The 114,645-nt window shown below is 58.9% G+C and carries 107 protein-coding genes (2 of these 107 only partly in view); 53 read left to right on the plus strand and 54 right to left on the minus strand.

Translation table 11 applies throughout. From position 1 onward, the window contains the following. From ABH909_RS27640 to ABH909_RS27655, 4 genes are all read right to left on the minus strand, one after another. On the minus strand, positions 1–636 hold the 5' end (the start) of the coding sequence (locus ABH909_RS27640) for a dermonecrotic toxin domain-containing protein (protein WP_429439259.1). 1,893 nt of this gene lie to the left of the window's left edge; 636 of the gene's 2,529 nt are visible here — the first part of the coding sequence; the start codon lies at positions 634–636; the stop codon falls past the left edge of the window. A gap of 64 nt (positions 637–700) precedes the next feature. After that, positions 701–3,259 (minus strand): LuxR C-terminal-related transcriptional regulator, encoded by a 2,559-nt coding sequence (locus ABH909_RS27645; protein ID WP_429439262.1) that lies wholly within the window; start codon positions 3,257–3,259, stop codon positions 701–703. A gap of 140 nt (positions 3,260–3,399) precedes the next feature. Continuing rightward, on the minus strand, positions 3,400–4,767 hold the full coding sequence (locus tag ABH909_RS27650; protein WP_429439265.1) for a DUF1329 domain-containing protein: 1,368 nt from the start codon (positions 4,765–4,767) through the stop codon (positions 3,400–3,402). A gap of 23 nt (positions 4,768–4,790) precedes the next feature. Continuing rightward, positions 4,791–6,584: a DUF1302 domain-containing protein gene (locus ABH909_RS27655; RefSeq protein ID WP_429439267.1), complete on the minus strand. Its 1,794-nt coding sequence runs from the start codon at positions 6,582–6,584 to the stop codon at positions 4,791–4,793. A 736-nt stretch (positions 6,585–7,320) separates the two neighbouring features. Here ABH909_RS27655 and ABH909_RS27660 point away from each other — a divergent pair. Both ABH909_RS27660 and ABH909_RS27665 read left to right on the plus strand, forming a co-directional pair. Continuing rightward, complete coding sequence (locus ABH909_RS27660; RefSeq protein ID WP_429439270.1) at positions 7,321–9,351, plus strand: S-type pyocin domain-containing protein; 2,031 nt, start codon at positions 7,321–7,323, stop codon at positions 9,349–9,351. After that, the gene (locus tag ABH909_RS27665; RefSeq protein ID WP_183683674.1) at positions 9,348–9,605 is read left to right on the plus strand and encodes an immunity protein; all 258 of its coding nucleotides are present in this window, start codon (positions 9,348–9,350) and stop codon (positions 9,603–9,605) included. The genes ABH909_RS27660 and ABH909_RS27665 overlap by 4 nt, the downstream gene beginning before the upstream one ends. A gap of 44 nt (positions 9,606–9,649) precedes the next feature. On the opposite strand, the gene ABH909_RS27670 is transcribed toward ABH909_RS27665, so the two are convergent. From ABH909_RS27670 to ABH909_RS27685, 4 genes are all read right to left on the minus strand, one after another. Continuing rightward, on the minus strand, positions 9,650–10,561 hold the full coding sequence (locus tag ABH909_RS27670) for an SDR family oxidoreductase (protein ID WP_429439273.1): 912 nt from the start codon (positions 10,559–10,561) through the stop codon (positions 9,650–9,652). Between the two features lie 111 nt (positions 10,562–10,672). Continuing rightward, a complete protein-coding gene (locus ABH909_RS27675; protein WP_429439276.1) occupies positions 10,673–11,575 on the minus strand; it encodes an alpha/beta fold hydrolase in 903 nt (300 codons plus the stop codon). Continuing rightward, entirely contained in the window at positions 11,576–12,358 is a 783-nt protein-coding gene (locus tag ABH909_RS27680; RefSeq protein WP_429439279.1) for a class II aldolase/adducin family protein, read from the minus strand. A 166-nt stretch (positions 12,359–12,524) separates the two neighbouring features. Beyond that, on the minus strand, positions 12,525–12,980 hold the full coding sequence (locus ABH909_RS27685; RefSeq protein WP_429439281.1) for a flavodoxin: 456 nt from the start codon (positions 12,978–12,980) through the stop codon (positions 12,525–12,527). 103 nt (positions 12,981–13,083) lie between these two features. Between ABH909_RS27685 and ABH909_RS27690 the strand changes: the two genes are divergently transcribed. Beyond that, on the plus strand, positions 13,084–13,560 hold the full coding sequence (locus ABH909_RS27690; RefSeq protein WP_429439284.1) for a PAS domain-containing protein: 477 nt from the start codon (positions 13,084–13,086) through the stop codon (positions 13,558–13,560). Between the two features lie 55 nt (positions 13,561–13,615). After that, entirely contained in the window at positions 13,616–14,221 is a 606-nt protein-coding gene (locus ABH909_RS27695) for a hypothetical protein (protein ID WP_429439286.1), read from the plus strand. 19 nt (positions 14,222–14,240) lie between these two features. Here ABH909_RS27695 and ABH909_RS27700 read toward each other — a convergent pair whose 3' ends face one another. Further along, positions 14,241–15,200, minus strand: coding sequence for a MerR family transcriptional regulator (locus ABH909_RS27700; protein WP_429439289.1), 960 nt, complete (start codon positions 15,198–15,200; stop codon positions 14,241–14,243). 196 nt (positions 15,201–15,396) lie between these two features. On the opposite strand from ABH909_RS27700, the gene ABH909_RS27705 reads away from it, so the two are divergent. The 7 genes from ABH909_RS27705 (at position 15,397) to ABH909_RS27735 (ending at position 20,070) form a co-directional block, all read left to right on the plus strand. After that, positions 15,397–15,966, plus strand: a complete 570-nt coding sequence (locus ABH909_RS27705; protein ID WP_429439292.1) for an antibiotic biosynthesis monooxygenase — start codon at positions 15,397–15,399, stop codon at positions 15,964–15,966. Between the two features lie 155 nt (positions 15,967–16,121). Next, a complete protein-coding gene (gene folM / locus ABH909_RS27710; RefSeq protein ID WP_429439294.1) occupies positions 16,122–16,832 on the plus strand; it encodes a dihydromonapterin reductase in 711 nt (236 codons plus the stop codon). Between the two features lie 22 nt (positions 16,833–16,854). Continuing rightward, positions 16,855–17,430: a GTP cyclohydrolase I FolE gene (gene folE, locus ABH909_RS27715; RefSeq protein ID WP_008070545.1), complete on the plus strand. Its 576-nt coding sequence runs from the start codon at positions 16,855–16,857 to the stop codon at positions 17,428–17,430. Positions 17,431–17,432: 2 nt separating this feature from the next. After that, positions 17,433–17,804, plus strand: a complete 372-nt coding sequence (gene folX, locus ABH909_RS27720) for a dihydroneopterin triphosphate 2'-epimerase (RefSeq protein ID WP_007901645.1) — start codon at positions 17,433–17,435, stop codon at positions 17,802–17,804. A gap of 131 nt (positions 17,805–17,935) precedes the next feature. After that, complete coding sequence (locus tag ABH909_RS27725) at positions 17,936–18,232, plus strand: DUF1244 domain-containing protein (RefSeq protein WP_018927179.1); 297 nt, start codon at positions 17,936–17,938, stop codon at positions 18,230–18,232. Then, positions 18,225–18,563 carry a HopJ type III effector protein gene (locus tag ABH909_RS27730; RefSeq protein WP_429439297.1) on the plus strand — a complete coding sequence of 113 codons (339 nt, stop codon included), beginning with the start codon at positions 18,225–18,227 and terminating at the stop codon, positions 18,561–18,563. The genes ABH909_RS27725 and ABH909_RS27730 overlap by 8 nt, the downstream gene beginning before the upstream one ends. 256 nt (positions 18,564–18,819) lie before the next feature. Further along, positions 18,820–20,070, plus strand: a complete 1,251-nt coding sequence (locus ABH909_RS27735; protein ID WP_429439300.1) for a 2-aminoadipate transaminase — start codon at positions 18,820–18,822, stop codon at positions 20,068–20,070. A 192-nt stretch (positions 20,071–20,262) separates the two neighbouring features. Here ABH909_RS27735 and trxB read toward each other — a convergent pair whose 3' ends face one another. Beyond that, positions 20,263–21,219, minus strand: a complete 957-nt coding sequence (gene trxB / locus ABH909_RS27740) for a thioredoxin-disulfide reductase (protein WP_008008648.1) — start codon at positions 21,217–21,219, stop codon at positions 20,263–20,265. 315 nt (positions 21,220–21,534) lie between these two features. On the opposite strand from trxB, the gene cysZ reads away from it, so the two are divergent. Together cysZ and ABH909_RS27750 are read left to right on the plus strand one after the other, a co-directional pair. Then, positions 21,535–22,290: a sulfate transporter CysZ gene (gene cysZ / locus ABH909_RS27745; protein ID WP_429439303.1), complete on the plus strand. Its 756-nt coding sequence runs from the start codon at positions 21,535–21,537 to the stop codon at positions 22,288–22,290. 40 nt (positions 22,291–22,330) lie between these two features. Then, positions 22,331–23,530: a glycosyltransferase family 4 protein gene (locus ABH909_RS27750; protein WP_429439306.1), complete on the plus strand. Its 1,200-nt coding sequence runs from the start codon at positions 22,331–22,333 to the stop codon at positions 23,528–23,530. 126 nt (positions 23,531–23,656) lie between these two features. On the opposite strand, the gene ABH909_RS27755 is transcribed toward ABH909_RS27750, so the two are convergent. The 3 genes from ABH909_RS27755 to ABH909_RS27765 form a co-directional block, all read right to left on the minus strand. Further along, the gene (locus tag ABH909_RS27755; protein ID WP_429439309.1) at positions 23,657–24,760 is read right to left on the minus strand and encodes an NADH:flavin oxidoreductase; all 1,104 of its coding nucleotides are present in this window, start codon (positions 24,758–24,760) and stop codon (positions 23,657–23,659) included. Positions 24,761–24,924: 164 nt separating this feature from the next. Continuing rightward, complete coding sequence (locus tag ABH909_RS27760; protein ID WP_429439311.1) at positions 24,925–25,407, minus strand: glutathione peroxidase; 483 nt, start codon at positions 25,405–25,407, stop codon at positions 24,925–24,927. Positions 25,408–25,530: 123 nt separating this feature from the next. Then, positions 25,531–26,016: an FKBP-type peptidyl-prolyl cis-trans isomerase gene (locus tag ABH909_RS27765; RefSeq protein ID WP_429439314.1), complete on the minus strand. Its 486-nt coding sequence runs from the start codon at positions 26,014–26,016 to the stop codon at positions 25,531–25,533. Between ABH909_RS27765 and ABH909_RS27770 the strand changes: the two genes are divergently transcribed. The 3 genes from ABH909_RS27770 to ABH909_RS27780 are packed head-to-tail and all read left to right on the plus strand — an operon-like array spanning position 25,985 to position 29,389. Next, positions 25,985–26,323, plus strand: a complete 339-nt coding sequence (locus tag ABH909_RS27770; RefSeq protein ID WP_429439316.1) for a DUF3565 domain-containing protein — start codon at positions 25,985–25,987, stop codon at positions 26,321–26,323. The two genes, ABH909_RS27765 and ABH909_RS27770, sit on opposite strands and share 32 nt — an antisense overlap. A 60-nt stretch (positions 26,324–26,383) precedes the next feature. After that, positions 26,384–28,483 carry a phosphate acetyltransferase gene (gene pta / locus ABH909_RS27775; protein ID WP_429439319.1) on the plus strand — a complete coding sequence of 700 codons (2,100 nt, stop codon included), beginning with the start codon at positions 26,384–26,386 and terminating at the stop codon, positions 28,481–28,483. Further along, on the plus strand, positions 28,484–29,389 hold the full coding sequence (locus tag ABH909_RS27780) for an acyltransferase (protein WP_429439321.1): 906 nt from the start codon (positions 28,484–28,486) through the stop codon (positions 29,387–29,389). Between the two features lie 185 nt (positions 29,390–29,574). Here ABH909_RS27780 and cysN read toward each other — a convergent pair whose 3' ends face one another. The 4 genes from cysN to ABH909_RS27800 form a co-directional block, all read right to left on the minus strand. Next, positions 29,575–31,473, minus strand: coding sequence for a sulfate adenylyltransferase subunit CysN (gene cysN, locus ABH909_RS27785; protein WP_123499019.1), 1,899 nt, complete (start codon positions 31,471–31,473; stop codon positions 29,575–29,577). A gap of 53 nt (positions 31,474–31,526) precedes the next feature. Beyond that, positions 31,527–31,868, minus strand: coding sequence for a four helix bundle protein (locus tag ABH909_RS27790; RefSeq protein ID WP_007901593.1), 342 nt, complete (start codon positions 31,866–31,868; stop codon positions 31,527–31,529). A gap of 104 nt (positions 31,869–31,972) precedes the next feature. Next, the gene (cysD, locus tag ABH909_RS27795; RefSeq protein WP_429439324.1) at positions 31,973–32,890 is read right to left on the minus strand and encodes a sulfate adenylyltransferase subunit CysD; all 918 of its coding nucleotides are present in this window, start codon (positions 32,888–32,890) and stop codon (positions 31,973–31,975) included. Between the two features lie 263 nt (positions 32,891–33,153). Continuing rightward, a complete protein-coding gene (locus tag ABH909_RS27800) occupies positions 33,154–33,912 on the minus strand; it encodes a Nif3-like dinuclear metal center hexameric protein (RefSeq protein ID WP_429439327.1) in 759 nt (252 codons plus the stop codon). Positions 33,913–34,015: 103 nt separating this feature from the next. On the opposite strand from ABH909_RS27800, the gene algW reads away from it, so the two are divergent. The 3 genes from algW (at position 34,016) to ABH909_RS27815 (ending at position 38,146) form a co-directional block, all read left to right on the plus strand. Then, on the plus strand, positions 34,016–35,173 hold the full coding sequence (algW, locus tag ABH909_RS27805; RefSeq protein WP_429439330.1) for a Do family serine endopeptidase AlgW: 1,158 nt from the start codon (positions 34,016–34,018) through the stop codon (positions 35,171–35,173). Positions 35,174–35,295: 122 nt separating this feature from the next. Then, on the plus strand, positions 35,296–37,401 hold the full coding sequence (locus tag ABH909_RS27810; RefSeq protein ID WP_429439333.1) for a TonB-dependent siderophore receptor: 2,106 nt from the start codon (positions 35,296–35,298) through the stop codon (positions 37,399–37,401). Between the two features lie 13 nt (positions 37,402–37,414). Beyond that, positions 37,415–38,146, plus strand: a complete 732-nt coding sequence (locus ABH909_RS27815) for a DUF4198 domain-containing protein (RefSeq protein ID WP_429439335.1) — start codon at positions 37,415–37,417, stop codon at positions 38,144–38,146. Between the two features lie 159 nt (positions 38,147–38,305). Here ABH909_RS27815 and hisC read toward each other — a convergent pair whose 3' ends face one another. The 10 genes from hisC to ABH909_RS27865 all read right to left on the minus strand — a co-directional run bounded on the left by hisC (position 38,306) and on the right by ABH909_RS27865 (position 46,256). Further along, positions 38,306–39,358: a histidinol-phosphate transaminase gene (gene hisC, locus ABH909_RS27820; RefSeq protein ID WP_429439338.1), complete on the minus strand. Its 1,053-nt coding sequence runs from the start codon at positions 39,356–39,358 to the stop codon at positions 38,306–38,308. 2 nt (positions 39,359–39,360) lie between these two features. Further along, positions 39,361–40,686 (minus strand): histidinol dehydrogenase, encoded by a 1,326-nt coding sequence (gene hisD, locus ABH909_RS27825; RefSeq protein ID WP_429439341.1) that lies wholly within the window; start codon positions 40,684–40,686, stop codon positions 39,361–39,363. 124 nt (positions 40,687–40,810) lie between these two features. Continuing rightward, on the minus strand, positions 40,811–41,446 hold the full coding sequence (gene hisG, locus ABH909_RS27830; protein WP_007901570.1) for an ATP phosphoribosyltransferase: 636 nt from the start codon (positions 41,444–41,446) through the stop codon (positions 40,811–40,813). A 126-nt stretch (positions 41,447–41,572) separates the two neighbouring features. Further along, entirely contained in the window at positions 41,573–42,838 is a 1,266-nt protein-coding gene (murA, locus tag ABH909_RS27835) for a UDP-N-acetylglucosamine 1-carboxyvinyltransferase (RefSeq protein WP_305423503.1), read from the minus strand. A gap of 22 nt (positions 42,839–42,860) precedes the next feature. Further along, positions 42,861–43,100 carry a BolA family protein gene (locus ABH909_RS27840; protein WP_007912386.1) on the minus strand — a complete coding sequence of 80 codons (240 nt, stop codon included), beginning with the start codon at positions 43,098–43,100 and terminating at the stop codon, positions 42,861–42,863. A 115-nt stretch (positions 43,101–43,215) separates the two neighbouring features. Next, positions 43,216–43,521: an STAS domain-containing protein gene (locus ABH909_RS27845; RefSeq protein WP_429439344.1), complete on the minus strand. Its 306-nt coding sequence runs from the start codon at positions 43,519–43,521 to the stop codon at positions 43,216–43,218. Then, the gene (locus ABH909_RS27850) at positions 43,518–44,171 is read right to left on the minus strand and encodes an MlaC/ttg2D family ABC transporter substrate-binding protein (protein WP_429439347.1); all 654 of its coding nucleotides are present in this window, start codon (positions 44,169–44,171) and stop codon (positions 43,518–43,520) included. The genes ABH909_RS27845 and ABH909_RS27850 overlap by 4 nt, the downstream gene beginning before the upstream one ends. Positions 44,172–44,182: 11 nt before the next feature. Continuing rightward, on the minus strand, positions 44,183–44,650 hold the full coding sequence (gene mlaD, locus ABH909_RS27855) for an outer membrane lipid asymmetry maintenance protein MlaD (protein ID WP_095634832.1): 468 nt from the start codon (positions 44,648–44,650) through the stop codon (positions 44,183–44,185). After that, positions 44,650–45,447, minus strand: coding sequence for a lipid asymmetry maintenance ABC transporter permease subunit MlaE (mlaE, locus tag ABH909_RS27860; RefSeq protein WP_123499001.1), 798 nt, complete (start codon positions 45,445–45,447; stop codon positions 44,650–44,652). The genes mlaD and mlaE overlap by 1 nt, the downstream gene beginning before the upstream one ends. Further along, a complete protein-coding gene (locus ABH909_RS27865; RefSeq protein ID WP_429439350.1) occupies positions 45,447–46,256 on the minus strand; it encodes an ATP-binding cassette domain-containing protein in 810 nt (269 codons plus the stop codon). Before ABH909_RS27865 ends, mlaE begins: the two co-directional genes overlap by 1 nt. A 277-nt stretch (positions 46,257–46,533) precedes the next feature. Here ABH909_RS27865 and ABH909_RS27870 point away from each other — a divergent pair, with 277 nt between their 5' ends. From ABH909_RS27870 to ABH909_RS27915, 10 genes are all read left to right on the plus strand, one after another. Next, positions 46,534–47,508, plus strand: coding sequence for a KpsF/GutQ family sugar-phosphate isomerase (locus ABH909_RS27870; RefSeq protein ID WP_429439353.1), 975 nt, complete (start codon positions 46,534–46,536; stop codon positions 47,506–47,508). Beyond that, positions 47,508–48,032, plus strand: a complete 525-nt coding sequence (locus tag ABH909_RS27875; RefSeq protein WP_095634836.1) for a KdsC family phosphatase — start codon at positions 47,508–47,510, stop codon at positions 48,030–48,032. Before ABH909_RS27870 ends, ABH909_RS27875 begins: the two co-directional genes overlap by 1 nt. Before the next feature lie 7 nt (positions 48,033–48,039). Further along, positions 48,040–48,612: an LPS export ABC transporter periplasmic protein LptC gene (gene lptC, locus ABH909_RS27880; RefSeq protein ID WP_429439357.1), complete on the plus strand. Its 573-nt coding sequence runs from the start codon at positions 48,040–48,042 to the stop codon at positions 48,610–48,612. Next, on the plus strand, positions 48,599–49,147 hold the full coding sequence (gene lptA, locus ABH909_RS27885; RefSeq protein WP_030128010.1) for a lipopolysaccharide transport periplasmic protein LptA: 549 nt from the start codon (positions 48,599–48,601) through the stop codon (positions 49,145–49,147). The genes lptC and lptA overlap by 14 nt, the downstream gene beginning before the upstream one ends. Then, a complete protein-coding gene (gene lptB / locus ABH909_RS27890) occupies positions 49,147–49,872 on the plus strand; it encodes an LPS export ABC transporter ATP-binding protein (RefSeq protein ID WP_095634839.1) in 726 nt (241 codons plus the stop codon). The genes lptA and lptB overlap by 1 nt, the downstream gene beginning before the upstream one ends. A gap of 185 nt (positions 49,873–50,057) precedes the next feature. Continuing rightward, positions 50,058–51,551: an RNA polymerase factor sigma-54 gene (locus tag ABH909_RS27895; protein ID WP_032830276.1), complete on the plus strand. Its 1,494-nt coding sequence runs from the start codon at positions 50,058–50,060 to the stop codon at positions 51,549–51,551. A gap of 79 nt (positions 51,552–51,630) precedes the next feature. Next, the gene (hpf, locus tag ABH909_RS27900) at positions 51,631–51,939 is read left to right on the plus strand and encodes a ribosome hibernation-promoting factor, HPF/YfiA family (protein WP_003178005.1); all 309 of its coding nucleotides are present in this window, start codon (positions 51,631–51,633) and stop codon (positions 51,937–51,939) included. Between the two features lie 12 nt (positions 51,940–51,951). Next, positions 51,952–52,416 (plus strand): PTS IIA-like nitrogen regulatory protein PtsN, encoded by a 465-nt coding sequence (gene ptsN, locus ABH909_RS27905; protein ID WP_007901530.1) that lies wholly within the window; start codon positions 51,952–51,954, stop codon positions 52,414–52,416. 2 nt (positions 52,417–52,418) lie between these two features. Further along, positions 52,419–53,276, plus strand: coding sequence for an RNase adapter RapZ (gene rapZ, locus ABH909_RS27910; RefSeq protein WP_123498993.1), 858 nt, complete (start codon positions 52,419–52,421; stop codon positions 53,274–53,276). A gap of 15 nt (positions 53,277–53,291) precedes the next feature. Further along, the gene (locus ABH909_RS27915; RefSeq protein ID WP_429439361.1) at positions 53,292–53,567 is read left to right on the plus strand and encodes an HPr family phosphocarrier protein; all 276 of its coding nucleotides are present in this window, start codon (positions 53,292–53,294) and stop codon (positions 53,565–53,567) included. Between the two features lie 105 nt (positions 53,568–53,672). Here the strand turns inward: ABH909_RS27915 and ABH909_RS27920 are convergent, their stop codons facing one another. The 6 genes from ABH909_RS27920 to pmbA all read right to left on the minus strand — a co-directional run bounded on the left by ABH909_RS27920 (position 53,673) and on the right by pmbA (position 59,029). Beyond that, positions 53,673–54,566, minus strand: a complete 894-nt coding sequence (locus ABH909_RS27920; protein WP_429439364.1) for a ZIP family metal transporter — start codon at positions 54,564–54,566, stop codon at positions 53,673–53,675. 30 nt (positions 54,567–54,596) lie between these two features. Beyond that, positions 54,597–55,202: a superoxide dismutase gene (locus tag ABH909_RS27925; RefSeq protein ID WP_429439367.1), complete on the minus strand. Its 606-nt coding sequence runs from the start codon at positions 55,200–55,202 to the stop codon at positions 54,597–54,599. 1 nt (position 55,203) lies between these two features. Then, entirely contained in the window at positions 55,204–55,644 is a 441-nt protein-coding gene (locus ABH909_RS27930) for a hypothetical protein (protein ID WP_429439370.1), read from the minus strand. 27 nt (positions 55,645–55,671) lie between these two features. After that, entirely contained in the window at positions 55,672–57,048 is a 1,377-nt protein-coding gene (locus ABH909_RS27935; RefSeq protein WP_429439373.1) for a class II fumarate hydratase, read from the minus strand. After that, positions 57,041–57,436, minus strand: a complete 396-nt coding sequence (locus tag ABH909_RS27940; RefSeq protein ID WP_429439376.1) for a FagA protein — start codon at positions 57,434–57,436, stop codon at positions 57,041–57,043. Before ABH909_RS27940 ends, ABH909_RS27935 begins: the two co-directional genes overlap by 8 nt. A gap of 246 nt (positions 57,437–57,682) precedes the next feature. Next, complete coding sequence (gene pmbA / locus ABH909_RS27945; protein ID WP_429439379.1) at positions 57,683–59,029, minus strand: metalloprotease PmbA; 1,347 nt, start codon at positions 59,027–59,029, stop codon at positions 57,683–57,685. Between the two features lie 108 nt (positions 59,030–59,137). Here pmbA and yjgA point away from each other — a divergent pair, with 108 nt between their 5' ends. Continuing rightward, complete coding sequence (gene yjgA, locus ABH909_RS27950) at positions 59,138–59,662, plus strand: ribosome biogenesis factor YjgA (protein WP_008026892.1); 525 nt, start codon at positions 59,138–59,140, stop codon at positions 59,660–59,662. 115 nt (positions 59,663–59,777) lie between these two features. Here yjgA and tldD read toward each other — a convergent pair whose 3' ends face one another. The 8 genes from tldD to mreB form a co-directional block, all read right to left on the minus strand. Then, on the minus strand, positions 59,778–61,220 hold the full coding sequence (gene tldD / locus ABH909_RS27955; RefSeq protein ID WP_310660491.1) for a metalloprotease TldD: 1,443 nt from the start codon (positions 61,218–61,220) through the stop codon (positions 59,778–59,780). Positions 61,221–61,232: 12 nt separating this feature from the next. After that, the gene (locus ABH909_RS27960; protein WP_429439383.1) at positions 61,233–62,087 is read right to left on the minus strand and encodes a carbon-nitrogen hydrolase family protein; all 855 of its coding nucleotides are present in this window, start codon (positions 62,085–62,087) and stop codon (positions 61,233–61,235) included. Between the two features lie 185 nt (positions 62,088–62,272). Then, positions 62,273–66,076 carry a YhdP family protein gene (locus tag ABH909_RS27965; protein WP_429439386.1) on the minus strand — a complete coding sequence of 1,268 codons (3,804 nt, stop codon included), beginning with the start codon at positions 66,074–66,076 and terminating at the stop codon, positions 62,273–62,275. 75 nt (positions 66,077–66,151) lie between these two features. After that, on the minus strand, positions 66,152–67,609 hold the full coding sequence (gene rng, locus ABH909_RS27970; protein WP_429439389.1) for a ribonuclease G: 1,458 nt from the start codon (positions 67,607–67,609) through the stop codon (positions 66,152–66,154). A gap of 57 nt (positions 67,610–67,666) precedes the next feature. Further along, positions 67,667–68,263, minus strand: a complete 597-nt coding sequence (locus tag ABH909_RS27975; protein ID WP_429439392.1) for a Maf family protein — start codon at positions 68,261–68,263, stop codon at positions 67,667–67,669. Positions 68,264–68,307: 44 nt separating this feature from the next. Beyond that, entirely contained in the window at positions 68,308–68,799 is a 492-nt protein-coding gene (mreD, locus tag ABH909_RS27980) for a rod shape-determining protein MreD (RefSeq protein WP_007901481.1), read from the minus strand. Further along, positions 68,799–69,929: a rod shape-determining protein MreC gene (mreC, locus tag ABH909_RS27985; RefSeq protein WP_429440128.1), complete on the minus strand. Its 1,131-nt coding sequence runs from the start codon at positions 69,927–69,929 to the stop codon at positions 68,799–68,801. Before mreC ends, mreD begins: the two co-directional genes overlap by 1 nt. A gap of 142 nt (positions 69,930–70,071) precedes the next feature. Next, on the minus strand, positions 70,072–71,109 hold the full coding sequence (mreB, locus tag ABH909_RS27990; protein WP_002555108.1) for a rod shape-determining protein MreB: 1,038 nt from the start codon (positions 71,107–71,109) through the stop codon (positions 70,072–70,074). 210 nt (positions 71,110–71,319) lie between these two features. Here mreB and gatC point away from each other — a divergent pair, with 210 nt between their 5' ends. From gatC to ABH909_RS28020, 6 genes are all read left to right on the plus strand, one after another. Then, complete coding sequence (gene gatC, locus ABH909_RS27995) at positions 71,320–71,607, plus strand: Asp-tRNA(Asn)/Glu-tRNA(Gln) amidotransferase subunit GatC (protein WP_007901429.1); 288 nt, start codon at positions 71,320–71,322, stop codon at positions 71,605–71,607. Positions 71,608–71,623: 16 nt separating this feature from the next. After that, the gene (gene gatA, locus ABH909_RS28000; protein ID WP_429439396.1) at positions 71,624–73,075 is read left to right on the plus strand and encodes an Asp-tRNA(Asn)/Glu-tRNA(Gln) amidotransferase subunit GatA; all 1,452 of its coding nucleotides are present in this window, start codon (positions 71,624–71,626) and stop codon (positions 73,073–73,075) included. A gap of 10 nt (positions 73,076–73,085) precedes the next feature. Continuing rightward, positions 73,086–74,531, plus strand: a complete 1,446-nt coding sequence (gene gatB / locus ABH909_RS28005) for an Asp-tRNA(Asn)/Glu-tRNA(Gln) amidotransferase subunit GatB (protein WP_429439399.1) — start codon at positions 73,086–73,088, stop codon at positions 74,529–74,531. 191 nt (positions 74,532–74,722) lie between these two features. Then, positions 74,723–75,097: a septal ring lytic transglycosylase RlpA family protein gene (locus ABH909_RS28010; RefSeq protein ID WP_429439402.1), complete on the plus strand. Its 375-nt coding sequence runs from the start codon at positions 74,723–74,725 to the stop codon at positions 75,095–75,097. Positions 75,098–75,147: 50 nt separating this feature from the next. Then, positions 75,148–76,209: a calcium/sodium antiporter gene (locus ABH909_RS28015; RefSeq protein WP_429439405.1), complete on the plus strand. Its 1,062-nt coding sequence runs from the start codon at positions 75,148–75,150 to the stop codon at positions 76,207–76,209. After that, on the plus strand, positions 76,206–76,586 hold the full coding sequence (locus tag ABH909_RS28020) for a carboxymuconolactone decarboxylase family protein (protein ID WP_253553289.1): 381 nt from the start codon (positions 76,206–76,208) through the stop codon (positions 76,584–76,586). The genes ABH909_RS28015 and ABH909_RS28020 overlap by 4 nt, the downstream gene beginning before the upstream one ends. A 122-nt stretch (positions 76,587–76,708) precedes the next feature. Here ABH909_RS28020 and ABH909_RS28025 read toward each other — a convergent pair whose 3' ends face one another. The 5 genes from ABH909_RS28025 to kdgD form a co-directional block, all read right to left on the minus strand. Further along, positions 76,709–77,650 (minus strand): AEC family transporter, encoded by a 942-nt coding sequence (locus ABH909_RS28025; protein ID WP_429439408.1) that lies wholly within the window; start codon positions 77,648–77,650, stop codon positions 76,709–76,711. A 187-nt stretch (positions 77,651–77,837) separates the two neighbouring features. Further along, on the minus strand, positions 77,838–79,391 hold the full coding sequence (gene garD / locus ABH909_RS28030) for a galactarate dehydratase (RefSeq protein ID WP_429439411.1): 1,554 nt from the start codon (positions 79,389–79,391) through the stop codon (positions 77,838–77,840). Between the two features lie 11 nt (positions 79,392–79,402). After that, positions 79,403–80,776: an MFS transporter gene (locus tag ABH909_RS28035; RefSeq protein ID WP_429439414.1), complete on the minus strand. Its 1,374-nt coding sequence runs from the start codon at positions 80,774–80,776 to the stop codon at positions 79,403–79,405. Positions 80,777–80,991: 215 nt separating this feature from the next. Next, positions 80,992–82,437 (minus strand): aldehyde dehydrogenase family protein, encoded by a 1,446-nt coding sequence (locus ABH909_RS28040; RefSeq protein WP_429439417.1) that lies wholly within the window; start codon positions 82,435–82,437, stop codon positions 80,992–80,994. 60 nt (positions 82,438–82,497) lie between these two features. Next, positions 82,498–83,409 (minus strand): 5-dehydro-4-deoxyglucarate dehydratase, encoded by a 912-nt coding sequence (kdgD, locus tag ABH909_RS28045; protein WP_192346260.1) that lies wholly within the window; start codon positions 83,407–83,409, stop codon positions 82,498–82,500. Between the two features lie 235 nt (positions 83,410–83,644). Between kdgD and ABH909_RS28050 the strand changes: the two genes are divergently transcribed. Both ABH909_RS28050 and ABH909_RS28055 read left to right on the plus strand, forming a co-directional pair. Then, the gene (locus ABH909_RS28050) at positions 83,645–84,976 is read left to right on the plus strand and encodes a phospholipase (RefSeq protein WP_429439419.1); all 1,332 of its coding nucleotides are present in this window, start codon (positions 83,645–83,647) and stop codon (positions 84,974–84,976) included. 14 nt (positions 84,977–84,990) lie between these two features. Continuing rightward, a complete protein-coding gene (locus tag ABH909_RS28055) occupies positions 84,991–85,182 on the plus strand; it encodes a hypothetical protein (RefSeq protein WP_429439422.1) in 192 nt (63 codons plus the stop codon). A 158-nt stretch (positions 85,183–85,340) separates the two neighbouring features. Here the strand turns inward: ABH909_RS28055 and ABH909_RS28060 are convergent, their stop codons facing one another. From ABH909_RS28060 to ABH909_RS28075, 4 genes are all read right to left on the minus strand, one after another. Further along, on the minus strand, positions 85,341–86,090 hold the full coding sequence (locus ABH909_RS28060) for a FadR/GntR family transcriptional regulator (RefSeq protein WP_008067294.1): 750 nt from the start codon (positions 86,088–86,090) through the stop codon (positions 85,341–85,343). Between the two features lie 180 nt (positions 86,091–86,270). Next, entirely contained in the window at positions 86,271–87,998 is a 1,728-nt protein-coding gene (locus tag ABH909_RS28065) for an ABC transporter ATP-binding protein/permease (protein WP_429439425.1), read from the minus strand. Positions 87,999–88,094: 96 nt separating this feature from the next. Further along, a complete protein-coding gene (locus ABH909_RS28070) occupies positions 88,095–88,655 on the minus strand; it encodes a response regulator transcription factor (protein WP_007901386.1) in 561 nt (186 codons plus the stop codon). After that, complete coding sequence (locus ABH909_RS28075; protein WP_095631260.1) at positions 88,648–89,910, minus strand: ATP-binding protein; 1,263 nt, start codon at positions 89,908–89,910, stop codon at positions 88,648–88,650. The genes ABH909_RS28070 and ABH909_RS28075 overlap by 8 nt, the downstream gene beginning before the upstream one ends. 322 nt (positions 89,911–90,232) lie before the next feature. Here ABH909_RS28075 and ABH909_RS28080 point away from each other — a divergent pair, with 322 nt between their 5' ends. Next, positions 90,233–90,949 carry an SIMPL domain-containing protein gene (locus tag ABH909_RS28080; RefSeq protein ID WP_429439429.1) on the plus strand — a complete coding sequence of 239 codons (717 nt, stop codon included), beginning with the start codon at positions 90,233–90,235 and terminating at the stop codon, positions 90,947–90,949. A 172-nt stretch (positions 90,950–91,121) separates the two neighbouring features. Here ABH909_RS28080 and ABH909_RS28085 read toward each other — a convergent pair whose 3' ends face one another. Beyond that, positions 91,122–91,493, minus strand: coding sequence for a DUF6124 family protein (locus ABH909_RS28085; RefSeq protein ID WP_429439432.1), 372 nt, complete (start codon positions 91,491–91,493; stop codon positions 91,122–91,124). 973 nt (positions 91,494–92,466) lie between these two features. Between ABH909_RS28085 and ABH909_RS28090 the strand changes: the two genes are divergently transcribed. The 8 genes from ABH909_RS28090 to ABH909_RS28125 all read left to right on the plus strand — a co-directional run bounded on the left by ABH909_RS28090 (position 92,467) and on the right by ABH909_RS28125 (position 103,229). After that, a complete protein-coding gene (locus ABH909_RS28090) occupies positions 92,467–94,092 on the plus strand; it encodes an ABC transporter substrate-binding protein (RefSeq protein ID WP_429439435.1) in 1,626 nt (541 codons plus the stop codon). A 301-nt stretch (positions 94,093–94,393) separates the two neighbouring features. Then, positions 94,394–95,995, plus strand: coding sequence for an ABC transporter substrate-binding protein (locus ABH909_RS28095; protein ID WP_429439438.1), 1,602 nt, complete (start codon positions 94,394–94,396; stop codon positions 95,993–95,995). Positions 95,996–96,160: 165 nt separating this feature from the next. After that, positions 96,161–97,594 (plus strand): OprD family porin, encoded by a 1,434-nt coding sequence (locus ABH909_RS28100; protein ID WP_429439441.1) that lies wholly within the window; start codon positions 96,161–96,163, stop codon positions 97,592–97,594. 74 nt (positions 97,595–97,668) lie between these two features. Then, the gene (locus ABH909_RS28105; protein ID WP_429439444.1) at positions 97,669–99,264 is read left to right on the plus strand and encodes an ABC transporter substrate-binding protein; all 1,596 of its coding nucleotides are present in this window, start codon (positions 97,669–97,671) and stop codon (positions 99,262–99,264) included. 73 nt (positions 99,265–99,337) lie between these two features. Next, positions 99,338–100,348, plus strand: coding sequence for an ABC transporter permease subunit (locus tag ABH909_RS28110; protein WP_007900379.1), 1,011 nt, complete (start codon positions 99,338–99,340; stop codon positions 100,346–100,348). 10 nt (positions 100,349–100,358) lie between these two features. Next, complete coding sequence (locus tag ABH909_RS28115; RefSeq protein WP_095631254.1) at positions 100,359–101,270, plus strand: ABC transporter permease subunit; 912 nt, start codon at positions 100,359–100,361, stop codon at positions 101,268–101,270. A 10-nt stretch (positions 101,271–101,280) separates the two neighbouring features. Continuing rightward, positions 101,281–102,249, plus strand: coding sequence for an ABC transporter ATP-binding protein (locus ABH909_RS28120; protein ID WP_008067269.1), 969 nt, complete (start codon positions 101,281–101,283; stop codon positions 102,247–102,249). Beyond that, on the plus strand, positions 102,249–103,229 hold the full coding sequence (locus tag ABH909_RS28125) for a peptide ABC transporter ATP-binding protein (protein WP_429439447.1): 981 nt from the start codon (positions 102,249–102,251) through the stop codon (positions 103,227–103,229). Before ABH909_RS28120 ends, ABH909_RS28125 begins: the two co-directional genes overlap by 1 nt. Before the next feature lie 180 nt (positions 103,230–103,409). Here ABH909_RS28125 and ABH909_RS28130 read toward each other — a convergent pair whose 3' ends face one another. Together ABH909_RS28130 and ABH909_RS28135 are read right to left on the minus strand one after the other, a co-directional pair. Next, positions 103,410–103,625 (minus strand): hypothetical protein, encoded by a 216-nt coding sequence (locus ABH909_RS28130; RefSeq protein ID WP_429439450.1) that lies wholly within the window; start codon positions 103,623–103,625, stop codon positions 103,410–103,412. Between the two features lie 373 nt (positions 103,626–103,998). Continuing rightward, positions 103,999–105,582, minus strand: a complete 1,584-nt coding sequence (locus ABH909_RS28135; protein WP_008067261.1) for a peptide chain release factor 3 — start codon at positions 105,580–105,582, stop codon at positions 103,999–104,001. Between the two features lie 407 nt (positions 105,583–105,989). Here ABH909_RS28135 and ABH909_RS28140 point away from each other — a divergent pair, with 407 nt between their 5' ends. From ABH909_RS28140 to ABH909_RS28165, 6 genes are all read left to right on the plus strand, one after another. Then, positions 105,990–106,739, plus strand: coding sequence for an ABC transporter permease (locus ABH909_RS28140; RefSeq protein WP_429439453.1), 750 nt, complete (start codon positions 105,990–105,992; stop codon positions 106,737–106,739). 20 nt (positions 106,740–106,759) lie between these two features. Next, on the plus strand, positions 106,760–107,653 hold the full coding sequence (locus ABH909_RS28145) for a glycine betaine ABC transporter substrate-binding protein (RefSeq protein ID WP_429439456.1): 894 nt from the start codon (positions 106,760–106,762) through the stop codon (positions 107,651–107,653). Between the two features lie 12 nt (positions 107,654–107,665). Further along, entirely contained in the window at positions 107,666–108,319 is a 654-nt protein-coding gene (locus ABH909_RS28150; protein ID WP_007900392.1) for an ABC transporter permease, read from the plus strand. Next, a complete protein-coding gene (locus ABH909_RS28155) occupies positions 108,316–109,473 on the plus strand; it encodes a betaine/proline/choline family ABC transporter ATP-binding protein (RefSeq protein ID WP_218398661.1) in 1,158 nt (385 codons plus the stop codon). The genes ABH909_RS28150 and ABH909_RS28155 overlap by 4 nt, the downstream gene beginning before the upstream one ends. Before the next feature lie 510 nt (positions 109,474–109,983). Next, positions 109,984–111,147, plus strand: a complete 1,164-nt coding sequence (locus ABH909_RS28160) for a type III PLP-dependent enzyme (RefSeq protein ID WP_008067252.1) — start codon at positions 109,984–109,986, stop codon at positions 111,145–111,147. A 301-nt stretch (positions 111,148–111,448) separates the two neighbouring features. Next, entirely contained in the window at positions 111,449–113,977 is a 2,529-nt protein-coding gene (locus tag ABH909_RS28165) for a PepSY domain-containing protein (RefSeq protein WP_429439461.1), read from the plus strand. Positions 113,978–114,123: 146 nt separating this feature from the next. Here the strand turns inward: ABH909_RS28165 and ABH909_RS28170 are convergent, their stop codons facing one another. Continuing rightward, positions 114,124–114,645, minus strand: the 3' end of a protein-coding gene (locus ABH909_RS28170; RefSeq protein ID WP_429439464.1) for a PTS fructose-like transporter subunit IIB. Its footprint extends 1,218 nt past the window's final position; only the last 522 of its 1,740 coding nucleotides appear in the window; the start codon falls outside the window, past its right edge; it ends in the stop codon at positions 114,124–114,126.

The raw sequence follows: 114,645 nt of genomic DNA on the forward strand, positions 1-114,645 counted from the left end.
CTGATCCCGGGTGACGTCGTTCATCGCTGCGAGTACACCGCTGCGTTGGTACACACTCCGGAATTCGGCGCCGTAAGCCGCTCGAACATCGTGATTCAAGGATTCTTCCAGCCATTGCTGGTTCAGCCCCGACGGAAGTCCTTCGCCGCGCAAAGTGATATTTGCACGCTGACCTTCTTCATGCAGGCCGTGCAAGAGCAAGTCCGTTAGGGTGCGCTTGTCCTCCTGAATGAATGTCCGGCCAGCCTGTTGGAAAACATAGCGACTGGACGTCGTGATGCTGTCAGGATCCAGCGCGCTGCCAAACTCCAGTTCCAGCGCCTGATTGGCCAGATAACGGGCATAAACCCGCACGCTAGCGAAGATCCCCAATTGTTTATCCAGTTCAATCTGACTGACGATAGACTGCTGTTCCAGTTCGCCATAATGAAGTTGATCAGCAACACTGGCACGTGTCAGCCATTGTGGACGGCTGTCGTCACTAATAGAAAAATCAGTATTCATGATGTTAATTTTATGTCTCCTTACACGAATCGCTACAACAGGCTGGATGCCCAGTGAGTTGCACGAATCTAATGCAGAGAAAAAAAACATCAAAACGCTGAAGCAATACCAAATATTCTCAACTTCAACCACGTTTAACCATCAGCCACTCGCTTTAAACAAACACAAACTGCCATCACATATAAAGCCCTCCAGTTCAGCCCCACACCCCGAGTAACTTGGCCTTGGCCACTGCTTGCGTACGGCGTTCAACACCCAACTTTCCGTGTATTCTTCGGGCATGGGTTTTAACAGTATGCAATGAAATGAACAGTGCATCGGCGATCTGCTGATTGGAATTGCCGAGGGCAATCAACTCTAGTACCTGCAGTTCACGGTGGCTGAGCGGATTCGTCTCGCAAGCGGTGGCAAAAAGTCCATCGCCTGGCAACTGCGAAGTCAACGCTTCGAACAATGGCGCCTGACGCAAGCGCAATTCGCATACCGCTTGTTGCCCCTGATAGCGTGCAACCATGTGTAATCCTTTCTGCAACACCTCAATTGCTTCCGTTGTATTGCCGCCAAGCCATAGCACTTCGGCCATGGTCAATTGCAGTTCGGTTTGCAGCGCGTACATCCCGTTCTGCTGCGCCAGTTCCAGCAGTTGCTGAAGTTGCACCAGGGCATCGGCCTTTCCCCACCCCAGACGTGCTTCGGCGAGTATCAGCAAGTACTCGATCCGTGGAATCAGCTCCAGGGTCGCCGGCGGTGCCTGCCGGGCATTCGGCCCGCGATAGTGGCGCAACACCCGGGTCAGTGTTTCGTGTGCCAGTTCCGGGCGTCCTTGTTGCAACCAAAGCTGACTGCTGACTTGCAGCAGAACGCCGCGGTAGACGGTATCTGGAATATGCCGTTGTTGCATCAGCCGCTCGGCGTCGCGCAACCGGACGAACGCCTGGGCGTAATCGCCTTTGTTCGCTGCCAGTTGGGCCTGCCCCAGAAATCCATACAACACGCGCTTGTCGTGGTTGCGCAAGCAATCGTCCAGGCCTGCTTGAAAGAATTCGGCAGCGCACTCATCTGCCCCCAGGCACAAGGCCAATCGCCCACGCCGCAATGCAATCCGCCCCAACAAGGGTGCAGGTCGGTCCGAACGCTGGCAGAGCAATTGATCGATCTCGCAAAGCAGACTTTCAGCCCGCACCGCCGCCCCCCGTTGCTCCAGCAATTGCGCATGATCGAGTTCCATCAGGCCCTCGAATATCAACGAACCTTGCGCCCGCGCCAGGCACAGCGCCTGACGGTTGTGGGCTTGCGCCACATCGAGTGCGCCCCTAAGCAGTGCTTGTTGCGTCAGACCGGACAAACACATCAGGCGCGCCGTCCAACAGTCGGGATCGAGGGCGTTCAATGCATCAAGAAAGTGCGCACGCGAAGGCTCCATTCGTCCCTGCAAATGCAGTAACCAACCCTGCAGGGCTTGCCAACGTGCAATCAATCGACGCTGAAGCACCGCCGAGGGTTGAGGCGTGAAATACGCCAAATGAGCGATACAGGCAGTCGCCTGTTCGAAACGTCCGGCGAATAACAGCGCAGCGGTAATCAATCCGACCAATTGTGGGCTGCCCAGCGTCAGTTCCTCGCCTTGCTGCTCATGCAAACGCAACAACAGCACCACCGTTTGCTCCTCGAACAAGTGCTCGAAACTGAAGTGCTGCAACAGGCTGATCGCCACTTCGTATTCCTCGGCGAGCAAGGCCTGTTCGAAGGCCGATTTCCAGTCCTGTTCAGCACAGAACCACTGGCAGGCCCGCCGATGCCAGGAGCGTCCCGCCGGCCATTGCTCATCGCGCAACAACTGGGTGAACGGAGTGAAAATCTGCAGCCAGTCGCTGGAGTCTTGCCAAGGCTCGATAAAACAACCCAGCGCTTGCAAGGTCCGCAAGTATTGAGCGCCCTCCCCGGCCCCGAACAGGTGATCGCACAATCGGGCATTGAAGCGGGGCAAGTGGGCCAGCACGCGCCAGGCCTCGCTCAATTCAGGCGTCAGCGAGGTGAACAACTCATGTTCCAGGTAATCGAGCAAGGTGGCCGCCCGCCCCAGGGAGTTGTCCTGACGTGACCAGTCGCACTTATGCAGCAATGCAATCCGTACACCGGCACACCAGCCGCCGGTGCGCTGGATGATCCGACTCGCCACCTTGCCGGCTTGCTCGGGTACCCAGGGCTGCAGTATCTGCTCGACTTCACCCTGGGAGAACGCCAGCGAAGTGCTCTCGCACTCGTACAACTCAGCGTCGAGCAGCAACCGTGGCCAGTTGCATTGCGGTCGGCGTCGGGCACCCACCCACCAGGTCAGCATCGGACTGCTGATCGCCAGCATGCGATCGAGTAACTGGTCCAGCTCCGGGTTCGGCAGACGGCAATAGTCATCGAGAAACAGCCAGGCAGGCGTCGGCAATCGTGCCAGAGCGTCCAGCAACCCGGTTTCATCCGATGAGGCCAGCCCCAGTGTCTCTGCCAGACGATGACGAAAATCCGCCGCGCTCCACGCCACGCCGGACAATGGCAACCAATGCACTCGGCATTGGGTTGGCGCCTGCAACAGGCATTCGGTGAGTAACGCGCTCTTGCCACTGCCGGCGGGCGCACAGAGCAATTTCACCCGGGCCGTCGAAGCCAACAACGGCTCGCTCAAACGAGCCCGCGACAGGTGATGAGAGGACAGGCGGGGCAGGAATCCAGAACGGTCCAGACACGGAGTCATGGCGGTCATTGCGGCGTGCCTTTTTATAATTGTCCGGCCACCCTAGCCCTCTATAACCCGCTTGTTGAGAAGTATTCAGGACGCTGATTGGCGCCCATAAAAGAGGCGACCCGCAGGTCGCCTCTGGTGATGCCAATGTATCAAAACCCTTACCGAACGCCCTCGGCGCGCAGGGCCGACGGGGTGTAGTCGGCAGACTTGGCGTTGAAGCCGAATTCGAAGCTGTGCTTCTCTTCGTTCTTCATGCCCAGGGCAATGTATCGGCCGGCAATGATGTCGTAGAGCGCCTCCAGGGTGTAAGCCGGGGTCTGATGATCGTAGTAATACTGGGCGTGACCTTCGGCCACTCGCCACAGTTGACCACGACCGTCGTAGTGATCCGCCAGCGCCACTTGCCAACTGTCTTCGTCGACGTACATGTGGCGTTTGGCGTAGATGTGCCGCTCACTCGACTTGACCGTGCCGACCACTTCCCAGACCCGGTGCAATTCGTAACGGGTCAAATCCTGATTGATGTGCCCGGCCTTCACCACGTCATCGTATTTGAGGCTCGGCGAATCGAGTTTGTAGCTGTTGTAGGGAATGTACATTTCCTTCTTGCCGATCAGTTTCCAGTCGTAGCGATCCGGCGCGCCGGAGAACATGTCAAAGTTATCCGACGTGCGCAGGCCGTCAGCGGCGGTGCCCGGCCCGTCGTAGGCCACTTGCGGCGCGCGTCGTACCCGACGCTGACCAGCGTTGTAGATCCACGCCAGGCGCGGCTCTTTCACCTGATCGAGGGTTTCATGCACCAGCAGCACATTACCCGCCAACCGCGCCGGCGCGGTCACCGACTGCTTGAAGAAGGTCAGCACGTTGGCGCCTTTTTCCGGGTCCAGGTCCTTCATCAATTGCGGTACGGCAATCTCTTCCTCGAAGCGGATCGGCGTGTAGCTGCCATTGGTCTGCGGGGTCACCTGGGTGATGATGCGGCGCAGGTTGCCGCCGTGATAACGGGTGATGTGGTTCCACAGTACCTCGACGCCGTTCTTCGGAATCGGGAACGCGTAGTAGCGGTTGCCGGTGAAATTGGCCAGGCCGTTACCGTCGTTGATGCTGTTCACATTCAGTGCGCTGCGCTTGGCCGACTCGTAGATTTCCGCCGGCAGGCCCACGGTGCGGTGGGTCGGGTAGACCGGAATCTTGTAGGTTTCCGGGTAGCGTTTGAACATCGCCACCTGGCCATCCGAGAGCTTGTCCTTGTACTTATCGACAGTCGCGGCGGTGATGGTGAACAACGGTTTTTCACTGGCGAACGGATCAGCCAGGAAGCCTTTGCTGTCGACCGCGCCGGCGTTTTTGGGAATGCCACCGGTCCACGCCGGAATCGAGCCGTCGGCGTTGCCGGCCTTCTCGGCGCCCAGCGGCGTGAGCGTAGTCCCGAGTTTGTTAGCTTCTTCCGGCGAGACCGCCGCCATCACGTTGGCGGCCAGCAGGGTCAGGGCCAGGGCGCCGCATTGCAGAATCATCTTGCGCATTAACATCATCCTTCTCAGCCAGATCAGAAGTTCACACCGAAGCTCAGCGCCAGGAAATCACGGTCTTCCAGGACGTTGTAGTCACCGCCAAAGAAGTCGGTGTAACTGAGGCTCGCGGTATAGGTGTTGCGGTAATCGGCATCGACACCGATGCTGACCGCCTTGGCGCCTTCGTTGAACAGCCCGTTGGGACCGTAGCCGGCGACGTCATGGGACCAGGACAGGTTGGGTTTGAGGTTGATCCCGCCAATCACGTTGGCGTAATCGAGAATCGCCCGGGCGCGGTAGCCCCAGGAAGTTGAGGTGACAAAGCCGTCGGTATCGCCGCCGAAACCGTACTGGCCGTAAACCGAATCCCGGCCATAACGCAGCTTGCTCCGCGACTCCAGACCACCAACCCGTACCACCGCGGCTTCACCCACCAGAGTCAGCCGTTGGGCGCCCAATACCTGGTCGAAAAAGTGCGTCAGGGTGCTTTGGACCTGGGTCACTTCCTTGCGGCGATAACCGGTGTTGTCGGCACCTGGCCGGGTCGCGACAGGCGATGCGGCGCCGCCGGCGATCGGGTTAAGCAACGCCAGGGTCAGGTCGTTGGTATTGACCTGCACCGGAGCGTTGGGCCGGTAGCTGATTTCGCCGGTCCAGGCAGTACCGGTGGGCAAAGTGGTGGAGAAGCTTGCGCCGTACAGACGAATGTCTTCCGGGTATTCGAGGTAATACTGGCCGCGCCCGAGCATCACGCTTTGCGCCAGGCCGGAACCGCTGCCCGGGGCCAGACGGTTGGCAGTGCTGACCATGCCCGGCAGGCTGGCCAGTGTCGACAGCCCCGCAGTAGTGGTGCCGACAGTCGGGGTGCGACTGTGATAGTTCATGAAGTAGAGGCCGTACTCGGTGTCGTCACCGAGCCAGCGCAAGGCGGTGCCCCACTGCCCTGAATCCCGGGCATCGCGGTCGCCGCCACGGGGCACGATGACGCCCTCACGGGTGACCTGAATAGGTTGGCCAAAGGCTGACGCCAGCGGCGCCAACGGTGCAATCGCCGGACTGCCGACGGTGTAACCGTTGTTGCAGCCATCCGCCGCCACGTCGACGCCGAAGAAAGTGCCGCAGTTGTCGAGAACGGTCTGATCCCACTCCAGTTGGTAGAAACCTTCCACCGTGAGCTGATCGGTCAGGCCTTGGGAGGCGAACAGCATGTTCACCGGAATCAGGCCTTCCTTAATCTCTGCCCCCGGTCGACGGAATGCGGAAACGTCGACCGGGTTGATGCTGTTGATCGAGTTGCCGACGAAGGTACTTTCCCCCCAACTGACCACCTGCTTGCCGGCGCGCACAGTGCCCGGCAGATCGGCGATGGAATAGTTGTGATAGACGAATGCATCGAGGATCTGCGCACCCGAAGACTTGGCGCCTTCTTTGCGACCGCTGTCGCTGATCTGTTTGAACTCGCGGTCTTCGTCCTTCAGCTCGAAGTCGTACCAGTACTTGCCACGGACGAACACGCCTGTATCGCCGTACTTTAATTCGAGGTCGTGGATACCTTTGAAGATCTTGGAGAAGGTCTCGCCTTTCTTGAAATTCAGGCGCCCGTCATCACCGGTCGAAGACTGGCCGGTGCCGCCGTTGACGCTGCCCACCAGAGACTTGTCGGCATCGCGCATGCCCCAGCTCGCACCGACCGACAACGAGGAATCGAACTGCCCCTCGATTTCGCCGATGTTGAATGAAACAGCCTGCACCTGGGCACAACAGCCCAAGGCCACCGCAGCGGCCAGCGCTTGCGGTTTGAAGATGGCGCGCATTGTTGTTTTTGTCATGCGTCTTCCCCGGTGAGTGACAGAAGGCCCCACCCTACTGCCGCACGTCGGGAGCGATAAGCGCACCAAAGAGGTATTCGCGCTGTACCTCCAAAGGATGAATGCCCGCATGGGACGGGGGTTTGCGCGGGGTATGGATGGACTGGATGGGGGGTTATCAGCGGGGCGCATGGGAGGGCGTGCTACAAAAAGTCGGCCGGAGACTGTTGCCCAGCCTGCAACAGTGCATGTCTGGAATCGCTATTTTTCCTTTGCGCTCAAGCCCTTATTCTTGCTGGGCTTTCACGGCAAACAGCTGAAAGCATGAAGCGTTGGGGATGATGGTCCCACCTCATTCGCAACAGAATCCAGATGATTTGAAGCGTTACTTTCGACTCATCGCCCCGTGTTCACTGACGTTGATTTATTGCTCCTTGATCCAACGTCTTGCTTTGGCCGCTGCGTTTGCAGCGGCCTTTTTTATGGGGGATGGTTTTGTGGCGATAGCGTCTCCCATTGCTTCTGAAGACACCCTTGAAAGATCTTTCCTGCAACAGCATGGGAAACGTCTTTTTATTCGAAGGAACATCCTTCCTTCATTTCTATCCCATCGAAACTTCCCCTTCTTCTATATGTAACTTCTTACAACACTCTCAGACTCATGCCTGCGGCTTCTGCTGTAACGTTAAATGGCGCAAAACAATCGCTTACTAAAAATACTTTCTTGAATACAGCGCACATTCAAAAGGATATGAATATGCAAAAACCTCCACCATTGGTGTTAACTCAAGCTGTGCATACCACAGCAATAGCGCCTCCGGGCGTAAACCCCGTACCCGCCACTTCACCAAACTACCCTAACAGCGGACATTTCGGCTTCCAGCCGGCAGTCGGGACAATCTTGAACAAATTGCGGAGCACCACCAAGACTTCAGAACAGGAGTTTCAAGTCCGATCCAGTCAACTACCGCAAACTATCGAGCAAGAACTGGCAGCCACAAGACTCGAGGGATCGACTCACCCGCTTCCCCCTGCCGAGGCAATCATTCGCGAACTGGGCGTGCGCAACACGCTTCTGGCGCGCAAGACCGCCGACTTTCACCACAAAACGGCGATCGCCAATAGTTTTTATGGCGTAGACCCCATCGGCAAGCCTTTGCAGGCGTTCTATCCAAAAGCCTTGACCCTGGAGAAGCCAGTTCCCGCGAATGGTATCGCGATCCAAGCCTGGATGACCTCGTACAAGGCAGCATACGAGGCAAGGCTGCTGTCGCAAACCATCCAGATGCTGAATCAGCAACACATCAACGTACTCAACTGGCTGGCGGCCGTGCAAGCCAATGATCAGGCGCGAGTGGCGGCTGAACAGGAAGCCCGTCGGGTCGCGGCCGAATTGGCCCAAATCAACGAGCAAGCCGCCATCCGTGCCCGGGAGCAGGCACGACTTGCGGTGCTGGCCGAGGCCCAACGACTGGCTGTCGAACAAGCACGGGTTGCCGCCGAAGCCGCCGCGCGACAAGTCGCTGCTGAACAGGCACAGCTTGCAACACTGGCCGAGGCTCAACGTCAGGCAGAACAGCTTCGTGTTGAAGCTGAACGGCAAGAGCACGAGAAACAGCAGGCGGCTTCAGCAGCCCTGCGTGTATATCCCGCTAGCGGAGCGACAGCCTCTTCCAGCCCGGTATTTTCCTTCGCCTCGACCGCCGTCATCCTCGCTCCCGAAACATCGGCCGCGATACTCACCGCGCTACGTTCGGCATTGCAGGTGGCAACTGCGGCAGGCGCCGCGACACTGGGCTCTGTACTGATCGGTTTCGCCGCTCTGCTGACACCTTCGCGCCTGGGAAACGGCGAACGCTTTACGATGAGCATACCGCTCGCGGAACTGACGTCAGAAAATGCACAGTCACTGCGAGCGATTGCAGACCGGCAAGGAACACTGGATCTGCCGGTCGGAATTGGCTACAGACCCATCGGCTCAGGCGCAGAGGTCTTTGTTATCACCGCCGACGGGTTCGATATTCACCCCAGCGTTCCGGTGAGGCACGCCACATTCGATGCACAGAACAACGTTTATCGGCTCAGCCTGCCTGACTCGCCAACCAATACCCTGACCTGGACGCCCGCCGTCACGCCGGGTAACAGCTCGACCGAACGGCCGATTGTTCAGGCTGATACGCCGACGTATCCCGGAATCCCAATCGTGCCGCTCGAAGGGCGTCTGGATTTGCATCCCATACTGGTGGAGGGTTGGGACTGGTCCATCATCGTCTTTCCAGATGATTCGGGTATTGCGCCGCTGTATGTCGTTATCAGCAGTCCCTATCAAGGGGCTTACGTCAAAGGTAAATACAGCGGGCGTCTTTTCAATCCGGAGCTGGCGGGTGGACCGATACTCGATCTGGACTGGCGCACGGCTGTCATTACCCAAACCGGAATTGATGCAGTGAAATTACACATCGCACGGCTCGATCAATCGGACGCCAACGACATAATGGTTCGACGCCTAGAAAAAATTCTGAGCCAACACGGAAAAGTAACTGACACAGATTTACGCTACTACACTCATGAGATACGAGAACTAGAGCGTTACAGGGCGTTCGGCTATAGCGACACCGCATCTCCTTCCGACGAGTCTCAAATATGGAACAATGCACATACGGCTACTCTTGAGGACTACAAGCTAGGAAGCGAATTGACACTTTTGTATAGCGAAGAAGCAATCAGCGCAATGAATGCACAAGACCAAAGAGAGTACGAAAAAGACATGAGGAGCTTCGAACAATGAGCCCTATCGAACAAATCATCAAAAACGAATCGGTAGAAGATGTCGTTTCGTATTTCGCGCTTTTCAGGTCTGCCCAAGCGGTCGACAGAATGTATGGGCGACACCGCCAGGAGATAATTTTAAATGGTGAACTGGTAAACACTTACAACTCGCTCTTCAGCGATGGCGTACTGGCTAGCGATGAACATGGAAAAACTGTAAAGGGACCGAACTGGAAAGCCCCTCAGTTTATTACCGAAAATAAATATTCTTAACAAGCAACTCGGCCACCAAGCCTCAGCTTGGTGGCCTGCTCCACTTAAACCGTATATCTCTGCAAATTCCCCATCATTTCCTTCAACGCCTCAATATTGTCCTTCGGATGCGCTGCGCCCTCAAAATCGCAAATCTGCTGCCAATGCGCCGCCACATCTTCCGGCGAAAACCCCACCCGCGGATCAAACCCGGCCCCAAGGCTACGCTCCCAGCGCACCTTGCCCATCCAGCCGCCACCCACCTCGAACAGCCCGGACGTTTCCTGACAATGCTCGCTGGCCAGGTACACCACCAGCGGGCTGACCAGTTCCGGTTTGAGTTGTTCGAACACTTGCGGCGGGATCAGGCCTTCGGTCATGCGGGTGCCGCCGGTCGGGGCGATGGCGTTGACCAAGATGTTGTTCTTGCGGCCTTCGATGGCCAGTGTGCGGGTCAGGCCATAGAGACCGAGTTTGGCCATGCCGTAATTGGACTGGCCGAAGTTGCCGTAAATGCCCGAGGTCGACGCGGTGAAGATCACGCGGCCATAGTTTTGCTCGCGCATGTGTGGCCAGGCGGCGCGGGTGACCTTGTAGGCGCCTTCGACGTGGACGCGGTAAACCAGGTCCCAGTCGCTGTCGTCCATTTTGTGAAAGGTCTTGTCTCGCAGGATGCCGGCGTTGTTCACCACGACATCGACGCGGCCGAATGTGTCGAGTGCATGCTGGACGATTTTGTCACCGTCGGTGACGGAATCGTGGTTGGCCTCGGCGATGCCGCCGGCTTCACGAATTTGCGCGACCACACGATCGGCCGCCGACGCATTGGCGCCTTCGCCTTGAGTCGAACCACCGAGATCATTGACCAACACTTTGGCGCCCTGCTTTGCGAACAGCAGCGCGTGCGCCTGCCCCAAACCACCGCCCGCACCGGTGACGATCACCACTTTATCTTCGAAGCGCACAGACTCATTCATGGGGAAACTCCAGCAGGCCAGGGGACAATGAGTGCGAGTGTCAGCCACGAGGCTGCCGGTCACAATGAACACGGGGGCGGCTGAATGGTGCGCAATAAGACAGCGGGATAGTCAGGAACAGGCCACCTTGCGTGGCGGTGAAACCAGCCGGTCGCGAAACTCCAGATAATGCTTGAGCACCTGCGCTGGCGCTTCGATCTGCGGGTAATGGCCGATCCCGGCTAGCAGAATGGTGTCTGGGTCGGGAATCAGTTGCCGATAGCGCGCCACCATGTGCGCGCCGGAAACCGGATCGACCTCGCCATTGATGAACCGCAACGGCACCTCGCAGCGCTGCATGGCGCTGACCCAACGCTCACGCTGGACACGGCGCTGCGGGATATAACTGATCAATTTGTGCATGATCCGCTGCCCGCGATTGTTATCGACCAGGCTCCAGAAATCATCCAGTTCACTTTCCGTCGGCCGGGTCTGCGGGCCGAAGACCTGCTGGAAACTCTTCACCAACGCGTCTCGGGTAAAGGCTCGCCCGATCATCCAGCCCAAAGGGCTGAGCAGGAGTTTTTGCATCAACACCGGGCGATGGGTTTCGGGAAACAGCCCACCATTGAGGAACACGCAGCTGGCGATATCAGCGCGCGTTTCATAGTGCCGGGCCAACAATTCCTGGGCCACGCTGTCGCCATAATCGTGTGCCAACACGTGAACGGGTTGTTCAACGTTCAGATGCGCCAGTAAGGCCTGTTGCAAATCGGCCTGTTCCAGCAGGCTGTAGTTGTGGTTCATCGGTTTGGCCGAATCGCCGAAGCCGAGCATGTCGCAGGCAATCACCCGATAGCGCTGCGCCAGCGGCTGCCACAAGTAATGCCAGTCCCAACTGGCCGTCGGGAAGCCATGGATCAGCAACAGCGGCTCGCCTTGCCCCGCGGCCCAATAGCGCAGGGTCTGACCGCGGAATACGAAGGTCTGGCCGCGCTTGCGCCAGACACACAGCGGAATCTCGGCAAGGGCCATTTAGAGTTTATAACCCGGATCTTGTTTATCGAGTTTGCGCAGCAGCGCCGGCCAGGCCAGCGCGCCGCCCATCCCTTGAGCACTTTTAGTGACACCGGCGATCATCGCCTTGGCGCCCGCCAGAATCTGCGGTTCGATGGCGATCAGCTCCGCACCACCGTTCTGCGCCAGCACTTGAATCTCGCAGGCGCGCTGAAAGGTGAACATCATCAGGAACGTGTCGGCGATGGTGCCGCCACAGGTCAGCAGACCATGGTTGTGCAGCATCAGGAAATTGTTTTCGCCAAGATCGGCTTGCAGTCGCGCCTTCTCTTCATGGTTCAGCGCAACGCCTTCGTAGGCGTGATAAGCCAGGCTGGAAAGAACGAACAAGGACTGCTGACTGATCGGCAAGATGCCCTGCTTCTGTGCCGATACTGCCACCCCCGCCGCAGTGTGGGTGTGCAGTACACACACGACGTCATGACGGACTTCATGCACGGCGCTGTGGATGGTGTAACCCGCCGGGTTGATCTCGTAAGGGCTGTCCATCAACTTGTTGCCGGCCTGATCGACCTTGACCAGGCTCGACGCCGTTATCTCATGGAACATCAGCCCGAACGGGTTGATCAGGAAGTCTTCAGTGCCAGGCACCTTGGCGGAAATATGCGTGAAGATCAGGTCATCCCAGCCATGCAGGGCGACCAGACGATAGCAGGCCGCCAGATCGACGCGCGCCTGCCATTCGGCGGCACTGACTTTGTCTTTGATGCTGTATGGCGATTGGACAGGGGCTACGCTCACGGCAAGAATTCCCTTTTTTATTTTTCTGGGTTTTTATTGTTTTCACTGCGTTACAGCAGTCTAGTCAGCCTCCGGATTTCGGGTAGTTGCATTGGCAGCCAGCTTGATGGCCGAGCGAGTCAGTGCACGGGTGAGTCTGGATCCATTGTCAGAGCACCCGCACAAGTCAGCCTCGCAGTGCGCTGACCAGTTCCGCCAGCCAAGGCTCGGCATCGGTTTCCGGCGTCACGGTTTCGCTGGCGTCCAGGCGTAGCATCTCCAGCACTTCGCGCACGCCCAGTTCGCCGAACAATTCGCGCATTTGCTCACCGCCACCGCAGAAGGTATCGCCATAACTCGAATCGCCCAAACCGATTACCGCGCCTGGCAAGCCACGCCAGGCCGCCGGCAACTGATCGCGGATGGCGAAATACAACGGCTGCAGATTGTCCGGCAACTCGCCCATGCCGGTGGTCGAGGTCACCGCCAGCAATGCTTCGGGGCCAAACGCTTGAACATCGGCGAGGGTCGCACGCGGGTTGTGCAATGTTTCAAAACCGGCGGCGTTCAAAATGCTTGCAGCGTGACGGGCGACTTCTTCAGCCGTGCCGTACACCGAGCCGGAAAGGATGGCGACTTTCATCAATCTGATCCTGAATCTAAATAAAAGTAGGAGATATTAACAGCACCGCCCTCGTTGATCTTTTAGAATGCAGCGTATCAATCAATGCGCAAAGGACTTTGCGATGATCAATGCCTCGCTGCTGCAAATGGTGATCGATGCTTCCAACGACGGCATCGTGATTGCTGAAAAGGAAGGCGAGCAGGACAACATCCTGATTTACGTAAACCCGGCATTCGAGCGCCTGACGGGTTATACCAGCGAAGAAGTCCTCTATCAGGATTGCCGTTTTTTGCAGGCAGGAGACCGGGATCAGGCCGCCCTCGCCTTGATTCGGCAGGCGTTGGGCAGTGGCGGTTCCTGCCGGGAAATCCTCAGGAATTACCGCAAGGACGGCACACCGTTCTGGAACGAACTGTCGCTTTCCACGGTAAAAAACCCGCATGACGGGCAGACCTATTTTGTCGGGGTGCAGAAAGACGTCACGGTTCAGGTCAAGGCGCAGCAGCGAGTCGCGCAGCTGGAAGCGCAATTGGCCGAGGCACAGGCCGAAATTGCCGCACTCAAAACGACGAACGGCTCAAACCAATCGGCGAATTAGTGGTCATTTACTACAATCACCGATGACTTTGTAATTATTCCTTTCGAGCAAACCCATGCAGCGCGACGCACTCTTGACCCAGGATGAGCTGGATTTTATCCAGAACATGCAGCACAACCCGCAACTCAATGTGCGGGATGCGACGTCGAGTCTGCTCGTCAATGGTGGTTCGCAGATTCGTGACTTACTCACACGCCTGGCGGCGCATGAACAAGTCACTATCCAGGCCAATTTCGAAAATCAGCAGATAACCTTCCCGCTGCACTTGGTGGAAGATGAGTTCCACGCCATGCATCTACGCCTCGGCGTCCCCAGCATCTATGAAGACGGGCCGATGGTTCGGCCATGGCGCCTGGCGCTCGAAGAGCCTGTGGCACTGGAAAATGCCAAGGGCCAACCCGGCACGATGTGGGTGCATGAAATATCGTTCAAAGGAGTTTTGCTGGAGGTTCGCAACAAGACCAAGGCACCAAAGCATTTCGCGTTGTGGTTCAGCCCGTCAGGTTATGAGCGGATTGCGTTGCGCGGCACCTTCGAGCGTGAAACCGAGCAAGGTTTCTACGCCTACGAATTGAGCCAGAGTGACAAGGACGAAACCGAACGTCTGCGTCAGTACATTCTTCAGCAACATCGCCTGACCCATCCTGCATTGCATATCTGATCTTTCAGTCTGTCTACGCTCAGGTATCGAGGTTTCCCGCCAGGAACTGCTTCAGACGCTGGCGCATTAACACTCCCTCATTTCCCAGACAACCGATCGACGATCCAGCCAGGCTCTCCTGCACCAGGTCCGATGCATCTCCGGCCAGCAACACCTGGCAATCCAGGCTCATCGCCAGACGATTCAAACGTCCAGGCAGGTCGTTTGCCGGCGCGTGGTTGGAAACCAGTATCAGTGCCTTGGGCCTGATCTTCTCGCAGACCAAAACCAATTCTTCGAAGGGCTGGCCGATCGCCAACAACTGAATTGCCGAATCGACGCTGCTCAGGTACAGCGCCGTGACCAACACGTCGAGTTCACGGCATTGATCGGCCAAGGCGCAGACAATCACTCGTCGCGGTTGCATGACTCGCACCAGTAACAGGCGCTGCAACACTCTAGCTCGTAGAAACCCATCCAGAAAAAGCCACTCGCTGATCTGACCGAACGCTTCATGGCGTTGTAGCAATAGCTTCCAGACCGGAATCAGAATGTCCTGAAACACCACCGTCATTGGGTAACTGGAAAAAATCTGACCGTAAGCGTGCTCCAGTTGAACTTCGTCGAAGGCACTTACCGCAGCCCTGACCTGCTGCTGCCATCGGTCGTAGTCGGCTTGAACGAGTTCGCTGGGAATGACCTGCGCCAGTACCTTGAGCGGTTCGGTCTTGGCCAGTATCTTGCCGACCTTGCTGACTGCGACGCCCCGTTCCATCCAGCCAAGGATGCTACGAATACGCTCGATATGGGTCATCGAATACAAACGGTGCCCGCTTTCGGTGCGCATGGGTTGGATCAAACCGTACCGCCGCTCCCATGCGCGTAGCGTGACAGGGTTGACTCCTGTCAGACGCGCCACTTCGCGAATCGGAAACAGTTCTTCTCGAATCAGCGAGGTGCTGAGGGGTAAGCCAGGTGCAAGGTCGGTCAGCACAGGCAACGTCCCATGTATAAAGTTGGATCCATTCTAACTCCACTGCCCCATTAGTTATCAACACGCCATTGAACTAATTGGGACAGACGTCCCAGAAAAAATCAGGAATAATCCTTGCTTGTCAGACGCAGCCCACCACCCCGGCGCTGTGTCTGGCGAAGCTCTTATCCGGAGCGACGCGTTTGCCCTACGGAGATACAAAATGTCTACCTCACCCGTCACCCTGATGGTTGCGCGCCGCGTCGCCGATGGGCGTTATCAGGACCTGATGGCCTGGTTGCGCGAAGGCGAACAACTGGCCACCGATTTCCCCGGTTACCTCGGCTCTGGTGTGCTCGCCCCACCGCCCGACGATGACGAGTTCCAGATTATCTTCCGTTTCGCCGACGAGCAGACCATGCACGCCTGGGAGCATTCCGCATCGCGTACTGCCTGGCTGGGGCGCGGCACTGATCTGTTTGCTAACCCTTCAGAACATCGGGTCAGTGGCCTCGATGGCTGGTTCGGTGCGATCGGCCAACGTCCGCCGCGCTGGAAACAGGCCGTGGCCATCTGGTTGGCGTTCTTTCCGGTATCCCTATTGTTCAATTTTGTACTGGGGCCGCTGCTGGCTGAAACGGGTTTGCTGACCCGCGTGTTTGTCAGCACCCTGTGCCTGACGCCATTGATGGTGTATTTCTTCATTCCGCTGTCGACGCGTCTGCTGGCCGGGTGGCTGCATACCCCATCTGCCCGTCCGTTGCCCGCCGAACCCTCAACCCAGCATCGCTGATCCCCTTGTGGGAGCGGGCTTGCTCGCGAAAACGGTGTAACAGTCGACATTTTGCCGACTGTCAGTCCGCCTTCGCGAGCAAGCCCGCTCCCACAATAGGTGTACGCCTCCCGTCGCTGGTATAGTTTTGCTCTTACCGCGATGCGAGCCGTTTCATGACCTCTACCGCAGCCCCAATCCTCATCACCGGTGCCGGCCAGCGTGTCGGCCTGCACTGTGCGCAGCGTTTGCTCGAAGACGGTCATGCGGTCATTTTCAGCTATCGCAGCGAACGCCCTGGTGTGCAAAGCCTGCGTGATCTGGGGGCAACCGCAGTGTTTGCGGACTTTTCCAGCGAGGCCGGCATCCTTGCGTTCATCGGCGAACTGAAAAACCGCACCGACAGTTTGCGGGCGGTTGTCCATAACGCTTCCGAATGGTTGGCCGAAACCCCGGGTACCGAAGCCGCGGCTTTCACCCGCATGTTCAGCGTGCATATGCTGGCGCCCTACCTGATCAACCTGCACTGTGCCGACCTGCTACGTCGTTCAAGTCCCGCCGACATTGTGCACATCAGCGATGATGTGACCCGCAAGGGCAGCAGCAAGCATATCGGCTACTGCGCCAGCAAAGCCGGGCTCGACAGCCTGACCCTGTCCTTTGCCGCGAAGTACGCACCCAGCATCAAGGTCAACGGTATCGCGCCAGCCCTGCTACTGTTCAATCCCGACGACGACGCGGCGTACCGCGCCAGGGTTCTGGCCAAATCGGCACTGGGTATCGAGCCCGGCAGCGAAGTGATCTACCAGAGCCTGCGTTATTTGCTCGACAACCCTTATGTCACCGGCACGACCCTGACCGTCAACGGCGGACGGCACGTCAAATAAGCCGCTCCCGCGAGGATGTCCCATGACGTTATTCCCGCCACACAATTCCTTGTCCCAGAGCTATCGCGAGATCCTGATCGGCCTCGGTGAAAATCCTGACCGCGAAGGGCTGCAAGACACCCCGGTGCGCGCCGCCAAGGCGATGCAGTACCTGTGTCATGGTTACGAGCAAAGTGTCGAAGAAATCGTCAACGGCGCGCTGTTTGCCTCTGACAACGATGAAATGATCATTGTCGACAACATCGAGCTGTACTCGCTCTGCGAACATCACATGCTGCCCTTCATCGGCAAGGCTCATGTGGCTTATATTCCAACGGGCAAGGTGCTGGGCCTGTCGAAGATTGCGCGGCTTGTGGATATGTTCGCCCGCCGCCTGCAAATCCAGGAAAACCTCACCCGGCAAATCGCCGATGCCGTGCAGCAAGTGACCGACGCCGCCGGTGTCGCGGTGGTCATTGAAGCCCAGCACATGTGCATGATGATGCGCGGCGTGGAAAAACAGAATTCGACCATGAACACCTCGGTGATGCTCGGCGCCTTCCGCGAGTCGAGTAATACCCGCCAGGAGTTCCTGCAATTGATTGGACGGAGCAAGTAGCAATGCCACAACTTCAACCAGGAATGGCACGCATCCGGGTCAAGGACCTGTGTTTGCGAACTTTCATCGGGATCAACGAAGACGAAATCCTCAACAAGCAGGATGTGCTGATTAACCTGACCATCCTGTACGCCGCTCAGGATGCAGTGCGTGACAACGATATCGATCACGCGTTGAATTACCGCACCATCACCAAGGCGATCATCGCCCATGTGGAGGGCAATCGCTTTGCCCTGCTCGAACGCCTGACCCAGGAATTGCTGGACCTGATCATGGTCAACGAGTCGGTGCTGTACGCCGAAGTCGAAGTCGACAAGCCTCATGCCTTGCGCTTTGCCGAATCAGTGTCGATCACGCTCGCGGCAAGTCGCTAAGCTTCAAGCTTCAAGCTTCAAGCTTCAAGCTTCAAGCTTCAAGCTTCAAGCTTCAAGCGGTAAGCTAAGGGCACCGCAACCCATCTTGCAGCTTGAAGCTTGCTGCTCAAAGCTATCTCGCAGAGACCCCCATGAACGATCAACAACGCCTGGAACTTGAAGCCGCCGCCTTTCGCCGGCTGGTCGCGCACCTGGACAGCCGCAAGGACGTGCAGAACATCGACTTGATGAACCTCTCGGGTTTCTGCCGCAACTGCCTGTCCAAGTGGTACAAGGCCGCCGCCGACGAACGCCAGATCGACGTCAGCCTCGACGAAGCCCGCGAAGTGGTTTACGGCATGCCGTACGCCGAGTGGAAAGCCCAATACCAGAAAGAAGCCAGCGCCGACCAGCAAGCGGCGTTCGCCAAAGGAAAACCCAATGAATGATCTGAACACCCTGCGCGCCAGCCTCAAGAGTGGCGAACACGCTTTCGCCGATACCTTGGCGTTCATCGCCGCCGGTTACGACTATCAGCCCCAGGCGTTCAATAACGGCGGTGTGGAAAACGCCGCCGGGCAAAACGAAGGTTCGTGCAAGACCCTGGGTCTGGCGTTGCTGGAAGGCTTGAGTGATGAAGAGGCGCTGTTGGCGTTTGGCGAACATTACCGCTCGGTAGTGGCCACGCCGCAAGGCAGCGACCACGGCAATATCCGCGCGCTGATCGCCCATGGTTTGGACGGTGTGAAGTTCTCGCAGCAGCCGCTGACCCGCCGCTGATTCGCGAAAGATCAAAATCAAAAGATCGCAGCCTGCGGCAGCTCCTACAGAATTTGTGTCCGTCCGATATTTCATGGGTGTACGCGATTCCCACGTAGGAGCTGCCGCAGGCTGCGATCTTTTGATCTTTTGCCATTCATCTCTTGCCGCACATCCCGACTTTTAATATTGACCCAGCGACTTTATTTCGTTTGCCGGTCCCCCCTGCTCGCAGCTTAGATAAAAAGAAGCCTCCCTTCTTCTGAGCCCGGTATCCATGAGCAGCGAAAACATCAGTCGGTCAATCAACATCGTTCATCCCGTCACGCTCAGCCACGGCAAAAACGCTGAGGTCTGGGACACCGATGGCAAACGCTACATCGATTTTGTCGGTGGTATCGGCGTACTGAACCTCGGCCATTGCCATCCGCGCATCGTCGAGGCCATTCGTGAACAAGCCACCCGGTTGACTCACTATGCGTTCAACGCCGCGCCGCATGTGCCTTATCTGGAACTGATGGATCGCCTGACGGCGTTTATCCCGGTGGACTACCCGGTCAGCGGCATGCTTACCAACAGCGGTGCGGAAGCGGCGGAAAATGCCCTGAAGATCGTCCGTGGCGCCACCGGTCGCACGGCGGTTATCGCTTTCGATGGCGCCTTCCACGGTCGCACACTCGCCACCCTCAACCTCAACGGTAAAGTCGCACCGTACAAGCAGAAAGTCGGTGTTCTGCCGGGGTCGGTGTTTCACCTGCCCTTCCCCAGCAAAGACAACGGCGTGACCTGCGCCGAGGCCCTGAAGGCGATGGATCGGCTGTTCAGCGTCGAAATCGACGTTGATGACGTGGCCTGTTTTATCGTCGAACCGGTACAGGGCGAAGCGGGTTTCCTGGCGATGGACGTGGAGTTCGCCCAGGCGCTGCGGCATTTCTGTGATGACAAAGGCATCCTGCTGATCGCCGATGAAATCCAGTCTGGCTTCGGTCGTACCGGCCAGCGGTTTGCGTTTTCGCGATTGGGCATTGAGCCGGACCTGATCCTGCTGGGCAAAAGCATTGCCGGCGGCGTGCCGCTGGGGGCGGTTGTCGGGCGTAAGTCGCTACTCGATAACTTGCCCAAGGGCGGATTGGGCGGCACCTATTCGGGTAACCCCATCGCCTGTGCCGCCGCATTGGCGACGCTGGATGAAATGACCGACGCGCATTTGCACGCCTGGGGTGCGCAACAGGAAGAAGCGATTGTCAGCCGCTACCAATCCTGGCGAGCCCGCGAACTGTCACCGTATCTGGGTCGTTTGACCGGCGTCGGTGCCATGCGCGGCATCGAGCTGATCAATGCCGACGGCACACCGGCCTCGGCGCAGCTGGCACAGCTGCTGATCCTCGCGCGCGACTCGGGCTTGCTGTTGATGCCCAGCGGCAAGTCGCGCCACATCGTACGGCTGCTGGCGCCGTTGACCACTGAAGCTGTCGTGCTGGAGGAAGGGCTGGATATTCTTGAGGTGTGCCTGGCGAAATTGTCCTGATCCCAAAGTTCACACAGTCCATGTGGGAGCGGGCTTGCTCGCGAATGCGGCATATCAGTCGATATTCATATTGCCTGACACATCGCATTCGCGAGCAAGCCCGCTCCCACACTGGAAATGTGATCAAGCAATAAATCGCGAGCACAAAAAAAACCGGCCGAGGCCGGTTTTTTGTTTTCTACAGAATCAGTATCAAGCGTTCTGCAGATCGTCGAGGTAGCGCTCGGCATCCAGTGCCGCCATGCAACCGGCGCCGGCCGAGGTGATGGCCTGACGGTAAACGTGGTCAGCCACGTCACCGGCGGCGAAGATGCCTTCGAGGTTGGTCGCAGTCGCGTTGCCGTCACGACCGCCCTGCACAACCAGGTAGCCGTCTTTCAACGTCAACTGACCTTCGAACAACGAAGTGTTCGGGGTGTGGCCGATGGCGATGAACACGCCGTCGACTTTCAGCTCGTCGAAGCTGCCGTCGTTGTTCTTCAGGCGAGCACCGGTCACGCCCATGTTGTCGCCCAGCACTTCGTCCAGGGTCGAGTTCAGCTTCAGGATGATCTTGCCTTCGGCAACCCGGGCATTGAGCTTGTCGATCAGGATTTTCTCGGCGCGGAACGTTTCGCGACGGTGGATCAGGGTAACGGTGCTGGCGATGTTGGCCAGGTACAAGGCTTCTTCCACAGCCGTATTACCACCACCGACCACAGCCACGGGCTTGTTGCGATAGAAGAAACCGTCGCAGGTGGCGCAGGCCGAAACGCCTTTGCCCATGAACGTTTCTTCCGACGGCAAGCCCAGGTAGCGGGCGCTGGCGCCGGTGGCGATGATGAGTGCGTCGCAGGTGTAAGTCGCGCTGTCGCCAATCAGGGTGTACGGCTTGGCGGCGAAGTCCACGGCATTGATGTGGTCGAACACGATCTCGGTTTCAAAGCGCTCGGCGTGCTCTTTCATCCGCTCCATCAGCGCCGGGCCGGTCAGGCCATGGACATCGCCCGGCCAGTTGTCGACTTCGGTGGTGGTGGTCAATTGACCGCCGGCTTGCATGCCAGTGATCAGCAGTGGCTTGAGGTTGGCACGGGCGGCATAGACCGCGGCGCTGTAACCGGCAGGGCCGGAACCGAGAATAATCACTCGCGAATGACGAACTTCAGACATGACCTGCTCCTGTTGACCGGGCCCGAAACACTGGGCGCGGAACGCCGGATTGCCGGCGGGAATAAAAAAGGATCGTTGAAAGCACTTGGGGAAGGCTTGGGCTCGACAGTCCTGTAAAAGAATGGGTGCAGCGTATCGAGGGGGCGAAGATTAAGGAAATACGGTTTAACAATCCAGCTCATAGGCGGTCTCTATCCCGTCGCAGTGAATTTATAGACGCCTTTGTTACAGTTAATGTCGATGCCGCTACCGCGCTTTCACCTGTCAGGCAAAGCCGGTAAGGTCGGCGCGTTTACCCTTTGCTCGGAGCACGTTATGCCCGCCCCCGTTCTGTCTGGCCCGCAATACCTGCGCGAGGGCCTCAAGCTGGTCCTGAGCCCTGGCCTGCGCTTGTTTGTGTTGTTGCCGCTGGCGATCAACCTGGTACTGTTCGTCGGATTGATCTATCTGGCCGGCCATCAGTTCAGTATGTGGGTCGATACGCTGATGCCGTCCCTGCCCGATTGGCTGAGCTTTCTGAGCTACATCCTGTGGCCGATTTTCGTCGTGTTGGTGGTGTTGATGGTGTTTTTCACCTTCACCATGCTCGCCAACATCATTGCTGCGCCGTTCAATGGCTTCCTGGCGGAGAAGGTCGAAGTAGTGGTGCGCGGCACCGACGACTTCCCGGCCTTCAGCTGGGGCGAACTGATCGCCATGATCCCGCGTACCCTGTCCCGGGAAATGCGCAAACTCGGCTACTTCCTGCCCAGGGCCATCGGGCTGTTCATCCTGTCGTTGATCCCGGTGGTCAACATCATCGCCGCGCCGCTGTGGCTGCTGTTCGGGGTGTGGATGATGGCGATCCAGTACATCGATTACCCGGCGGATAACCACAAACTGGGCTGGAACGAAATGCTCGCCTGGCTGCGGCAGAAACGCTGGCAGAGCCTCGGTTTCGGCGGGAGCGTGTATCTGGTGTTGCTGATTCCGGTGGTCAACATTCTGATGATGCCGGCGGCAGTGGCCGGTGCAACGCTGTTCTGGGTACGTGAGCGTGGGGCGGAAAATCTGGTGGCAGAGCGCCGCTGATCGCGTCACAAATCCATCACTCAACCGTCACAATGACGACATGGCCTCAGTCGACACTGAGGTCATGACGACAACTCTGCATATCACCCTGATCACCGAAACCTTCCCACCGGAAATCAACGGCGTGGCCAATACCCTTGGCCGCTTGTTCGACGGTTTGCGCGCACGCGGGCATCAGGTCGAGTTGGTGCGCCCACGCCAGAGTGGCGATCCGCTAATGGGCAGCAACGATGGGTTGCTGTTATGTCGAGGCTGGCCGCTGCCGGGTTATCCCGGCCTGCAATGGGGTCAGTCGTCGATGCACAAGTTGCTGCGTCGCTGGAAACGCCATCGCCCGGATGTGTTGTACATCGCCACTGAAGGACCGCTGGGGTTGTCGGCATTGCGCGCGGCACGGCGTTTGGGGATTTCTGTGGTCAGCGGCTTTCATACCAATTTTCAGCAGTACTCCAGCCAATACGGCTTCGGGCTGCTGACCCGCTTGCTGACTCACTACCTGCGCTGGTTTCACAATCGCTCGACCCTGACCCTGGTGCCCAGCGCCAGCCAGCGACTGGAGCTGGAACGCCGTCGTTTCGAGCGCCTGGCGCTGCTCTCTCGAGGCGTCGACAGCCAGTTGTTCCATCCGGCCAAACGGCTGAAACCGCTGCGTGAGCAATGGGGATTGGCCGAGGAAGACATTGCCTTGATCCACGTAGGACGCCTGGCGCCAGAGAAAAATCTTGGCTTGCTCAAGCGGTGTTTCGACACGCTGAAAATGACTTATCCACAGCGAAACATGAAATTGATTGTGGTCGGTGATGGGCCGCAAAGATCGGCGCTGGAGAAGGAACTGCCCGAGGCGATTTTCTGCGGTTCACAACGTGGCGAAGCCTTGGCCAGTCACTATGCGTCGGGGGATGTGTTTCTATTTCCAAGCCTGACCGAAACCTTCGGCAATGTGGTGCTTGAGGCATTGGCCTCGGGGCTGGGAGTGGTGGCGTATGATCAGGCTGCGGCAGCCCAGCATATTCGCCATGGCTACAACGGCGTACTGGCCATGCCCGGGGATGAAGAGGCGTTCTGCGATGCGGCACGCTGGCTGCTGGAGGAGCGCGAAACCTTGCGCTGCGTGCGCCTTAATGCGCGCCAGCATGCGAGTCGTCAGGGTTGGGGGGCGATTATCGAGCAGTTCGAGGGACAGTTGCGGGGGGCTTGTGTTGGGGAGCAGGTGGTTCCTGATGCGCAGACATTACCCTGAATCCTTGATGACATTGAATCAGCCTTCGCGAGCAAGCCTGCTCCCACCTTTGATCGCATTCCCCTGAGAGAACTCGGTCGAATGTGGGAGCGGGCTTGCTCGCGAAGGCGTCTGTTCTGTCGCCGCTTAAACCAGCGTCATCAAAGCCTCACGGCTGAACGGCAGGATGTCTTGCTCACGTCCGTCGCGCACTTTCTGCGCCCAGTCCGGGTCCACCAGCAAGGCACGCCCCACGGCCACCAGATCGAATTCATCATTATTCAAACGCTCCAGCAGTTTTTCCAGGCTGGCCGGTTGCGCGATCTTGTCGGTGTTGACCATGAATTGGAGGAACTCGCCATCCAGGCCGACGCTGCCGACGGTAATGGTTGGCTTGCCGGTGAGCTTGCGGGTCCAGCCGGCCAGGTTCAGCTCGGAACCGTCAAACTCCGGTTCCCAGAAACGCCGCGTGGAGCAGTGGAAAATGTCCACGCCAGCGTCGGACAATGGCTGGAGGAATTCGCCCAGGGCTTGTGGGGTTTGCACCAAGCGTGCGGTGTAGTCCTGCTGCTTCCACTGGGAGAAACGGAAGATGATCGGGAAACCTTCACCAACCGCTGCACGCACCGCCTGAATCAGTTCGATGGCGAAGCGCGAACGATTGGCCAGGCTGCCACCGTATTCGTCAGTGCGCTGATTGCTGCCTTCCCAGAAAAACTGGTCCACCAGATAACCGTGGGCACCGTGGATTTCCACGCCGTCCATGCCGATGCTCTGAGCATCCTTGGCGGCTTGGGCGAACGCGGCAATCACGTCCTGGATATCGTCCTTGGTCATGCCGTGAACCACGACCTGCCCGTCCTTCATTTTTTCCGACGGACCGTAACCCGGCACGCTGGCGTCCGGTTCGGTGCCGATGCGGCGCACGCTGCCCACATGCCACAGCTGCGGAACGATCTTGCCGCCTTCGGCGTGCACCGCGTCGACAACTTTCTTCCAGCCGGCCAGCGCCGCTTCGCCGTAGAAATGCGGCACGTTCGGGTAACCGTTGGAAGCTTTGTGGCCGACGGTGGTGCCTTCGGTGATGATCAGGCCCACCCCGGCAGCGGCGCGACGACGGTAGTATTCGATCACTTTGGAATTGGGCACGCCGCCCGGCGAAAACGAGCGGGTCATCGGCGCCATGACGACGCGGGTCGGCAACTCGAGAGCGCCGAGGTGAAAAGGCTTGAACAGGGCTTTGACAGGCATGGGACGCTCCATGGGACATAGACTTTATGACGGCGATAATATGGAGACTGCCAAGCCTTGAACAGCACTATTGATTTAAGTGATTAAGGATTAGAAACGAAAAGATCGCAGCGCCCACAGGCGCGTAGGAGCTGCCGAAGGCTGCGATCTTTTGATTTTGATTTTCAGCCCAGCGCTTTTTCGATCGCCTGGATGACAGCATGATCATCCGGCGCCGTACGCGGCGAGAACCGCGCCAGCACGCGACCGTCCTTGCCCAGCAGGAATTTCTCGAAGTTCCAGGTGATGTCGCCCGGGAATTCCGCGCCTTCGCCCGCCAACAGTTTGTATAACTGATGACGTTCATGGCCGTTGACTTCCAGCTTGCTGGACAACGGAAAACTCACGCCGTAGTTAAGGCTGCAGAACGCCTGGATCTCCTGCTCGGTACCCGGTTCCTGCCCGGCAAACTGGTTGCACGGCAAGCCCAGCACACTGAAACCCCTGTCCTTGTATTGCTGATAGAGGTTTTCCAGCGCCGCGTACTGTGGGGTCAAACCACATTTGGAGGCAACGTTGACCACCAGCACGACACGCCCCTTGAAGGGCGCCAAAGGTAGCTCCTGACCATCCAGGGCTGTCAGTTTAAGGTCGTGAAAAGCACTCATGACGAACTCCAAATTCCAGTGTTCTTCTCAAAACAGCCACTTGGCGGTGTCATCAAGGACAGCCGCGGACTAAAAAGGCGCCCTCGGGCGCCTTTCCAGCTTTTGAAAGCTTAGCGCAGAAAATCAGTGGTGATGGCCACCTTCGCCATGGACGTGACCGTGCGCGATTTCTTCCTGGCTGGCGTCACGGATGTCGACGATCTTGACCTGGAAAGTCAAGCGCTGACCGGCCAAGGGGTGGTTGCCATCGACGGTGACATCGTCGCCGTCCAGATCGCGGATGGTGACGATCTGCATCTGGCCGTCCGGAGCGGAAGCGTGGAACTGCATGCCCACTTCCAGCTCGTCGACGCCTTCGAAATTCTTGCGGTCCAGGGTATTGACCAGTTCCGCGGAATATTCGCCGTAGGCATCTTCAGGTTCTACGGTGACATTCACCTCATCACCGACTGCTTTGCCTTCCAGAGCCTTTTCCAGGCCCGGGATGATGTTACCTGCGCCTTGCAGGTAGACCAGCGGCGCGCCGCCGGCGGAGCTGTCGATGACCTCACCAGCGTCGTTGGTAAGGGTATAGTCGATGGAGACAGCCTTATTGGCGGCGATCAGCATGGGGCGAGACCTTTTGCATAAGAATATTGAAAGACCAAGTTTAGCGAAGCAATCGCCCGAAAGCGAACACAACCCGGACAGACGGGGTGCGACAAAAGGATCGACGGTCACAGGCTTCCATCAGGATGAAGACGGACACTGGGTAGCCGAGCTTTCCTGTGGCCATACTCAGCATCTGCGCCATCAGCCGCCGTGGCAATCCCGGGCCTGGGTGCTGGACCCTGCGTTACGTCAGGAAAAAATAGGCCAGCCCTTTGATTGCGGATGGTGCGCACAAGGCTCGGTTAGCGATAACCTTGACGACTGAATTTCGGTAGAACGCCAGCCATAGGCGCTCACCATTGCCATGCACCCTTAGAGAATCCGCATGCAAACTTTTTTTATCGCGCCCACCGATTTTGGTGTGGGTCTGACCTCCATCAGCCTCGGGCTGGTGCGCACACTTGAGCGAGCCGGTCTCAAAGTCGGCTTTTTCAAGCCGATTGCCCAGCCGCACCCAGGCGACACGGGCCCTGAACGCTCCACCGAACTGGTGGCCCGCACCCACGGTTTGAAACCGCCTCAGCCACTGGGCCTGGCCCACGTTGAGCGGATGCTCGGCGACGGTCAGCTGGACGAACTGCTCGAAGAAATCATCACCCTCTATCAGCAAGCCGCTGTCGGCAAGGACGTGCTGATCGTCGAGGGCATGGTCCCGACCCGCAGCGCCAGTTATGCGGCGCGGGTCAACCTGCATTTGGCCAAGAGCCTGGACGCCGATGTGATTCTGGTCTCGGCACCGGAAAACGAAGTGCTGACTGAATTGTCCGGCCGGGTGGAATTACAGGCGCAATTATTCGGCGGGCCGAAGGACCCGAAAGTCCTGGGCGTGATCCTCAACAAGGTAAAAACCGACGAAAGCATGGAGGCCTTCGCCTCGCGCCTGAAGGAACATTCGCCGTTGCTGCGCAGTGGCGACTTCCGTCTGCTTGGCTGCATCCCGTATCAACCGGAACTGAACGCCCCGCGCACCCGCGACGTGGCCGACCTGATGGGCGCTCAGGTGCTCAATGCGGGCGACTACGAAACCCGGCGCATGACCAAAATCATCATCTGCGCGCGTACCATGCGCAACACCGTGGAGCTGCTCAAACCTGGTGTGCTGGTGGTAACCCCCGGCGATCGCGACGACATCATCCTCGCCGTCAGCCTCGCAGCGATGAACGGCGTGCCTCTGGCCGGCCTGTTGCTGACCAGCGACACCCTGCCCGACCCGCGCATCATGGATTTGTGCCGTGGCGCCTTGCAGGCTGGCCTGCCGGTGTTGTCGGTCAGCACCGGTTCCTACGAAACCGCCAACCAGTTAAACAGTTTGAACAAGGAAATCCCGATCGACGACCGCGAACGTGCGGAGATCATCACCGATTTCGTCGCCAGCCACCTCGACGCCAACTGGCTGCACCAACGCTGCGGCACGCCACGGGAAATGCGCCTGTCGCCAGCGGTGTTCCGCTACCAGCTGATCCAGCGCGCCCAGGCCGCCAACAAGCGCATCGTGTTGCCCGAAGGCAGCGAGCCGTTGACCGTACAGGCTGCAGCGATCTGTCAGTCCCGCGGCATTGCCCGTTGCGTGTTGCTGGCCAAACCGGCGGACGTCGAAGCGGTCGCACGCGCCCAAGGCATCGAGTTGCCGCCGGGGCTGGAAATCCTCGATCCGGACCTGATTCGCGAACGCTACGTCGAGCCGATGGTTGCCCTGCGCAAAACCAAAAGCCTCAACGCGCCGATGGCCGAGCAACAACTGGAAGACACCGTGGTGATTGGCACCATGATGCTGGCGCTGGATGAAGTCGACGGGCTGGTGTCCGGGGTCATTCACTCCACCGCCAACACCATCCGCCCGGCTCTGCAACTGATCAAGACCGCGCCGGGCTGCACGCTGGTGTCTTCGGTGTTCTTCATGCTGTTTCCGGAAGAAGTGCTGGTCTACGGCGACTGCGTGATGAACCCGCACCCGAGCGCCAGCGAACTGGCCGAGATTGCCCTGCAAAGCGCCGACTCGGCAGCCGCCTTCGGCATCACACCGCGCGTGGCGATGATCAGCTACTCCAGCGGTGAATCGGCCAGCGGCGAAGAAGTCGAGAAGGTTCGCGAAGCGACGTTGCTCGCCCATGAACAACAGAACTCGCTGCTGATCGACGGCCCATTGCAATACGACGCCGCCGCCAACGAAACCGTTGCCCGGCAACTGGCGCCGAACAGTCAGGTCGCCGGTCGCGCCACAGTGTTCGTGTTCCCCGACCTGAACACCGGCAACACCACCCACAAAGCCGTGCAGCGCAGCGCCGACTGCGTCAGCCTCGGGCCAATGCTGCAAGGCCTGCGCAAACCAGTGAATGACCTGCCGCGCGGCGCGCAGGTCGACGACATCGTCTACACCATCGCGTTGACCGCGATTCAAGCTGCCAACCGACCTTTGGATGTTTAAATGCTGGATTTTCTACCTGCACCCGTGCGCGGCGTGATTGCCTCGCTGCTGTTGGCGCTGAACACAATTGTCTGCTGCACGCCGCTGTTCGTCGTGGCGATTTTCAAACTGCTATTGCCCTTCCCCGCCGCCCAACGTTTTACCGATTGGCTGATGGGCCATATCCACGAAACCTGGATCAGCAACAACAAGGCCTGGATGGACCTGCTCGGGCACACGCGCTGGCAGCTCAGCGGGCTGGAAGGTCTGGACTATCAGCACTCGTACCTGATCACCAGCAACCACCAGAGCTGGGTCGACATCATGGTGTTGCAATACGTGCTGAACCGGAAGATTCGCCCGCTGAAGTTCTTCCTCAAACAGCAACTGATCTGGGTACCGGTGATTGGTCTGGCGTGGTGGGCACTCGGCTTTCCGTTCATGAAGCGCTACTCCAAGGCCTACCTGGAGAAGCATCCGGAGAAGAAAGGCAAAGACCTGGAAACCACCCGCAAGACCTGCGACAAGTTCCGCAATAACCCGGTGGGGATTTTCAACTTCGTCGAAGGCACACGTTTCACCGAAGGCAAGCACGTACAGCAGAGCTCACCGTTCCGCTACCTGCTCAAACCGAAAGCGGGTGGCATTGCCTTCGTATTGGATGCCATGGGCGATCAGCTGGAAGCCATCGTCAACGTGACCATTCACTATCCGGCCGGCCGTCCCGGTTACTGGGATTTGCTCTGTGGGAACGTGAAGGATGTGGTGGTGCATTTTCAGGAGCTGAAGATTCCACCGCAGTTCGTTGGCAAGAACTATGACCAGGATGGGGTGTATCGGCTTGAGTTTCAGGGTTGGATCAATCAGTTGTGGAATGACAAGGATGCGCTGCTGGGGCAGATGCACCGGGAGTATCCAGCGCAGTAGTTCGGCGTCTGTTTTGGCCTCTTCGCGAGCAAGCCCGCTCCCACATTGGATCTTCATGAGACACAAATTTTGTATATGACAAAAATCCACTGTGGGAGCGGGCTTGCTCGCGGAGGCGTCCTCCCAGACACAAAAAAACCCGCAGACGATCACTCATCTGCGGGTTTTTTATTAGCAGCTAACGCTTAGATCGCGCCACGCTTGCGCAGCAGATCCAGCACTTGCTTGACGCTTTCTTCCAGCGACAGCGACTGGGTGTCGATCACCAGATCGGCATTCAGCGGCACGTCGTACGGGAAGGATTCGCCCGGGATGTTATCGCCACCCGCCGCGTACAGACCTTGCGGATCACGCTCGGCACAGACCGTCGGAGAGGCCTGGACGTAGACCGTCAGCAGACGCTCCTTGCCGATCAGTTCCCTGGCCTGCTCACGACCTTCAGCACTCGGCGCAACGAAGGCTGCCAAGGTCAACAGACCCGCTTCGTTGAACTGACGCGCAACGTGCGCTGCACGACGCCAGTTTTCGGTACGCCCGGCACGATCATGTGGCAGGCCTTTATTCAGGTCATGACGCAGGTTCTGGCCATCGAGCACAAACACTGCGCGGCCCATGTCGAACAGCTTGCGTTCAACCGCGTAGGCCAGGGTGCTTTTGCCAGCGCCCGACAAGCCGCTGAACAACACGGTGGCCGGTTGCTGACCAAAGCGCTGGGCACGTTCTTCGGTAGCCACATGCGCCAGTTTGCCGTGATGGGTGCTGCTGCCATGGCTCAACGGCTGGGCGATGATCATGCCGGCCGCGACCGTACCGTTGGTCAGTCGATCGATGACGATAAACGAACCGGTGGTGCGGTTGCTGTCGTAACCGTCCAGCGCGATGGCCGCGTCGAGGCTGATCTTGACCCGACCGATCTCGTTCAGCTGCAGCGAGCTGGCGGGACCTTCGGCCAAGGTGTTTACGTCCACGCGATTGACGATGCTGGTGATCGAACCCGGCACGTAAGTCGTGGCGCGCTTGATGTCGTATTTCTTGCCCGGCAGCATCGGCTCTTCAGCCATCCACACCAGCATGGCGTCGAAGGCGTCAGTCACTTGCGGCTGGTTGTCGGCATGCACCAGCAAGTCGCCGCGGGAGATGTCGATTTCGTCTTCCATGGTCAGCGTCACCGCTTGACCAGGACCAGCGTGCTCCAGTTCACCTTCGAAGGTGACAATGGATTTCACGCGGCTGCTCTTGCCCGACGGCAACACAACGACTTCGTCGCCCTTGTGCACGATGCCGCTGGCCAGGGTGCCGGCGAAACCACGGAAGTTCAGGTTCGGGCGGTTGACGTACTGCACCGGGAAACGCAGGTCGGTGTAGTTGCGGTCGCTGGCGATTTCGACGGTTTCCAGGATTTCCATCAGCGACTGGCCGGTGTACCACGGCGAGCGCTCGGACTTGTTCACCACGTTGTCGCCTTTGAGCGCGGACATCGGCACGAACGCCATGGTGGTCGGCTTGAACGCGATGCCTTCGGCGAACTTCAGGTAATCGGCCTTGATCGACTCGAACACGCTTTCGTCGAAGCCGTTGAGGTCCATCTTGTTGATGGCGACAACGATGTGCTTGATGCCCAGCAACGAGGCGATAAAGCTGTGGCGACGGGTCTGGGTCTGCACGCCGTAACGGGCGTCGACCAGAATGATCGCCAGGTCACAGGTGGAGGCACCGGTGGCCATGTTGCGGGTGTACTGCTCATGGCCGGGGGTATCGGCGATGATGAATTTGCGCTTGGCGGTGGAGAAATAGCGGTAGGCAACATCAATGGTGATGCCCTGCTCACGCTCAGCCTGCAAGCCGTCGACCAGCAGCGCCAGATCGATGTCTTCGCCGGTGGTGCCGACTTTTTTCGAGTCGCGGGTAATGGCTTCCAGATGATCTTCGTAGATCATCTTGGAGTCGTGCAGCAGGCGCCCGATCAGGGTGCTCTTGCCGTCGTCGACGTTGCCACAAGTCAGAAAGCGCAGCATTTCCTTGCGTTCGTGCTGGCCCAGGTAGGCGAGGATGTCCTCGCTGATCAAATCAGATGCGTGACTCATTGCATTCGAGCTCCAAGCTGTAAGCTTCAAGCGGCAAGCTTGTCGGCGTACAGCTACTCAGAAATTTTGTTGATCAAGCCGCATAGCATTCTTGAAAGCTCGCGGGTTTCTGTAATCCAATCGTCAGCCAGAGGATCAGCGATGTAGGCAATTTCACGGCCGATGAGGATCTGAGTGCGTAACTCACCGCATGAAGCTTTCGCCACCCAAAGAAAATGTACTTTTTCCTTGGGACCACAACGCTCCATTCCTTCAGCAATATTGGAAGGCACCGAAAGTGCAGAGCGGGTAATTTGATCCTTGAAGCCAAAGTCCCCACATCTCGACAACTCTCTATAGATCCTTACCGCCAAACACTTGCTTCTCTGCCAGACAATCAGCTTCTCGAAATCCATTGCGAGTCATCCGATAACGGCTCGCAACCCCCAGCTGCAAGCACCAAACTGCGAAATTACGCGTACCGCCCTTAACTTGCAGCTTGCCGCTTGTAACTCGAAGCTTAAAAGTATCCCTGACGTTTCTTTTCTTCCATCGAACCTGCGCCATCGTGATCGATGACCCGGCCCTGGCGTTCGGAAGTTCGCGTCAGGAGCATTTCCTGAATGATGTCGGTCAGGCTGGTGGCCTCGGACTCGACCGCACCGGTCAACGGGTAGTCGCCCAGGGTACGGAAACGGACCTTTTTCTTGACGATGCGCGCCTTGTCTTCGTCGCTCAGGTGATTGAGCAGACGCTCGTCGTCGATCATGATCCAGGTGCCATTCATCTCGATGACGTCGCGCTCGGCTGCAAAATACAGCGGCACGATCGGGATACCTTCGAGGTAGATGTACTGCCAGATGTCCAGCTCGGTCCAGTTCGACAACGGGAATACGCGGATCGATTCGCCCTTGTTGACCTTGCCGTTGTAGACGTTCCACAACTCCGGGCGCTGGTTTTTAGGGTCCCAGCGGTGCTTGGTGTCACGGAAGGAATACACGCGCTCCTTGGCCCGGGATTTCTCTTCGTCGCGACGGGCGCCGCCGAATGCTGCGTCGAAGCCATGCTTGTCGAGGGCCTGCTTGAGGCCTTCGGTCTTCATGATATCGGTGTGCTTGGCACTGCCGTGGGTGAGCGGGTTGATACCCTGCGCAACACCCTCCGGGTTCACGTGCACCAGCAGGTCCAGGCCGAGCTCTTCGACCATGCGGTCGCGGAACGCGTACATTTCCTTGAACTTCCACTGGGTGTCGACGTGCATCACCGGAAACGGAAGTTTGCCCGGGAAGAAGGCCTTGCGTGCCAGGTGCAGCATCACGGCGGAGTCTTTACCGACGGAGTACAGCATCACCGGGTTATCGAACTCGGCGGCGACCTCGCGGATGATGTGGATGCTTTCGGCCTCCAGCTGTTTCAGATGCGTCAGTTTGTCGACCATGGCTACTCACGAAAACGATCTTATGGACGGCCTGCGGGCCGTGTTCGAGCGGGGAATCCTAGCACAGCGCCCTCTTCTAATCAGGACGCTGGCTAGATCGAAAGGGTATATGAATATACCCCCTCGTTTGGGCTCTCCAGATTGGAAACCCACCCCTTGTGTAGGAGCTGCTGAAGGCTGCGATCTTTTGATCTTGATCTTTAAAATCAAAAGATCGCAGCCTTCGGCAGCTCCTACAGAGGTGACAGCATTGCAATCCGAAATCAGATAGGGTTCGGGCAATCGATGAAGATATGCTCGAGGGCGAAACGTCGCGCCAGGTAATCGCCCAAAGCCTGCACACCGTAACGCTCGGTGGCGTGGTGGCCGGCGGCGATGAAGCTGATGTCGTTTTCCCGGGCGCTGTGGAACGTCTGCTCCGAGGCCTCGCCGCTGAGGTACAGATCGACGCCCGCCAACACCGCCTGATCAATGTACCCCTGGCCGCCACCGGTGCACCAGCCGACCCGACGAATCATCGCGCCGCCTTCGATCAGCAATGGCTCGCGCCCCATGACTTCCTGCACGCGACGGGCAAAATCACGAGGGGTCATCGGTTCGCTCAACGAACCGACCAGGCCAACGATTTTCAGATTATCCGGATCCAGCGGGCCTTCGACGGTGATGTCCAGTTGCCGGGCAAGCTGCACGTTGTTGCCGACTTCCGGGTGCAGATCCAGCGGCAAGTGATAGGCCAGCAGGCTGATATCGTGCTTGAGCAAGGTTTTCAACCGGCGCTGCTTCATGCCGGTGATGCACGGGTTTTCGCCTTTCCAGAAATAGCCGTGATGCACCAGCACCAGATCGGCCTGGGCCTCCACCGCGGCGTCCAGCAGCGCCTGGCTGGCGGTAACACCGCTGACGATGCGCATCACTTGCGGCCGGCCTTCGACCTGCAAACCATTGGGGCAGTAATCGGCGATCTTCGCACTTGCCAGGTAGCGGTCGGCTTCTTCGACCAGGGTGCTCAGGGCAACGGCCATAAAAGACTCCTAAATATCCCGTTCAGAGGCGCGCGCGGCCTCGTATAATGCGCGACATTATGGGCGGTCTCACACCGCCTGCAACCTCTGTAGGACTTGCTTAATGCTCAAGGCGCTGCGTTTTTCCGGCTGGCCGCTGTTGGCCGGCGTGCTTATCGCTCTATTGATTATGCAGCGTTACCCGGAGTGGGTCGGGTTACCAAGCCTGGACGTCAATCTGCAGCAAGCCCCGCAAACCCTCGGTCTGCAGCAGGGCCCGGTGTCCTATGCCGACGCAGTGACCACAGCCGCCCCGTCGGTGGTCAATCTGTACACCACCAAAGTGGTCAACAAGCCCAGTCATCCGCTGTTCGAAGATCCGCAGTTCCGCCGCTTCTTCGGCGACAACTCGCCCAAGCAGAAGCGCATGGAGTCGAGCCTCGGTTCGGGCGTAATCATGAGCCCGGAAGGTTATCTGCTGACCAACAACCACGTGACCAGCGGTGCCGACCAGATCGTGGTGGCGCTCAAGGATGGTCGTGAAACCCTGGCGCGGGTCATCGGCAGCGACCCTGAAACCGACCTCGCAGTATTGAAAATTGACCTGAAAAACCTGCCGTCAATCACCGTCGGCCGTTCCGACAACATTCGCATCGGCGACGTGGCCCTGGCCATCGGCAACCCCTTCGGCGTCGGCCAGACCGTGACCATGGGCATCATCAGCGCCACCGGGCGCAATCAGCTGGGGCTGAACAACTACGAAGACTTCATCCAGACCGATGCCGCGATCAACCCCGGCAACTCCGGCGGTGCACTGGTGGACGCCAATGGCAACCTGACCGGCATCAACACGGCGATCTTCTCAAAGTCTGGCGGTTCTCAAGGCATCGGCTTCGCGATCCCGGTCAAACTGGCGATGGAAGTGATGAAGTCGATCATCGAACACGGCCAGGTGATTCGCGGCTGGCTTGGTATCGAAGTGCAACCGCTGAGTCAGGAGCTGGCGGAATCGTTTGGTCTGTCGGGACGTCCGGGGATTGTGGTCGCAGGGATTTTCCGTGACGGCCCGGCTCAGAAGGCCGGCCTGCAACTGGGCGATGTGATCCTCAGCATTGACGGTGAACCGGCCGGCGACGGTCGCCGCTCGATGAACCAGGTGGCACGAATCAAACCGACCGACAAGGTCACCATTCAGGTGATGCGCAACGGCAAAGAGCTCAAGCTCACGGCAGAAATCGGTCTGCGTCCGCCACCCGCGCCGATCAAGGAAAAAGAAGAGTAGAAGCTGCCGAAGGCTGCGATCTTTACGAGGTCTTTGAAAGCACAGAGACATCGAGCGTTAAACGAATACATTCTCATTAGGCATGTTATATTGTTTCAATATCACTATTGGAACAACATAACATGTCGTCTCGAACAATGGCTTCCCTCGCAGGCCTGGCCCTCGGTTTGCTGGGGGATCCAGTCTTCGCTGAAGAATCTCAAACCGTTGAACTGGACGCCATCAGCGTCACCTCCGACTACGAATCCCCCACCGGCCCGGTCAAGGGCTACCGCGCCACGCGCTCTTCCAGCGCAACCAAAACCGACACGGCTATTCGCGATATCCCGCAATCGATCAGTGTGGTTCCCGTCAGTGTGCTCAAGGACCTGGGTAGCACCAGCGTCGAACGCGCGCTGGAATTTGCCGGCGGCGTGTCGAAACAGAACAACTTCGGTGGCCTGACGCTCTACGAATACAGCGTTCGCGGCTTCACCACGTCGGAGTTCTACAAGGACGGTTTCAGCGCCAACCGCGGCTATCCAAGCACGCCGGACGTGGCCAACATCGAACGCATTGAAGTGCTCAAAGGCCCGGCCGCCAGCCTCTACGGTCGTGGCGATCCGGGTGGCACGGTAAACATCGTCACCAAAAAACCCCAGCCTGAAGCCTTCACCACACTGCAAACCAGTGCCGGCAGCTGGGATCGCTATCGCACCGCCGTGGACGTCAACACACCGCTGGATGATGACGGCAACGTTCTGTCCCGGGTGAACCTGGCTGTCGAGGACAACCACAGCTTTCGCGATCACGTCGACAGTCAGCGTGTGTTCGTTGCGCCTTCGTTCAGTTGGCAACTGAACCCGGACACCAGCCTGTTGGTGGAGAGCGAATTCGTGCGCCACAGCTCGACCTTCGATCGCGGTGTCGTCGCGCCGAACAATAAATGGAGTGGCGTTTCCCGTTCGACCTTCCTTGGCGAACCCAACGATGGCGACATCGACAACCACAACAATCTGCTGCAAGCCGCCCTCGAACATCAGCTCAACGACCGCTGGAAACTGCGCCTCGCCAGCCATTACAAGGAAGGCAAACTCTGGGGCTTCGCCTCCGAAAACCGTCCCTTGAACGCCGACGGCCATACCATCAACCGTCGCTATCGCGAGCGCGATACCAACTGGCACGACAGCATCACCCAACTCGAACTGCGTGGTTTGTTCGACATCGGCAGTTGGCAACACGAACTGCTGATCGGCAGCGAATACGAGAATTTCCGCAAGAACGAACGGATCACGACCATTGCCGGCGGCCCTTACGCTATCGATATCTATCGACCGATCTACGGCCAGTCGAAACCTGATGGCGCGCGCTCCGGGACTGACTTCTTCGAGCATGTCGAAAGCCAGGCGTTGAACCTTCAGGACCAGATCGTCTTCACCGACAAACTGCGCGGCATGCTTGGTGCGCGCTTCGAACATTTCGAACAAAGCATCGACGATCACAGCCGCAATGCCACTAGCCACCAACGCCATGACGCCCTGACCCAGCGCGCCGGCCTGCTCTACCAACTGACGCCCGAAGTGGGATTATTCGCCAACGTCTCCACCTCGTTCAAACCGAACAATGGGCTGGACGCCACCGGCAAATCCTTCGACCCGGAAGAAGGCGTCGGTTATGAAATCGGAATCAAGAGCGAACTGTTCGACGACCGCCTGAGCACCACCCTCGCCGCCTTCCATATCGAAAAGGAAAACGTCCTGGCCCTCGACCCGAGCACTGACTCCAGCCGCGCCATGGGCAAGGCCCGCAGCCAGGGGGTGGACCTGCAAGTCACCGGACAAGTGACCGACGCCGTGCGAGTAATCGGTGCTTTCGCGTACATCGACGCCAAAGTCACCCAAGGCGACAAGGTGATTCCCACCGGCAGCCGAATTCTTGGCGTGGCCAAACGCAGCGGCAGTCTGTTGGGCGTTTATGAATTTCAGGACGGCCATTTGCGCGGTTCGGACCTTGGCGCAGCGTTCACCTATGTCGGTGATCGTTCGGGTGAAGCCGGCAGCGATTTCCAATTGCCGGCGTATCATACCGTCGACCTTCTGGCCCATTACAAGGCCAGCGAAAACCTCACCGTGGGCCTGAACCTGAACAACCTTTTCGATGAGAAATACTTCGAGCGCTCCTATAGCAACTACTGGGTCAACCCCGGGGAGCCGCGCAATTTCACCCTCAGCCTGACACTCAACCTGTAAAAGGACGTCCACCATGCAACATCTGAAATCCCTGGCACTGCCTGGTCTGCTGCTCGGCCTGTTAAGCGCCAGTCAAGTCTCGGCCCACGGTCTCTGGACCGAACAACGTCGTAGCAACATCGAAGTCATCTACGGTCACGGCGCCGAAGACAACGCCTTCAAGGCGCAGAAAATCAGTGGCGCCTGGGCCTATGACGTTGCCGGAAAAATGATCCCGGTTGAGGTGCAACGCCTGGCCGACCATGCCCGCCTGCAACCGTTGAAACCACCGGCGGTGATGGCGGTCGCGCTGAACAATGGCATGTGGTCGCAAACGGCGGATAAGAAATGGATCAACGAAGGACGCAGCAAAGTGCCAGGGGCCATCGAGTCGACCGAGACGTTCAAATACAGCCTGGCGATTTATCAGCCGGGAGCGAAGCTGCCGAAGCTCGATCAGATGAAACTGCTGATTCTGCCGGAAGTTGATCCGCTAACCGTGGGGCCGGGCAAGTCGTTGCCGGTTCGAGTGCTGCTGGACGGTAAGCCGGCGGCGGGCGTGAAGTTGGTGGGCGACTATCGCAGCGCGCCGGATACATTAAGCACCGAGACCGATGCAGAAGGTCGGGCGCAAGTATTGGTGCGTAATGAAGGGTTGAATGTGATTGCGGCGCAGGTGGAAATTCCGCTCAAGGACAATCCTGATGTCGCGACGCGCGGGTTGTTCACGTCGCTGACCTTCCTGGGCGAAGCGCATCACGATTAACCCAAAAAACCTTGTGGGAGCGTGGCTTGCCCGCGATGGAAACGCCGCGCTCCAACAGGCAGACCGCGTTATCGTTCTTCGCGAGCAAGCCCGCTCCCACACTGGATCTCTGTTGCACAGAAGATCAAGTGTGGGAGCGGGCTTGCTCGCGAAAGCGATCTAAAGGTCGCCGAGGCCGTCGATCAGTGCCTGATTCTGCTCTGGCGTACCGATGGTGATCCGCAGGAACTGGGCAATCCGCTCTTGCTTGAAGTGCCGCACGATCACGCCTTGTTCGCGCAACTTCGCCGCCAGCCCTGCCGCATCGTGCTTCGGGTGACGAGCGAAAATGAAGTTTGCCGCCGACGGCAACACCTCAAACCCCTTCGCCTCCAACTGCGCGACCACCTTCTCGCGACTGTCGATGACCAACCGGCAAGTCTTGTCGAAATACTCGCGATCCTCGAACGCCGCCGCAGCTCCCACAATCGCCAGACGATCCAGCGGGTAAGAGTTGAAGCTGTTCTTGATTCGCTCCAGGGCCTCGATCAGGTCCGGATGCCCCACCGCCAGGCCAACCCGCAGGCCCGCCAGCGAACGGGACTTGGACAGGGTCTGAGTCACCAACAGGTTCGGATAACGGTCCACCAGCGTAATCGCCGTTTCACCACCGAAATCGATATAGGCCTCATCCACGACGACCACCGAATCCGGGCTGGCCTTGAGGATTTGTTCAACCGCGTCCAGCGCCAACAGGCAACCGGTCGGCGCGTTCGGGTTGGGGAAAATGATTCCGCCGTTCGGCTTGGCGTAGTCCGCCGGGTTGATCCGGAATTGCTCATCCAGCGGTACCGCGTCGAATGCGATGCCGTACAGCCCGCAGTAAACCGGGTAGAAGCTGTAGCTGATATCCGGGAATAGCAGCGGCTGATCGTGTTGCAGCAAACCGTGAAAAATGTGCGCCAGGACTTCATCGGAACCGTTGCCGAGAAACACCTGATTGCCCTGCACGCCGTAGTACCTGGCGACAGCCTGCTTGAGCAGATCGCTGTTCGGGTCTGGGTACAGACGCAGGTTGTCGTTCAGCTCGGTCTGCATTGCAGCCAACGCTTTGGGCGATGGACCGTACGGGTTCTCGTTGGTGTTGAGCTTCACCAGTTTCGCCAGCTTCGGCTGCTCGCCCGGCACGTAAGGCACCAGATTCTTGACGAAGGGACTCCAGAATTTACTCATGCTCAGCTGCCCTTCTTATCGTCAACGATGCGGTATTCGGCGCTGCGGGCGTGAGCGGTCAGCGACTCGCCACGGGCCAGTACGGAAGCGGTTTTGCCCAGTTCGGAGGCACCCTGCTCTGAGCAGAAGATGATCGACGAACGTTTCTGGAAGTCATAAACACCCAGCGGCGAAGAGAAGCGCGCGGTGCCGGACGTTGGCAGCACGTGGTTCGGGCCAGCGCAGTAGTCGCCCAGCGCTTCTGAGGTATGGCGGCCCATGAAGATCGCGCCGGCGTGGCGGATCTGCGGCAACCAGGCCTGCGGGTCGGCAACCGACAACTCCAGGTGTTCCGGCGCAATGCGGTTGGCCACGTCAATGGCTTGTTCCATGTCGCGAACCTTTATCAGCGCACCGCGACCGTTGATCGAGGTCTCGATGATCTCGGCGCGCTCCATGGTTGGCAGCAGCTTGGCGATGCTGGCAGCGACCTTGTCGAGGAACTCGGCGTCCGGGCTGACCAGAATCGCCTGGGCGTCTTCGTCGTGCTCGGCCTGGGAGAACAGGTCCATGGCAATCCAGTCCGGATCGGTCTGACCGTCACACACCACGAGAATCTCGGAGGGGCCGGCGATCATGTCGATGCCGACCTGACCGAACACGTGGCGCTTGGCGGTGGCGACATAGATGTTGCCAGGGCCGACAACCTTGTCGACCTTCGGCACGCTTTCGGTGCCGTAAGCCAGCGCCGCAACAGCCTGGGCACCGCCGATGGTGAACACCCGGTCAACCCCGGCAATGCAGGCCGCGGCCAGCACCAGCTCGTTGATCTCGCCGCGCGGTGTCGGCACGACCATGACCACTTCGCTCACGCCGGCAACCTTGGCCGGAATGGCGTTCATCAGCACTGAGGACGGGTACGACGCCTTGCCGCCCGGTACATACAGACCGGCGCGATCCAGCGGCGTGACCTTCTGGCCCAGCACCGTGCCGTCGGCTTCGGTGTAGCTCCAGGAATCCTGCTTTTGTTTTTCGTGGTAGCTGCGCACGCGAGTCGCGGCCTTTTCCAGGGCTTCACGCTGAGGCGCAGTGATGCGGGTCAGGGCCAGTTCCAGGCGTTCACGCGGCAGAATCAGGTCTGCCATGGAGGCGACTTGCAGGCCGTCGAACTTCTGGGTGAATTCCACCAGCGCCGCATCGCCCCGTTCGCGCACAGCCTTGATGATGTCCAGCACCCGCTGATTGACCGAGTCGTCAGACACACTTTCCCAGCTCAGCAGATGATCCAGATGATGTGCGAAATCCGGGTCAGCAGCGTTGAGTCGGCGAATTGCAGTCGGTGCGGTCATAGCGAGAGCCTCATAGGATTGGCAAAAACTCAGGCGCCCGAAGCTAACATTCGATCCGCTTGGGCACCTGAGAATTCTGGCTATGAGGCGGATAGACGGCGCGCCTTGCGGTCGCGCAGGTAAATCAGCCGCGGTGTCGAGACTCCACTGCCTTGCGCAGGGTGTCGATCAACGCCTGGATACGGGCGTGTTGCATTTTCATCGAAGCTTTGTTGACGATCAGCCGGGAGCTGATGTCGGCAATGAAATCCTGGGGTTCCAGGCCATTGGCACGCAGGGTATTACCGGTATCGACCACGTCGATGATTTTGTCCGCCAGACCGATCAGCGGCGCCAGCTCCATCGAACCGTAGAGCTTGATGATGTCGACCTGACGGCCCTGCTCGGCGTAGTAGCGCTTGGCGACGTTGACGAATTTGGTCGCCACGCGCAGACGGCCCTTGGGCTCGACATCGCCGACACGGCCGGCGGTCATCAGCTTGCAGAGGGCAATTCGCAGGTCCAGAGGTTCGTACAGCCCCTGGCCGCCGTATTCCATCAGCACATCTTTACCGGCGACGCCGAGGTCCGCGGCACCATGCTCGACGTAGGTCGGCACATCGGTGGCGCGCACGATCAGCAGGCGCACATCGGCCTGGGTCGTAGGGATGATCAGCTTGCGGCTCTTGTCCGGATTCTCGGTCGGCACGATGCCCGCTTCAGCCAGAAGCGGCAGGGTGTCGTCAAGGATGCGGCCCTTGGACAGTGCGATAGTCAACATGGGAAACGTCAGTCCTTATCAAGGTACTCATGCCCGGTCGCAAATGGCGCCGGACACACATCGAGCCGGAAACCGGCTCGACTTCAACAAATCAACGAGCGCATCCTTGCGCCCATGCGGCAGAAACTAGCCCGGTACGCGGCGGATTTTCGCGCCGAGCATCTGCAGTTTCTCTTCGATGCACTCGTAACCACGGTCGATGTGGTAGATGCGGTCGATCAGGGTATCGCCTTCGGCGATCAGCGCCGAGATCACCAGGCTGGCCGAAGCACGCAGGTCGGTGGCCATTACTGGCGCGCCCTTGAGCTTTTCGATACCGGTGACGATGGCGGTGTTGCCTTCGACCTGGATGTGAGCGCCCATGCGGTGCAGTTCGTAAACGTGCATGAAGCGGTTTTCGAAGATCGTCTCGATCACCGCACCAGTGCCTTCGGCAATGGCGTTGAGGGAGATGAACTGCGCCTGCATGTCGGTCGGGAACGCCGGGTATGGAGCGGTCCGCACGTTAACGGCTTTTGGCCGCTTGCCGTGCATGTTCAGCTCGATCCAGTCTTCGCCGCAGGTGATTTCAGCACCCGATTCGCGAAGCTTTTCCAGAACGGCTTCGAGAATGGTCGGATCAGTGTCCTTGACCTTCACGCGACCGCCGGTTACCGCTGCCGCCACCAGGTAGGTGCCGGTTTCGATACGATCTGGCATTACTTTGTAGGTGGTCGGATGCAGACGCTCGACGCCATCGATGGTGATTGTGTCGGTGCCGGCACCGGATACCTTCGCGCCCATGGCATTCAGGAAGTTCGCCAGGTCGACGACTTCAGGCTCGCGAGCGGCGTTTGCCAGCACGCTGCGGCCCTTGGCCAGAGCGGCTGCCATCATGATGTTCTCGGTACCGGTCACGCTGACGGTATCGAAGAAGAAGTGCGCACCACGCAGGCCGCCTTCAGGAGCCTTGGCCTTGATGTAGCCACCTTCGACGTCAATCACCGCACCCATGGCTTCGAGGCCACGAATGTGCAGGTCGACCGGACGCGAACCGATGGCGCAACCGCCAGGCAGTGCGACTTCGGCTTCACCGAAACGGGCAACCATCGGACCCAGCACCAGGATCGAGGCCCGCATGGTTTTCACCAGCTCGTACGGCGCGATCAGGGTCTTGATGGTGCGCGGGTCGATTTCGACACTGAGCTTCTCGTCGATCACCGGCTCGATGCCCATGCGACCGAACAGCTCGATCATGGTGGTGATGTCGTGCAGGTGCGGCAGGTTGGCAACGGTCACCGGGCCATCGCACAGCAGGGTTGCAGCCAGGATCGGCAGGGCAGAGTTCTTTGCCCCGGAGATGCGGATTTCGCCGTCAAGACGAGCACCGCCAGTAATAATCAATTTATCCATAAGAATCTCGACGCCCTTGGGCTCAGGTGCGCTCGGCCCAGGCCGCGCTGCTGAAAAATTTCATAGTGACCGCATGGATGCTGCCATCGGTGATCCATGGGTTCAAATGGGCATAGATCTGCTGCTGACGCTTCACCGGGCTCAACGCCGCCAGTTCATCGCTAATCACGTTCAGCTGAAAGTTGCAGCCTTCGCCCTCGACTTCTACTAGGGTTCCTGGCAGCTTTCCTTCAAGGAAGCTCTTCACTTCTACGGCCTGCATGCTCAACCTCAATCGGCGCCCTGTGCGCGCGGGTCGGACATCATACAAAAAAGCCCCGCGCCTGCGAACCCCGCATTCACAGGACTCTGACGGGGGGCTTCTTTATAGATGCGGTTCAGGGGTGCGCCAACAGCTCGGTCAATTCGCTGACCTGAGCGATTTCGCGCATATCGTCGGGCATCGCGCGAATGCTCAGGGCCTTGCCGGCTGCCTGGGCATCGCGCATGAAACACAGCAACAGCGACAAGCCGACACTGCTGGACTTCTCTACCGCTGAGCAATCAACCACCAGCGCAGCCGCGTTGCTGGACTTGATCAGCGCCTGCCCCTGCTTGCGCAAGTTCGGGCCTGTTCGGTAATCCAGCACGCCACTGAGCAGCAGCTCGCCCGCTTCGCTCATGCGAATGACCGACTCACTCATTGGGCTTGCGTCTCGGTAGCTTGTTCGGTGACTTCCTTGGCCTTGGCGACTTCACCGGCCCAACCATCGATGGTTTTGTCCAGATCGTTGCCATTGCGCTGCATCGCATCAGCGAACTGATCGCGGAACAGCTTGCCAATGTTGATACCGTTGATGATCACGTTGCGCAGCTTCCACTCGCCATTGATCTTTTCAAGCGTGTAAGACACAGGATAGATCGCGCCGCTGCTGCTCTTGACCGTCATGCCAACGCTGGTACGGTCGCCTGACTCATCCTTTGCGGGATCGACGACGATGCCCTGGTTGTCGTACTCAAGCAACGCATTGCCATAGAACTGGAACAGGCCCCTTTTGAAGTTTTCGACGAACCTTTGCATCTGCTCGGGCGTAGCCTTGCGCGAATACTTGACCGTCATGATGCTTTTGGAAATACCTTCGGCATCCACCACAGGGCCGACGATGGTATTCAGCGCCGTGTAAAAGTCTTGCGGGTCCTGCTTGTACTTTTCCTTGTTGGCGGCAAGATCCGCCAACAACCGGTTGGTGGTGTCCTGCACCAGTTCGTGCGCCGACTGTGCCGCCACGGCGTTAGCCATCAACGGCAAGGCCGCGAGTATCACCAACAGGCCACGTCGCAAGATAGAGATCATTCAAAAGCTCCTCATTTAGCGTCTTTGCTAACGGTATTGAGCAGGAATTTACCGATCAGGTCTTCAAGCACCAGCGACGACTGCGTGTCGTGGATGGTTCCCCCTTCCTTGAGCAGGGCTTCTTCCCCGCCCACGCTGATACCGATGTATTTCTCACCCAACAGGCCAGCGGTCAGGATAGATGCAGTGGAGTCGGTCGGCAGATTATCTACGCGTTTTTCCAGTTGCATGGTCACCCGACCGGTGAAGCTGTCGCGATCCAGATCGATTGCAGTGACTTTGCCGATGGTGACACCGGCCATGGTCACCTTGGCTCTGACCGTCAAACCGGCGATATTGTCAAAATATGCATAAAGTTTATAAGTATCGGTGCTCGCCGTCGGAGCCAGACCACTGACCCGCAGCGCAAGCAACAGCAAAGCCAGGATGCCAGCCAGCAAGAAAAGGCCGACACCGATTTCCAGGGTGCGGTTTTGCATCAGAAATCTCCAAACATCAAGGCGGTCAAAATAAAGTCCAGGCCGAGCACAGCCAAAGAGGCATACACCACGGTCTTGGTAGTGGCACGACTGATCCCCTCGGAAGTGGGCTCGCAGTCATAGCCTTGGAATACGGCGATCCAGGTCACGACGAAGGCAAAAACCATGCTTTTGATAATGCCGTTAAGCACATCGTCGACAAACGTCACGCTGTTTTGCATGTTCGACCAGTAGGAGCCTTCATAGACCCCCAACCAGTCGACGGCCACCCACGAACCGCCCCAGATACCCACCACGCTGAAAATCGTCGTCAGCACCGGCAAGGAAATGAAGCCGGCCCACAGGCGCGGGGCAATGATGTACTTGAGCGGGTCGACCCCGATCATTTCCAGGCTGGACAATTGCTCGGTGGATTTCATGTTGCCGATTTCGGCGGTCAGCGCCGAACCTGCGCGCCCGGCGAACAGCAAGGCCGTGACCACCGGCCCCAGCTCACGCAGCAGCGTCAATGCAACCATCTGCCCGACGGCCTGTTCCGAACCGTAGCTGGACAGGATATTGAACCCCTGCAGGGCCAGCACCATGCCGATGAACACCCCGGAGACCACGATGATCACCAGGGACATTACGCCCACCGAATGTAGCTGCTTGACCAGCAAGCCAAAGCCGCCGCCGATGCCGCCACGACCGAGCAAGGCATGGAACAGGAACAACGCCGAACGCCCGAACACCGCCATCACATCGATGCCGGCATGACCGAAACGGCGCACCCTTTCTATTAGTGTGATCTTGCGCATCAACGCTTCCCCAGAAGATCTGCGCGGTAATCCGGCGCTGGAAAGTGGTATGCGACCGGGCCGTCGGGTTCGCCAGTCAGGAATTGACGAATACGTGGCTCATCCGATTTCATCAGATCCTTGGGCGAGCCTTGCCCCAACACTTGCCCGTCGCCCACCACAATGAGGTGGTCGGCGATGCTTGCCGTCTCGGCCAGGTCGTGGGAGACCACGATACTGGTGATGTTCAGCGCATCGTTGAGCAGGCGGATCAGGCGCACCAGCACGCCCATGGCGATCGGGTCCTGGCCGACGAAGGGCTCGTCGTACATAAGAATTCGCGGGTCGAGTGCAATTGCCCGGGCCAGTGCCACACGACGTTTCATGCCGCCGGACAATTCGTCAGGCATCAGGTCGATGGCGCCACGCAAGCCAACAGCCTGCAATTTGAGCAGGACAATGTCGCGGATCATTTCTTCGGGCAACGCTGTATGAACACGCAGCGGAAAGGCGACGTTCTCGAACACATCAAGGTCGGTAAACAATGCACCGCTCTGAAACAGCACACCCATGTGCTTGCGCGCATCGAACAGATCGTTGCGCGACAGTGTTGGCAGATTCTGGCCATTGACCCAGACTTCGCCGCTGGTGGGGCGCAATTGCGCGCCTATCAGCCGCAATAGCGTGGTCTTGCCACACCCGGAAGGGCCCATGATACCGGTGACCTTGCCGCGCGGGATGCGGATATCGACGTTATTGAAAATGCTGCGCGTACCGCGCTTGAAGGTCAGTCCCTTCAGCTCGACCGCGTAGGCGTTATCGGCACTCATCTAAACTCCTTGCGATGCAGCCTCTCACTCGGACGCCTGGCTTTCTGGCGAAAGCACATACCTCCCCGGGCAGGCCGAACTGGCGGCGAACTATATCACTGCAAAGCTCAAGCGCCCAAGGCCCAAGCCGGACCTGTTCAGCAACATGACCGCCTGAAGTCATCTATTTAAAGGGGATTCGGTAACAAGGAATGACAAACCGCGACGAACTAGCGTGAGGGTTTTGATCATTACCGTTATAATCGCCGCCTTTTCATCAGGCTATTTGATTTCCGACATGAACCAATCCAGCGACCTGATTCAATCCGCACAACGTACCATCCGTTTGGAACTGGAAGCCGTACAAGGCTTGCTACCCCATATCGATGCAAATTTCGTACGTGCGTGCGAGATGATTCTGGCCAGCAAAGGCCGCGTGGTCGTGGTCGGCATGGGCAAATCGGGGCACATCGGCAACAAGATTGCCGCCACCCTGGCCAGCACCGGCACCACGGCCTTCTTCGTGCATCCGGCCGAAGCCAGCCATGGCGACATGGGCATGATCACCCGTGATGACATCATTCTGGCGCTGTCGAACTCCGGCTCCACCAATGAGATCGTCACCTTGCTGCCGCTGATCAAACGCCAGGGCATTCAGATGATCAGCCTGACCGGTAACCCCGAGTCGCCACTGGCCAAGGCAGCGGAAGTCAACCTCAATGCAAGCGTCGAACACGAAGCCTGCCCGCTGAATCTGGCCCCCACCTCGTCAACCACTGCAGCACTGGTCATGGGCGATGCTCTCGCCGTTGCCTTGCTTGAAGCTCGCGGCTTTACCGCTGAAGATTTCGCGTTCTCTCATCCCGGTGGCGCCCTTGGTCGCCGCTTGCTACTGAAAGTGGAAAACGTCATGCATGCCGGCACCGAATTGCCGCAAGTGCTGTGCGGTACGCTGCTCAAGGATGCCTTGATGGAAATGACCCGCAAGGGATTGGGCATGACCGTCATACTAAATACCGATGGAAAACTCGCCGGGATCTTCACCGACGGCGACCTGCGCCGCACGCTGGACCGCACCATCGATATCCACAGCACCACCATTGATGAAGTGATGACCGCCCACGGCAAGACCGCCCGCGCCGAGATGCTCGCCGCCGAGGCCCTGAAAATCATGGAAGACCACAAGATCAACGCACTGGTAGTGGTCGACAGCGAAGACCGTCCGGTCGGCGCCTTGAACATGCACGATTTGCTGCGTGCAGGAGTAATGTAATGAGCACGGACCTGCTGCAACGCGGCAAACAGATCAAACTGGCGGTGTTCGACGTCGATGGCGTGCTGACCGACGGGCGCCTGTACTTCCTCGAAGACGGTAGCGAATTCAAGACATTCAATACCCTCGACGGCCAAGGCATCAAGATGTTGATGGCCGCGGGCGTGCAGACCGCTATCATCAGCGGCCGCAAGACCCCGGTGGTTGAACGGCGCGCGAAGAACCTCGGCATTGCGCACCTTTATCAGGGGCGCGAAGACAAACTGGTGGTGCTCGACGAACTTCTTGGCCAGCTCAACCTGAGCTATGAACAAGTGGCCTATCTGGGCGACGACCTGCCGGACCTGCCGGTGATTCGCCGCGTAGGCCTTGGCATGGCGGTGGCCAGCGCTGCCAGTTTCGTGCGCGAACACGCCCACGGCATCACCCAGGCCCGCGGTGGCGAGGGGGCCGCTCGCGAATTCTGCGAATTGATCCTGCGCGCCCAGGGCCACCTTGATGCGGCCAATGCCGCGTATCTGTGAGCCCATCATGCTGAGCAAAAAAATTCGTAACATCCTGGTGTTCGGTTGCATCGCTGCGATTTTTGCAGCGGTCGGCTACTGGAACATCAGCCCCGAACGCTTCCTCGACAAGCCAGCGGTGAAGGTCGATGAAAGCGCGATCGATTATTACGCCATCAACGCCCATAGCGTGCAGTACCTGCCCGACGGCAAACTGCAATACGAGATGACGTCGGACAAGGTCGAACACGTGAAAGCGAGCGAGGTGACGCTGCTGACCAATCCGGATCTGAACATGTTCCGCGGCACCGAATTCCCCTGGCACGTCCAGAGCGAGCGCGGCGAAGTCAACCCGGACGGCACTCAGGTCGAGCTGATTGACTCGGTACGTATCACACGTTTCGACGAAAAAAACCGCAAAACCCTGATTACCACCACCCGTATGACAGTGTTCCCGCAGCAGCAATATGCGCAGACCGATCAACCCGTTAGAATCGACGGCGCTGGCGGTGTATCGACAGGCAACGGAATGAAAGCGTACTTGAAAGAAAGCAGGATACACCTGCTATCGAACGTAAGAGGACAGTATGAGGCTCGTTAAAACTCTCCCTATTTTGCTCAGTCTGGGCGCAGCACTGGGAAGCGTGAGCGCCTGGGCTCTGCCGAACGATCAAGAGCAACCTATCCGCATTCAGGCCGACGATGCCCAACTGGACGACAAGAACGGCGTTGCCACCTATAAGGGCGATGTGATCATCACCCAAGGCTCGATGAAGGTCACCGGCAATACCGTGACCATCACCCGCACCCCGGCCGGCGACATCGACGTGGTGACTTCGGTGGGCAACCTCGCCTACTTCGAGCAACTGCAAACGGCGGGCGACACCAAGCCGGTTCAGGGCTACGGCGTAACTATCCAGTACCACGCCTCGCAAAACCGTGTCGTGCTGATCGATCGCGCCAAAGTCATCGATAAGGACAACAACGTCACCCAAGGCGAGAAAATCGTCTACGACACGGTCAAAAAGCTTGCGAGCGCCGGTCGCGCCACGGGCAACAAGGTCACCGAGGCACGCCCTCGCATCGACATGGTGATCCAGCCGAAGAAGAAAACCGACGAGCAAAAGGCCCAGTAATGGCAACTCTGAAAGCTCAGCATCTGGCCAAGAGCTACAAGAGCCGTCAGGTCGTGCGCGATGTCAGCCTGTCCATCGACAGCGGACAGATCGTCGGTCTGCTTGGCCCTAATGGTGCCGGTAAAACTACCTGTTTCTACATGATTGTGGGTCTGGTGCAGGCCGATCAAGGCCGAGTATTGATCGACGACCTGGATGTCAGCCACCAGCCGATGCACGGTCGTGCGAAGGCAGGTATCGGTTATCTTCCGCAAGAAGCGTCGATCTTCCGCAAACTGTCGGTGGCCGACAACATCATGGCCATCCTCGAGACCCGCAAGGAACTCGACAAGGCCGGTCGTCGCCAAGAGCTGGAAAGCCTGATGCAGGAGTTCCACATCCATCACATCCGCGACAATCTCGGCATGAGCCTGTCCGGTGGTGAACGCCGCCGCGTGGAAATCGCCCGGGCACTGGCTACCAACCCGAAATTCATCCTCCTCGACGAACCTTTCGCCGGCGTGGACCCGATTTCGGTGGGCGATATCAAGCAAATCATCCATCACCTCAAGGCCAAAGGCATTGGCGTGCTAATCACGGACCACAACGTTCGTGAGACTCTGGATATCTGCGAAACCGCCTACATCGTCAACGATGGCCAACTGATTGCTGAAGGTGACTCCGCCACCATCCTTGCCAATGAACTGGTCAAGGAAGTGTATCTGGGCCACGAGTTCCGCCTGTAAGCACCTGAGGTGCCCGGGTCGCCTAGGGAGCACTCGCTTCAATAAAAAATCAATAACTTTTTATTGTTACAGCGCTCTAGGCAAACACTTCAGTTTCGGGCATATAATTTGCTTATGTTTGGCGCTTCGGCGCCCTGTAGTGGATGGCGCATGTGCGCCGGCGAATAAGGTGTTAAGCCCCTGCCATGAAACCATCGCTAGTCTTGAGAATGGGCCAGCAGCTGACGATGACACCGCAGCTGCAACAGGCCATCCGCCTGCTCCAATTGTCGACCCTGGACCTGCAACAGGAAATCCAGGAGGCCCTGGAGTCCAATCCGATGCTCGAACGCCAGGAAGAAGGCGACGACTTCGATAACGCCGACCCCTTGGCCGATAGCGCCGAACAGAAACCCAACGCCGACATTCAGGAACCCTCCTACCAGGAAACCGCCCCGACGGTGGACAACCTTGAGGAAGGCGACTGGAACGAGCGTATCCCCAACGAATTGCCCGTCGACACAGCCTGGGAGGATGTCTACCAGACCAGCGCCAGCAGCCTGCCGAGCAACGATGACGACGAGTGGGACTTCACCACCCGCACATCGGTCGGTGAAAGCCTGCAAAGCCATTTGCTCTGGCAACTGAACCTGGCACCGATGTCCGACACCGATCGCCTGATCGCCGTGACCCTGATCGATTGCATCAACAATCAGGGCTACCTGGACGAAACCCTCGAGGAAATCCTCGAAGCGTTCGACCCGGAACTGGACATCGAACTGGACGAAATCGAAGCCGTGCTGCACCGCATCCAGCAATTCGAACCCGCTGGCATCGGCGCCCGCAACCTTGGTGAATGCCTGCTACTGCAACTGCGCCAGTTGTCCGCCAAGACCCCTTGGCTGGCCGAAGCCAAGCGCCTGGTCACCGATTACATCGACCTGCTCGGCAGCCGCGATTACAGCCAGCTGATGCGCCGCATGAAGCTCAAGGAAGATGAGCTGCGCCAGGTCATCGAATTGGTCCAGAGCCTCAACCCACGCCCGGGTTCACAGATCGAGTCCACCGAAGCCGAATACGTCGTTCCCGACGTGATTGTGCGCAAGGACAACGAACGCTGGCTGGTGGAGCTGAACCAGGAGTCGGTGCCACGCTTGCGGGTCAACGCCCAATACGCCGGTTTCGTGCGCCGCGCCGACACCAGCGCTGACAATACTTTCATGCGTAATCAGCTGCAGGAGGCTCGATGGTTCATCAAGAGCCTGCAAAGCCGCAATGAAACCCTGATGAAAGTCGCCACCCAGATCGTCGAGCATCAACGCGGCTTTCTCGAATACGGTGACGAGGCCATGAAGCCGTTGGTGCTGCATGACATCGCCGAAGCAGTCGGCATGCATGAATCGACGATCTCACGGGTGACCACGCAAAAATTCATGCATACCCCACGGGGCATCTATGAATTGAAATACTTTTTCTCCAGCCACGTCAGTACCTCCGAAGGCGGTGAATGCTCGTCCACGGCCATCCGCGCGATCATCAAAAAACTGGTTGCGGCGGAAAATCAGAAAAAGCCGTTGAGTGACAGCAAGATCGCTGGTTTACTGGAGGCACAAGGCATTCAGGTAGCCCGTCGCACCGTCGCCAAGTACCGCGAATCCCTGGGAATCGCGCCTTCCAGCGAACGTAAGCGGTTGATGTAGCCGTCGGGCTCGCCACAGCGTTCCAGTGGCAGGCATTTCTGCCTGCCGCTTTATGCACTGGCAACGAAGGAGAAGCTGTATGCAAGTCAACATCAGTGGACACCAACTGGAAGTGACCGAACCCCTGCGCACCTACATCGGCGAAAAACTCGACCGGTTAGAGAGGCATTTCGACAAGATCACCAATGTGCAAGTCACGATGAACGTCGAAAAACTGCTGCAGAAAATCGAAGCCACGCTGCATATTCCCGGCGGAGAAGTGGTCGCCAATGCCGAGCATACGGACATGTATGCCGCCATCGACCTGCTGACCGACAAGCTGGATCGCCAACTTAAAAAGCATAAGGAAAAGACCCAGAGCCTCCTCCAGGGCGCGACCGGTCGTTAACACCCCCAATCCATGATCCGACTAGAAACCATCCTGACCCCCGGCCGTTCCCAAGTGAACGCGCCGGGTGGCAGTAAAAAGAAAGCCCTCGAACAAATTGCCAACCTTATCCACCGCGAAGTACCGGATCTGGAAATGCAGGACGTCTTCGAGGCCCTGATTGCCCGTGAGAAACTCGGTTCTACCGGTTTCGGCAACGGCATCGCCATCCCCCATTGCCGGCTCAAAGGCTGCACCTCGCCAATCAGTGCGCTGCTGCACCTGGAAGCCCCTATCGATTTCGATGCCATTGACGGCGCCCCGGTTGACCTGCTGTTTGTGCTTCTGGTCCCGGAAGCCGCCACCGATGCACACCTGGAATTGCTGCGCCAGATCGCCAGCATGCTGGATCGCAAGGAAGTGCGTGAAAAACTGCGTAGCGCCCCGAGCAACGAAGCCTTGTATCAGGTTGTCCTGGACGAGCAGAACGGTCACTAATCATGCGCCTGATCATCGTCAGCGGCCGCTCCGGCTCAGGTAAAAGTACCGCCCTCGATGTGCTCGAGGACAACGGCTATTACTGCATCGACAATCTGCCTGCCGGCTTGCTACCGGAACTGGCGGAACGCGCGCTGATTCACACAGAGCTGGCACAACCGCTGGTGGCCGTGTCCATCGATGCACGCAACCTGCCAAGCCACCTGTCACGGTTCCCCGAATTGCTGGAAGAGGTCCGCAGCCGACATATCCAGTGCGATGTGCTGTATCTGGACGCCGACGAAGAAACCTTGCTCAAGCGCTTTTCGGAAACTCGCCGTCGTCACCCCTTGAGCAGCGCCAATCGTTCGCTGGCGGAGGCGATCCAGGATGAAACCAATCTGCTGGGGCCTATCGCCGATCTGGCCGATCTCAAGGTCAACACCACCAATCTGAACCTGTATCAGTTACGCGATACCATCAAATTGCGCCTGCTTAATCAGCCGGAGCCCGGCACTGCGTTCCTGGTGGAATCTTTCGGGTTCAAGCGTGGCATGCCGGTGGATGCCGATCTGGTATTCGACGTGCGCTGCCTGCCCAACCCTTACTGGAAGCCGGAGCTACGAGCACAGTCCGGGCTCGATCAACCGGTGGCCGAGTACCTGGCGGCACAGCCGGACGTCGAAGAGATGTTCCAGGACATTTCCTCCTACCTGCTCAAGTGGCTGCCCCGTTTTGCTGCCAGCAATCGCGCCTATGTCACCATTGCCATTGGCTGCACTGGCGGACATCACCGCTCTGTCTACCTGACCGAACGTCTGGGTCAGGTCCTGCAAAAAACCCTGAAGAACGTCCAGGTCCGCCACCGCGACCTCAGCTAAAGGATTCACATCGCGATGCCTGCTCTGGAAATCGAAATCATCAACAAGCTGGGTTTGCATGCCCGCGCGTCTGCAAAATTCGTGGGTGTGGCGGGTCAGTTTCCTGGTACCACGATCCGGGTCGGGCGCACGCCTGAATCGACAGTCGACGGCAAGAGCATCATGGCGATGATGATGCTGGCCGCCGGCAAAGGCACCAGAATCCACCTGATTACCGAAGGCGAACAGGAGCAGGAAGCGCTGGATGCACTGGTGAAGCTGATCAACAACTACTTTGACGAAGGCGAGTAAAAGTCAAAAGATCGCAGCCTCGTTTCACTCGACAGCTCCTACAAGGATCTGCATACAGTAGGAGCTGTCGAGTGAAACGAGGCTGCGATCTTTTGATCCTGTTTTTCAAGCCAACGATGTATCCATCACCATCATCAGACAAAAGCCGATCAGCAGCCCAAGGCTGGCCAGTTTGTCGTGACCATGGCGGCGCGATTCGGGGATGACTTCGTGAGTCACCACCAGCAACATCGCACCGGCCGCCAGTGCCAGCCCCAAAGGCAACAGCAGTTCGGCCAGGCTCACCAGCCAGGCGCATAACAATGCAAAGACCGGCTCGACCAATCCTGAGGCCGCACCGATCAGGAACGCCTTGACCCGCGACATCCCTGCCCCGGCCAACACCAACGCAATGACCAGTCCTTCTGGCACATCCTGCAAGGCGATGCCCATGGCCAGACTGTCGGCGTCAGGCATGCCACCGCCGGCCGAGACGCCAACCGCCATGCCTTCGGGGATGTTGTGGGCAATGATGGCAAACACAAACAACCAGATCCGCGGTGGGATCACCGATCGCTTCAGTGTCCCCACGAGCATTTCGGGCGTAGCGCCAGATACCCTGCGATCCACCAGAAACAACCCGAATGCGCCCAGCAGGATGCCGAAGCTGATCAGGCCGCTGGCCGCCCAAGGCGTCAGCCCGAGGTTTTCTGCCGCGGCAATGCCCGGCACGATCAGCGAAAACGCCGTCGCGGCGAGCATCACCCCGGCTCCGAAACCGAGCAATATGTCGCTGACTGCCTGAGGCATCTGCCGAATCACCAGCACCGGCACCGCGCCCAAAGCCGTACCCAAGGCACAAATCGCCCCGCCTTGCAGGGCGCGCTGCAGTTTCGGTTCGAGATCCAGCCAGCTCAGCCCTTGGGCAGCCAATAACGTCATGCCCGCCAGCAGCAACAACGATCCCAGTGCATAACGAAACATTCGTCCACTTCCGACCGCAAGTGTTTCAGTGCCCATAGTCAGCCCTGGATTGTTTTTATAGAAGACTTAAACAGCCTGATAACGCGCAGCGACTTCAGGCCAATTGATCACGTTGTAGAACGCATTGATGTAATCCGGACGACGGTTCTGATAACGCAGGTAATAAGCATGTTCCCAGACGTCCAGGCCGAGGATCGGCGTATTGCCGTTCATCAATGGGCTGTCCTGGTTGCCGCTGCTTTCAACGACCAAGTTCTTTTGCGGCGTCACACTCAACCAGGCCCAACCGCTGCCGAAACGAGTCAGTGCAGCTTTGGTGAAGGCCTCCTTGAAGCTGTCGAGACCACCCAGCTGTTCGTCGATCGCCTTGGCCAGCGCGCCTTCGGGTTGGCCTCCACCGTTGGGTGCCATCACTTTCCAGAACAACGAATGGTTGGCATGCCCGCCGCCCTGATTGATCACTGCCGCACGGAGCTTTTCCGGCAATTGCTGGACAGCCGCCACCAGTTTTTCCACGGGCCATTCAGCAAATTCAGTGCCTTCGACTGCAGCGTTGAGGTTATTGATGTAGGTCTGGTGGTGTTTGGTGTAGTGGATTTCCATGGTTTGCGCATCGATGTGCGGTTCCAGGGCGTCGTAGGCGTACGGCAAGGCAGGCAAGGTAAAAGCCATTTCAATGAACTCCATGTTGTAAGGGCACAGGCTGATGCGAGGGCGAAGCGGTGTCGGTGCGCAGCAATCTGTGGGTGCGCGGATACTCGCCGTGTTCGCTGATGAAATTCAGTAGCTCGACATAGGTTTTGCTGCTCTGGCGTAGGGCGGCTTCACGCAAGGCCGGCGCCAGTCGCGGATCCTGCATGGTCTGCAACAGCCGTTGATGGATCGCGCACAGGTACTCGGCGCTCTCCTCCGGCTGGTTCAGACGCAGGTGCAGGTCCGCCAGGTTATGGTGGGAAATCACGCAAGCCGCCACCGCCTCGTCGGCATCCGCCCAGCGCTCGAACAACACCTGGGCCAGGGCCAATGCCTGTAAATAAGCCTCGCGGGCATCGACCAGCTCGCCCAGCATGAAACAGCGATTTGCTCTTGCGATCGTGCGTTTCCAGTGCTCCATGGTGAGCCTCCAAAGCGGTTGCAGTGATTACACGCCGCCCGCGGTGAGCTTCTCTGGGTTGAGCAATTCTTCCAGTTGGCTGCGCGTCAGGTCGGTGTGCTCCAGGGCGACATCGATCACCGGCCGGCCTTGTTGATAAGCCTTCTTGGCAATCTCGGCGGCTTTTTGGTAACCAATGATCGGGTTGAGTGCAGTGACCAGAATCGGATTGCGCGACAGCGCTTCCTTGAGCCGGGCCTCGTTGACCTTGAAGCTGGCGATAGCCTTGTCACCCAGCAGACGGCTGGCGTTGGCCAGCAACTCGATACTGCTCAGCAGGTTCTGGGCGATGATCGGCAGCATGACGTTCAACTCGAAATTGCCCGACTGACCGGCTACGGTGATCACCGTGTCGTTGCCAATCACTTGAGCGGCGACCATTGCGGTAGCTTCCGGGATTACCGGGTTGACCTTGCCGGGCATGATCGACGAGCCGGGCTGCAAGGCTTCGAGTTCGATTTCACCGAGCCCGGCCAACGGGCCGGAATTCATCCAGCGCAGGTCGTTGGCGATTTTCATCAAGGAAACCGCTGTTGCCTTGAGCTGCCCTGAAACGCTGACCGCCGTGTCCTGCGAGCCGATCAGCGCAAACAGGTCCTTGCCCGGCGTGAACTGAACCTGCGTCAGTTGGCTGAGTTGCTGGCTGAAATGCGCCGCAAATTGCGGGTGAGCGTTGATCCCGGTGCCCACCGCCGTACCGCCCTGTGCCAGGGATTGCAGGCTCGGCAGCAGATCCTGCAAATGACCGATATTGGCCTTGAGCTGTTGCGCCCAACCATTGAGCACCTGACTCATGCGCACCGGCATGGCATCCATCAAATGAGTACGCCCGGTTTTGACGAATGGATGAACCTGCTCGGCCTTGTGCTCGATGACCTGCACCAGATGCATCAGCGCCGGCAGCAATTGCTCATGCAAGCTCAATGCGGCGCTCACATGAATGGTGGTCGGGATGATGTCGTTGCTGCTTTGGCCGCAATTGACGTGATCGTTGGGATTAACCGGCTCGTCCAGCAAGCGGCTGGCCAGGGTGGCGATCACTTCGTTGGCGTTCATATTGGAACTGGTGCCGGAACCGGTCTGGAAGATATCCACCGGGAAGTGCTGCATGAAATCGCCTTCGAGCAGGCCTTGAGCCGCATCGACGATCGCCTTGCCTTGGGATTCGCTGATCTGTTTGAGCTCGACGTTGGCCCGGGCGGCTGCGGCCTTGGCCAGAATCAGCGCCCGGATGAACTGCACGGGCATCGGTTGGCCACTGATCGGGAAGTTATCCACCGCGCGCTGGGTTTGTGCGCCATAGAGAGCGTCCACCGGGACCTGAAGTTCGCCCATGCTGTCGCGTTCGATACGTGTGTTACTCATCAGGAGATCCTTGCACCAGTTCTATGAGAGGGATGGAGGGTTGCAACTCGCAGGTCGCCAGTTGCCAGGCGTAGCTTTGCCAACGTTTGAGGCGGCATTTGCAGAGTGATTGCCGTTCGAGATCGCGCAACGGCCGCCAGGCCTGGTCGAGACACTGGCTGCGCCAGTGCCAGGGCAACGCGACATCGGCGGCAGTGTCGAGCAATAAACGGAAGGAAGTTTCGGCGATGGTCCAGGGAGAGGTCGTCGTGCAACACGCCAGATATCGGCCTTCGGCCAGGTAATGTTCGATCAGGCGCGGCTCGTCAGGGTCCATGGCGCAACGGATCTGGCGACTCATCCAGCGCCAGCTTTCGAGGTAAGGCTGCTCGTGCAAGGCAGAACTCATGATCCGGGCCCATTCGGTAATGAGATTTATTATTAGATGATAATGAGAACCAAAACAAGCTCAGCAAAACATTGAATACTTTGTGGGAGCGGGCTTGCTCGCGAAAGCGGTGTACCAGCCGACGCTGATGTCGAATGTGATGGCCTCTTCGCGAGCAAGCCCGCTCCCACAGGGATCTTTTCCAACTCATAAAAAAAGGCGCGCCACCCAACGAGGTGGCGCGCCTTTTATGCGGCGATCGGAGGCTTAGCTACCCGCCACCGTCATCCGTTCGATCAACACCGACCCGGTGCGAATGTTGCTGCGCAGCTCCAGGTCATTACCGACCGCGATGATCTGCTTGAACATGTCACGCATGTTGCCGGCGATGGTCACCTCCTGCACCGCGAACTGGATTTCGCCGTTCTCGACCCAGAAACCCGCCGCGCCACGGGAGTAATCGCCAGTGACCATGTTCAGGCCCTGCCCCATCAGTTCGGTGACCAGCAGGCCACGGCCCATGCGCCGCAGCAAGGCGGCCTGATCTTCGTCGCCATGGGTGACGAACAGGTTGTGCACGCCGCCGGCGTTGGCAGTGCTCGGCATGCCTAGCTTGCGGCCGGAGTAGGTGCCGAGTACGTAGGACACCAACTCGCCCTTCTCCACGAAGGGCTTGGCGTAGGTCGCCAGGCCATCGCCATCGAATGCCGAACTGCCCAGGGCGCGCATCAAATGCGGACGCTCATCGATGGTCAGCCATTCCGGGAACAACTTCTGCCCCAAGGTGCCTTCGAGGAACGACGATTTGCGATACAGACTGCCGCCGGAGATCGCCGACAGGAAACTGCCGAACAAGCCACCGGCCAGTTCTGCGGAAAACAGCACCGGCACCTCACAGGTCGGCACCGGACGTGCGCCCAGACGGCTCGCCGCCCGTTGCGCGGCACGCTGGCCGATGCTCTCTGGAGAGGCCAGCAAATTGCCCTGACGGTTTACGTCATACCAGTAATCGCGCTGCATTTGGCCATCGGCTTCGGCGATCATCACGCAACTGAGGCTGTGACGAGTCGACGCGTAACCACCGATAAAACCGTGGCTGTTACCGTAAACCCGGCAGCCCTGGTGAGTACTGAGGGTGGTGCCGTCGGCATTCTTGATCCGGCTGTCGGCGGCAAACGCTGCCGCTTCACAGGCCAGGGCCTGCTCGATGGCTTGCTCCGGGGTAATGTCCCATTGATGGAACAGGTCGAAATCCTGCAGATCCTTGGCCATCAGCGCGGCATCCGCCAAGCCCGAAGCTTCGTCTTCAGAGGTGTGCTTGGCGATGGCGAGTGCCGCGGCGACGGTTTCGCGAATTGCTTCCGGGCCGCTGGCCGATGTGCTGGCCGAGCCTTTGCGCTGGCCTACGTACAAGGTGATGCCGAAGCCCTGATCGCGATTGAGCTCAACAGTTTCGACTTCCCGTTGACGCACCGTGGTCGACAGGCCCTGCTCCAGCGACACGGCCACTTCACAGGCACTGGCGCCCTGGCGCTTGGCTTCAGCGATGATCTGCTCGACTTGTTCTTGCAGTGCCGGCAACGCTTGTGGGCCGACGCTTTCAACTGCACTCATGCTGTTCTCCACTCAAATTCTGCTTTCGGCTAGGGCCTTCGAGCGACCGGGCCGGACAAGCGGCCCCCGACTGGTTATCATGGCGGCGTTTCTTTGCGGACGGCCACCATGGTTGATTCTTACGACGACTCCCTCGATACGGGAGAAAAAAGCAAATCCCAGGTTAAACGCGAGCTGCATGCTCTGGTTGACCTTGGCGAGCGCCTTACAACGCTCAAGCCTGACTTGCTGGCAAAACTGCCTTTGACCGACGCTTTGCGCCGGGCTCTGGGCGATGCCCCCAAGCACACCGCGAATATCGCGCGTAAACGGCACCTTATGTTCATCGGCAAACTGATGCGCGATCAGGACACTGACGCCATTCTGACTCTGCTCGATCAACTGGATGCCTCCACTCGGCAGTACAACGAACGTTTCCATGGCCTGGAACGCTGGCGCGATCGCTTGATCGCGGGCGACGATGCAGTCCTGGAGAAGTTCGTGCTCGACTACCCGGAGGCTGATCGTCAGCAATTGCGCTCCCTGATCCGTCAGGCCCAGCACGAACTGGCGACCAACAAGCCACCGGCTTCGAGCCGTAAAATCTTCAAGTACATCCGTGAGCTGGACGAGACTCAACGCGGTCTGCGCTGAGTAACGCCTATCCGTGTAGGAGCTGCCGAAGGCTGCGATCTTTTGATCTTGTTTCTTAAAAGCAAAGTCAAAAGATCGCAGCCTTCGGCAGCTCCTACACGGATTGTGTACATCCTTATGCGCCTGTGCCACCCACAGTAATCGCATCAATCTTCAGCGTTGGCTGGCCGACACCCACCGGCACCGACTGCCCATCCTTGCCACAGGTTCCCACACCGCTGTCCAGCGCTAGATCGTTACCGACCATCGACACCTTGCTCATGGCTTCCGGCCCGTTGCCGATCAACGTCGCACCTTTGACCGGGGCAGTAATCTTGCCGTCTTCGATCAGGTACGCCTCGCTGGTGGAAAACACGAACTTGCCGCTGGTGATGTCCACCTGACCACCGCCGAGGTTGGCACAGTAAATGCCTTTTTTCACCGAGGCGATGATTTCCGCCGGGTCGCTTTCGCCCGCCAGCATGTAAGTGTTGGTCATGCGCGGCATCGGCAGATGTGCATAGGATTCACGACGACCGTTGCCGGTGCGGGCCACACCCATCAGGCGCGCATTGAGCTTGTCCTGCATATAACCTTTGAGCACGCCGTTTTCGATCAGCGTGGTGCACTCGGTCGGGGTGCCTTCGTCGTCGACGCTCAGCGAACCACGGCGCCCGGCGAGGGTGCCGTCATCGACGATGGTGCAGAGCTTCGATGCAACCATCTCGCCCATGCGCCCGCTGTAGGCCGAACTGCCCTTGCGGTTGAAATCGCCTTCCAGACCATGACCGACGGCTTCGTGCAGCAACACGCCAGACCAACCCGAACCCAGGACCACTGGCAATGTACCGGCCGGGGCCGGGATCGCTTCCAGATTCACCAGCGCCTGACGCAACGCTTCGCGGGCATAGCCCATGGCGCGGTCGTCGCTGAGGAAATAGCGGTAATCGGTACGACCGCCACCACCATGACCACCGCGTTCACGACGGCCATTCTGCTCGACAATCACGCTGACGTTGAAACGCACCAGCGGTCGTACATCCGCCGCCAGGCCGCCATCGGTGGAAGCAATCAAAATCCGTTCCCAGACCCCGGCCATGCTCACAGTAACTTGCTGGATACGCGGGTCGAGGGCACGGGTCGCCACGTCGATACGCTTGAGCAGCTCGACTTTCTCGGCACGGGTCATCACTTCCAGCGGGTTATCCGGCCCGTACAATTGGGCGACATCCTGGGTGGTGAACGCCTGCACGGTACCGTTCTGCCCGGCCCGGGAGATCGAACGGGCTGCACGGGCCGCCGCACCCAGCGCTTCGAGGGTGATCGCATTGCTATAGGCGAAACCGGTCTTCTCACCCGATTGCGCACGCACGCCAACACCCTGGTCAAGGTTGAAGCTGCCTTCCTTGACGATCCCGTCTTCCAGCGCCCAGGATTCGGAAATCTGCCCTTGGAAATACAGGTCGGCGGCATCGATGCCCGGGCCCGCCAGATCGCCGAGCACACCTTGCAGGCTCTCGATCGTTACGCCGCCGGGCGCCAGGAGGTGTTCACTGACGGAGGACAACAACTCGCTCATATGCTTTACGCCTTAAATTCGTCGTTCTGATGCAGGTCGCTGGGCGCCCTGCGAGAAAAAGCGCCGGTGAGTGGACACCGGCATCCGCGCCCTGATGGACGCCTGTTCGCTGCTGTCGCGTTGGGCCAGCAGCACGGCCTCGCCTTGATCCTGTTGCGCCAGCACACGCCCCCATGGGTCGACGATGGCGGCGTGACCAAAGGTTTCTCGTGGCCCCGGATGCGTCCCACCCTGGGCGGCCGCGAGCATGTAACACTGGGTTTCGATGGCCCGCGCGCGAATCAGCACCTCCCAATGGGCCGCGCCGGTCACCGCGGTAAAGGCCGACGGCGCGGTAATCAACTCCGCGCCGGCCGCACGCAATTCGCTGTACAGCTCCGGGAAACGCAGGTCATAACACACCGTCAGGCCGACTCGACCGACCGGAGTGTCGGCAATGACCACACCACTGCCATAAGCATAGTCATCGGATTCGCGATAACGCCCGCGATTATCCGCCACGTCTACGTCGAACAGGTGCAGCTTGTCATACCGTGCAACGGTTTCACCGCAGTCATCCACCAGCAACGAACACGCATGCACTTTGGCCGTCGGTTGATCCACCGGCGGCAGCGGCAATGTGCCGGCCACTATCCATAACTTAAGGTCGCGGGCGGTCTGTTTCAACCAGGGCAGGATCGGGCCCTCGCCCAAGGCTTCGGCGCGGCCGATGTCGGCAATGTCGCGACGGCCCATGGCGGCGAAGTTTTCCGGCAGCACGGCAAGCCGCGCGCCACCGCTCGCCGCCTGCTCGAGCAGACGACGGGCCTGGGCCAGATTGGCCAGCACGTCGCTCTGGCTGACCATTTGAATCACCGCTACAGACATGGTCTATTCCCTATGTGAAATCTACGCATACCGGTAGGAGCTGCGGAGTGAAACGAGGCTGCGATCTTTTGACCTTGAACTTTGAAGTCAAAAGATCGCAGCCTGCGGCAGCTCCTACAGGGGTAAGCGGCGTCGCATGAAAACATGCTACTCCATAGGCCCGAAGAGTGCTTTTTCAAAAGAATTCAAAAGGGCTTGTCGAAGGTGATTTTCGGATCTTTCCATGGGCCTTTGACGGTGTATTTGACGCTGGCATAGCGCGCCACGCGGTCACCGATCAGCTTGTCGATCAGGAACAGCGCCCCGCCGACGGCCGGTGCACCGACGATCAGCGCGGCAATCGGCAGATTATTGGTCACCGGTAAAGTCACCAACAACTTGGCATCGATCTGATCACCCACCAGGTCCAGTGTGCCGTTGAGCTCCACATTGCTCGACGGTCCGGTCAGCAGAATAGGTTCACGGGTCACGTAGACGCCGTTACTGGCGACCAGCAAACCTTTGACCCGGTCATAGCTCAAGCCTTTGCCGAACAGGTCGGAAAAGTCCAGGCGCAGGCGGCGGCCGATGGAGTTGAAGTTGAGCAGGCCAAATACCCGCAGCGCCTGAGCACCACCTTCGACTTCTACGAACTGACCTTTATTCAGCGATGCATCAAGGCTGCCGGAGAAGCGTTTGGACGCCAGCCACGCCGGCGAACCAGGCCAGCGACCGTCGACGTTCATGTGAAACTCTTCGCTGGTGACGCTCGGTGCAAAACCCCACCCCTTGAGCACGTCGGCAAGGTTCTTGCCACTGACTCGGCCCTTGTACCAACTGCTGGAATTACCCGGCATGCCTTCCCAGCCACCATTGCCGCGCAAGAGGATGCCCTTGAGGCCCAGATCAAGGGAATTGAAAGCGATGCCCTTGACGGTCGGCCGAACTTTCAGGTGCCACGCGCCTACCAGATCCGGCCCCTGGAACAGCTGATTAATGGTGACATCCAGCGCAGGGATCTTCGTCGGGTCCACCGTGGCCAGCGGATCCGGCGAATTCTCATCAGCCAGCGCGGCAGGGTCTCGTGCCGGCAAACGAACGTATTGCAGATTGACCGCAATCGGCGCGGCTTTCGCATCGACAATTGCGACGCTGCCCTTGGCCTGCTGACTGTCGAGTTGCAAGGCCCACGCGGCCGGTTTACGCGTCAACTTCACCGATGCCTGATCGAGGGTGGTGCCGAAACCCGTGAGTTTTCCAACCTTCAGATCCGCGCCACTGAGCAACTGTTTGGCACTGCCGCCCGGATCCTGGCCAGCATATTTGCTCACCAGATCCTGCCAGGGGGCGACATCCAGCTCGGACAATACCCCACGCACGCGCAAGCCTTTGGCGCCGGGCAACACGGCACTGCCGCCACCGAGAAACAACTCGCCGCGACCGTCGGTGAAATTGCCGGCCGGTGCCGCAAACGTGAAACTCGCCAGATCACCATAGGTGGCCCAGTAACGCCGCTCCGGTCCCTGCAGGGTCATGCGGAACACGGTATCGCGCCCGACATCGGCCGCCATGCCGAACGGTGCCGGCAAATCCACCGCCGCGCCTTTGAGATTGGAGCTGACCATCAATTGACTGTCGGCGCCAGCAAGGTTCAATTGCAGCTGATAAGGGATCGTCCCCGTCACCGGCAATGGCTGAGTGACATTCAGCCATTCAGTGAGTTTTTTGACCTCGACCTCACTCGTCGCCGCAACCCGGGTGTTGAGCTTGCCCGGGCTGCCTTCAGCGAATATCTGTGCGGTCACCGGCTTGTCGAAGGCGCGCGCCGTGATCTTTTGCCCGCTCAGCCCCTTGGTGCTGTCGAAACGGAAATCGCCCTTGAGTTGCGTCAGTTCCAGAATGGGTTCACTGAGTTTCAAACGGGCCTTGGCAGTCTTGAAGTCGACGAGAATTTTCGGCTGCTCGCCTTTGACCAGCGGGATATCGAGTTTGAGCTTGCCTTGCAGATCGCCCTCGCCTTCCCAGCCAGCGAACGTCTCGGCAGTGCCAATGGGCGCTTGCTGCAAAATCTTCAGGCCATCGCCCAACCCACCAGAAAAGGCGCCATCGAGGAACAGATGAGTGCTCTGCCCGGCAGGCACACGAGGAATGTTGACGTAAACGTCACGGACCTGAGTATCGAGCAATTGGCCCTCGCTCGCGAGGATCCGCACGCCGCTGTCTTCGATGAACACATCGCCGCTGACCTTGCTGACATGCGGCCAGCCTGGCTGAAATGCCAGTTCGGCATCGTGGACCTTGAAGAACAGGCTGATGCTGCGAGCCGTTTCGGCGGCGCCGTGGTTCAGCGAACCCTGGTACTGGAAGAAGCCTTCATCCACCGCGCCTTTGAGAATCGCGGTGCGCAGCCATTCGTCCAGCCCCGGGCTGAGAACCGTCGGCAGGTACTTGGCGGTGTAGCGACCGTCGCCATCCACCAGACCGACTCGCAGGTCCATGTAGTCTTCCTGGGTGTGATCGAAATGCAGGCGTATCAGGAAATCGCCGGCAATTTTGCCCTCCTCGCCCAGCACTTTCAGGTACGGTGCGATCAGGGTGAAAGCTTCTTTGTCGAGTTTCCAGGTCAACCGGGCGTTGGCTTGAATGTATTGCCATGGCTTGGCGAAAATGGGGTCCAGATGCAGGGAGAAATCCTTGCTGTCCATGCGCAGCTCGCCCTGCCCGAGGTCGCCGCTGATGCTGCCACTGACATTGCGCACCGCTGGCGCACCGCGATAAGCGTTGAAGCCGACTTTTTCCAGGTTGGCGGCAAAGCTGAATTTAGTGTCATCGGTAGCGGCTGGGCGAAAGTCGATCAGCACATTGCGCAAGACGCCGGTGACCTTGAGCCGCTCGACCGCCGTGGCGATCCCCTCGGGCAGCGGGCCCAGTGCGTTCAGCAGCGGAGTGAGCGGTGTGAGATCGAGACGGTCGGCTTGCAGATGCAAGAGCTCTGGCGCCTTGTCTGTCGCAGCCGTTTGTTGAAATTGCAGTTTCGATTCCCAGCGGCTGTCACCCAGGTTCATGGCCAGGGAGTCCAGAGTCACCAGGACGCCAGTGGAACTGCGCTGGAAATACCCGTTCAGCGCCAGATTGTTGATCTGGATCGGCTTGCGTTCGGCATAGGCGCCCTTGAGTTGCGGTGCGTTCAAACGAATCGCAGCGCGTTGCAAAGTGCCTTTGCTCCAGTTCATCCAGAGCTCGCCACCGGCCTTGATCTCGGAGAAATTCCATTGCTGGGTCAGGCGCTCGGGCAACCATTTCGACCAATCGCTTTGCGGCAGGCTCAGGTAAGCGTCCGCTTCACCGTCCTTCCATTGGGCTGCGCGCAAACGGGTGCGCAAGCTCATCGCCACCGGCTGGCCGTCGGGCAGGGTCAAACGGGCATCGAGCCGCTGGCGAGATGGACCGGTTTTCAGATTCAGGCCGACATACGTCAGGGTGAGTGGCGACTCTCCCAACGGCTGCAAGGTGATCTGGCTGTCGAGCACCGACAGCTGCTGGATCATCTGCATGCGATTGAGCAGTTGCTCCGGATCCAGAGGCTGGTTCTGCTGCACCGGCAAACCTTCCAGCGCCCAATGACCGTCTTCGCCTTCCTTGAGGCTGATCTGCAGGCCATTGAGCTCCAGGTGTGCAATGCGCACTTCGCGCGCGAGCAGGCTGGCCCAGAGATCCGGCACCGCGCGCACTTGATCCAGGCGCAGGGCATTGGAGCCCGCGCCGACCATCACGTCATGAGCCAAAAGAACCGGGGCGAAACCGCTCCAGTTGCCTTCCAGCTTGCCGATCTGCAGAGGCATGCCCAAGGCATCGCTGGCTTTGTCTTCGACGTCGGCACGGTACTCGGCCACCAGCGGCGTCAGCTCTCGGCCGAGGCTGACGAACAGCGCCATCAGCACCAAAACCAACGCGCACAGGCCCAGACCCCAGCGGGTCAGTGTGGCCAAAATGCGTGTCAGACGGTCCATGTCAGTTGGCTCCCATGGCAAAAATACTGCAAAAAGCTGAGGCCAGCCGTTCTAGTGGAGGTGAAACACAACGATTCAGAGCAACACCACGTCGTATTGTTCCTGGGAATACATGGTTTCCACCTGGAACCGAATGGTACGCCCGATAAAGCCTTCGAGCTCGGCGACGTTGCCCGACTCTTCGTCGAGCAAACGGTCGACCACTTTCTGATTCGCCAACACCCGATAGCCCTCGGCCTGATAGGCCCGGGCCTCGCGCAGGATTTCGCGGAAGATCTCGTAGCACACGGTTTCCGGCGTCTTGAGTTTGCCGCGACCCTGGCAACTGCTGCACGGTTCGCACAGCACTTGCTCAAGACTTTCGCGGGTGCGCTTGCGGGTCATCTGCACCAGGCCCAGCTCAGTGATGCCGATGATATTGGTCTTGGCGTGATCGCGTTCCAGTTGCTTCTCGAGGGTTCGCAACACCTGACGCTGATGTTCTTCATCTTCCATGTCGATGAAGTCGATGATGATAATCCCGCCCAGATTACGCAGACGCAGCTGACGGGCAATGGCGGTGGCGGCTTCGAGGTTGGTCTTGAAGATGGTTTCTTCGAGGTTGCGATGACCGACGAAGGCCCCGGTATTGACGTCGATGGTGCTCATGGCTTCTGCCGGATCGACCACCAGATAGCCGCCGGACTTGAGCGGCACCTTGCGCTCCAGGGCTTTCTGGATTTCGTCTTCGACACCGTACAGGTCGAAGATCGGCCGCTCGCCAGGGTAATGCTCCAGACGGTCGGCAATTTCTGGCATCAGTTCAGCGACGAACTGCGTGGTTTTCTGGAAGGTTTCCCGGGAATCGATGCGGATCTTTTCGATCTTCGGACTCACCAGGTCACGCAAGGTGCGCAGTGCAAGGCCGAGGTCTTCGTAGATCACACTCGGCGCGCTGATGGTCTTGATCTGTTCGTTGATCTGATCCCAGAGCCTGCGCAGGTAACGAATATCCATGAGAATTTCATCGGCCCCGGCCCCCTCGGCAGCGGTACGCAAAATGAAACCGCCGGCTTCCTTGATGCCTTCTTTGGCCACGCAATCGGTGACCACCTGCTTGAGGCGTTCGCGCTCGGCTTCTTCCTCGATCTTCAGGGAGATGCCGACATGAGCGGTGCGAGGCATGTACACCAGATAGCGCGACGGAATCGACAGCTGCGTGGTCAGGCGTGCGCCTTTGGAGCCGATCGGGTCCTTGGTGACTTGCACCACCAGGCTTTGACCTTCATGAACCAGCGCACTGATGCTTTCCACCGTCGGGCCTTCGCGAAGAGAAATCTCCGAGGCATGAATGAACGCGGCGCGGTCCAGACCGATATCGACGAAGGCGGCCTGCATGCCTGGCAATACCCGCACGACTTTGCCTTTATAGATGTTGCCGACGATCCCGCGCTTTTGCGTGCGCTCGACATGGACCTCTTGCAGAACACCGTTTTCGACCACCGCCACGCGCGATTCCATCGGCGTGATGTTGATCAGGATCTCTTCACTCATGGCAGGGTCTCGTTCAGGCATGTTCACGATAATGGCCGCATCTTGTCAGTACGACGCTCAGTGCGCGTTAAGGGTTTGCCAACAGGGTATGCCGAAATGGCCAAGCAGCTCGCAGGTTTCGCACAACGGCAATCCGACCACTGCCGAGTAGCTGCCATTAAGCCCGGCGACAAACACCGCGCCCAGCCCTTGAATCCCGTAACCGCCCGCCTTGTCCCGGGGTTCGCCGCTGGCCCAGTAGGCCGCGGCTTCATCACGGTCGATGGTGCGAAAACGCACCAGACTGCGTACCACCAAAGACTCGCAGCGCTCGCCATCGCGCACCGCAATCGCGGTCAGCACTTCATGTTCGCGCCCGGACAACAGCATAAGCATGGCGCATGCGTCGGCTTCGTCCACCGGCTTGCCGAGAATTTTCCCGTCCAGCACCACGGCGGTGTCGGCCCCCAGCACGCAGAAATCGGCGTCGGACACGACCGTGCCATGCCCGGCCTCGGCCTTGCTGCGCGCCAGGCGCTCGACATAGGCTGATGGGCATTCTTCAGGTAAAGGGGTTTCATCGATGTCCGCGCTGATGACGGAGAACGGCACGCCGATCTGCGTGAGCAGTTCACGCCGACGCGGCGAGCCTGAGGCGAGGTACAGCTGTTTCATCAAGACATCTCCCTGTCGAGGTTATGGGCAAATGCCTGACCGAATTAATTGATTTTGTAGCGTCGACGCAAACCGCGCAAACCGTAGCTGATCCAGGGCCAGAGCAACGCGCTGACCAGTGCCGGTAACACCAGGGCCAGGGTCGGCTGGCGATTGCCGGTCAGGGCGCTCAGCCACAACTGAACCAGTTGGGCGAGGCCGAAGATCACCAGGATCACCAGGCTCTGTTGCCACATCGGGAACATGCGCAGGCGCTGTTGCAGCGATAGCACCAGGAAGGTAATGAGTGTGAGGATCAACGCGTTCTGGCCCAGCAACGTGCCATACAGCACATCTTCGGCCAGCCCCAGGCACCAGGCGGTCACCATGCCGACTTTCTGCGGCAGGGCCAGCGCCCAAAAGGCCAACAGCAAGGCCAGCCATAGAGGCCGCAGGATTTCCATGAATTGCGGCAACGGCGAAACGCTGAGCAGCATGCCAATGGCAAAGGTCAACCAGACCATCCAGCCATTTCGGGAGGAAGTAGTACCGCCCATTATTCTCTTCCCCCAGTGGTAGCCGGCGCGGAGACAGGCGGTTTGGCAGCAGGCTTCACGGCAGCGGGTTGGGCCGCCGGTGGTTTGACGGCGACCGCTGCCGATGCGGGTGGCTTGCTGGCGGCATGAGCAGCGGCTGCCGGGGTTGTGGTAGCAGGGGCAACCGCCGGCGCAGCCGGAGCCGCAACAGCAGCCGGTATCACCGACACGGCAGGCTTGGGCACGGTTGCGGGAATGATCGGCCCACCGCCATGCTGGTCCAGCGCTTCCTGAGCCTGGGCGGCGTCGTTGGCGCGCTCCTCAGGCGTGCGTCCGTCACTGAACACCAACAACAGATAACGGCTGCGGTTCAAAGCAGCAGTCGGCACCGCACGGACGATGGCGAACGGTTGACCGGAATCGTGAATCACTTCCTTGACCGTCGCCACCGGGTAACCCGCCGGAAAACGTTGACCGAGGCCGGAGCTGACCAGCAAATCGCCTTCTTTGATGTCGGCGGTATCGGCCACATGCCGCAACTCCAGACGTTCCGGGTTACCGGTGCCGCTGGCAATCGCCCGCAGACCGTTACGGTTCACCTGCACCGGAATGCTGTGGGTGGTATCAGTCAGCAACAGTACGCGAGAGGTATACGGCATCAACTCGACCACCTGCCCCATCAGGCCGCGGGCATCGAGCACCGGCTGACCGAGGACCACACCGTCGCGCTCACCTTTATTGATGATGATGCGATGGGTAAAGGGGTTGGGGTCCATGCCGATCAACTCGGCCACTTCGACCTTTTCGTTGACCAGCGCGGAAGAGTTGAGCAGCTCGCGCAGCCGAACATTCTGCTCGGTCAGGGCGGCCAGCTTTTGCATACGCCCCTGCAACAGCAGGTTTTCGGTTTTGAGTTTTTCGTTTTCAGCGACCAGTTCGGTCCGGCTGCCAAATTGGCTGGCCACACCTTGCCATAGCCGCTGCGGCAGGTCGGTGACCCAGTAAGACTGCATCAGCACCAGCGACATTTGGCTACGCACTGGCTTGAGCAGTGTGAAGCGGGCATCGACCACCATCAGCGCGACCGATAGCACGGCCAGCACCAACAAGCGCACGCCCAGTGAGGGGCCTTTGGTGAAAAGCGGTTTAATAAGCCGCTCCTCCCAGGCAAATGTTCTCTTTATTCATACGGCATCAAACCGGCCTGGATGCAGACTGACAGAAGATAAACGCAACAGGCAGCACTGCAAAGTGCTGCCTGCGCGCTCAACAGCATAGAGGCGATCCGGCGACTTATTCGCTGGAAAGCAGATCCATGGTGTGTTTATCCATCATTTCCAATGCACGGCCACCGCCGCGTGCAACGCAGGTCAACGGGTCTTCGGCGACGATCACCGGCAGACCGGTTTCCTGGGCCAGCAACTTGTCGAGGTCGCGCAGCAAGGCGCCACCACCGGTCAGTACCAGACCACGTTCGGCGATATCCGATGCCAGCTCCGGAGGCGATTGCTCCAGTGCGCTTTTCACGGCTTGAACGATGGTGGCCAGGGACTCTTGCAGAGCTTCCAGCACTTCATTGGAATTCAGGGTGAATGCGCGTGGAACGCCTTCGGCCAGGTTACGGCCACGAACGTCGACTTCGCGAACTTCGCCGCCCGGGTAAGCCGTACCGATTTCCTGTTTGATGCGCTCGGCAGTGGATTCGCCGATCAGGCTGCCGTAGTTGCGACGCACGTAGGTGATGATCGCTTCGTCGAAGCGGTCGCCGCCAACCCGTACGGATTCGGCATAGACCACACCGTTGAGGGAGATCAGCGCGATTTCAGTGGTACCGCCACCGATATCGACAACCATCGAACCGCGAGCTTCTTCCACCGGCAGGCCGGCACCGATCGCAGCAGCCATCGGCTCTTCGATCAGGAACACTTCACGGGCACCGGCACCAAGGGCCGATTCACGGATGGCACGACGCTCAACCTGGGTGGATTTGCATGGAACGCAGATCAGCACACGAGGGCTAGGCTGCAGAAAGCTGTTTTCGTGAACCTTGTTGATAAAGTACTGCAGCATTTTTTCGCAGACGCTGAAGTCGGCGATCACACCGTCCTTCATCGGACGAATGGCAGCAATGTTGCCCGGCGTACGGCCGAGCATACGCTTGGCCTCGGTGCCGACAGCAACGACACTTTTCTGGTTACCGTGTGTCCGAATAGCCACAACTGATGGCTCATTCAGGACGATACCGCGCTCGCGCACGTAAATAAGGGTGTTGGCAGTGCCCAGGTCAATGGAAAGATCGCTGGAAAACATGCCACGCAGTTTCTTGAACATGGGAAAGGGACCCTAGGCAACGCGTGGGTAAAAAAGTGCGGCAAACTCTAACAACGACAGGGATTTTGGGCAAGGCGCCAATATGTTAAATTGGCCGCTTTTCTGTGCACCAAGCCCCACAATCGCGGCCTTGAGACCGTAGAAATGCGGTAGTGTTCCGACAATCTAACACACGGACGCCGTCCGTTCTGTTTTCCACTGGAGAATCCCATGGCGCTTGAACGCTCCGACGTGGAAAAAATCGCTCATTTGGCCTGCCTTGGCCTCAATGATGCCGATCTTCCACACATCACTTCGGCCCTGAACAGCATTCTCGGGCTGGTCGACGAAATGCAAGCGGTCAATACCGACGGTATCGAGCCGCTGGCCCACCCATTGGAAGCGAGCCAGCGCCTGCGTGCAGACGTCGTGACCGAAACCAATCATCGCGAGGCCTATCAGTCCATCGCACCAGCGGTCGAAAACGGCCTGTATCTGGTTCCGAAAGTCATCGACTAAAGGGAAAGAGCCTGCAATGCATCAATTGACTCTGGCCGAGATCGCCCGCGGACTCGCCGATAAAAAGTTTTCTTCCGAAGAGCTGACCAAAGTCTTGCTGGCGCGCATCGCCCAGCTCGACCCGCAGCTCAACAGTTTCATCAGCCTCACCGAAGACCTGGCGCTGCAGCAGGCGAAAACCGCTGACGCTCGCCGGGCCAACGGTGAGAGCGGCGCCCTGCTTGGCGCGCCGATCGCGCACAAAGACCTGTTCTGCACCCAGGGCATCCGCACCAGCTGCGGCTCGAAGATGCTCGACAACTTTAAAGCACCGTACGACGCCACCGTGGTCGCCAAACTGGCCGCTGCCGGGGCTGTGACCCTGGGCAAGACCAACATGGACGAATTCGCCATGGGGTCGGCCAACGAGTCGAGTTACTACGGCGCAGTGAAAAACCCGTGGAACCTGGAACACGTTCCGGGCGGCTCGTCTGGCGGTTCGGCGGCTGCGGTTGCCGCTCGTCTGTTGCCAGCGGCGACGGGTACCGACACCGGCGGCTCGATTCGTCAGCCCGCAGCACTGACCAACCTCACCGGCCTGAAACCGACGTACGGTCGCGTTTCGCGCTGGGGCATGATTGCCTACGCGTCCAGTCTCGATCAGGGCGGCCCATTGGCCCGCACCGCCGAAGACTGCGCGATCCTGCTGCAAGGCATGGCCGGTTTCGACCCGCAGGACTCCACCAGCATCGACGAGCCCGTGCCTGATTACAGCGCCGGCCTCAACGGTTCGCTGCAAGGCCTGCGCATCGGCGTGCCGAAGGAATACTTCAGCGCAGGTCTGGACCCACGCATCGCCGACCTGATCATGGCCAGTGTCGAAGAGCTGAAAAAGCTCGGTGCCGTGGTCAAGGAAATCAGCCTGCCGAACATGCAGCACGCCATTCCTGCGTACTACGTGATCGCCCCGGCGGAAGCCTCTTCCAACCTGTCGCGTTTCGACGGCGTGCGTTTCGGCTATCGCTGCGAAAATCCGAAAAACCTGGAAGACCTGTACAAGCGTTCCCGTGGCGAAGGGTTCGGCCCGGAAGTGCAGCGCCGGATCATGGTCGGTGCCTATGCGCTGTCGGCCGGCTACTACGACGCCTACTATTTGAAGGCGCAGAAAATCCGTCGCCTGATCAAGAACGACTTCATGGCGGCCTTCAATGAGGTCGACATCATCCTCGGCCCAACCACGCCGAACCCGGCCTGGAAGCTTGGCGCCAAGAACAGCGACCCGGTCGCTGCGTACCTGGAAGACGTCTACACCATCACCGCCAACCTCGCCGGTCTGCCGGGCTTGTCCATGCCTGCAGGTTTTGTCGATGGCCTGCCGGTCGGCGTGCAGTTGCTCGCCCCGTATTTCCAGGAAGGCCGCCTGTTGAACGTTGCCCATCAGTATCAGCAAAACACTGACTGGCACACCCGCACCCCAACCGGCTTCTGAGGAGAAACACATGCAATGGGAAGTCGTGATCGGGCTGGAGATTCATACCCAGCTCACCACCCGGTCGAAAATCTTTTCCGGTAGCTCCACCACTTTCGGTTCCGAGCCGAACACCCAGGCCAGCCTGGTTGACCTGGGTATGCCTGGCGTATTGCCGGTGCTGAACCAGGAAGCGGTGCGCATGGCGGTGATGTTCGGTCTGGCCATCGATGCCGAGATCGGCCAGCACAACGTGTTCGCCCGCAAAAACTATTTCTACCCGGACCTGCCCAAGGGCTACCAGATCAGCCAGATGGAATTGCCGATCGTCGGCAAGGGCCACCTGGACATCGCGCTGGAAGACGGCACGGTCAAACGCGTCGGCATCACCCGCGCGCACCTGGAAGAAGACGCCGGTAAAAGCCTGCACGAAGAGTTCAACGGTGCCACCGGCATCGACCTGAACCGCGCCGGCACGCCGTTGCTGGAGATCGTTTCCGAGCCGGACATGCGCAGCGCCAAGGAAGCCGTGGCTTACGTCAAGGCAATCCATGCACTGGTGCGTTACCTGGGAATCTGTGACGGCAACATGGCCGAAGGTTCGCTGCGTTGCGACTGCAACGTGTCGATCCGTCCAAAGGGTCAGGTTGAATTCGGTACACGCTGCGAGATCAAGAACGTCAACTCGTTCCGCTTCATCGAGAAGGCGATCAACACCGAAGTGCAACGTCAGATCGAGCTGATCGAAGACGGCGGCAAAGTGATTCAGCAGACCCGTCTGTACGATCCGAACAAGGACGAAACCCGTCCGATGCGCAGCAAAGAGGAAGCCAACGACTATCGTTACTTCCCCGATCCGGACCTGTTGCCGGTGGTCATCGAAGACTCGTTCCTCGACGACGTGCGCGCCACTCTGCCAGAACTGCCACCACAGAAACGCGAGCGCTTCCAGGAACAGTTCGGTCTGTCGGTGTACGACGCCAGCGTCCTGGCCACCAGCCGCGAGCAAGCCGATTACTTCGAGAAAGTGGTGAGCATCAGTGGCGATGCCAAACTGGCGGCTAACTGGGTGATGGTTGAACTGGGCAGCCTGTTGAACAAGCAAGGCCTGGACATCGACCAGTCGCCGGTTTCGGCCGAGCAACTGGGCGGCATGCTGCTGCGCATCAAGGACAACACCATCTCCGGCAAAATCGCCAAGGTGGTGTTTGAAGCCATGGCCAACGGCGAAGGCAGCGCGGACGAGATCATCTACAAGCGCGGCCTCAAGCAAGTGACCGACACCGGCGCGATCTCGGCGGTGCTGGACGAAATGCTCGCGGCCAACACCGAGCAAGTCGAACAATACCGCGCGGCAGACGAAGCCAAGCGCGGCAAAATGTTCGGTTTCTTCGTCGGCCAGGCCATGAAAGCCTCCAAAGGCAAGGCCAACCCGCAACAGGTCAACGAACTGCTTAAAAGCAAGCTCGAAGGCTGATGAGAATGGAGCCAGTTCTAAATATTGGCTCCATTCCCTGTGGCGAGGGAGCTTGCTCCCGCTGGTCTGCGAAGCAGACCCAAATGGGCAACCGCATTCTTTCAGCAAGAATGCATCAGCCGATTTTGCGACCGCTTCGCGGCCGAGCGGGAGCAAGCTCCCTCGCCACATTTATTTTGGGAGCCTTTTAAATGAAGCGTCTGCTCAGTGCCTGCGCCCTGCTCTCTCTGCTGGCCGGTTGCGCCAGTACGGATAACATCGATCCACACGGCTACGACAAGGCCGGCGTAGCTTCGTATTACGGCGCCAAACACCATGGCAAACGCACCGCCAGCGGCGAGCGTTTCAACCAGCACGGCCTGACCGCCGCCCACCGCCAGTTGCCATTCGGCACCCGGGTAAAGATTACCAACCTGAATAACGACAGATCCTGCGTGGTGCGCATCAACGACCGCGGGCCATACTCGCGTGGGCGCCTGATCGACGTGTCACGTGAAGCGGCCGAACAGTTGGGCATGCTGCGCAGTGGCACCGCTAAAGTTCGCGTGCAAGCCCTCGACGACTGATAAATGGAGCGCTGACTATTTTCGGACTGGCCGATTTACCCCTGATCAGCGTGATTGAATTGTTCAGCGGTCTGTTTTTACTGATTGCCGGCGCCGAGCTGATGGTGCGCGCCGCCGTGCGCCTGGCCGCGCGACTGCATGTGCGGCCGCTGATCATCGGCCTGACCATCGTGGCCCTCGGCAGCAGCGCACCGCAGATGGCGGTCAGCCTGCAAGCCACTCTGGCGCAAAACGCCGACATCGCCGTCGGTAGCGTGATCGGCAGCAGCATCTTCAACATCCTCGTCACCCTCGGGCTCTCGGCGCTGATTATTCCGCTGCGGGTTTCGCGGCAATTGGTGCGCCTGGACATTCCGCTGATGATCGGCGCCAGCCTGCTGGTGTTCGTACTGGCATGGAACGAAGAACTGAACCGGTTCGACGGCATGCTGCTGCTGGCCGCGCTGGTGCTGTATCTGGGTTTGCTGCTGCGCCAGTCGCGGCATTCGGCCCGTCCGCCATCGGGCGCACATGACGCAGGACAGGCGTCCTGGTTCGGCAGCGTGCTGATGATAATTGCCGGGCTGGTGATGCTGGTGTTCGCCGGGCACTTGCTGCTCGGCGCCGCGGTGGCGGTCGCGACCGACCTTGGGTTGTCGGAGCGGATCATCGGCCTGACGATCGTCGCCGTCAGCACGTCCCTGCCGGAGCTGGCCACTTCGTTGATCGCCGCGTTGCGCGGTCAGCGGGACATCGCGGTGGGCAACGTAATCGGCAGCAATCTGCTCAACCTCTTGGGCGTGCTCGGGCTGACCGCTTTGATCGCGCCGTCGCCACTGTCAGTCTCGCCGAATGCTTTGGATTTCGACCTGCCGGTGATGCTCGGTGTCGCGGTGTTGTGCCTGCCGGTGTTCTATTCCGGCTACCGCCTGACGCGCGCCGAAGGCCTATTGTTCTTGGGTTTGTACCTGGCCTATGGGCTGCACGTGGTGTCGTTCACCACCGGGATGCCGCTGGCCGGCAAGCTTGAACACCTGATGCTGTTTTACGTCCTGCCGGCGCTGGGAGCGTATTTGCTGTTCACCTCGCTACGCGCCTGGCGTCGACAACACCACAAGAGGGAATTGCCATGAGCACTGATAAAAAGTCTGGGGTTGAAGTCCGCCGCCAAGTGATGGGCGACGCTTTCGTCGACCGCGCCTTGGGCAACGCTACCGAGTTCACCCAGCCGCTGCAGGACTTCGTCAACGAACACGCCTGGGGCGGTGTGTGGAACCGTGAAGGTCTGCCGCTGAAAACCCGCAGCCTGATCACCCTCGCCGCGCTGACCGCGTTGAAGTGCCCGCAAGAACTGAAAGGCCACGTGCGTGGCGCGCTGAACAACGGCTGCACCGTGGAAGAAATTCGCGAGGCGCTGCTGCATTGCGCGGTGTATGCCGGCGTGCCTGCGGCGATCGATGCGTTTCGGGCGGCGCAGGAAGTGATTGATAGCTACCAGAAGCCGGAGTAATTTCGCCGCATTGAAAAAGATCACAGCCTTGTAGGAGCTGCCGAAGGCTGCGATCTTTTGATCTTTGTCACCTTCGAGCACGCCAAAAATCAAGATCAAAAGATCGCAGCCTTCGGCAGCTCCTACGCCCACCCACCCCACTGCAACAAAAAGATCCCGACGTTGGTGGTAACCGCCGCCATCAGCGTGGTAATCACGATGATCGCTGCCGCCAATTCATGATTGCCATTGGCCTGCCGCGCCATGACGAAACTGGCCGCCGCGGTGGGGCTGCCGAAGTACAGAAACAGAATCCCCAACTCCGCCCCGCGAAAACCCCAGAGCCAGGCACCGAGTGTCGCCAGCACCGGCAGACCGATCATCTTCACCAGGCTTGAACTGAGCGCCATCGTGCCGCTTTTGCGCATCGCCGCCAGCGACAACGTGCCGCCGATGCAGATCAACGCCAACGGCAAGGTGGTTTGTGCCAGATACTGGCCGGACGTTTCCAGCCATCCCGGCAAACCGATCTTGAAATACGCAAACGGCGTCGCCGCCAACACGCTGATGATCAGCGGGTTAACCATCACGCTCTTGCAGATGCTCCACGGGTCAGACTTGATCACCGGGCTGTAGACAGCCAGCACGATGGTCGAGAGCGTGTTGTAGAACAGGATCACCAACGCCGCGAGAATGGCCCCGAGGGAAATCCCATAGTCGCCGTACATGCTCGCCGCCAGTGCCAGGCCGATAACGCCGTTGTTACCGCGAAACGCACCTTGGGTGTAGATGCCCCGGTCTTCCCGCGGGCATTTCCAGATCGCCCAGCCCCAGGCAATCGCAAAAGACATCAGTGTGGCAATCGAGAAATAGATCAGCAGCGCCGGTTGCAGCGCGGCATGCAGGTCGGCATGCAAGATGCCCAGAAACAGCAACGCCGGCATGGTGACGTTGAACACCAGGGCCGACGCGGTATGAATGAAGTTGTCGTTGATCCAGTCGATGCGCTTGAGCAGCGCCCCCAGAAACAGCATGGCAAACACCGGCGCGGTGATGTTCAGGGTTTCGAGGAAAATAGCCAGCATGCCGGGGGGAACCTTGGGTGGACGTCGTTAGGGGGCTAATGATAAGCCACTGGGGACTCCGGCGTCTGGTAGACCAGCAGGCGATGAGTAACCTGTGGCGAGGGAGCTTGCTCCCGCTGGACTGCGCAGCAGGCCCACTTTGGGGCCGCTTCGCGCCCCAGCGGGAGCAAGCTCCCTCGCCACAGGATCAGGTGATCGGCGCAGGATTGAACAAGGTGATGTCGTTGTGCAGCTTATGCTGCTCGGCCCACGTCTGTTTCTTGCCACTGGCCACGTCCAGGTAGTAGTGGAACAACTCCCAGCCAAGCTCTTCAATCGACGCTCGCCCGGTAGCAATTCGCCCGGCATCGATATCGATCAAATCCGGCCAGCGTTGCGCCAGTTCCGTGCGGGTCGATACCTTCACCACCGGTGCCATCGCCAACCCATAAGGGGTCCCCCGCCCGGTGGTGAATACGTGCAGGTTCATCCCCGCCGCCAACTGCAACGTCCCGCAGACAAAATCGCTGGCCGGGGTCGCGCAGAAAATCAGCCCTTTGTGCTTGAAGCGCTCGCCCGGGCCCAGTACCCCATTGATCGCGCTGCTGCCGGACTTGACGATCGAGCCCAGCGACTTCTCGACAATGTTCGACAACCCGCCCTTCTTGTTCCCCGGCGTGGTGTTGGCACTGCGATCCGCTTCGCCCTTGGCCAGGTAACGGTCGTACCAGTCCATCTCCCGCACCAGTTCCTGAGCCACTTCCTCGGTTTCGGCGCGGGACGTCAGCAAGTAAATCGCGTCGCGCACTTCGGTGACTTCGGAAAACATCACCGTCGCACCGGCCCGCAGCAACAGGTCCGAGGCGTAACCTAGCGCCGGATTGGCAGTGATGCCAGAGAACGCATCGCTGCCGCCGCACTGCATGCCGAGGATCAGCTCGGACGCCGGCACGGTTTCCCGACGACGCAGGTCGAGCTTCTTCAAACGAGTCTCGGCCAGCGCCATGATCTGCTCGATCATCTCGGTGAAACCGTGACTGGAATCCTGCAAGCGGTACAACCATGGATCGCTCAAATCCACCGAGCTATCGTTTTCGTGCATCACCTGCCCGGCCTGCAATTTCTCACAGCCCAGGCTGATCACCAACGCTTCGCCACCCAGGTTCGGGTTGCGCGCCAGATTGCGCACGGTGCGGATCGGGATGTACGCGTCGGTGGCGGTGATCGCCACGCCGCAGCCGTAACTGTGGGTCAGCGCCACCACGTCATCGACGTGCGGATACTTGGGCAGCAACTCGTCCTTGATGCGTTTCACGGCGTGATCCAGCACGCCGGTAACGCACTGCACGGTGGTGGTGATGCCAAGAATGTTGCGCGTGCCGACGGTGCCGTCGGCGTTGCGATAACCCTCGAAGGTGAAGCCTTCCAGCGGTGCCTGCGCGGCCGGCACTTCGGTGGACAGCGGCAGGCTGTCCAGTGGCGGCGCCGTCGGCATGCGCAGTTGATCTTCCTTGACCCAGCTGCCGCGAGGAATTGGCTGCAACGCATACCCAATGGTCTGGCCGTAACGAATCACCTGGCCACCCTCGGGAATGTCCTCGAGGGTGACCTTGTGGCTCTGCGGCACGAAATCCACGGTGACCAGGCCATCGGGGAATTCCGTACCGGCCGGTACGCCCTGATCATTGACCACGATCACCACATTGTCCCGCTCGTGCAGGCGGATGTAGCGCGGCGAGTCGGAATGTTCAATCAACTGCATGACGCCGCTCCTCAGGAATGCGCTTCGGACAATTTACTGTTGGTTTCAGGACCGCTGACAGGCGGCTCTTTGAGTACCACACGCTTGATCGGGCCAACGATCACCAGATAGCTGAAGACTGCAACCAGCGCATTGCAACCGACGAACACCAGCGCCCATTTGAACGAGCCGGTGGAGCTGATGATGTAGCCGATAACGATTGGCGTGGTGATCGACGCAATGTTGCCGAAGGTGTTGAACAGGCCACCGCTGAGACCGGCGATCTGTTTCGGCGAGGTGTCGGACACCACCGCCCAGCCCAACGCGCCCACGCCTTTGCCGAAGAAGGCCAGGGCCATGAAGCCGACGACCATCCATTCCACGTCCACATAGTTGCAGGCCACGATGCTACTGGAAACCAGCAGGCCGGCGATGATCGGCGCCTTGCGGGCGAAGGTCAGCGAGTGACCTTTGCGCAGCAGGTAATCAGAAATCACCCCGCCGAGCACACCACCGATAAACCCGCAGATCGCCGGCAGCGAGGCAATGAAACCAGCCTTGAGGATGGTCATGCCGCGCTCCTGCACCAGGTACACCGGGAACCAGGTGAGGAAGAAGTAGGTGATGCCGTTGATGCAGTACTGGCCCAGATACACGCCGAGCATCATGCGGTTGGTCAGCAGCTGGCGGATGTAGTCCCACTTCGGACCGTCGCCTTTTTTGCCTTTGCCCTTGTCCTGGTCCTGGTCCATATCGACCATGCCGCCATTGTCGGCGATGTGCTTGAATTCGGCGTCGTTGATCATCGGGTGCTGACGCGGGCTGTAGATCACCTTCAGCCAGATCCCTGAAAAGACGATGCCGATCAGCCCCATGACGATGAACACGTGCTGCCAGCCGAAGCTGTAGACGATCCAGCCCATTAGCGGTGCGAACAACACAGTGGCGAAGTATTGCGCCGAGTTGAAGATCGCAGACGCTGTGCCGCGTTCAGCGGTCGGGAACCAGGCCGCCACGATGCGTGCGTTGCCGGGGAAGGATGGCGCTTCGGCCAGGCCCACCAAAAAGCGCAGCATGAACAGCGCAACCACCGCCGTGGACATGCCGAACTCACCGACATAGCCTTGCAGCACAGTGAACAGCGACCAGGTGAAGATGCTCAGCGCGTAGATTTTTTTCGAACCGAAACGGTCCAGCAGCCAGCCACCGGGAATTTGCCCGGCCACGTAGGCCCAACCGAATGCGGAGAAGATATAACCGAGGGTGACCGCGTCGATGCCGAGGTCTTTTTGCAGGCTAGAGCCGGCGATTGCGATGGTGGCCCGGTCGGCGTAGTTGATCGTGGTCACCAAAAACAGCATGAGCAGGATCAAATAGCGGACGTGAGTCGGCTTGGTCGATTGCATTGTAGATGTACTCCCACTGATTATTTTTATGCGCGGGTGAAACTGTTGTGTTCCCCGTAGGGGCTGTAGGGGCCGTAGGAGCTGTCGAGTGAAACGAGGCTGCGATCTTTGTTTTTAAGATCAAAAGATCGCAGCCTCGTTTCACTCGACAGTTCCTACAGTCCCACAATCCCGCGAGGGTTGCGGTATCGATGCCGATACCGCGGTGTTTCCTGTCAGGAGCCGATGTAGCTGGTCTTCACGACCGTATAAAACTCTTGTGCATAGCGACCTTGCTCACGTGAGCCATAGGATGAACCTTTACGCCCACCGAACGGAACGTGGTAATCCACGCCGGCGGTCGGCAGGTTGACCATCACCATCCCGGCCTGGGAGTGGCGCTTGAAGTGGCTGGCGTACTTCAGCGACGTGGTGGCGATACCCGCTGACAGGCCGAACTCGGTGTCGTTGGCCATGGCCAGCGCTGCCTCGTAATCGGCGACGCGAACGATGTTGGCCACCGGGCCGAAGATTTCTTCGCGGCTGATGCGCATCGCTGCTGTGCTGTCGGCAAACAGCGTCGGCGCGAGGAAGTAGCCTTCGGTTTCACACGTCACCAGACCACCGCCACTGACCAGACGCGCACCTTCGGACTGGCCGATGTCGATGTACCTCATGTCCTGTTCAAGCTGAGCCTGCGAGACGACCGGACCGATATCAGTGCCGGTTTTCAGCGCGTGGCCAACCTTGATCGACTTCATGCGCTCGGTCATGGCTTCGACGAATTTGTCGTGAATCCCGGCGGTGACGATGAAGCGGCTCGATGCGGTGCAACGCTGCCCGGTGGAGTAGAACGCGCTCTGTACCGACAGCTCGACCGCTTGCTTGAGATCGGCGTCATCGAGAATGATCTGCGGGTTCTTGCCGCCCATTTCCAGCTGCACTTTCGCTTGGCGCGACACGCAGCTGACGGCGATCTGCCGACCGACACCGACGGAGCCAGTGAAGCTGATGCCATCAACTTTCGGGCTCTGCACCAGCGCATCGCCAACCACCCGACCGCTGCCCATCACCAGGTTGAACACGCCGGCCGGGAAGCCTGCGCGGGAGATGATTTCCGCCAGCGCCCAGGCGCAACCTGGAACCAGGTCCGCAGGTTTGAGCACCACGCAGTTGCCGTAAGCCAGAGCCGGTGCGATTTTCCACGCCGGGATCGCGATCGGGAAGTTCCACGGGGTGATCAGGCCGACCACACCCAATGCTTCGCGGGTCACTTCGACGTTGACGCCCGGACGCACCGACGGCAAATAGTCGCCGGACAGGCGCAGGCATTCACCGGCGAAGAACTTGAAGATGTTACCGGCGCGAGTCACTTCGCCGATGGCTTCGGGTAGGGTCTTGCCCTCTTCCCGGGCCAGCAAGGTGCCGAGTTCTTCGCGACGGGCGAGGATCTCGCTGCCGACTTTATCCAGCGAATCGTGACGTGCCTGAATGCCCGAAGTGGACCAGGCCGGGAACGCGGCGCGGGCGGCGTCGATGGCGGCGTGGACCTGGGCCAAATCAGCCTTGGCGTAATCGCCGAGGGTATCGGTCAGCTCGGAGGGGTTGATGTTGGCGCAGTAATCACTGCCCGCCACCCATTCGCCATTGATGTAGTTGTCGTAACGCTTTGCATCAGCCACTTGAAGATCTCCTCACGCAAAAAGCCGCTGATTGCTCAGCGGCCTTGGTTTTATCGAGTGTTATTGCGCACCTTGCTTGTCGATCAGCGCGGCGAGCATTTCGTACTCTTCGCCCGTCAGATCGGTCAGCGGCGCACGCACAGGGCCAGCGTCGAAACCCGCGATTTTCGCCCCGGCCTTGACGATGCTCACGGCGTAACCGGCCTTGCGGTTACGGATGTCCAGGTACGGCAGGAAGAAGTCGTCGATGATCTTGCCGACGGTGGCGTGATCTTCGCGAGCAATGGCGTGGTAGAAATCCATTGCGGTTTTCGGGATGAAGTTGAACACCGCCGAGGAGTAAACCGGCACGCCCAGCGCCTTGTAAGCCGCGGCGTAGACTTCAGCGGTCGGCAAACCGCCCAGGTAGCTGAAACGATCACCGAGACGGCGACGGATCGACACCATCAACTCGATATCGCCCAGGCCATCCTTGTAACCGATCAGGTTCGGGCAGCGCTCGGCCAGACGTTCCAGCAAGGGAGCGGTCAGGCGGCAGACGTTGCGGTTGTAAACCACCACGCCGATTTTTACCGATTTGCATACCGCTTCAACGTGGTCGGCAACACCATCCTGGCTGGCTTCGGTCAGGTAGTGCGGCAGCAGCAACAGGCCTTTGGCGCCCAGACGCTCGGCTTCCTGAGCGTATTCGATGGCCTGGCGGGTGGCGCCGCCTACGCCGGCAAGAATCGGCACGCTGGTGGCGCAGGTATCGACGGCAGTCTTGATGATTTCCGAATATTCGCTGGCCGCCAGAGAGAAGAACTCACCGGTGCCGCCCGCGGCGAACAATGCCGAGGCGCCGTATGGGGCCAGCCATTCGAGACGTTTGATGTAGCCCGCGCGATGGAAATCGCCCTGAGCATTGAAGTCGGTGACCGGGAAAGACAGCAGGCCGGAAGAGAGGATGGACTTCAGTTCTTGTGGATTCATTATTCGAACACCCTGGGTAGCAACGTTGTGTGAGGAAACCGTTCAGCCTTCGCCGAAGTTGTAGGTCATCGTACAACTTAAAATACAATCGTCAACTGCATTTCATCGTGAGCCGCAAAGTTTGCGTCGGAAAAAGTAATCCCTTGACGGAGGAAATTTCTCATCTATGATCCAGATAACTGTATATGCATACAGTTAGATTTGATTCTACCTACGACATATCAAGGAGCTAGAAATGTCAGGTGTACACGCACAATCGAAGGAAAATACCCGACAGATCATCGCCGATCTGGATGATCTTTTTACCGAACACGGCATCGCCCTTTCTGGCAATGGCGACACGCTTAAACTCACCGCCGGCAGCCATCACGGCCTCAAGCAGCAGCGCCAGGGCACGCTGCCGACGCCAACGAAAAATACGCTGAAAGGCGCACCGCAGCTGAGGTTTGAAGGTGCAGAACATACCGCGATCGGCGACAGCACCCTGCTGCGCTTCGTCAAGGATGCGCCTGCCATACCAGCCTCTCAGGTGGAATTGCATCTGCCCAATGGCCTGGCATTGACCTATGGGCAAGTGATTGCGCTGGGGGGTGATTTTTATGGAATTCCCGACCAACCGATCTGCGAAGGCGCAACAGCGGCGGACCGAATCCAGCGCTTTACCAACGCTTTCAATTCCCTGGCGGTTCTGCCGGCCTCAAACGCCGAGGCGAAGTTGATCCTCGGTGTCATGCAGAAAGAAATCGCCGCCATCCATCAAGCGATCAGGGACGGTAAAGAGCCTCATGAGGCTTATGACGCCTTGGGTGATACGTTGTCGGAAGAGTGGAACAAGATCACCGGCGGTGGCAGTTTCGTCTCGGCGCTGTTCCCGTTGGGGCGCTATCTGAAACTGGCTGCCAACAATGCTGACCACTTTGCCGAATGGGCGTTACTGGCTTACATCGCCGGGCACACGGCAGCGCTGCAACAAGCAGTGCTGGCCCACAACAGCGGTGATGAAAAGCAGTTGGAGCTGGCCTATGCGATGAACGCTTTTGCCGATCACTCTCTGACCGACCTGTTTTCCGCCGGTCACCTGCGAGTACCGCGCAAACAGTTAGCGGCAGTGGTCACGCCCAGTGATCTCGGCTCGTTGATTACCCGCTTCATGCACGATGAAGACAGCAAATTCGGCCTCAACGTGAGCAATGGCAACGGCGATCGCTGGCACGCCTACGGCGACAAGCGCTACTTCGACGCCATCGATAGCGCCAATCGCGCCCAGGTGAATCAAGCGGTTCAAGTGTCTGCGGATGAAGTGTTCGCGACGTACCTCAGTGGCACTGCTCCATTGGCCGGCAGCTTTGCTGCGTTGAAAAGGCTGCCCGACCTGCAAGCGGTTCTGAACCCGACCGGCAATTTCTCGCCACTGTTCAAGGTCGAGGGCGACAAGGTATTGCGCCGCAAGGACGTCAACAACTTGAACGACACCGCCACCGTGGACGACTGGTGGGGCTGGAGCACGTACCTGCTGCTCAAGGACTACCAACCAACTGGCGCGCTGAATTCAGCGGCCAATGCCTGATAAGGAGATCACTGATGACTATCAAATTGAAGCTGGAACTGGCCTCGGGCCAATCGCTGAAAGGTGCGCCGCTGGAGTTGCTGTCGAAGGGTTTGCCGATTGCCCGGGCGCTTGTGGATGAACACGGGCATGCGGTTTTCGATGCCAAACCTGGGGCTGCCGGGTTGGCGGTGAGGGTGGATCGTTCGATTTTGAGGACTGGCTGAAGCTACTGCGAGATGGCCGCCGGCCCTTTCGCGAGCAAGCCCGCTCCCACATTGGATCTTCGGTGAACGCATTTTTTTTGAACAACCGGGATCAAGTGTGGGAGCGGGCTTGCTCGCGAAGGCGATCTATCAGGCAGCAAATCACTTAACCTGCAAACCTATCCCCGCTGCGCCTGGGCCTCTTCATGGGCCTGGCGCAACCGCTCGCGACTATTCGTCAAATGCAGCCGCATGGCCGCACGCGCCGCATCGGAATCCTGGCGGGCAATCGCGTCGTAAATCTCTTCATGCTCACGGCTCAAACGACTCATATAGTGCTGCTGATCATCATGGGCCAGGCGCGCGGAGTTCAGGCGCGTTCGCGGAATGATGCTGGTGCCCAGGTGGGTCATGATGTCGGTGAAATAGCGGTTGCCCGTCGCCAGGGCGATTTGCAGGTGGAACTGGAAGTCGGAAGCCACCGCATCGCTGGCATGGGAGACACTTTCATTCAGCGCATCCAGCGCCGCTCGCATCAACGCCAACTGCTCAGGAGTGCGACGTTGCGCGGCAAGGCCGGCGGATTCCACTTCCAGGCTGATGCGCAATTCCAGAATTGCCAGCACATCGCGCAAGGTCACCACGGTCGCCGGATCGATACGGAAACCGCTCGGGCTCGGGGTATCGAGCACGAAGGTGCCGATGCCATGACGGGTTTCGACCTGGCCTGCGGCCTGCAAACGGGAAATCGCTTCGCGCACCACGGTGCGACTGACGCCATGGGCATCCATGATCGCTGACTCGGTGGGCAACTTGTCGCCACGCTTGAGGTGACCGTCGCGGATCTGCTCGGACAGCACCGTCACCAGTTCCTGAGCGAGGCTGCGGCGCTTGCGAGGGAGGCGAGGTGCGTCGATCGGGTTTTCCATGGTGAACGTCTGTCTCGAAAATCTGGCTGAAGCCGCATCATAGCGCATGCGAGTTGTACGATCACCGTCGGCGCACATTCCCTTGTAGGAGCTGCCAAAGGCTGCGATCTTTTGATCTTGATCTTAAAAGCAAAATCAAAAGATCGCAGCCTTCGGCAGCTCCTACGAGGGGTGTGGTGTTCAGGCAGTCACGGTCTGGTCCACCAGATGGCCATTCTCGATGCGCACATGCCGTGGGTGGAAACGCTTCAGGCTGCTGCGATGGCCGACGCTGACGATACTCAGCCCCGGCAACTCATCAATCAACGCCTGATAGAGCGACGCCTCATCCTCTTCATCCATCGCCGAAGTGGCTTCATCCATGTACAACCATTGCGGCGCATACAACAGCGCACGAGCGAAGGCCAAACGTTGCTGTTCGCCTGGCGAGAGCATGCGCTGCCAGTGATTGGCTTCATCCAGACGCGAAACCAGGTGCGGCAAGCGGCAGGTTTCCAGCACGTGGACGTAGCGCTCGTGCGGGTAGGTGTCGCCCGGCTGTGGATAACTCAGCACCTCGCGCAGGGTGCCGATCGGCAGATAGGGTTTTTGCGGCAGGAACAGATACCGCCCCGTGGGCAGACGGATGCTGCCGTGGCCAGCCGGCCAAAGGTGCCCCATCGCCCGCAGCAACGTTGATTTGCCGCTGCCGGAACGACCGCTTAGCATAACGCGCTCGCCCTCCTCCACCGTCATGTCGGCGTTGGTCAGCAAATGACGACCGTCAGCGAGGTCAAGGCCAAGGTTTTGCACCTTCAACGCCGTGCCCTGGTTTTGCACATCGATGGCCGGTGCGCGCTCTTCGTTGTCGGACATGGCCTGACGGAAACTCAGCAAGCGATCACAGGTCGCACGCCACTCGGCGAGGTCCTGGTACGCGCTGATGAACCAGCTGAAGTTCTCTTGGACATTGCCGAACGCGGAGTTGATTTGCATCAGTTCACCCAGTTCGATCTTGCCGGCGAAGTAACGCGGCGCCGCGACCATGAACGGGAAGATGATTGCGATCTGGGCATAACCGGAGGTGAAGAAGGTCAGGCGCTTGGACACCTTCATGATGTCCCAGAAGTTGTGCCAGACCAGCCCGAAACGGCTGCTCAAACGACGATTCTCGTTGGGCTCGCCATTGTACAGCGCAATGCTTTCGGCATTCTCGCGGACCCGCACCATGGAGAAACGCAAGTCGGCTTCGAAACGTTGCTGGTTGTTGTTGAGGCCGATCAAGCGACGACCGATCACATGCGTCAGCCAACTGCCGACGGCGGCATAAACCAGCGCGCACCAGAACATGTAGCCGGGGATCGTGAAGCCAAGCACTTCGATACTGCCCGACACGCCCCACAAAATGATCGAGAACGACACCAGGCTGACGATGTTACGGATCAGACCAAGGCCCAGGCCCAAGGTATTGGTAGTGAACTTGTTGAGGTCTTCGGAAATCCGCTGGTCCGGGTTATCGGTGTAACCGCCCTGCTCCAGCTGGTAGTAATTCTTGTTGGCGAGCCAGCGGGTAAAGTGCTTCTCGGTGAGCCAGGCCCGCCAGCGAATGGTCAGCATCTGAGTCAGATAAAGCCGGTACACCGCGCCGAGAATCGCCACGGCAGCGATGCCGCAAAAATACAGGATCAGTTGCCAGAACGCCGCGTCATCCTTCCTCTGCAGGGCGTTGTAGAAATCCTTGTACCAACTGTTGATCCACACCGAAATCGCCACGCTGAACAATGACAGCGCGATCACCGCGATCAGCAATGTCCAGGCCTTGCCCTTCTCTTCGCTATGCCAGTACGGCGTGGTCATCGCCCAGACTTTGCGAAAAAACTGCCCGCGCACAGCATCGTTGACCGCGCGATATTCAGCGTTCTGATTCATGGATAAGGCTCGATAAAGAAAAGAACACACACGAGCCGATCATAAATGATCGGTTCGTGTTATCGCGAGGGCTGGCGACAATCGTTCAGCGTCCGTTCAGCGACGGACCGGGCGCTTCTGCAGTTTGCGCTGCAACGTGCGGCGGTGCATGCCCAAGGCGCGGGCGGTAGCGGAGATGTTGCCTTCGTGCTCGGTCAATACGCGCTGGATGTGCTCCCACTGGAGACGGTCCACGGACATCGGGTTTTCCGGCACCAGAGTGTCGAGGTCGGCGTGCTCGGAGAGTAATGCGGCCAGCACGTCATCGGCGTCCGCCGGTTTGCACAGGTAATTGCAGGCGCCACGCTTGATCGCCTCGACGGCGGTGGCAATGCTCGAATAACCGGTGAGGATCACCACGCGCATTTCCGGGTCGAGCTCGAGCAGCTTGGGCAGCAACACCAGGCCCGAATCGCCGTCCATTTTCAGATCCAGGGCGGCGTAATCCGGAATGTCGGCCTGGGCGATGGTCAGGCCTTCTTCGGCGGAACCTGCTGTGCTGACGCGAAACCCGCGGCGGGCCATGGCGCGGGCCATCACGCGGGTGAAGGTTGCGTCGTCGTCTACCAGCAGCAAATGCGGCAGTTCTTCGCCTTCGACTTGGATCTCGTCACTCATGTTCGTCTCCTCGGGCGACACGGGGCAGGCGCAGCTCGGTAAGCGTGCCACCTTCCTCATGACTGTAGAGTTTCACTGAGCCGCCGGCGCGTGTCACGCTGGCCTTGCTCAAAAACAGGCCCAGGCCGAAACCTTTGCCCTTGGTGGTAAAAAACGGTTTGCCAATCTGCTCGGCAATAGCCAGTGGCACACCGGCGCCATGGTCGCGAATGCTGATGGTCACGTCCTCGGCATTCCAGTCCAGGGTCACTTGCAAGCCTTCGGGGCACGCATCGGCGGCGTTGTTCAGCAAATTCAGCAGTGCCTGAGTCAAATCCGGCGGTGGCGCCATGCGCGGCACGGTCCCCTGGCCCAGGCGCTGAAAGCGATAACTGGCTTCCGGACGCATCAGGTGCCAGCGGTTCAGGGCTTCGTCGAGCCAGTCGGTGACGTCCTGCATCTCCACCGCCAGGCGACGATTGGCTTCCGCCGCCCGGACCAACTGCTGCAAGGTTTCTTTGCAGAGTTTGACCTGATCCTGCAACACGCTCAAATCCTCCTGCAATAGCGGGTCGGGATGGTCCTGGCGCATTTCCTTGAGCAGCACGCTCATGGTCGCCAGCGGTGTGCCCAGTTCATGGGCGGCACCCGCCGCCTGGGTCGCGACGGCCAGTAATTGCTGATCGCGCAGGCCTTCTTCGCGACGAATGGCACGCAACTCCTCCTGACGTCGCAGCTCCTCGGCCATGCGGGCGGCGAAGAACGTGATCACCGCCGCCGCAAGGGCGAAGCTCAGCCACATGCCGTAGATCTGCAGGTTTTCCCGGGCGATCGGAAACGTTTCCAACGGATAGAACTGCGCCAGCAGCAACGTATACAGCGTCAGGGCGATACCCGACAGAATCACCGAATAGCGCCACGGCAGCGTCACGGCAGCGATGGTCAATGGCACCAGATAATAAGAGACGAACGGATTGGTCGAGCCGCCGGAGAAGTACAGCAAGGCACTGTGGATAAACAGGTCACAGGCCAGTTGCAAGGCGTATTCGAGCTCGGTCACCGGCCACGACGTGCGCAGACGAACCGCCGTGAACGCGCACAGCAGCATCGAGCAACCCAGGGTCATTGCCAGTTGCACCCACGGCAACGGCAGCAGGTCGAACCAGTAGGCCAGCCCTACAGAACCGGCTTGAGCGGCCAGCACCAAGGTGCGGATGAACGTGAGCCGCCAGAGGTTCTGACGAGTGGCGGAAGTGATTTGAACGGGGGCGAGCATGAGCTCTCCTGATGAGCGCTCCAGGCGGATCGCACGGAGTATAACCAAGCCGCGGGCCCGAGAGGCGAAAGTGCGGCAAACGACCACATGGCAGAAAGGATTGCTGCGTCTATAAGGACGCCTTCGCGGGCAAGCCACGCTCCCACATTGGAATGCGTTCCCCTGTGGGAGCGTGGCTTGCCCGCGATTGGCTGCGAAGCAGCCACCTGCTGATTATCTGTATAGAAGTTGTAACTGTGCGAACCGGACCATTGAAGCTAGAGTCTGATGGTTTCACGCAGGTTCGGACCTGAACCCCTGCGCATCGTCCAAGGAGCTTTTCATGCACACACTGCGCCGCAGCGCCGCCCTTCTTGCCTTAAGCGTTGGCACCGTCGCCAGCCTTCCAGCCCTGGCCGTCGACGAACTGCATTATAACCAGATCTCCCTGCGCGCCGAAGTCAGCCAGGAAGTGGCCCGCGACCTGATGATCGTGACCCTCTACACCGAAGCGCAAAACAGCGACCCGGCCAAACTCGCCGCCGACGTCAGCACCACCATGAACAAGGCACTGGCCCAGGCTAAAGAAGTCAAAGACATCACCCTGCGCCAGGGCAGCCGCAACAGCTACCCGATCTACGACACCAAAGGCCAGAAAATCACCGGCTGGCGTGAACGCGCCGAACTGCGCCTGGAAAGCTCGGACTTCGCCGCCCTCTCCAAACTCACCGGCGAACTGCTCACCGACCTGAAAATGGGCGGCATGGACTTCGCCATCGCGACGCCAACCCGCAAGGCCAGCGAAGACGCCCTGCTCAAAGAAGCCGTGACCGCCTTCAAGTCCCGCGCCCAACTGGCCACCGACGCCCTGGGCGGCAAGAGCTACAAAATCGTCAACCTGAACCTCAACAGCAACGGTTATCCACAACCGTACATGCGCGGGCCAATGATGATGAAAGCCGCGGCCATGGATTCAGCGCCCGTGACCCCGGAAGTTGAAGCGGGTACCAGTCAGGTCAGCATGACGGCGGATGGGGCGATTGAAGTGTTGATGCCTTGATGTTGCGTTGGGTCAGTCAATTTTGTAGTGACTGATCCGCCGCCTTCGCGAGCAAGCCCGCTCCCACAGTTTTTCATCGTCGTTCACAAATTCCGTGTACGACACAAATCAACTGTGGGAGCGGGCTTGCTCGCGAAGAACGATGACACGGTCAACTTGACCGAACGCCTGCCTACACCTGCGGATCGACGTTATCCAACGCCCGGTTCACTGCCAACTCCGCCAACATGATGATCTGTTGAATCGCCAACACTGTATTGCGCTGCGGTCCGATCAGGTGGGTAGCGAAATCGCTGGCCAGGACACTGGCCGAGGCCAATGACTCACAAGCTTGAGCCAGAAGACTTTCAGTATCGCTGCCCGGGGAAACCAGGAACATCGTGCTGGGGCGACGTGGTTTTGCGGCGTAAGGTTTGGGCGGATCGAGGTAGTAGTCGAGCGCACGTTTTATAGCTTCGCGGTCTTTGAGCAGCTCTTCGGTACGCGTAGCTTCGGCGTTGGGGGTGGTGGTGTTGAAGGGTGGGTCCGGGATTAATTTGTCCATTGAAAAATTTCTCCAGCATTGGAGCCTCCACTTGCCGCTTCTCACACGGCGAAGAGGTGGCGGCTATGTGCGAGGTGAGAAGACCGGTTATGGACACCCGGCCGGACCGAAGTCCGCCCGCACACAGCCGCCATAACGCATTTGCAGGCAGCAATAAGCTGGCGGCGATTATGCGTGTACAGACACTGGATGACCATAAGTTGCCGGGCTCTCACACCCGATCGCTGAGTTGTCAGCGACAGCCAAAGGTTATTGGGCCCACTTCCGACCGACAACCTGAAAATTGCGTGGGAAAGGTCTGAGTTCTGACACACCCGTTAAACATTCAAAAGCGCAACGCGGAGCGTCCCTGGCGGCGTTCCCACGCGGGAACGTGGGAACGATCAATCTCACGTCTGACGCCGAATGCTCATCTGACACAGATTACTGTAGGAGCTGCCGAGTGAAACGAGGCTGCGATCTTTTGATCTTAAAAAACAAGATCAAAAGATCGCAGCCTTCGGCAGCTCCTACGTGAGGTTGTGTATACCCGCGATAGATTGGTCGGCTGTCAGGCCGCCTTCGCGGTCAGCCTCGCTCCTACAGTGGAGCGGTGTGCAAGCCGATTAACCGATTGCGATTTCGACAGTGTTCCAGCCACTGCGCAAGGAAGTCACCGACTTCAAGATCAGCCCGTTCGGCCTTACACCCTTCTGGCGTGAGTATAAATAAGTAACACCAGGCGCCAACCGGGTGCGCCAGATGCGCCGATTGCCCCGTGTCGGTGCGCGATTTGCACCGTAAAAAACCTGCGCAAACGGTCAAATGCGTCAGTATTTATACATATGCGACATTAAGGTACGTTCGTGCCACTGTTTAAGGTTTGGAGCCATTCAGGATCTTGCATTGGGTATGGCCCCTGCATAAGTATCCGCAGGTCGACTCACGAGGTCGTCCTCTAATTCCAAAAATGACAACAAATCATGAGGCCACCATGCTTAAACACGCGGTCATTCCGTTTTTAGTCGGCGCAAGCTTGTTAGCCAGCGCACCATTCGCCTTCGCTGCGACTAACCTGGTGTTTTGCTCCGAAGGGAGCCCGGCCGGTTTCGATCCTGGTCAGTACACCACCGGAACCGACTTCGACGCCTCTGCAGAAACCATGTTCAACCGCCTGACCCAGTTCGAGCGCGGCGGCACCGCCGTTGTTCCTGGCCTGGCGACCAAGTGGGACATTTCCGATGACGGCCTGACTTACACCTTCCACCTGCGTGAAGGCGTCAAATTCCACACCACCCCGTACTTCAAGCCAACTCGTGAGTTCAACGCCGACGACGTGCTGTTCACCTTTAATCGCATGATTAACAAGGATGATCCGTTCCGTAAGGCGTACCCTACCGAATTCCCGTACTTCACCGACATGGGGATGGATACCAACATCACCAAGATCGATAAAGTCGATGACCACACCGTCAAGTTCACCCTCAAAGAAGTGGATGCCGCGTTCATCCAGAACATGGCCATGAGTTTCGCCTCGGTCCAGTCCGCCGAGTATGCGGCCCAACTGCTCAAGGAAGGCAAAGCCGCCGACATCAACCAGAAGCCGGTCGGTACTGGCCCGTTCGTGTTCAAGAGCTACCAGAAAGACTCCAACATCCGCTACACCGGGAACAAGGACTACTGGAAGCCTGACGACGTGAAGATCGACAACCTGATCTTCGCCATCACCACCGACCCGTCTGTACGCATCCAGAAGCTGAAAAAGAACGAGTGTCAGATCACCCTGTTCCCTCGTCCGGCCGATCTGAAAGCGTTGAAGGAAGACAAAACCCTGAAGGTGCCTGACCAGGCCGGTTTCAACCTGGGTTACATCGCCTACAACGTGATGGACAAGATCAAGGGCAGCGATCAGCCCAACCCGATGGCTCAGTTGAAAGTGCGTCAGGCACTGGACATGGCCGTCAACAAGCAGCAGATCATCGATTCGGTTTACCAGGGTGCTGGCCAACTGGCCGTAAACGCCATGCCACCGACCCAATGGTCTTATGACACCACCATCAAGGACACGCCGTACAACCCTGAGAAAGCCAAGGAGCTGCTCAAGGAAGCCGGCATCAAGGAAGGCACCGAGATCAACCTGTGGGCAATGCCGGTGCAACGCCCTTATAACCCCAACGCCAAGCTGATGGCCGAAATGCTCCAGTCCGACTGGGCCAAGATCGGTATCAAGGCCAAGATTGTCACCTACGAATGGGGCGAGTACATCAAGCGCTCCAAAGGCGGCGAAAACGGCGCGATGTTGATCGGCTGGAGCGGCGACAACGGTGACCCGGACAACTGGCTGAACGTGCTGTTCGGCTGCGATTCGCTGCAAGGCAACAACTTCTCCAAGTGGTGCGACAAGAAGTTCGACGGCATCGTCAAAGAAGCCAAGCGCACGACCGATCAGTCCAAGCGCACCGAACTGTACAAACAGGCGCAACACGTCCTCAAAGATGCTGTTCCAATGACACCTATCGCTCACTCGACGGTGTTCCAACCCATGCGCGACAACGTGCAGGACTTCAAGATCAGCCCGTTTGGCTTGAACTCCTTCTACGGCGTCAGCGTCAGCAAATAAGAAAAGGCAGCGGCGACGTTTTCAGCGCCGCTGCTTTTTTCTGCCGAGAAGATAGGAATTTGCCTACATCCTAATCCGCTGCCTGACGCAGCCAGGGGTTAGGACGCGTTGCCTTTTCCTACGAGTCTTTAGGACTCAGCGCATTTACTGCCAGACCCACGGCACCTACCGTCGGGATCTGACCAGCGATTGCGTGGCTATCGGTTTGCTGCCCGTATTGGTTTGAGCTCAATGCAGCCACCACACATCCCCGGACGGGGTCGCGGCGCATTGAATAAACACTACAAAAAGAGGGAGCGTCATGCGCCATACCTTGGTTTTATCCGCATTGCTGGGCACCGGCCTGCTGGCCGTCACTTCTATCGGCCAGGCCGCCAATAACAGCCTGGTGTTCTGCTCCGAAGGCAGCCCCGCCGGTTTCGATACCGCGCAATACACCACGGCGACCGATAACGACGCCGCAGAACCGCTGTACAACCGATTGGCAGAATTTGAAAAAGGCGCCACCAACGTCGTACCGGGCCTGGCAACGAGCTGGGACATTTCAGAGGACGGCCTCAAATACACTTTTCACCTGCGCGACGGGGTGAAATTTCATACCACCAAGTACTTCACGCCGACCCGCGATTTCAACGCCGATGACGTGCTTTTTACCTTCAATCGCATGCTCGATCCGCAGCAACCCTTCCGCAAGGCTTATCCAACAGAGTTCCCTTATTTCAACGGGATGAGCCTGAACAAGAACATCGCCAAGGTCGAGAAGACCGGGCCACTGACCGTGGTGATGACGCTCAACAGTGTCGACGCCGCGTTCATCCAGAACATCGCCATGAGCTTCGCCGCGATCCTGTCCGCCGAATACGCCGATCAGTTGCTGGCCTCCGGCAAGCCGAGCGACATCAACCAGAAGCCGATCGGCACTGGCCCGTTCGTGTTCAAGAGCTACCAGAAAGATTCCAACATCCGTTACAGCGGCAACAAGCAGTACTGGGACCCGAGCCGGGTCAAGCTCGACAACCTGATTTTCGCCATCAACACCGACGCCTCGGTGCGCGTGCAGAAACTCAAGGCCAACGAATGCCAGATCACCCTGCACCCACGCCCCGCCGACGTGACCGCGCTGAAAAACGATCCGAAACTGCAATTGATCGAAAAGCCCGGGTTCAACCTTGGTTACATCGCCTATAACGTGCGGCACAAACCGTTCGATCAGCTCGAAGTGCGTCAGGCGCTGGACATGGCGGTTAACAAGCAAGGCATTCTCAACGCCGTCTATCAAGGCGCCGGTCAACTGGCGCAAAACGCCATGCCACCGACCCAATGGTCCTACGACGATACGGTCAAGGACGCCGCCTATAACCCGGAAAAAGCCAAGGAACTGCTCAAGGCCGCCGGCGTCAAGGAAGGCACCGAAATCACCCTCTGGGCCATGCCGGTTCAGCGTCCGTACAACCCCAACGCCAAGTTGATGGCCGAAATGCTCCAGGCGGATTGGGCGAAGATCGGCCTCAAGGTCAAGATCGTCAGCTACGAATGGGGCGAGTACATCAAGCGCACCAAGAACGGCGAGCACGACATCAGCCTGATCGGCTGGACCGGCGACAATGGTGACCCGGACAACTGGCTCGGCACGCTGTACAGCTGCGATGCCATTGGCGGCAACAACTACTCCATGTGGTGTGATCCGGCTTACGACAAGCTGATCAAGCAGGCCAAGGTCGTCACCGACCGTGACCAGCGCACGGTGCTCTACAAACAGGCTCAGCAATTGCTCAAGCAGCAAGTGCCGATCACGCCTGTCGCCCACTCGACGGTCAACCAGCCGTTGAGCGCCAAAGTCGAAGGATTCAAGGTGAGTCCTTTCGGTCGGAACGTGTTCTCGGGCGTCAGTATCGACCAATAACCGATTAGCCAGAACGTTGGGGGGCTTGCGCCCCCACGCAAGCGTATTGCCGTAATTCGCCAATCCGACCTGTAGCAAACGTTTGCTTTGCGTGAAATGAGTTCAAACCAAATAGCCGATCACCAAAAAAAGATCGGCATAAAAAAGAAACAAGGAGCTTCACCCATGAAACTGAGCAGCACCGCGTTATTGGCCTTGGCCATCAGCAGCGTGACCGCCACGGCGTACGCAGAATCCCAGAGCCAGGCGTTCACGCCGGTTACCGTTAAAGAGAAAAGTGCCCAGAGTGAAGCCACAGGCTTTGTCGAAGGCCAATCGATCACCGGCAGCACGCGTAACTGGTACGCCAATGAGCAACTGAAGCGCGGCGCCAAGTTCAGCTACAAGAAGAACGGTGTATCGACACCGACTGATCGTCGTATCAACTGGGTTCAAGGCACTATCCTCAAGTACAACTCCGGTTTCACCGAAGGCACCGTAGGTTTCAGCACCGAAGTGGCGGCCTACAACGCTATTGCTCTGGATCGTGATCGCAAGGATCTGGCGTCCAATAACGGTGGTGCACCGGGTACTCGTTCTGGCGCGGGCAATAACCGAACCCTGACCGAGGAAGGTGGCGACGCCGTCGACCAGTGGAGCAAGCTGGGCCTGGCTAACGTCAAGGCCCGCGTGTCCAACACCACCCTTACTGCCGGCCGCCAGAACTTCAGCAGCCCGATGGTCGATGTCATCGGTAACCGTGCATTGCCTTCAAGCTTCCAGGGTGTGAGCCTGCACAGCGAAGAGCTGGAAAACCTGAGCTTCGACATCGGCACGTTCGATCGCAATTCGCCACGAACCGAACAAAGCCAGCGCAAGTTCCGCACCGAATACGCCAACGGCATCGTTGAAACCGATCACGTCCACACGGCCGGTATCACTTACACGCCATTCGCCAGCCTGACCACCAGTGTGTGGGGCACCCAGGCTGAAGACCTGTGGAACCAGTACTACTTCGGCGCCAGCCATGTGCTGGGCGACAGCTCGATTCTGAGCCTGACCACTGGCCTGAACTACTACAAAACCCAGGAAGAAGGTAAGGCCCTTATCGGCAAGATCGATAACGACACCTACTCCCTGTCGTTCGGCCTGACCCACCAGGCTCACAGCCTGACCTTCTCTTACCAGGAAATTAACGGTAACGAGTACTTCGATTACCTGCATGAAACCAACGGCATCTACCTGGCCAACTCCCTGCTGTCGGACTTCAACGGCCCGAACGAGAAGTCCTTCCAGATTGCCTACGGTCTGAACATGGCTGAATACGGCGTACCTGGCCTGAAGTTCAACATCTACCAGGCTCGCGGCTGGGGCATCGACGGCACTCACTACACCGGCAACGAAGGCGTAGCAGGCAAGGGTTACGACGGTATCCAGTCCCAGGACGGCGAACATCACTACGAATATGGCATCGGTGCTTCGTACGCCGTGCAGAGCGGGCCACTCAAGGCCACCGCAATCCGCGCGACCTACACCGCTCACCGCGCCAGCGAAAACCAGGCAGATGGCAGCATCAACGAGTTCCGTCTCGTGACCACCATCCCGTTCAACATTTTGTAAAACCCATGCCGGCGGCTGACTCATGATGAGTCGGCCGTCTGGTTTTTCTGTTCACCGATTGCAGAGGGCTCTAGATGAAAATGCTTCCCCTACGAGCGGCCATCGCTGCCGCGTTGCTGAGTGTCGCCGTCGGCGCCTCGGCCAAACCCTTGGTGGTCTGTACCGAAGCCAGCCCGGAAGGCTTCGACATGGTCCAGTACACAACTGCAGTCACAGGCGATGCGGTGTCCGAAACCATCTTCAACCGTCTGGTGGGCTTCAAGCCCGGCACCACCGAAGTGGTTCCGGCACTGGCCGAGTCGTGGGACATCAGCGATGACGGCCTGACCTATACGTTCCATCTGCGCAAAGGCGTCCAGTTTCACACCACCGATTACTTCAAGCCGACCCGCGACATGAACGCCGACGATGTGGTCTGGAGCTTCCAGCGTCAGTTGGACCCGAAACACCCATGGCACAAACTGTCGAGCGTGGGCTTCCCGTACTTTGAAAGCATGGGCTTCAAAGAGCTGCTCAAAAGCGTCGAGAAAGTCGACGACAACACGGTCAAATTCACCCTGACCCGCCGTGAAGCGCCGTTCCTGGCCGACATCGCCATGGCCTTCTCCTCGATCTACTCCGCTGAGTACGCCGATCAGTTGCTCAAAGCCAACAAGACCGGCGACCTGAACAGCAAGCCGATTGGCACCGGCCCATTCGTCTTCCAGCGTTACGCCAAGGACGCTCAAGTCCGCTTCAAGGCCAACCCGGATTACTTCCTCGGCAAGCCACCGGCCGATGCGTTGATCCTGGCGATCGCCACCGACAACAACGTGCGCCTGCAAAAGCTCAAGGCCAACGAATGCCAGATCGCGCTGTATCCGAAACCGGATGACATCCCGAGCATCAAGAAAGACACCAACCTGAAGGTTGACGAGCTGAACGCGATGACCGTGTCCTATGTCGCCATGAACACCGCCCGCCCGTACATGAGCGACGTGCGCGTGCGTAAAGCCATCGACATCGCCTTCGACAAGGCGGCGTACGTCAACGCGTTGTTCGGCAAGGGCAATGCGACCGTGGCGGTCAACCCGTACCCGGACACCCTGCTGGGCTACAACCACAAACTGACCAATCCGCCGCGTGATCTGGACAAGGCTCGCGCCCTGCTCAAGGACGCCGGCGTACCGGAAGGCACCACCTTTACCCTGTTCACCCGTAACGGCGGCGGCCCGACCAACCCGAACCCGATGCTCGGCGCACAGATGATGCAGGCCGACCTGGCCAAGGTCGGGATCAAGATCGATATTCGTGTCATGGAATGGGGCGAAATGCTCAAACGCGCGAAAAACGGCGAGCACGACATGGTGTCCGCCGGCTGGGCTGGCGACAACGGCGACCCGGATAATTTCCTGACGCCCATGCTCAGTTGCGAAGCGGCCAGGAACGGCGAAAACTACGCTCGCTGGTGCAATGAAAAGTTCCAGGCGCTGATCGACCAAGCACGGGCTAAAGTGAACCCGGACGAACGCACGGCGCTCTACGAACAAGCCCAGGCCATTTTCAATCAGGACCAGCCATGGATCAGCATGGCGCACACTCGCGTGTTCACGGCCATGCGCACCAACGTAGAGGGCTATCACATTAGCCCCCTCACCACTAATAACTTCGCCACCACCCAGGTGAAGTAGATAAAAAACGCCCGGCATCGCTGACCCCAGCGCTGCCGGGCACGCCTAACCGGCTGATGAGGTACACCACACGATGTTTAGTTTTATTGCCCGCCGATTGGGATTATTGATCCCCACGTTCTTCGGCATCACCTTGCTGACTTTCGCGTTGATTCGCATGATTCCTGGCGACCCCGTGGAAGTGATGATGGGCGAACGCCGGGTAGACCCCGAAATGCATGCTCAGGCAATGGAACGCCTGGGGCTGAACAAACCCCTGTATGCCCAATACCTGGATTACATCGGCAAATTGGCCCACGGCGATCTCGGCGAATCCCTGCGTACCCGTGAAAGCGTCTGGACCGAGTTCAGCTCTCTATTCCCCGCGACCCTGGAACTGTCCATGGCCGCCCTGTTGTTCGCCGGCATCCTGGGCCTTCTGGCCGGGGTGATTGCGGCACTCAAGCGAGGATCCCTGTTCGACCACGGGGTGATGGGCATCTCCCTGGCGGGATACTCGATGCCGATCTTCTGGTGGGGCCTGATCCTGATCATGTTCTTCTCGGTAAGCCTGGGCTGGACGCCCGTGTCCGGGCGGATCGACCTGCTCTACGACATCGAGCCGCGCACCGGCTTCATGCTGATCGATACGCTGCTGGCCGATGACGTCGGGGCGTTCTTCGATGCCCTGCATCACCTGATCCTGCCGGCCATCGTGCTCGGCACTATCCCGCTGGCAGTGATCGCGCGGATGACCCGTTCGTCGATGCTCGAAGTGCTGCGTGAAGACTACATCCGTACCGCCCGCGCCAAAGGCCTGTCGCCATCGCGCGTGGTATTCGTTCACGGCCTGCGTAACGCACTGATTCCGGTACTGACCGTGGTCGGCCTGCAAGTCGGCACCCTGCTGGCCGGTGCGGTCCTGACCGAAACCATTTTCTCCTGGCCCGGCATCGGCAAATGGCTGATCGAAGCCATTGGCGCACGGGACTATCCCGTGGTGCAGAACGGCATCCTGTTAATCGCCTGCCTGGTGATTCTGGTCAATTTCGTGGTGGACATCCTCTACGGCTTTGCCAACCCACGCATCCGTCATCAGCGCTGAGATCAAGACCATGACCACTCTCATTACACCGGTAGCAGTCGATCAAAGCCTGCTGTACCCATCCCCGTATAAAGAATTCTGGCACGCGTTCTCCAGGAACAAAGGCGCTGTCGCCGGCCTGATGTTCATGCTGCTGGTGATCTTCTGCGCGATCTTCGCGCCATGGGTCGCACCGCATGACCCAAGCGAGCAATACCGCGACTTCCTGCTGACCCCGCCGTCCTGGCTGGAAGGCGGGCAAATCCAGTTCCTGCTCGGCACCGATGAACTGGGTCGCGACCTGCTGTCGCGGCTGATCAACGGTTCGCGCCTGTCCTTGCTGATCGGCTTGTCGTCGGTGGTGATGTCGCTGATTCCGGGCATCCTTTTGGGTCTGTTCGCCGGGTTCTTTCCACGCGTGCTCGGCCCGACCATCATGCGTCTGATGGACATCATGCTGGCCCTGCCGTCCCTGCTACTGGCCGTGGCGATTGTCGCCATCCTCGGCCCTGGCCTGATCAACACCATTATCGCCATCGCCGTGGTTTCGTTGCCGTCTTATGTTCGTCTGACCCGCGCCGCGGTGATGGGCGAATTGAACCGCGACTACGTGACCGCCGCGCGCCTGGCCGGTGCCGGTCTGCCACGTCTGATGTTCGTCACCGTGCTGCCCAACTGCATGGCGCCGCTGATCGTTCAGGCCACCTTGAGTTTCTCCTCGGCGATTCTCGATGCCGCGGCACTGGGCTTCCTCGGTCTTGGCGTTCAACCGCCAACCCCTGAGTGGGGCACCATGCTGGCTTCGGCTCGTGACTACATCGAACGTGCCTGGTGGGTGGTGAGCTTGCCGGGTTTGACCATTTTGCTCAGCGTGCTGGCAATCAACTTGATGGGCGACGGCCTGCGCGATGCGCTGGACCCGAAACTCAAGAACGCCGCCTGAGGAGATTCAAATGTCACTGTTAGAAATCAAGAATCTCAACGTTCGCTTCGGCGACGCCAACGCCGTTCCGGTGGTCGACGGTCTCGACATTACCGTGGACAAGGGCGAAGTGCTGGCCATCGTTGGCGAATCGGGTTCCGGCAAGTCCGTGACCATGATGGCGCTGATGGGCCTGATCGAGCATCCGGGGATCGTCACCGCCGACGCCCTGAATTTCGACGGCAAGAACATGCTCAAGCTCAGTAACCGTCAGCGTCGGCAAATCGTCGGCAAAGACCTGGCCATGGTCTTCCAGGACCCGATGACCGCGCTGAACCCGAGCTACACCGTCGGTTTCCAGATCGAAGAAGTGCTGCGCCTGCACCTGAAAATGTCCCGTAAGGACGCCCGCAAGCGTGCCATCGAACTGCTGGAAAAAGTGGAAATCCCGGGCGCGGCCAGCCGTATGGACGCCTATCCGCATCAACTCTCCGGCGGCATGAGCCAGCGTGTTGCAATCGCCATGGCGATTGCCGGCGAACCGAAACTGCTGATCGCCGACGAACCGACCACCGCGCTGGACGTAACGATTCAGGCGCAGATCATGGACCTGCTGCTGGCCCTGCAGAAAGAGCAGAACATGGGCCTGGTGCTGATTACCCACGACCTCGCGGTCGTGGCCGAAACTGCACAGCGCGTGTGCGTGATGTACGCCGGTCAAGCGGTTGAAGTCGGTCAGGTGCCACAACTTTTCGACATTCCGGCGCACCCGTACAGCGAAGCCCTGCTCAAGGCGATTCCGGAACACAGCCTGGGCGCCGCGCGCCTGTCGACATTGCCGGGCATCGTTCCCGGTCGTTACGACCGCCCGCAAGGCTGCCTGTTGTCGCCCCGCTGCCCGTATGTGCAGGATAACTGCCGCACCCAGCGTCCGGCCCTTGACCCGAAAAGCAACAGCCTCGCCCGCTGCTTCTACCCGCTGAATCAGGAGGTGGCGTAATGGCCGTCGTACTTACCGCCCGCAACCTGACCCGTCACTACGAAGTGTCCCGTGGCCTGTTCAAGGGGCACGCGACCGTGCGCGCCCTCAACGGTGTGTCGTTCGAACTGGAAGCCGGCAAGACCCTCGCCGTCGTGGGCGAATCGGGTTGCGGCAAATCCACCTTGGCCCGGGCCCTGACGCTGATCGAAGAACCCTCCTCCGGCTCCTTGAAAATCGCCGGGCAGGAAGTCGCCGGCGCCGACAAGGCTCAGCGCAAGCAGCTGCGTAAAGATGTGCAGATGGTGTTCCAGAGCCCGTACGCGTCGCTAAACCCACGACAGAAGGTCGGTGACCAGCTCGCCGAGCCGTTGCTGATCAACACCAACCTGAGCGCCTCGGAACGTCGCGAGAAAGTCCAGGCGATGATGAAACAGGTGGGCTTGCGGCCTGAGCATTACCAGCGCTACCCGCACATGTTCTCCGGCGGTCAGCGCCAGCGGATTGCCCTCGCCCGCGCGATGATGCTGCAACCCAAAGTGCTAGTGGCGGATGAACCGACCTCGGCGCTGGACGTATCGATTCAGGCACAGGTGCTGAACCTGTTCATGGATTTGCAGCAAGAGTTCAATACCGCCTACGTGTTCATCTCCCACAACCTGGCGGTGGTGCGCCACGTCGCCGATCACGTGATGGTGATGTACCTCGGCCGCCCTGTGGAAATGGGCCCGAAAGAGGACATCTACACTCGCCCTCTGCACCCCTACACCCAGGCGCTGTTGTCAGCCACTCCGACCATCCACCCGGACCCGGCCAAGCCGAAAATCAAGATCGTCGGCGAACTGCCAAATCCGCTGAACCCGCCGTCGGGCTGCGCCTTCCACAAGCGCTGCCCGTACGCGACCGAGCGCTGCAGCATCGAAGAGCCGGCCCTACGCCTGCTCGACACTCGCCAGGTAGCTTGTCACTACGCCGAGCAGTTTCTCGACGGCGCGGTGTAAAAACGGCCTGAACAAAACGAGAGCGAGCTTGCTCGCGAAGTCGGTGTTTCAGTCACCATCACTGTCGACTGACAGATTGCTTTCGCGAGCAAGCCCGCTCCCACAGGGACCGAGTTGACCAGACCCCTTCCGCCAGATTGCGCATCAGCCTGGCAGGAGGGGTTTTCTTTTGTCTGTCATTTACGTTTGCGTATCTTCCTCGTCTTCGTCCTCATCGACGTCCGGGTCTTCCTCATCTGATTCGGTCGCGGCGATCATCAGCTCGCTGTGCACGCCTTGCCCGTTCAAGGCCTGTGTTTCATGGTTCTCACATTCTGCCCACGCCACCGCCGATGTGCCGAGGGACAGCAGCACCAAAACCTTAAGCAACAACACAATGCGTTGATAAATACTCATAGCCGATTCCATCCTTTTCTTGGGTGACGCGTGGATGCCTGAAGGTAATGAGTGAAATCTAGTTCCGATTGACCGGGTTCTCCAGACAGGACGCTACCGGGTAGCAGAAAATGTCGTTGGCGAAGAGATTGGTTTGGAATATGAGTTATGCCGAACAGCAATTTCAAAATCAGTGATGACCCGTGGCGAGGGAGCTTGCTCCCGTTCGGCTGCGCAGCAGACGTAAACCCGAAACTGAACCACCAAAGTGAATGGTTTTGGGGCCGCTTCGCAGCCCAGCGGGAGCAAGCTCCCTCGCCACAGGGAAATGCATTGACCAATAAAAAACCCCGCAGCTTTCGCAACGGGGTTTTTGATTTTCGCAACTCAGCGCTTAGTGATGCTCACGCGTCGCCCTGAATTTCACATCCGGCCAACGCTCTTCCATCAGCGCCAGGTTAACCCGCGTCGGAGCCAGGTAGGTCAGGTGACCACCACCATCGACCGCAAGGTTTTCCACGGCCTTGACCCGGAACTCCTCGAACTTCTTCTTATCGTCGCAATCAATCCAGCGCGCGGAATAAACGGTGATCGGCTCGTACGAGCACTCGACCTTGTATTCCTCTTTCAAACGGCTGGCGACCACGTCGAACTGCAGCACACCGACGGCACCCAGGATGATGTCGTTACTGCGCTCGGGGAAGAACACCTGGGTGGCGCCTTCTTCGGCCAGTTGCTGCAAGCCCTGACGCAGTTGCTTGGATTTCAGCGGATCACGCAGGCGCACACGACGGAACAGTTCCGGGGCGAAGTGCGGAATGCCGGTGAAGCCCAGGACTTCGCCTTCGGTGAAGGTGTCGCCGATCTGGATGGTGCCGTGGTTGTGCAAACCGATGATGTCGCCGGCAAACGCTTCTTCCAGCTGCTCACGCTCGGAGGAGAAGAAGGTCAGCGCATCGCCGATCCGCACGTCTTTGCCGGTGCGCACGTGGCGCATTTTCATGCCTTTTTCGTACTTGCCAGAGCAGATCCGCATGAAGGCGATACGGTCGCGGTGTTTCGGGTCCATGTTCGCCTGGATCTTGAACACGAAGCCGGTGAACTTCTCTTCAACCGGCTCCACAGTGCGCTCGTTGGCGACACGGGCCAGCGGTTTCGGCGCCCAGTTGACCACGGCGTCGAGCACGTGATCGACACCGAAGTTGCCCAGTGCGGTACCGAAGAATACCGGTGTCAGTTGGCCGTCGAGGAATTCCTGTTGATTGAATTCGTGGCAGGCGCCCTGCACCAGTTCCAGCTGATCCACGAAGCGGTCGTACTCGTCGCCCAAGTGCGCGCGGGCTTCATCGGAGTCGAGCTTCTCGATGATTTTCACGTCGGTGCGCTCGTGGCCGTGACCAGCGGTGTAGACGATGATGTAATCGTCGGCGAGGTGATAAACACCCTTGAAGTCGCGGTAGCAACCGATCGGCCAGGTGATCGGCGCAGCCTTGATTTTCAGGACCGCTTCGATTTCGTCGAGCAGTTCGATCGGGTCGCGGATATCACGGTCGAGTTTGTTGATGAAGCTGACGATCGGCGTGTCACGCAGACGGCAGACGTCCATCAGCGCGATGGTCCGTGGCTCTACACCCTTACCGCCGTCGAGGACCATCAATGCCGAGTCCACCGCCGTCAGGGTGCGGTAGGTATCTTCGGAGAAGTCTTCGTGGCCCGGGGTGTCGAGCAGGTTGATCATGTGGTCGCGATACGGGAACTGCATGACCGACGTGGTAATGGAAATACCCCGTTGTTTTTCCATTTCCATCCAGTCGGAGGTGGCATGGCGGTCGGATTTTCGAGATTTCACCGTGCCCGCAATCGCAATCGCCTTGCCCATCAGCAAGAGCTTCTCGGTGATGGTGGTTTTACCGGCATCGGGGTGGGAAATAATGGCGAAAGTGCGGCGTTTCGCGACTTCGGCGGCCTGTTTGGTCATGGGAAATCGCCTGGCAGGTGATTCAAAAAAGGGCGGCGAGTATAGCGCAAACCGACATCTACGGACCACCGTCCGTAAGGCTTCCCGAACCCCGCATCCCCTGTAGGAGCTGCCGAAGGCTGCGATCTTTTGATCTTGTTTTTTTCAAGACCACTGAAGATCAAGATCAAAAGATCGCAGCCTTCGGCAGCTCCTACGGTGGCTATTGGCTGTTAATTATGGAACCTTTTAAAAGGTGGAGGCGTCCACTCCCCTGTTACGACCCATCGTCAGGGGCTGAAAAATCAGCAAGTTAGCCTGACGGGGCTGCGCTTATGGCTCGACTTTCATGTGGTTTCACGAGCATGAAGAGCTGCTTCTCGCGAACGTTGATTTCCCGGCAGCCAGGAATGGCATGCCACTCGGGAATGCGTCCGCCGACTGAAAAAAGGAGTCCGCCTGTGGCTATTCGCTATGGCAAAGGGCTGATAGGAGGTGCGGTTGTCGTCGCCCTTCTGGCCCTGCTGGTCCACTGGATTGGCATCAACACGATCGAACAGTACCGCGACGATTTGTTGTTTTACCTGCAAGCTCATCTGATTCTCGTCCTCGTTTCCATGCTGGCCGCCCTTGTAGTGGGCATACCCGCCGGCATCTTCCTCAGCCGCCCGACCATGGTTGGCCGCGCCGAACGCTTCATGCAGATCTTCAACATCGGCAACACCGTGCCGCCTCTCGCCGTACTGGCCATCGCCCTGGGCATCCTCGGTATCGGCAGCGGTCCGGCGATTTTCGCCTTGTTCCTCGCCTCACTGTTGCCCATTGTGCGCAACACCTACGAAGGGCTGAAAAACGTCCAGGGTTCACTCAAGGAAGCGGCTGTTGGCATCGGCATGACACCGACTCAGGTGCTGTGGCGGGTCGAACTGCCGAACGCCGTGCCGATCATCATTGGCGGCGTGCGCGTGGCGCTGGCGATCAACGTCGGTACCGCACCGCTGGCGTTCCTGATCGGTGCCAACAGCCTGGGCAGCCTGATTTTCCCCGGCATCGCCCTGAACAATCAGCCGCAACTGCTGCTCGGCGCGGCCTGCACCGCCCTGCTGGCCTTGCTGCTCGACGGTCTGGTGACCCTCGCCAGCCGCCTCTGGCTCGAACGCGGCCTGCGCCCGTCTTAAGCCTCGGCAAAGGAATATTTATGAAGACATTAAGCTTTTTAACAGGCTGCGTTCTGCTGTTCACAGGATTTGCCCAAGCCGCTGAAAAACCGGTGATCCGCATCGGAGCCCGGGTGTTCACTGAACAAACCCTGCTGGCGGAAATCACTTCCCAATACCTGCGCACCAAGGGTTACGACACCCAGGTGACTGGCGGTCTGGGCAGCAACCTGGCCCGCAGCGCCCACGAAAGTGGTCAGCTGGACTTGATGTGGGAATACACCGGCGTGTCGCTGGTGGCTTACAACCACATCACCGACAAGCTCGATAGCGCTCAGTCCTACGCCCGGGTGAAAGAACTCGACGCAAAAAAAGGCCTGGTCTGGCTCACCCCGTCGAAGTTCAGCAACACCTACGCCCTGGCTCTGCCAGAAAACACCGCCAAGGCTTACCCGCAGATCAACACCATCAGCGAACTGAATGCCGTGTTGCAGGCCGAGGCGAAGACCCATCACCTCGTCGCCCTGGACACCGAGTTTGCCAACCGTTCCGACGGTCTCGATGGCATGGTGGATCTCTACGGCATGAACCTGACCCGCAACAACATTCGCCAGATGGATGCAGGCCTGGTCTACACCGCGCTGCGCAATGGCCAGGTGTTCGCCGGTCTGGTCTACACCACGGACGGTCGTTTGAACGCCTTCAAGCTCAAGTTGCTGGAAGACGACAAGCATTACTTCCCGGACTACACCGCCGCGCCGGTGGTGCGTCAAGTCTACCTCGACGCCCATCCGAAACTCGCGGAAGAGCTCAAGCCGCTGGCCGAACTCTTCGATGACGCCACCATGCGCGCTCTGAATGCGCGGGTCGATGTCGATCATGAAAGTCCTTCATCCGTTGCTGCAGATTTCCTGCGCCAGCACCCCATCAACTGAGGAGGAAAAGCCATGGAATTTTTGAATGCCTTTTCCCATCTCGACTGGCCGCAGGTTTTACACCTGACCTGGCAGCACATCACTCTGGTCGGCATCGCCGTGACCCTGGCGATTCTGGTCGGCGTACCGCTGGGCATCCTGATGACCCGTTTCCCGACACTGGCCGGCCCATTGCAAGCCAGCGCTACGGTGTTGCTGACCGTGCCATCGATTGCGCTGTTCGGCCTGCTGCTGCCGTTCTATTCGAAATTCGGCCAGGGCCTCGGCCCGATGCCGGCGATCACCGCAGTGTTTCTGTACTCCCTGCTGCCGATCATGCGTAACACCTATTTGGCCCTGACCGGGGTCGAACCGGGCATTCGCGAAGCCGCCCGCGGCATCGGCATGACCTTCGGCCAGCGCCTGCGCATGGTTGAATTGCCGATTGCCGTGCCGGTGATTCTCGCCGGTGTGCGCACCGCCGTGGTGATGAACATCGGTGTGATGACCATCGCCGCGACCATCGGCGCCGGTGGCCTCGGTGTACTCATTCTCGCTTCAATCAGCCGCAGCGACATGTCGATGCTGATCGTCGGCGCCGTACTGGTCAGTCTCCTGGCCATCTTCGCCGACCTGCTTCTGCAATGGCTGCAACGCACGCTGACTCCAAAAGGACTGCTCAAATGATCGAACTTCAAAACCTCAGCAAGACCTTCCAAAGCAACGGCAAAGATGTGAAAGCCGTGGACTCGGTGAGCCTGACCGTCAATGAAGGCGAAATCTGTGTGTTCCTCGGGCCATCGGGCTGCGGCAAAAGCACCACGCTGAAGATGATCAACCGCCTGATCAAGCCAACCTCGGGCAAGATCCTGATCAACGGCGAAGACACCACCGACCTCGACGCCGTCACCCTGCGTCGCAACATCGGTTATGTGATCCAGCAGATCGGTCTGTTCCCGAACATGACCATCGAGGAAAACATCACCATCGTTCCGCGCCTGCTCGGCTGGGACAAACAGAAATGCCACGACCGCGCCCGCGAGTTGATGAGCATGATCAAGCTCGAACCCAAGCAGTATCTGACTCGCTACCCGCGTGAGTTGTCCGGTGGCCAGCAGCAGCGGATCGGCGTGATTCGCGCGTTGGCGGCAGATGCGCCGCTGTTGTTGATGGACGAACCGTTCGGCGCGGTCGACCCGATCAACCGCGAGATGATCCAGAACGAGTTCTTCGAGATGCAACGGGCGCTGAACAAGACCGTGATCATGGTCAGCCACGACATCGACGAAGCGATCAAGCTCGGCGACAAGATCGCCATTTTCCGCGCGGGCAAACTGCTGCAGATCGATCACCCGGATACGCTGCTGGCGCACCCGGCGGACGACTTTGTCAGCAACTTCGTCGGCCAGGACAGCACCCTCAAGCGCCTGTTGCTGGTGAAAGCCGAAGACGCAGCAGACAACGCGCCCTCGGTGAGCCCGGGAACGCCGGTGGCCGAAGCGCTGGAATTGATGGACGAACTGGACCGCCGCTACGTGGTGGTCACCTGTGCCGACAACAAAGCCTTGGGCTACGTGCGCCGTCGCGACCTGCACCGCCAGACCGGCACTTGCGCGCAATACCTGCGTGAGTTCAACGCCACCGCGGCGTACGACGAGCACTTGCGCATCCTGCTGTCGCGCATGTACGAGTTCAATCGCTCATGGCTGCCGGTGATGGATGCCGAGCGGGTGTTCCTGGGTGAGGTGACTCAGGAATCGATTGCCGAATATTTGAGCTCTGGTAAGTCTCGTGGGGGCAAGACCAGTATTGTTTCGCCGGCAGAGACTGCTGTCGCCTGATCTGTCTGAGGCTTAAGTGCTTTTGTGGCGAGGGAGCTTGCTCCCGCTCGGCTGCGAAGCAGTCGTAAAGTCGGCCCATGCGGTTCGCCTGAAGAACCGCATGGGCTGATTTTGGGGCCGCTCCGCGACCCAGCGGGAGCAAGCTCCCTCGCCACAAAGGCAATGCAAATCCCTCCAAAATCCCTCATTCGGGGAACATCACACTGTCATGCAGGTCGGTTACATCAGTAGCTACCGAGGACCGCACGACGGAAGCGTGCAAAAACGCGACATTTTTTGTTGATCTCAAGCCCCTCACGCCCTAAAGTTCGCGCCGAACGTCCATGCTGGAAACGATCCATCCGGCTCAAGTACTGACGACGAGACAGCAAGGCCAAGGGAAGCACCATTTCCCATGGCCTTTTTGCTTTCGGCGACATGCCTTGGGAAGTAGGCGAACCAAAGTGGGGATACGGAGGGCGTTCATTTGCACCCATTGATAATTTCAGTTTGCCAGTAGGAGTTCCCAGCATGTCGATCAACGTCGAAGACTATTTCGCGCGCGATACCTTCCAGAAAATGAAGGCCTTCGCCGACAAACAAGAAACCCCGTTCGTGGTGATCGACACCGCGATGATCAGCCAGGCCTATGACGACCTGCGCGCCGGTTTCGAATTCGCCAAGGTCTACTACGCGGTCAAGGCCAACCCGGCCGTCGAAATCATCGACCTGCTCAAAGAGAAAGGCTCGAACTTCGACATCGCTTCGATCTACGAGCTCGACAAAGTGATGAACCAGGGCGTCGGCCCGGATCGCATCAGCTACGGCAACACCATCAAGAAATCCAAAGACATTCGCTACTTCTACGACAAGGGCGTGCGTCTGTATGCCACCGACTCCGAAGCTGACCTGCGCAACATCGCCAAGGCAGCTCCAGGTTCGAAAGTCTATGTGCGCATTCTGACTGAAGGCTCGACCACTGCCGACTGGCCCCTGTCGCGTAAATTCGGCTGCCAGACCGACATGGCCATGGACTTGCTGATTCTCGCTCGCGACCTGGGCCTGGTGCCGTACGGCATCTCGTTCCACGTTGGTTCGCAGCAGCGCGACATCAGCGTCTGGGACGCAGCGATCGCCAAGGTTAAAGTGATCTTCGAACGCCTGAAAGAAGAAGACGGCATCCACCTGAAGCTGATCAACATGGGCGGCGGCTTCCCGGCCAACTACATCACCCGCACCAACAGCCTGGAAACCTACGCTGAAGAAATCATCCGTTTCCTCAAGGAAGACTTCGGCGACGAGCTGCCGGAAATCATCCTCGAGCCGGGTCGTTCGCTGATTGCCAACGCCGGCATTCTGGTCAGTGAAGTCGTGCTGGTGGCGCGTAAATCCCGAACCGCGGTCGAGCGCTGGGTGTACACCGATGTGGGTAAATTCTCTGGCCTGATCGAAACCATGGATGAAGCCATCAAGTTCCCGATCTGGACCGAGAAGAAAGGCGAGATGGAAGAAGTGGTCATCGCCGGTCCAACCTGCGACAGCGCCGACATCATGTACGAAAACTACAAGTATGGCCTGCCGCTGAACCTGGCAATCGGTGACCGTTTGTACTGGTTGTCGACCGGTGCTTACACCACTAGTTACAGCGCTGTTGAATTCAATGGCTTCCCACCGTTGAAGTCGTTCTACGTGTAAAAACCATACGCAGAAAATCAAAAAGCCCATGACGTGTCATGGGCTTTTTTGTGTCTGAAATACGCCTCGGGAAACCCGCATTTTCCCTGTAGGAGCTGCCGAAGGCTGCGATCTTTTGATCTTGATTTTTGGCAGAACTGAAATCGCTAAAGATCAAAAGATCGCAGGCTCCTCCATTGGCATTAGGCCAAAGCCCCGTTCATCGAAGTGACCGGGGCTTTTTTGTGTAAAAAAGAATCCTTCTCGACAACTCACGGCATAATACGCGCCGTGATGACTTTTGAACGACAAGGCGAGCGACGTGTTGAAGAAATCCCTGTTCCAGTTGCACTGGTTTTTCGGCATCAGCGCCGGACTGGTCCTGGCCCTGATGGGCATCACCGGGGCGGCGGTATCGTTCCAGGATGAAATCCTGCGAGCGTTGAACCCCTCTGTGCTGCACGTCGAAAAGCAGATTGCCGGCGTACTGCCACCTGCCGAGCTGGTAGAAAAAATCGAAGGTGCTTCGGGCAAGAAAGTCTCGATGCTCTGGGTCGAGACCGACAGCGGCAACGCCGCGCGGGTGATCTTCACGGCGCCACCCGGTGAACCTCGCGGGCCGATGCGTTACTTCAACCCGTACACCGGCGAGTTCATGGGCGACGTCACGGGCCAGGATTTCTTTGGCCTGATGCTGCAACTGCACCGAGTCCTGGCCATGGGCGATATCGGCCGGCAGATCACCGGCGCCTGTACCCTGATTCTGGTGTTCTTCTGCCTGTCCGGCCTGTACCTGCGTTGGCCACGTCAGTGGAAAAGCTGGCGCGCCTGGCTGACCCTCGACTGGAAGAAAAAGGGACGCAGCTTCAATTGGGATTTGCATTCGGTTGCCGGCACCTGGTGCCTGGTGTTCTATCTTTTGGCAGCGCTGACCGGGTTATTCTGGTCGTACGAGTGGTACAACAAAGGCCTGACCCGGCTGCTTTCCGATTCGCCGCAGAACGAACGGGTCCGCAGTGGCCGCGGTCCTGCGCCAAGCGGCTCGGCCCCCACTGCCGATTATGCGGCGATATGGAGCAGCATCTACAGCGCCGCCGGCCCAGGGCTTGCCTCCTACAACGTGCGTATGCCGCCCGTGGCCGGGCAACCGGCAACGGTGTTCTACCTGCTGAGGAATTCCCCCCACGACCAGGCACGGAACCAGCTCACCCTCGATCCGGCGACCGGCATCGTCAGCCGTCATGACCGCTACAGCGACAAGAGCCTCAAGGCGCAGTTGCTGACCAGTATCTATGCGCTGCACGTCGGCAGTTATTTCGGGATGATCGGGCGGATTATCCTGACAATCGCCGCGCTGACCATGCCAGTGTTTTTCATTACCGGCTGGTTGCTGTACCTGGACCGTCGACGCAAGAAACGCCAGATCAAGGACGCCCGCAAAGGCCTCGCGCAACCGGGCAGTGATGCGCCGGCATGGCTGATCGGCTTCGCCAGCCAGAGCGGATTCGCCGAACAGCTCGCCTGGCAGACCGCCGGGCAATTGCAGGCCGCAGGGTTGCCGGTGAAGGTTCAACCGTTGGCCAATGTCAGCGAACAGGACCTGCAGGATTCCAGCAACGCGCTGTTTGTGGTCAGCACCTTCGGCGACGGTGAAGCGCCCGACAGCGCCCGAGGATTCGAACGCAAAGTACTGGGGCGTGCGCTGAGCTTCGACAGCCTGAACTATGCCGTGCTCGGCCTCGGTGACCGTCAGTATCAACACTTCTGTGGCTTCGCCCGTCGCTTGCACACGTGGTTGGGCGAGCACGGCGGCAAGACATTGTTCGCCCCGGTGGAAGTCGACAGCGGCGACCCTTACGCCTTGCGTCACTGGCAACAACAACTTGGCCTGCTGACGGGCCAGGCGCCGATGGATACCTGGCAAGCGCCAAGCTACGACAACTGGACCCTGACCCGCCGCGAATTGATGAACCCGGACAGCAGCGGTTCGCCCGTGTATTTGCTCGGCCTCACCGCTCCCACCACCAGCAGCTGGCTGGCCGGGGATCTGGTGGAAGTGCTGCCGCGCAATTGTCCGTGGGCCATCGAGCATTTCCTCGACGGCCTGGGGATCGACGGTCGGGTCACGGTTGAGTTCGATGGCCTGTCGCAAACACTGGAACAAGCCCTGGCCAGCCGCCAACTGCCCGAGAACCGCGCGCATCTGGTCGGCTTGCACGCGCAAGCGCTGGCGGACGCCCTGGTGCCGTTGGCCATGCGCGAATACTCCATCGCCTCGATCGCCGCCGACGGCGTGCTGGAATTGATCGTGCGGCAGGAGTTGTATGCCGACGGCAGCCTGGGCGTCGGTTCCGGCTGGTTGACCGAACACGCTCCCGTGGGCAGCAGCATCAGCCTGCGGGTACGACGCAACAGTGGCTTCCATCTACCGAACGAACCGGTGCCGATGATCCTGCTGGGCAACGGCACCGGGCTTGCCGGGTTGCGCAGTTTGCTCAAGGCGCGGATTGCCGACGGGCAGCAGCGTCACTGGCTGCTGTTCGGCGAGCGTCATCGTGAGCACGATTACCTGTGCCGCGCAGAACTGGAAGAGTGGTTGATCAACGGTGATCTGGCGCGACTGGATCTGGCGTTCTCGCGGGATCAGCCAGAGAAGATCTATGTGCAGGATCGCTTGCGCGAATCGGCCGACGAGTTGAAAAAATGGCTGGCCGATGGCGCCGTGATTTACATCTGCGGCAGTTTGCAGGGGATGGCTTCAGGCGTAGATCACGTGCTCAATGAATTGCTCGGCATTGAAGAGGTCGACCGCCTGATCGAACAAGGCCGCTACCGCCGCGACGTCTACTGACGCCGCACCATTAACTGTGGGAACAATCTGAGAAAAATCAAAAGATCGCAGGCTTCGCCAGCTCCTACAAGGGTTGGGGTACACCCGTTATCTCACGGTCGCACGCTATCAATGTAGGAGCTGCCGAAGGCTGCGATCTTTTGCTGTTAAGCGTTGGCTGGTTCCAGCGCCAGTTCTACCGTTTCCGGCCGCTTGAGCAGCGCATACGTCACCGCCGTCAGCAAACTCCCAGCCACGATCGCCAGCAGATACAACAGCGCATGGTTGATCGCGTTCGGAATCAACATCACGAACAACCCACCGTGCGGTGCCATAAGTTTGCAGCCGAAGTACATCGACAACGCGCCGGTCAGCGCGCCGCCGGCGATGCTTGCCGGAATAACCCGTAGCGGGTCTTTCGCCGCAAACGGAATCGCCCCTTCGGAGATAAAGCACAGCCCCAACACCAGCGCCGCTTTACCGGCCTCGCGCTCAGTCTGGGCGAACTTGCGTCGGGCAATGAACGTGGCGATGCCCAGGCCAATCGGCGGCACCATGCCGGCGGCCATGGTCGCGGCCATCGGTGCATAACTTTGCGACGCCAGCAGCCCCACCGAAAACGCGTAAGCGGCTTTGTTGATCGGCCCGCCGAGGTCGACGCACATCATGCCGCCCAGCAGAACACCCAG

Origin of the sequence: Pseudomonas sp. BS3782 TE3695, assembly GCF_050435305.1 — a bacterium.
Lineage (GTDB): Bacteria > Pseudomonadota > Gammaproteobacteria > Pseudomonadales > Pseudomonadaceae > Aquipseudomonas.

Bases quoted from the DNA above. Each gene is read 5' to 3' on its own strand.
- ABH909_RS27645 (WP_429439262.1), bottom strand. From the start codon at position 3,259: ATGACCGCCATGACTCCGTGTCTGGACCGTTCTGGATTCCTGCCCCGC.
- ABH909_RS27650 (WP_429439265.1), bottom strand. From the start codon at position 4,767: ATGCGCAAGATGATTCTGCAATGCGGCGCCCTGGCCCTGACCCTGCTG.
- ABH909_RS27655 (WP_429439267.1), bottom strand. From the start codon at position 6,584: ATGACAAAAACAACAATGCGCGCCATCTTCAAACCGCAAGCGCTGGCC.
- ABH909_RS27660 (WP_429439270.1), top strand. From the start codon at position 7,321: ATGCAAAAACCTCCACCATTGGTGTTAACTCAAGCTGTGCATACCACA.
- ABH909_RS27665 (WP_183683674.1), top strand. From the start codon at position 9,348: ATGAGCCCTATCGAACAAATCATCAAAAACGAATCGGTAGAAGATGTC.
- ABH909_RS27670 (WP_429439273.1), bottom strand. From the start codon at position 10,561: ATGAATGAGTCTGTGCGCTTCGAAGATAAAGTGGTGATCGTCACCGGT.
- ABH909_RS27675 (WP_429439276.1), bottom strand. From the start codon at position 11,575: ATGGCCCTTGCCGAGATTCCGCTGTGTGTCTGGCGCAAGCGCGGCCAG.
- ABH909_RS27685 (WP_429439281.1), bottom strand. From the start codon at position 12,980: ATGAAAGTCGCCATCCTTTCCGGCTCGGTGTACGGCACGGCTGAAGAA.
- ABH909_RS27690 (WP_429439284.1), top strand. From the start codon at position 13,084: ATGATCAATGCCTCGCTGCTGCAAATGGTGATCGATGCTTCCAACGAC.
- ABH909_RS27695 (WP_429439286.1), top strand. From the start codon at position 13,616: ATGCAGCGCGACGCACTCTTGACCCAGGATGAGCTGGATTTTATCCAG.
- ABH909_RS27705 (WP_429439292.1), top strand. From the start codon at position 15,397: ATGTCTACCTCACCCGTCACCCTGATGGTTGCGCGCCGCGTCGCCGAT.
- folM (WP_429439294.1), top strand. From the start codon at position 16,122: ATGACCTCTACCGCAGCCCCAATCCTCATCACCGGTGCCGGCCAGCGT.
- folE (WP_008070545.1), top strand. From the start codon at position 16,855: ATGACGTTATTCCCGCCACACAATTCCTTGTCCCAGAGCTATCGCGAG.
- folX (WP_007901645.1), top strand. From the start codon at position 17,433: ATGCCACAACTTCAACCAGGAATGGCACGCATCCGGGTCAAGGACCTG.
- ABH909_RS27725 (WP_018927179.1), top strand. From the start codon at position 17,936: ATGAACGATCAACAACGCCTGGAACTTGAAGCCGCCGCCTTTCGCCGG.
- ABH909_RS27730 (WP_429439297.1), top strand. From the start codon at position 18,225: ATGAATGATCTGAACACCCTGCGCGCCAGCCTCAAGAGTGGCGAACAC.
- ABH909_RS27735 (WP_429439300.1), top strand. From the start codon at position 18,820: ATGAGCAGCGAAAACATCAGTCGGTCAATCAACATCGTTCATCCCGTC.
- trxB (WP_008008648.1), bottom strand. From the start codon at position 21,219: ATGTCTGAAGTTCGTCATTCGCGAGTGATTATTCTCGGTTCCGGCCCT.
- cysZ (WP_429439303.1), top strand. From the start codon at position 21,535: ATGCCCGCCCCCGTTCTGTCTGGCCCGCAATACCTGCGCGAGGGCCTC.
- ABH909_RS27750 (WP_429439306.1), top strand. From the start codon at position 22,331: ATGGCCTCAGTCGACACTGAGGTCATGACGACAACTCTGCATATCACC.
- ABH909_RS27755 (WP_429439309.1), bottom strand. From the start codon at position 24,760: ATGCCTGTCAAAGCCCTGTTCAAGCCTTTTCACCTCGGCGCTCTCGAG.
- ABH909_RS27760 (WP_429439311.1), bottom strand. From the start codon at position 25,407: ATGAGTGCTTTTCACGACCTTAAACTGACAGCCCTGGATGGTCAGGAG.
- ABH909_RS27770 (WP_429439316.1), top strand. From the start codon at position 25,985: ATGGAGACAGCCTTATTGGCGGCGATCAGCATGGGGCGAGACCTTTTG.
- ABH909_RS27765 (WP_429439314.1), bottom strand. From the start codon at position 26,016: ATGCTGATCGCCGCCAATAAGGCTGTCTCCATCGACTATACCCTTACC.
- pta (WP_429439319.1), top strand. From the start codon at position 26,384: ATGCAAACTTTTTTTATCGCGCCCACCGATTTTGGTGTGGGTCTGACC.
- ABH909_RS27780 (WP_429439321.1), top strand. From the start codon at position 28,484: ATGCTGGATTTTCTACCTGCACCCGTGCGCGGCGTGATTGCCTCGCTG.
- cysN (WP_123499019.1), bottom strand. From the start codon at position 31,473: ATGAGTCACGCATCTGATTTGATCAGCGAGGACATCCTCGCCTACCTG.
- ABH909_RS27790 (WP_007901593.1), bottom strand. From the start codon at position 31,868: ATGGATTTCGAGAAGCTGATTGTCTGGCAGAGAAGCAAGTGTTTGGCG.
- cysD (WP_429439324.1), bottom strand. From the start codon at position 32,890: ATGGTCGACAAACTGACGCATCTGAAACAGCTGGAGGCCGAAAGCATC.
- ABH909_RS27800 (WP_429439327.1), bottom strand. From the start codon at position 33,912: ATGGCCGTTGCCCTGAGCACCCTGGTCGAAGAAGCCGACCGCTACCTG.
- algW (WP_429439330.1), top strand. From the start codon at position 34,016: ATGCTCAAGGCGCTGCGTTTTTCCGGCTGGCCGCTGTTGGCCGGCGTG.
- ABH909_RS27810 (WP_429439333.1), top strand. From the start codon at position 35,296: ATGTCGTCTCGAACAATGGCTTCCCTCGCAGGCCTGGCCCTCGGTTTG.
- ABH909_RS27815 (WP_429439335.1), top strand. From the start codon at position 37,415: ATGCAACATCTGAAATCCCTGGCACTGCCTGGTCTGCTGCTCGGCCTG.
- hisC (WP_429439338.1), bottom strand. From the start codon at position 39,358: ATGAGTAAATTCTGGAGTCCCTTCGTCAAGAATCTGGTGCCTTACGTG.
- hisD (WP_429439341.1), bottom strand. From the start codon at position 40,686: ATGACCGCACCGACTGCAATTCGCCGACTCAACGCTGCTGACCCGGAT.
- hisG (WP_007901570.1), bottom strand. From the start codon at position 41,446: ATGTTGACTATCGCACTGTCCAAGGGCCGCATCCTTGACGACACCCTG.
- murA (WP_305423503.1), bottom strand. From the start codon at position 42,838: ATGGATAAATTGATTATTACTGGCGGTGCTCGTCTTGACGGCGAAATC.
- ABH909_RS27840 (WP_007912386.1), bottom strand. From the start codon at position 43,100: ATGCAGGCCGTAGAAGTGAAGAGCTTCCTTGAAGGAAAGCTGCCAGGA.
- ABH909_RS27845 (WP_429439344.1), bottom strand. From the start codon at position 43,521: ATGAGTGAGTCGGTCATTCGCATGAGCGAAGCGGGCGAGCTGCTGCTC.
- ABH909_RS27850 (WP_429439347.1), bottom strand. From the start codon at position 44,171: ATGATCTCTATCTTGCGACGTGGCCTGTTGGTGATACTCGCGGCCTTG.
- mlaD (WP_095634832.1), bottom strand. From the start codon at position 44,650: ATGCAAAACCGCACCCTGGAAATCGGTGTCGGCCTTTTCTTGCTGGCT.
- mlaE (WP_123499001.1), bottom strand. From the start codon at position 45,447: ATGCGCAAGATCACACTAATAGAAAGGGTGCGCCGTTTCGGTCATGCC.
- ABH909_RS27865 (WP_429439350.1), bottom strand. From the start codon at position 46,256: ATGAGTGCCGATAACGCCTACGCGGTCGAGCTGAAGGGACTGACCTTC.
- ABH909_RS27870 (WP_429439353.1), top strand. From the start codon at position 46,534: ATGAACCAATCCAGCGACCTGATTCAATCCGCACAACGTACCATCCGT.
- ABH909_RS27875 (WP_095634836.1), top strand. From the start codon at position 47,508: ATGAGCACGGACCTGCTGCAACGCGGCAAACAGATCAAACTGGCGGTG.
- lptC (WP_429439357.1), top strand. From the start codon at position 48,040: ATGCTGAGCAAAAAAATTCGTAACATCCTGGTGTTCGGTTGCATCGCT.
- lptA (WP_030128010.1), top strand. From the start codon at position 48,599: ATGAGGCTCGTTAAAACTCTCCCTATTTTGCTCAGTCTGGGCGCAGCA.
- lptB (WP_095634839.1), top strand. From the start codon at position 49,147: ATGGCAACTCTGAAAGCTCAGCATCTGGCCAAGAGCTACAAGAGCCGT.
- ABH909_RS27895 (WP_032830276.1), top strand. From the start codon at position 50,058: ATGAAACCATCGCTAGTCTTGAGAATGGGCCAGCAGCTGACGATGACA.
- hpf (WP_003178005.1), top strand. From the start codon at position 51,631: ATGCAAGTCAACATCAGTGGACACCAACTGGAAGTGACCGAACCCCTG.
- ptsN (WP_007901530.1), top strand. From the start codon at position 51,952: ATGATCCGACTAGAAACCATCCTGACCCCCGGCCGTTCCCAAGTGAAC.
- rapZ (WP_123498993.1), top strand. From the start codon at position 52,419: ATGCGCCTGATCATCGTCAGCGGCCGCTCCGGCTCAGGTAAAAGTACC.
- ABH909_RS27915 (WP_429439361.1), top strand. From the start codon at position 53,292: ATGCCTGCTCTGGAAATCGAAATCATCAACAAGCTGGGTTTGCATGCC.
- ABH909_RS27920 (WP_429439364.1), bottom strand. From the start codon at position 54,566: ATGGGCACTGAAACACTTGCGGTCGGAAGTGGACGAATGTTTCGTTAT.
- ABH909_RS27925 (WP_429439367.1), bottom strand. From the start codon at position 55,202: ATGGCTTTTACCTTGCCTGCCTTGCCGTACGCCTACGACGCCCTGGAA.
- ABH909_RS27930 (WP_429439370.1), bottom strand. From the start codon at position 55,644: ATGGAGCACTGGAAACGCACGATCGCAAGAGCAAATCGCTGTTTCATG.
- ABH909_RS27935 (WP_429439373.1), bottom strand. From the start codon at position 57,048: ATGAGTAACACACGTATCGAACGCGACAGCATGGGCGAACTTCAGGTC.
- ABH909_RS27940 (WP_429439376.1), bottom strand. From the start codon at position 57,436: ATGAGTTCTGCCTTGCACGAGCAGCCTTACCTCGAAAGCTGGCGCTGG.
- pmbA (WP_429439379.1), bottom strand. From the start codon at position 59,029: ATGAGTGCAGTTGAAAGCGTCGGCCCACAAGCGTTGCCGGCACTGCAA.
- yjgA (WP_008026892.1), top strand. From the start codon at position 59,138: ATGGTTGATTCTTACGACGACTCCCTCGATACGGGAGAAAAAAGCAAA.
- tldD (WP_310660491.1), bottom strand. From the start codon at position 61,220: ATGAGCGAGTTGTTGTCCTCCGTCAGTGAACACCTCCTGGCGCCCGGC.
- ABH909_RS27960 (WP_429439383.1), bottom strand. From the start codon at position 62,087: ATGTCTGTAGCGGTGATTCAAATGGTCAGCCAGAGCGACGTGCTGGCC.
- ABH909_RS27965 (WP_429439386.1), bottom strand. From the start codon at position 66,076: ATGGACCGTCTGACACGCATTTTGGCCACACTGACCCGCTGGGGTCTG.
- rng (WP_429439389.1), bottom strand. From the start codon at position 67,609: ATGAGTGAAGAGATCCTGATCAACATCACGCCGATGGAATCGCGCGTG.
- ABH909_RS27975 (WP_429439392.1), bottom strand. From the start codon at position 68,263: ATGAAACAGCTGTACCTCGCCTCAGGCTCGCCGCGTCGGCGTGAACTG.
- mreD (WP_007901481.1), bottom strand. From the start codon at position 68,799: ATGGGCGGTACTACTTCCTCCCGAAATGGCTGGATGGTCTGGTTGACC.
- mreB (WP_002555108.1), bottom strand. From the start codon at position 71,109: ATGTTCAAGAAACTGCGTGGCATGTTTTCCAGCGATCTTTCCATTGAC.
- gatC (WP_007901429.1), top strand. From the start codon at position 71,320: ATGGCGCTTGAACGCTCCGACGTGGAAAAAATCGCTCATTTGGCCTGC.
- gatA (WP_429439396.1), top strand. From the start codon at position 71,624: ATGCATCAATTGACTCTGGCCGAGATCGCCCGCGGACTCGCCGATAAA.
- gatB (WP_429439399.1), top strand. From the start codon at position 73,086: ATGCAATGGGAAGTCGTGATCGGGCTGGAGATTCATACCCAGCTCACC.
- ABH909_RS28010 (WP_429439402.1), top strand. From the start codon at position 74,723: ATGAAGCGTCTGCTCAGTGCCTGCGCCCTGCTCTCTCTGCTGGCCGGT.
- ABH909_RS28020 (WP_253553289.1), top strand. From the start codon at position 76,206: ATGAGCACTGATAAAAAGTCTGGGGTTGAAGTCCGCCGCCAAGTGATG.
- ABH909_RS28025 (WP_429439408.1), bottom strand. From the start codon at position 77,650: ATGCTGGCTATTTTCCTCGAAACCCTGAACATCACCGCGCCGGTGTTT.
- garD (WP_429439411.1), bottom strand. From the start codon at position 79,391: ATGCAGTTGATTGAACATTCCGACTCGCCGCGCTACATCCGCCTGCAC.
- ABH909_RS28035 (WP_429439414.1), bottom strand. From the start codon at position 80,776: ATGCAATCGACCAAGCCGACTCACGTCCGCTATTTGATCCTGCTCATG.
- kdgD (WP_192346260.1), bottom strand. From the start codon at position 83,409: ATGAATCCACAAGAACTGAAGTCCATCCTCTCTTCCGGCCTGCTGTCT.
- ABH909_RS28050 (WP_429439419.1), top strand. From the start codon at position 83,645: ATGTCAGGTGTACACGCACAATCGAAGGAAAATACCCGACAGATCATC.
- ABH909_RS28055 (WP_429439422.1), top strand. From the start codon at position 84,991: ATGACTATCAAATTGAAGCTGGAACTGGCCTCGGGCCAATCGCTGAAA.
- ABH909_RS28060 (WP_008067294.1), bottom strand. From the start codon at position 86,090: ATGGAAAACCCGATCGACGCACCTCGCCTCCCTCGCAAGCGCCGCAGC.
- ABH909_RS28065 (WP_429439425.1), bottom strand. From the start codon at position 87,998: ATGAATCAGAACGCTGAATATCGCGCGGTCAACGATGCTGTGCGCGGG.
- ABH909_RS28070 (WP_007901386.1), bottom strand. From the start codon at position 88,655: ATGAGTGACGAGATCCAAGTCGAAGGCGAAGAACTGCCGCATTTGCTG.
- ABH909_RS28075 (WP_095631260.1), bottom strand. From the start codon at position 89,910: ATGCTCGCCCCCGTTCAAATCACTTCCGCCACTCGTCAGAACCTCTGG.
- ABH909_RS28080 (WP_429439429.1), top strand. From the start codon at position 90,233: ATGCACACACTGCGCCGCAGCGCCGCCCTTCTTGCCTTAAGCGTTGGC.
- ABH909_RS28085 (WP_429439432.1), bottom strand. From the start codon at position 91,493: ATGGACAAATTAATCCCGGACCCACCCTTCAACACCACCACCCCCAAC.
- ABH909_RS28090 (WP_429439435.1), top strand. From the start codon at position 92,467: ATGCTTAAACACGCGGTCATTCCGTTTTTAGTCGGCGCAAGCTTGTTA.
- ABH909_RS28095 (WP_429439438.1), top strand. From the start codon at position 94,394: ATGCGCCATACCTTGGTTTTATCCGCATTGCTGGGCACCGGCCTGCTG.
- ABH909_RS28100 (WP_429439441.1), top strand. From the start codon at position 96,161: ATGAAACTGAGCAGCACCGCGTTATTGGCCTTGGCCATCAGCAGCGTG.
- ABH909_RS28105 (WP_429439444.1), top strand. From the start codon at position 97,669: ATGAAAATGCTTCCCCTACGAGCGGCCATCGCTGCCGCGTTGCTGAGT.
- ABH909_RS28110 (WP_007900379.1), top strand. From the start codon at position 99,338: ATGTTTAGTTTTATTGCCCGCCGATTGGGATTATTGATCCCCACGTTC.
- ABH909_RS28115 (WP_095631254.1), top strand. From the start codon at position 100,359: ATGACCACTCTCATTACACCGGTAGCAGTCGATCAAAGCCTGCTGTAC.
- ABH909_RS28120 (WP_008067269.1), top strand. From the start codon at position 101,281: ATGTCACTGTTAGAAATCAAGAATCTCAACGTTCGCTTCGGCGACGCC.
- ABH909_RS28125 (WP_429439447.1), top strand. From the start codon at position 102,249: ATGGCCGTCGTACTTACCGCCCGCAACCTGACCCGTCACTACGAAGTG.
- ABH909_RS28130 (WP_429439450.1), bottom strand. From the start codon at position 103,625: ATGAGTATTTATCAACGCATTGTGTTGTTGCTTAAGGTTTTGGTGCTG.
- ABH909_RS28135 (WP_008067261.1), bottom strand. From the start codon at position 105,582: ATGACCAAACAGGCCGCCGAAGTCGCGAAACGCCGCACTTTCGCCATT.
- ABH909_RS28140 (WP_429439453.1), top strand. From the start codon at position 105,990: ATGCGTCCGCCGACTGAAAAAAGGAGTCCGCCTGTGGCTATTCGCTAT.
- ABH909_RS28145 (WP_429439456.1), top strand. From the start codon at position 106,760: ATGAAGACATTAAGCTTTTTAACAGGCTGCGTTCTGCTGTTCACAGGA.
- ABH909_RS28150 (WP_007900392.1), top strand. From the start codon at position 107,666: ATGGAATTTTTGAATGCCTTTTCCCATCTCGACTGGCCGCAGGTTTTA.
- ABH909_RS28155 (WP_218398661.1), top strand. From the start codon at position 108,316: ATGATCGAACTTCAAAACCTCAGCAAGACCTTCCAAAGCAACGGCAAA.
- ABH909_RS28160 (WP_008067252.1), top strand. From the start codon at position 109,984: ATGTCGATCAACGTCGAAGACTATTTCGCGCGCGATACCTTCCAGAAA.